General features: G+C 70.8%; 98 protein-coding genes (1 of these 98 running past the window's edge). 63 read left to right on the forward strand and 35 right to left on the reverse strand.

All coding sequences use genetic code 11. The features are described from left to right. Positions 1-199: 199 nt before the first annotated feature. From ABT294_RS38055 to ABT294_RS38095, 9 genes are all read right to left on the reverse strand, one after another. Positions 200-1756: a benzoate-CoA ligase family protein gene (locus tag ABT294_RS38055; protein ID WP_350811270.1), complete on the reverse strand. Its 1557-nt coding sequence runs from the start codon at positions 1754-1756 to the stop codon at positions 200-202. Then, the gene (locus ABT294_RS38060; RefSeq protein WP_350811271.1) at positions 1753-1971 is read right to left on the reverse strand and encodes a DUF6052 family protein; all 219 of its coding nucleotides are present in this window, start codon (positions 1969-1971) and stop codon (positions 1753-1755) included. The genes ABT294_RS38055 and ABT294_RS38060 overlap by 4 nt, the downstream gene beginning before the upstream one ends. Continuing rightward, complete coding sequence (locus tag ABT294_RS38065; protein WP_350811272.1) at positions 1958-3217, reverse strand: phenylacetate--CoA ligase family protein; 1260 nt, start codon at positions 3215-3217, stop codon at positions 1958-1960. The genes ABT294_RS38060 and ABT294_RS38065 overlap by 14 nt, the downstream gene beginning before the upstream one ends. A gap of 109 nt (positions 3218-3326) precedes the next feature. After that, positions 3327-5078 (reverse strand): FAD-dependent monooxygenase, encoded by a 1752-nt coding sequence (locus tag ABT294_RS38070; protein WP_350811273.1) that lies wholly within the window; start codon positions 5076-5078, stop codon positions 3327-3329. Then, positions 5068-5886 carry a tryptophan synthase subunit alpha gene (locus tag ABT294_RS38075; protein ID WP_350811274.1) on the reverse strand — a complete coding sequence of 273 codons (819 nt, stop codon included), beginning with the start codon at positions 5884-5886 and terminating at the stop codon, positions 5068-5070. Before ABT294_RS38075 ends, ABT294_RS38070 begins: the two co-directional genes overlap by 11 nt. After that, positions 5874-6587 (reverse strand): alpha-hydroxy-acid oxidizing protein, encoded by a 714-nt coding sequence (locus ABT294_RS38080; RefSeq protein WP_350811275.1) that lies wholly within the window; start codon positions 6585-6587, stop codon positions 5874-5876. Before ABT294_RS38080 ends, ABT294_RS38075 begins: the two co-directional genes overlap by 13 nt. Before the next feature lie 132 nt (positions 6588-6719). Continuing rightward, the gene (locus tag ABT294_RS38085; protein ID WP_350811277.1) at positions 6720-9713 is read right to left on the reverse strand and encodes a non-ribosomal peptide synthetase; all 2994 of its coding nucleotides are present in this window, start codon (positions 9711-9713) and stop codon (positions 6720-6722) included. Between the two features lie 86 nt (positions 9714-9799). After that, the gene (locus tag ABT294_RS38090) at positions 9800-11227 is read right to left on the reverse strand and encodes an FAD-dependent oxidoreductase (protein WP_350811278.1); all 1428 of its coding nucleotides are present in this window, start codon (positions 11225-11227) and stop codon (positions 9800-9802) included. Further along, positions 11224-12474, reverse strand: a complete 1251-nt coding sequence (locus ABT294_RS38095; RefSeq protein ID WP_350811279.1) for an acyl-CoA dehydrogenase family protein — start codon at positions 12472-12474, stop codon at positions 11224-11226. The genes ABT294_RS38090 and ABT294_RS38095 overlap by 4 nt, the downstream gene beginning before the upstream one ends. Positions 12475-12702: 228 nt before the next feature. Between ABT294_RS38095 and ABT294_RS38100 the strand changes: the two genes are divergently transcribed. After that, complete coding sequence (locus ABT294_RS38100) at positions 12703-14007, forward strand: extracellular solute-binding protein (protein WP_350811280.1); 1305 nt, start codon at positions 12703-12705, stop codon at positions 14005-14007. 98 nt (positions 14008-14105) lie between these two features. On the opposite strand, the gene ABT294_RS38105 is transcribed toward ABT294_RS38100, so the two are convergent. From ABT294_RS38105 to ABT294_RS38115, 3 genes are read right to left on the reverse strand one after another with little or no spacing between them, the layout of a single operon-like run. Next, positions 14106-14828: a DUF2306 domain-containing protein gene (locus ABT294_RS38105; RefSeq protein WP_350811281.1), complete on the reverse strand. Its 723-nt coding sequence runs from the start codon at positions 14826-14828 to the stop codon at positions 14106-14108. A 21-nt stretch (positions 14829-14849) separates the two neighbouring features. Beyond that, positions 14850-15944: a DUF2855 family protein gene (locus tag ABT294_RS38110; RefSeq protein WP_350811282.1), complete on the reverse strand. Its 1095-nt coding sequence runs from the start codon at positions 15942-15944 to the stop codon at positions 14850-14852. Between the two features lie 19 nt (positions 15945-15963). Then, complete coding sequence (locus tag ABT294_RS38115; protein WP_350811283.1) at positions 15964-16782, reverse strand: SAM-dependent methyltransferase; 819 nt, start codon at positions 16780-16782, stop codon at positions 15964-15966. 276 nt (positions 16783-17058) lie between these two features. Here ABT294_RS38115 and ABT294_RS38120 point away from each other — a divergent pair, with 276 nt between their 5' ends. Then, on the forward strand, positions 17059-18615 hold the full coding sequence (locus ABT294_RS38120) for a methyltransferase domain-containing protein (protein ID WP_350811284.1): 1557 nt from the start codon (positions 17059-17061) through the stop codon (positions 18613-18615). Between the two features lie 42 nt (positions 18616-18657). Then, entirely contained in the window at positions 18658-19905 is a 1248-nt protein-coding gene (locus tag ABT294_RS38125) for a cytochrome P450 family protein (protein WP_350811285.1), read from the forward strand. 135 nt (positions 19906-20040) lie between these two features. Here ABT294_RS38125 and aroF read toward each other — a convergent pair whose 3' ends face one another. The 3 genes from aroF to ABT294_RS38140 all read right to left on the reverse strand — a co-directional run bounded on the left by aroF (position 20041) and on the right by ABT294_RS38140 (position 23415). Then, positions 20041-21072, reverse strand: coding sequence for a 3-deoxy-7-phosphoheptulonate synthase (gene aroF, locus ABT294_RS38130; protein WP_350811286.1), 1032 nt, complete (start codon positions 21070-21072; stop codon positions 20041-20043). 240 nt (positions 21073-21312) lie between these two features. Further along, positions 21313-22497 (reverse strand): acyl-CoA dehydrogenase family protein, encoded by a 1185-nt coding sequence (locus ABT294_RS38135; protein WP_350811287.1) that lies wholly within the window; start codon positions 22495-22497, stop codon positions 21313-21315. A gap of 39 nt (positions 22498-22536) precedes the next feature. After that, the gene (locus tag ABT294_RS38140) at positions 22537-23415 is read right to left on the reverse strand and encodes an LLM class F420-dependent oxidoreductase (protein ID WP_350811288.1); all 879 of its coding nucleotides are present in this window, start codon (positions 23413-23415) and stop codon (positions 22537-22539) included. A 509-nt stretch (positions 23416-23924) separates the two neighbouring features. On the opposite strand from ABT294_RS38140, the gene ABT294_RS38145 reads away from it, so the two are divergent. After that, a complete protein-coding gene (locus ABT294_RS38145; protein ID WP_350811289.1) occupies positions 23925-25478 on the forward strand; it encodes an MFS transporter in 1554 nt (517 codons plus the stop codon). A 92-nt stretch (positions 25479-25570) separates the two neighbouring features. Here ABT294_RS38145 and ABT294_RS38150 read toward each other — a convergent pair whose 3' ends face one another. From ABT294_RS38150 to ABT294_RS38165, 4 genes are all read right to left on the reverse strand, one after another. Further along, positions 25571-26953 (reverse strand): FAD-binding oxidoreductase, encoded by a 1383-nt coding sequence (locus tag ABT294_RS38150; RefSeq protein WP_350811290.1) that lies wholly within the window; start codon positions 26951-26953, stop codon positions 25571-25573. 233 nt (positions 26954-27186) lie between these two features. After that, positions 27187-27693: a flavin reductase family protein gene (locus ABT294_RS38155; protein WP_350811291.1), complete on the reverse strand. Its 507-nt coding sequence runs from the start codon at positions 27691-27693 to the stop codon at positions 27187-27189. Positions 27694-27763: 70 nt separating this feature from the next. Continuing rightward, the gene (locus tag ABT294_RS38160) at positions 27764-28237 is read right to left on the reverse strand and encodes an acyl-CoA thioesterase (protein ID WP_350811292.1); all 474 of its coding nucleotides are present in this window, start codon (positions 28235-28237) and stop codon (positions 27764-27766) included. After that, complete coding sequence (locus ABT294_RS38165; RefSeq protein ID WP_350811293.1) at positions 28234-34086, reverse strand: type I polyketide synthase; 5853 nt, start codon at positions 34084-34086, stop codon at positions 28234-28236. The genes ABT294_RS38160 and ABT294_RS38165 overlap by 4 nt, the downstream gene beginning before the upstream one ends. Positions 34087-34388: 302 nt before the next feature. On the opposite strand from ABT294_RS38165, the gene ABT294_RS38170 reads away from it, so the two are divergent. From ABT294_RS38170 to ABT294_RS38195, 6 genes are all read left to right on the forward strand, one after another. Further along, the gene (locus tag ABT294_RS38170; protein WP_350811294.1) at positions 34389-35393 is read left to right on the forward strand and encodes a DUF1702 family protein; all 1005 of its coding nucleotides are present in this window, start codon (positions 34389-34391) and stop codon (positions 35391-35393) included. Positions 35394-35428: 35 nt separating this feature from the next. After that, entirely contained in the window at positions 35429-36412 is a 984-nt protein-coding gene (locus ABT294_RS38175) for a DUF1702 family protein (protein WP_350811295.1), read from the forward strand. Beyond that, positions 36409-38376 carry a CRTAC1 family protein gene (locus tag ABT294_RS38180; RefSeq protein WP_350811296.1) on the forward strand — a complete coding sequence of 656 codons (1968 nt, stop codon included), beginning with the start codon at positions 36409-36411 and terminating at the stop codon, positions 38374-38376. The genes ABT294_RS38175 and ABT294_RS38180 overlap by 4 nt, the downstream gene beginning before the upstream one ends. 23 nt (positions 38377-38399) lie before the next feature. Next, entirely contained in the window at positions 38400-39398 is a 999-nt protein-coding gene (locus tag ABT294_RS38185; protein WP_350811297.1) for an enediyne biosynthesis protein, read from the forward strand. After that, entirely contained in the window at positions 39395-40774 is a 1380-nt protein-coding gene (locus tag ABT294_RS38190; protein ID WP_350811298.1) for a cytochrome P450, read from the forward strand. Before ABT294_RS38185 ends, ABT294_RS38190 begins: the two co-directional genes overlap by 4 nt. Before the next feature lie 171 nt (positions 40775-40945). Next, a complete protein-coding gene (locus tag ABT294_RS38195) occupies positions 40946-42148 on the forward strand; it encodes a class I SAM-dependent methyltransferase (RefSeq protein WP_350811299.1) in 1203 nt (400 codons plus the stop codon). Between the two features lie 103 nt (positions 42149-42251). Here ABT294_RS38195 and ABT294_RS38200 read toward each other — a convergent pair whose 3' ends face one another. Next, positions 42252-43154: a maleylpyruvate isomerase N-terminal domain-containing protein gene (locus tag ABT294_RS38200; protein WP_350811300.1), complete on the reverse strand. Its 903-nt coding sequence runs from the start codon at positions 43152-43154 to the stop codon at positions 42252-42254. 171 nt (positions 43155-43325) lie between these two features. Between ABT294_RS38200 and ABT294_RS38205 the strand changes: the two genes are divergently transcribed. Next, complete coding sequence (locus ABT294_RS38205; protein WP_350811301.1) at positions 43326-43874, forward strand: carboxymuconolactone decarboxylase family protein; 549 nt, start codon at positions 43326-43328, stop codon at positions 43872-43874. 850 nt (positions 43875-44724) lie between these two features. Here ABT294_RS38205 and ABT294_RS38210 read toward each other — a convergent pair. Continuing rightward, the gene (locus ABT294_RS38210; protein ID WP_350811302.1) at positions 44725-44904 is read right to left on the reverse strand and encodes a hypothetical protein; all 180 of its coding nucleotides are present in this window, start codon (positions 44902-44904) and stop codon (positions 44725-44727) included. 339 nt (positions 44905-45243) lie between these two features. On the opposite strand from ABT294_RS38210, the gene ABT294_RS38215 reads away from it, so the two are divergent. Continuing rightward, positions 45244-45426: a hypothetical protein gene (locus ABT294_RS38215; protein WP_350811303.1), complete on the forward strand. Its 183-nt coding sequence runs from the start codon at positions 45244-45246 to the stop codon at positions 45424-45426. A 9-nt stretch (positions 45427-45435) separates the two neighbouring features. Here ABT294_RS38215 and ABT294_RS38220 read toward each other — a convergent pair whose 3' ends face one another. After that, positions 45436-45705 carry a hypothetical protein gene (locus tag ABT294_RS38220; protein WP_350811304.1) on the reverse strand — a complete coding sequence of 90 codons (270 nt, stop codon included), beginning with the start codon at positions 45703-45705 and terminating at the stop codon, positions 45436-45438. 415 nt (positions 45706-46120) lie between these two features. Here ABT294_RS38220 and ABT294_RS38225 point away from each other — a divergent pair, with 415 nt between their 5' ends. Genes ABT294_RS38225 through ABT294_RS38235 form a run of 3 tightly spaced genes read left to right on the forward strand, consistent with a single transcriptional unit; the run spans position 46121 to position 48330 of the window. Beyond that, positions 46121-47290, forward strand: a complete 1170-nt coding sequence (locus ABT294_RS38225) for a cytochrome P450 (RefSeq protein ID WP_350811305.1) — start codon at positions 46121-46123, stop codon at positions 47288-47290. Positions 47291-47308: 18 nt separating this feature from the next. Then, positions 47309-48070 (forward strand): HAD family hydrolase, encoded by a 762-nt coding sequence (locus ABT294_RS38230; RefSeq protein WP_350811306.1) that lies wholly within the window; start codon positions 47309-47311, stop codon positions 48068-48070. After that, a complete protein-coding gene (locus ABT294_RS38235) occupies positions 48067-48330 on the forward strand; it encodes a DUF4031 domain-containing protein (RefSeq protein WP_350811307.1) in 264 nt (87 codons plus the stop codon). The genes ABT294_RS38230 and ABT294_RS38235 overlap by 4 nt, the downstream gene beginning before the upstream one ends. Positions 48331-48387: 57 nt before the next feature. Here the strand turns inward: ABT294_RS38235 and ABT294_RS38240 are convergent, their stop codons facing one another. Continuing rightward, positions 48388-49005 carry an HD domain-containing protein gene (locus ABT294_RS38240; protein ID WP_502912199.1) on the reverse strand — a complete coding sequence of 206 codons (618 nt, stop codon included), beginning with the start codon at positions 49003-49005 and terminating at the stop codon, positions 48388-48390. 204 nt (positions 49006-49209) lie between these two features. Further along, positions 49210-50400, reverse strand: a complete 1191-nt coding sequence (locus ABT294_RS38245; RefSeq protein ID WP_350811308.1) for an ROK family transcriptional regulator — start codon at positions 50398-50400, stop codon at positions 49210-49212. A 165-nt stretch (positions 50401-50565) separates the two neighbouring features. On the opposite strand from ABT294_RS38245, the gene ABT294_RS38250 reads away from it, so the two are divergent. From ABT294_RS38250 to ABT294_RS38275, 6 genes are all read left to right on the forward strand, one after another. Next, positions 50566-51777: an ABC transporter substrate-binding protein gene (locus tag ABT294_RS38250; RefSeq protein WP_350811309.1), complete on the forward strand. Its 1212-nt coding sequence runs from the start codon at positions 50566-50568 to the stop codon at positions 51775-51777. A gap of 1 nt (position 51778) precedes the next feature. Continuing rightward, a complete protein-coding gene (locus ABT294_RS38255; protein ID WP_350811310.1) occupies positions 51779-52747 on the forward strand; it encodes a carbohydrate ABC transporter permease in 969 nt (322 codons plus the stop codon). Next, positions 52744-53586 (forward strand): carbohydrate ABC transporter permease, encoded by an 843-nt coding sequence (locus tag ABT294_RS38260; RefSeq protein WP_350811311.1) that lies wholly within the window; start codon positions 52744-52746, stop codon positions 53584-53586. The genes ABT294_RS38255 and ABT294_RS38260 overlap by 4 nt, the downstream gene beginning before the upstream one ends. Positions 53587-53608: 22 nt before the next feature. Next, complete coding sequence (locus ABT294_RS38265) at positions 53609-55603, forward strand: beta-galactosidase (protein ID WP_350811312.1); 1995 nt, start codon at positions 53609-53611, stop codon at positions 55601-55603. A 121-nt stretch (positions 55604-55724) separates the two neighbouring features. Then, positions 55725-56963 (forward strand): hypothetical protein, encoded by a 1239-nt coding sequence (locus tag ABT294_RS38270; protein WP_350811313.1) that lies wholly within the window; start codon positions 55725-55727, stop codon positions 56961-56963. Positions 56964-56993: 30 nt separating this feature from the next. Then, complete coding sequence (locus ABT294_RS38275) at positions 56994-57698, forward strand: DUF2786 domain-containing protein (protein ID WP_350811314.1); 705 nt, start codon at positions 56994-56996, stop codon at positions 57696-57698. Positions 57699-57704: 6 nt separating this feature from the next. Here ABT294_RS38275 and pgm read toward each other — a convergent pair whose 3' ends face one another. After that, on the reverse strand, positions 57705-59342 hold the full coding sequence (gene pgm / locus ABT294_RS38280) for a phosphoglucomutase (alpha-D-glucose-1,6-bisphosphate-dependent) (protein WP_350811315.1): 1638 nt from the start codon (positions 59340-59342) through the stop codon (positions 57705-57707). Between the two features lie 109 nt (positions 59343-59451). Between pgm and ABT294_RS38285 the strand changes: the two genes are divergently transcribed. From ABT294_RS38285 to thrS, 3 genes are read left to right on the forward strand one after another with little or no spacing between them, the layout of a single operon-like run. After that, the gene (locus tag ABT294_RS38285; RefSeq protein ID WP_350811316.1) at positions 59452-60363 is read left to right on the forward strand and encodes a TIGR03564 family F420-dependent LLM class oxidoreductase; all 912 of its coding nucleotides are present in this window, start codon (positions 59452-59454) and stop codon (positions 60361-60363) included. Between the two features lie 30 nt (positions 60364-60393). Then, positions 60394-60999, forward strand: coding sequence for a glycoside hydrolase family 25 protein (locus ABT294_RS38290; protein WP_350811317.1), 606 nt, complete (start codon positions 60394-60396; stop codon positions 60997-60999). A 46-nt stretch (positions 61000-61045) separates the two neighbouring features. Further along, a complete protein-coding gene (gene thrS, locus ABT294_RS38295) occupies positions 61046-63010 on the forward strand; it encodes a threonine--tRNA ligase (protein WP_350811318.1) in 1965 nt (654 codons plus the stop codon). Positions 63011-63130: 120 nt separating this feature from the next. Here the strand turns inward: thrS and ABT294_RS38300 are convergent, their stop codons facing one another. Further along, positions 63131-63853 (reverse strand): PIG-L deacetylase family protein, encoded by a 723-nt coding sequence (locus ABT294_RS38300; protein ID WP_350811319.1) that lies wholly within the window; start codon positions 63851-63853, stop codon positions 63131-63133. Positions 63854-63947: 94 nt separating this feature from the next. Between ABT294_RS38300 and ABT294_RS38305 the strand changes: the two genes are divergently transcribed. Then, the gene (locus tag ABT294_RS38305) at positions 63948-64478 is read left to right on the forward strand and encodes an HIT family protein (protein WP_350811320.1); all 531 of its coding nucleotides are present in this window, start codon (positions 63948-63950) and stop codon (positions 64476-64478) included. Here ABT294_RS38305 and ABT294_RS38310 read toward each other — a convergent pair. From ABT294_RS38310 to ABT294_RS38320, 3 genes are all read right to left on the reverse strand, one after another. Beyond that, the gene (locus ABT294_RS38310) at positions 64434-66497 is read right to left on the reverse strand and encodes a hypothetical protein (protein WP_350811321.1); all 2064 of its coding nucleotides are present in this window, start codon (positions 66495-66497) and stop codon (positions 64434-64436) included. The two genes, ABT294_RS38305 and ABT294_RS38310, sit on opposite strands and share 45 nt — an antisense overlap. A 121-nt stretch (positions 66498-66618) precedes the next feature. Beyond that, positions 66619-68184, reverse strand: a complete 1566-nt coding sequence (locus ABT294_RS38315) for a glycoside hydrolase family 10-like protein (RefSeq protein WP_350811322.1) — start codon at positions 68182-68184, stop codon at positions 66619-66621. 207 nt (positions 68185-68391) lie between these two features. Continuing rightward, positions 68392-70530 (reverse strand): elongation factor G-like protein EF-G2, encoded by a 2139-nt coding sequence (locus ABT294_RS38320; RefSeq protein ID WP_350811323.1) that lies wholly within the window; start codon positions 70528-70530, stop codon positions 68392-68394. A 143-nt stretch (positions 70531-70673) separates the two neighbouring features. Between ABT294_RS38320 and pgsA the strand changes: the two genes are divergently transcribed. The 21 genes from pgsA (at position 70674) to ABT294_RS38425 (ending at position 93210) form a co-directional block, all read left to right on the forward strand. After that, the gene (gene pgsA / locus ABT294_RS38325; protein WP_350811324.1) at positions 70674-71297 is read left to right on the forward strand and encodes a phosphatidylinositol phosphate synthase; all 624 of its coding nucleotides are present in this window, start codon (positions 70674-70676) and stop codon (positions 71295-71297) included. Beyond that, positions 71294-72202, forward strand: a complete 909-nt coding sequence (locus ABT294_RS38330) for a phosphatidylinositol mannoside acyltransferase (protein ID WP_350811325.1) — start codon at positions 71294-71296, stop codon at positions 72200-72202. The genes pgsA and ABT294_RS38330 overlap by 4 nt, the downstream gene beginning before the upstream one ends. Next, positions 72199-73329 (forward strand): glycosyltransferase family 4 protein, encoded by a 1131-nt coding sequence (locus ABT294_RS38335; protein ID WP_350811326.1) that lies wholly within the window; start codon positions 72199-72201, stop codon positions 73327-73329. Before ABT294_RS38330 ends, ABT294_RS38335 begins: the two co-directional genes overlap by 4 nt. Next, entirely contained in the window at positions 73326-73868 is a 543-nt protein-coding gene (locus ABT294_RS38340; RefSeq protein WP_350811327.1) for a hypothetical protein, read from the forward strand. The genes ABT294_RS38335 and ABT294_RS38340 overlap by 4 nt, the downstream gene beginning before the upstream one ends. A 63-nt stretch (positions 73869-73931) precedes the next feature. Then, a complete protein-coding gene (locus ABT294_RS38345; protein WP_350811328.1) occupies positions 73932-74948 on the forward strand; it encodes a DUF3048 domain-containing protein in 1017 nt (338 codons plus the stop codon). 95 nt (positions 74949-75043) lie between these two features. Further along, a complete protein-coding gene (gene pdxS, locus ABT294_RS38350; protein WP_502912200.1) occupies positions 75044-75961 on the forward strand; it encodes a pyridoxal 5'-phosphate synthase lyase subunit PdxS in 918 nt (305 codons plus the stop codon). Between the two features lie 190 nt (positions 75962-76151). Beyond that, positions 76152-77846 carry an alkaline phosphatase D family protein gene (locus ABT294_RS38355; RefSeq protein WP_350811330.1) on the forward strand — a complete coding sequence of 565 codons (1695 nt, stop codon included), beginning with the start codon at positions 76152-76154 and terminating at the stop codon, positions 77844-77846. 213 nt (positions 77847-78059) lie between these two features. Continuing rightward, positions 78060-78482, forward strand: a complete 423-nt coding sequence (locus tag ABT294_RS38360) for a MarR family winged helix-turn-helix transcriptional regulator (RefSeq protein ID WP_350811332.1) — start codon at positions 78060-78062, stop codon at positions 78480-78482. A 20-nt stretch (positions 78483-78502) separates the two neighbouring features. After that, the gene (locus ABT294_RS38365) at positions 78503-79702 is read left to right on the forward strand and encodes an MFS transporter (RefSeq protein ID WP_350811333.1); all 1200 of its coding nucleotides are present in this window, start codon (positions 78503-78505) and stop codon (positions 79700-79702) included. 64 nt (positions 79703-79766) lie between these two features. Then, positions 79767-80351, forward strand: a complete 585-nt coding sequence (pdxT, locus tag ABT294_RS38370) for a pyridoxal 5'-phosphate synthase glutaminase subunit PdxT (protein ID WP_350811334.1) — start codon at positions 79767-79769, stop codon at positions 80349-80351. Positions 80352-80354: 3 nt separating this feature from the next. Then, a complete protein-coding gene (locus ABT294_RS38375; RefSeq protein WP_350811335.1) occupies positions 80355-81107 on the forward strand; it encodes a YebC/PmpR family DNA-binding transcriptional regulator in 753 nt (250 codons plus the stop codon). 304 nt (positions 81108-81411) lie between these two features. Next, positions 81412-83154, forward strand: a complete 1743-nt coding sequence (locus tag ABT294_RS38380; RefSeq protein ID WP_350811336.1) for a hypothetical protein — start codon at positions 81412-81414, stop codon at positions 83152-83154. A gap of 11 nt (positions 83155-83165) precedes the next feature. After that, the gene (locus ABT294_RS38385; protein ID WP_350811337.1) at positions 83166-84332 is read left to right on the forward strand and encodes a GNAT family N-acetyltransferase; all 1167 of its coding nucleotides are present in this window, start codon (positions 83166-83168) and stop codon (positions 84330-84332) included. An 88-nt stretch (positions 84333-84420) separates the two neighbouring features. Next, entirely contained in the window at positions 84421-84966 is a 546-nt protein-coding gene (gene ruvC / locus ABT294_RS38390; protein WP_350811399.1) for a crossover junction endodeoxyribonuclease RuvC, read from the forward strand. Further along, positions 84963-85583 carry a Holliday junction branch migration protein RuvA gene (gene ruvA / locus ABT294_RS38395; protein WP_350811338.1) on the forward strand — a complete coding sequence of 207 codons (621 nt, stop codon included), beginning with the start codon at positions 84963-84965 and terminating at the stop codon, positions 85581-85583. Before ruvC ends, ruvA begins: the two co-directional genes overlap by 4 nt. 151 nt (positions 85584-85734) lie before the next feature. Further along, complete coding sequence (gene ruvB / locus ABT294_RS38400) at positions 85735-86766, forward strand: Holliday junction branch migration DNA helicase RuvB (RefSeq protein WP_350811339.1); 1032 nt, start codon at positions 85735-85737, stop codon at positions 86764-86766. A gap of 210 nt (positions 86767-86976) precedes the next feature. Further along, a complete protein-coding gene (gene yajC, locus ABT294_RS38405; protein WP_350811340.1) occupies positions 86977-87378 on the forward strand; it encodes a preprotein translocase subunit YajC in 402 nt (133 codons plus the stop codon). A gap of 43 nt (positions 87379-87421) precedes the next feature. Next, on the forward strand, positions 87422-89221 hold the full coding sequence (gene secD, locus ABT294_RS38410; RefSeq protein ID WP_350811341.1) for a protein translocase subunit SecD: 1800 nt from the start codon (positions 87422-87424) through the stop codon (positions 89219-89221). A gap of 1 nt (position 89222) precedes the next feature. Then, positions 89223-90203, forward strand: a complete 981-nt coding sequence (gene secF / locus ABT294_RS38415; RefSeq protein ID WP_350811342.1) for a protein translocase subunit SecF — start codon at positions 89223-89225, stop codon at positions 90201-90203. 120 nt (positions 90204-90323) lie between these two features. Next, positions 90324-90845 (forward strand): adenine phosphoribosyltransferase, encoded by a 522-nt coding sequence (locus tag ABT294_RS38420; protein WP_350811343.1) that lies wholly within the window; start codon positions 90324-90326, stop codon positions 90843-90845. 175 nt (positions 90846-91020) lie between these two features. Further along, positions 91021-93210: a RelA/SpoT family protein gene (locus ABT294_RS38425; RefSeq protein WP_350811344.1), complete on the forward strand. Its 2190-nt coding sequence runs from the start codon at positions 91021-91023 to the stop codon at positions 93208-93210. A 9-nt stretch (positions 93211-93219) separates the two neighbouring features. On the opposite strand, the gene ABT294_RS38430 is transcribed toward ABT294_RS38425, so the two are convergent. The 3 genes from ABT294_RS38430 to ABT294_RS38440 all read right to left on the reverse strand — a co-directional run bounded on the left by ABT294_RS38430 (position 93220) and on the right by ABT294_RS38440 (position 96648). After that, positions 93220-94326: a cupin domain-containing protein gene (locus tag ABT294_RS38430; RefSeq protein WP_350811345.1), complete on the reverse strand. Its 1107-nt coding sequence runs from the start codon at positions 94324-94326 to the stop codon at positions 93220-93222. Positions 94327-94477: 151 nt separating this feature from the next. Continuing rightward, positions 94478-95707 carry a DUF349 domain-containing protein gene (locus ABT294_RS38435; RefSeq protein WP_350811346.1) on the reverse strand — a complete coding sequence of 410 codons (1230 nt, stop codon included), beginning with the start codon at positions 95705-95707 and terminating at the stop codon, positions 94478-94480. 62 nt (positions 95708-95769) lie between these two features. After that, on the reverse strand, positions 95770-96648 hold the full coding sequence (locus ABT294_RS38440) for a peptidylprolyl isomerase (RefSeq protein ID WP_350811347.1): 879 nt from the start codon (positions 96646-96648) through the stop codon (positions 95770-95772). 138 nt (positions 96649-96786) lie between these two features. Between ABT294_RS38440 and ABT294_RS38445 the strand changes: the two genes are divergently transcribed. From ABT294_RS38445 to aspS, 3 genes are read left to right on the forward strand one after another with little or no spacing between them, the layout of a single operon-like run. Then, positions 96787-97467, forward strand: a complete 681-nt coding sequence (locus ABT294_RS38445; protein ID WP_350811348.1) for an MBL fold metallo-hydrolase — start codon at positions 96787-96789, stop codon at positions 97465-97467. Next, entirely contained in the window at positions 97467-98726 is a 1260-nt protein-coding gene (gene hisS / locus ABT294_RS38450) for a histidine--tRNA ligase (protein WP_350811349.1), read from the forward strand. Before ABT294_RS38445 ends, hisS begins: the two co-directional genes overlap by 1 nt. Continuing rightward, positions 98723-100459, forward strand: a complete 1737-nt coding sequence (aspS, locus tag ABT294_RS38455; RefSeq protein ID WP_350811350.1) for an aspartate--tRNA ligase — start codon at positions 98723-98725, stop codon at positions 100457-100459. The genes hisS and aspS overlap by 4 nt, the downstream gene beginning before the upstream one ends. Positions 100460-100511: 52 nt before the next feature. On the opposite strand, the gene ABT294_RS38460 is transcribed toward aspS, so the two are convergent. Beyond that, positions 100512-101399 (reverse strand): peptidylprolyl isomerase, encoded by an 888-nt coding sequence (locus ABT294_RS38460; protein WP_350811351.1) that lies wholly within the window; start codon positions 101397-101399, stop codon positions 100512-100514. Between the two features lie 171 nt (positions 101400-101570). Between ABT294_RS38460 and ABT294_RS38465 the strand changes: the two genes are divergently transcribed. The 9 genes from ABT294_RS38465 (at position 101571) to ABT294_RS38505 (ending at position 111309) form a co-directional block, all read left to right on the forward strand. Then, a complete protein-coding gene (locus ABT294_RS38465; protein WP_350811352.1) occupies positions 101571-102053 on the forward strand; it encodes a DUF2231 domain-containing protein in 483 nt (160 codons plus the stop codon). A gap of 69 nt (positions 102054-102122) precedes the next feature. Continuing rightward, positions 102123-103364 carry a replication-associated recombination protein A gene (locus ABT294_RS38470; protein WP_502912201.1) on the forward strand — a complete coding sequence of 414 codons (1242 nt, stop codon included), beginning with the start codon at positions 102123-102125 and terminating at the stop codon, positions 103362-103364. Positions 103365-103552: 188 nt separating this feature from the next. Then, positions 103553-103927, forward strand: coding sequence for a DUF948 domain-containing protein (locus ABT294_RS38475; RefSeq protein WP_350811354.1), 375 nt, complete (start codon positions 103553-103555; stop codon positions 103925-103927). Further along, the gene (locus ABT294_RS38480; RefSeq protein ID WP_350811355.1) at positions 103924-104154 is read left to right on the forward strand and encodes a hypothetical protein; all 231 of its coding nucleotides are present in this window, start codon (positions 103924-103926) and stop codon (positions 104152-104154) included. Before ABT294_RS38475 ends, ABT294_RS38480 begins: the two co-directional genes overlap by 4 nt. A gap of 20 nt (positions 104155-104174) precedes the next feature. Next, entirely contained in the window at positions 104175-106847 is a 2673-nt protein-coding gene (gene alaS / locus ABT294_RS38485) for an alanine--tRNA ligase (RefSeq protein ID WP_350811356.1), read from the forward strand. A 1-nt stretch (position 106848) separates the two neighbouring features. After that, positions 106849-107331: a Holliday junction resolvase RuvX gene (gene ruvX / locus ABT294_RS38490; protein WP_350811357.1), complete on the forward strand. Its 483-nt coding sequence runs from the start codon at positions 106849-106851 to the stop codon at positions 107329-107331. Further along, complete coding sequence (gene mltG, locus ABT294_RS38495; protein ID WP_350811358.1) at positions 107328-108758, forward strand: endolytic transglycosylase MltG; 1431 nt, start codon at positions 107328-107330, stop codon at positions 108756-108758. Before ruvX ends, mltG (ABT294_RS38495) begins: the two co-directional genes overlap by 4 nt. Before the next feature lie 223 nt (positions 108759-108981). Continuing rightward, on the forward strand, positions 108982-110136 hold the full coding sequence (gene mltG / locus ABT294_RS38500) for an endolytic transglycosylase MltG (protein WP_350811359.1): 1155 nt from the start codon (positions 108982-108984) through the stop codon (positions 110134-110136). A gap of 318 nt (positions 110137-110454) precedes the next feature. Continuing rightward, positions 110455-111309: a shikimate dehydrogenase gene (locus tag ABT294_RS38505; RefSeq protein ID WP_350811360.1), complete on the forward strand. Its 855-nt coding sequence runs from the start codon at positions 110455-110457 to the stop codon at positions 111307-111309. On the opposite strand, the gene ABT294_RS38510 is transcribed toward ABT294_RS38505, so the two are convergent. Beyond that, a complete protein-coding gene (locus ABT294_RS38510; protein ID WP_350811361.1) occupies positions 111284-111700 on the reverse strand; it encodes a type II toxin-antitoxin system VapC family toxin in 417 nt (138 codons plus the stop codon). The genes ABT294_RS38505 and ABT294_RS38510 overlap by 26 nt on opposite strands. Beyond that, positions 111697-111954 (reverse strand): type II toxin-antitoxin system Phd/YefM family antitoxin, encoded by a 258-nt coding sequence (locus ABT294_RS38515; RefSeq protein ID WP_350811362.1) that lies wholly within the window; start codon positions 111952-111954, stop codon positions 111697-111699. The genes ABT294_RS38510 and ABT294_RS38515 overlap by 4 nt, the downstream gene beginning before the upstream one ends. A 270-nt stretch (positions 111955-112224) precedes the next feature. Between ABT294_RS38515 and infC the strand changes: the two genes are divergently transcribed. From infC to ABT294_RS38540, 5 genes are all read left to right on the forward strand, one after another. Continuing rightward, positions 112225-112893: a translation initiation factor IF-3 gene (gene infC / locus ABT294_RS38520; RefSeq protein WP_350811363.1), complete on the forward strand. Its 669-nt coding sequence runs from the start codon at positions 112225-112227 to the stop codon at positions 112891-112893. A gap of 124 nt (positions 112894-113017) precedes the next feature. Further along, entirely contained in the window at positions 113018-113212 is a 195-nt protein-coding gene (gene rpmI, locus ABT294_RS38525) for a 50S ribosomal protein L35 (protein ID WP_350811364.1), read from the forward strand. A gap of 24 nt (positions 113213-113236) precedes the next feature. Next, positions 113237-113620, forward strand: coding sequence for a 50S ribosomal protein L20 (rplT, locus tag ABT294_RS38530; RefSeq protein WP_350811365.1), 384 nt, complete (start codon positions 113237-113239; stop codon positions 113618-113620). Positions 113621-113684: 64 nt separating this feature from the next. Beyond that, the gene (locus ABT294_RS38535; RefSeq protein ID WP_350811367.1) at positions 113685-114488 is read left to right on the forward strand and encodes a TrmH family RNA methyltransferase; all 804 of its coding nucleotides are present in this window, start codon (positions 113685-113687) and stop codon (positions 114486-114488) included. A gap of 50 nt (positions 114489-114538) precedes the next feature. Continuing rightward, positions 114539-115343 carry the 5' portion of a sensor histidine kinase gene (locus tag ABT294_RS38540; RefSeq protein WP_350811368.1) on the forward strand. Its footprint extends 278 nt past the window's final position, so 805 of the gene's 1083 nt are visible here — the first part of the coding sequence; its start codon is at positions 114539-114541; its stop codon lies beyond the right edge, outside the window.

Consider the following 115343-nt stretch of genomic DNA (forward strand, 5'->3'; position numbering starts at 1 on the left):
GCCCAGGGGTCGATGGCGCGGTAGACGAACGCGCCGTCGACCAGGATGACGGGCGGCCCCTGACCCACCTTCTCGAACGCTATGGTGGTGCCGTCACTTGACGTGACTGTGTGCATGAAATGCCTCTTTCACGGAATTCGGTACCGTCGGCGAACCAGATTGTCCGCCAGGGTTTGGCCACGCATCTTTCAGATTGCTGTCACTCAACCGAACGCAACGTGTTGCGGTCGATCTTGCCGGTCGGCGTCTCCGGCAGTGCGTCCACGAACCGGATGTCCCGCGGGTACTTGTGCGGCGTCAGCCGGGCCTTCACGTACTCCTGGAGCTCGGCGGGGGAGACGGGCTTGCTGGCCACCACGAAGGCGCGCGTGCTGGTCAGGCCGTCCGTCGTGGTGTAGCCGATCACCGCGCACGTCACCACGGCAGGGTGGGTGGCGAGGCAGTTCTCGATCTCCGTCGGCGCCACCCACATCCCGCTGACCTTCAGCAGGTCGTCGGCCCGGCCCTGGTAGAAGAAGTAGCCGTCCGCGTCACGGATGAACAGGTCGCTGGTACGCAGCGTGCTGGGCGCGGGGAAGGTCTTCGCCGTCTTCTCCGGGGCCTTCCAGTAGTCGATCGCCACCGGCTCGCCCTTCACCTGCAGGACGCCGACCTCGCCGTCCGGCAGCGGGTTGCCCTCGTCGTCGGTCACGGTCGCCTCGTAGTGCGGGATGACCTGGCCGAGGCTGCCGACCCGGACCCGGCCGGGCCGGTTGCAGATGACCGCGTTGAAGGACTCGGACGACCCCACGCAGTCGAGCACCTCGACGCCGAACGTGTCCTGCCACCGCCGGTGTAACTCGGCGGGGAGCTGCTCGCCGGCCGAAAGGCACATCCGCACCGAGCTCAGGTCGGCCTTGGAGGCGTCCGGGTGGGCCAGCATCGACTTCATCATCGTCGGCACGTTGACGAGGATGGTCGGCCGGTGCTGCGCGGCCAGCTCGAAGATCCGTTCCGGCGTGCTGCGCTCGGGATAGAGGAGCCCCGTCGCGCCGACGCCCATCGTGTACAGCGCCACCAGGTCACGGGCCCAGCCGGAGAACAGCTTGGGCACCGGCATCACCACGTCGTCGGGCCGCATGTCGAGCACGCCCCTGGCGAACCACAGGTGACTCAGCCAGGGGCTGCGCGCGAGGTGCCGGCACGCCTTGGGCCTGCCGGTGCTGCCGGTGGTGAGCTTCCACATCACCTGGTCGTCCGCGCTCATCGGGGTGGCGGTCAGGTCGGCGGGCTGCGCGGCGACCAGCGCCTCGAAGTCGTGCTCGTCCGCGCGCAGCCCGCCGTGGGGGCCGAAGACGGCCATCCCGGTCACGTCGGCGGACCGCAGCGCCTCGAGCGCGTCGCCGTCGGTGACCACGATGGACGGCTCGAGGTAGTCGACGTAGTGCCGGTAGTCGTCGGGAGACAGGAAGTTGCAGACGTCGAGGGTGACCGCCCCGATCCGCTGTGCGGCGTACCAGGTGGCGAGGTACGTGACGCCGTCGCGCAGGGAGATCAGCACCCGGTCGCCCTTGTCCACGCCGAGGCCGCGCAGTGCGTTGCCCACCTGGTTGACCAGCGTGCGCAGCTCCGCGTAGGTGGTCGGGCCGGCCGCGGTGATCAGCGCGGTGCGCTCGCCGGGGGCCGGGTCGAGGAACCGTCGCGACAGGTTGTAGTCCGACGCGTCGCCCGACCGCGCGGAGGCGATCTCACTGGTAGAGGGGATCGGTGTAGTCACTCGCGTTCCTTCTCGTGTCCGTCTGTGAGCCAGCTGTGGGTGTACATCTCGAACTCGAGCGCCTGCCCGTCCAGCGCCACGTGCACCTCGGCGACCGCCGCCCGGGCGGCCGCCCGCACCGCCGGCACCGCGCAGGTCGCCGCGAGCTCGTGCAGCGTCGCGTAGCACTCGCGGAGCTGCTGTTGCTCTCGCGCGGTCAGCTCACCGCTCGTCATGGAACCGCACCGCCTTCGCCTCGAATCGCGGCAGAACGCCGGGTTCCACCAGCTCGACGAGCGGCTGCAGCCCGATCGCGCGCTTGATCTCCGCGCCGATCCGGTCGGCGAGCGTGCCGGCCGCCGGTCCGGCGTCGTCGGCCGGCTCGATCCGCAGCACCATCACCTCCAGCCCGCGATCGGACCGCAGCACGGTCTGGAACTCGCGGACCTCGGCGAAGCCGCGGACGACATCCTCGACCATCACCGGGGTCACCGAGATCCCGCGGATCTTGCGCATGTCGTCGGTGCGGCCGAGGATGCCGCCGTCGTACCAGTCCCAGGTGCGCCCGCAGCCGCACTCGTGCCACGGCCGCTTGACGACGACGTCCTCGGTCCAGTAGCGGAAGATCTGGAAGCCCTCGCGGCCGAGGCCGGTCATGACCCGGACGCCGCGCTCCCCGTAGCCGACCGGCTGCCTGGTCTCCGGGTGCAGGACCTCCTCGATCACGCCGGGCTCGATGATGTGGCACGCGCCCGGCTTGGCCGGGCACTCGAACATGAACACCGTGGCGAGCTCGGTCATCCCGGCGACGTCGATCACCTTGGCGCCGAAGCCCTCGCTGATCGCCTTGGCGGTGGCCGGTGGCCGCGGCTCGGCGCCGGTGATCACGACGTGCAGGTTGCCTTCGGCGGCCAGGTCGACGCCCATCTCCTTGGCGGTCTCGAGCAGGCGCAGCGCGTAGGTGGGGGTGCAGCCCATCACCTCGATCTGCTGGTCCACCAGCAGCCGGACGCGGGCGGCGGAGTCCATCGACCCGGTCGGCAGCACCATGCAGCCCATCCGCATCATCGCGTCCTGCATCCCCCAGAACCCGATGAACAGGCCGTACCCGAAGGCGACGCAGCCGCGGTGGTGCGGCCGCACGCCGACGGCGTGCAGCATGGTGCACCACATGTCGACCGCCCAGGCCCAGTCCCGGGCCGTGTCGAACGTCCGAAGGGGAATGTTGCCGCTGGTGCCGCTGGTCTGGTGGAACCGGATCCCGGCCGACGGGTCGATCGAGGGCAGCACGCCGAACGGCGGCGCCACCTCCTCGGCGGCCACCAGATCCTTCTTGTGCACCAACGGAACCCGCCGCACATAGTCCTCGAAGGACCGGATGTCCGCGGGGATCCGGTCGCCCCAGAACTTGGAGTTGCGGGCCTGCGCCAGCGCACGTCGCAGCTTGCGCCACTGCCACGCCGCCAGCTCCTCGCGGGGCATCGTCTCGGTACGCGGATTCCAGAACGGCTGGTCGTGGGCGCTGATCAGATCGCTGATGGCACACCTGCCTTTCCCGCAGATCGTTTCCGGGGAACGCTGGAGCCGCTCATCACGCCTCCCCAGCGTCGGAATCGAAACGCAGCACGCACAGGTCCGACCGGCCGGCCGCGATCGCGGTGTCCGCCGCGTCGAGCGTGCGCAGGCCGTCGTCGACGATCACGGCGAGGCCGGTCTCGTTACGGACGGCGTCGGCGACCTGCGACACCTGCCCCGGCGGCGGGTCGCCCGCCGCCTGCAGCAACACGACGTCCACGTCGGAGAGTTCGAGCACCCTCGCGAACGCGACGGCCTCCGCGATCCGGGACGCGCCGTCGCAGCCGGCGGCCAGGCCCAGCACCGCGCCCACCGGCTGGCCCGCCGGCCACCGCGCGCGCAGGGCGGCCAGCTCATGGCCCGGTGGATCGGCGAGCAGGTCCGCGACCGGTCGCGCGGTGAGGTCGAGCAGGGCGAGCTGGTAGCCGGCGTCGCGCGCGGCGGCCAGGTCCGGCACCAGCCGGCCGACGCTCACCAGGGCCGCGGCGGGTCGGCCCGGCGTGGGCGGCGCGCCGATCACCAGGCCCGCGCCCTCCGTCGGGACCGTGGTGACGATCCGGTTGGCCAGCCGCAGCCCACCGATGCCGGCCGGGGCGAACACCGGCGACGGGGCGATCTCGGTCGGTGTGCCGGTGGCCCGGCCGTGGAACCAGGCGTTGAACCGGCGGATGAAGTCCGGATCGCGTTCGGCGATGTCGGCGAAGGTGATCCGCCAGGACCGGGCGACCAGCTGATAGGCGAACTGGATCGGTTCGAAGTCCAGGTAGCGCTGGACGTTGTCGAAGTACCGCTCCGACAGCCGGGCCGCGTCCTGGAACCGCTCGACCCGGTCGCGCCGGGCCTTCTCGTACATCGCGAGAGCGTCCGGGATCCTGGCCGGCTGGGCGCGCAGCTGGGCGGCGAGCGCGATCGCGTCCTCGACGGCCAGCCGGGTTCCGGAGCCGATGGACCAGTGCGCGGTGTGCGCCGCGTCGCCGATGAGCACCACGTTGCCGGCGTGCCAGCTGTCGCAGCGCAGGTGGCGGAACCGGGTCCAGGCCGGTCCGCGGCGCAGGATCGGCCTGCCGTCCAGGTGGGCGGCGAAGACCTGCTCGCAGAACCTCAGCGACTCCTCGACGTCCATCGCGGACAGCCCGGACCGCTGCCAGGTCTCTTCGGAGACGTAGATGATCAGCGAGCTCCACGACTCCCCGGACGGGTAGACGTAGCCCTGGAACAGACCCCACTCGGTGTCGACGAAGAGGTAGGCGAAGGTGGGCCGGGCCGCCTCGACTCCGAACCAGCCGTACCAGAACGATCCGTGCTCGACACGCGGGCCGATCTCGTCCTCGATCTGGGCGCGCACGACGGAGTTGAGCCCGTCGGCTCCGACGACGAGGTCGGCGTCGGCGTGATCGGCGAGGTCGGTCACCCGCTGTCCGTAGTGGAGCTCGACGCCCAGCGCGGTGGCCCGCTCGCGCAGGATGGACAGCAGCGCGTCCCGGCCGATGCCGTGGAACCGGTTGCCCTCCACCAGGTACAGCGAGTCCCGGCAGCGGATCTCCACCTGCGTCCAGTTCACGCCGATGCGGTCGATCGCCTCGAACACGCCGGGGTCCGCCGTGGACAGCGCGTTCAGCGATCCCTCCGGGAAGACCACCGCCCAGCCGGCGCTGGCGTCCGGTTCGTTGCGTTCGAACAGCCGGACGTCGTCGACGAAACGGTCGCGGCGCAACAGGATGGCCAGGAACAGTCCCGCCGGGCCGCCGCCGATGATGTCAACGCGCATGCTCGCTCCCCGGCAGCTCGGTTCCGGACAGGATGGTGGCGGCCTTCCACCTCCGCACGGCGGCCTCGGTCCACGCCACCCGCGTCGCCGGTTCGGCCGCGGCCAGGCCGCGGTAGAGCTCGCTGCCGATCACCACACCCGCGGCGTACGGCGCGACCGCGCGGATGTCATGGTCGTCGCGGATGCCGAACCCGGCGAGAAACGGCTTGGTGGCACCCAGCGCCGCCGCTTCGGCGGACCGGCCGACCTGCGCCGGGTCCAGCCGGACGCCGGTGCGTTCGGCGAGCGCCTGGTAGGTCAGGTGCCGGGCGGAGTCCTCCAGCCGGCGCCGCCGCGCCGCGTCGGCTCCGGGCCTGACGAGCGGGACCGCGCTCAGACCGGCGGCCGCCACCCGGCCGGGGGTGAGTTGACCGTCCGGATCGGTCAGCACCAATCCGTCCACGCCGGATTCGACGGACAGCTCGAGCAGCGGGTCCACGCCGACGTCGGCGACCGTCTGCGGATACACCAGCGACAGCAGGGGCGTGTCGGGCAGGCGGGCGCGCAGCTCCCGCACCAGCTCCCAGAGCCGGCCGGGCGGGCACTGCCGGGCGCGGTCGAACGACGACGCGATGTCGGCGCCGCGCGGCTGCGTCCCCGGTGTCGGGAGGCCGAGTTCGAGCACGTCCGCGCCGGCCGTCGCGGCGGCGACGGCGAGTTCGAGCGAGTCGGTCAGCGGGTCACCGAGCGTCAGGTAGAGAACCAGCAGCCGCTCCTGTCGCGCGTCCGCGGCCCTCAACCGGTCGCCGAGTCGGTCTAACGTGGGCAAAGCCAGGCTCCGTCCCGCAGTTTGCGCACCAGGGCGGCAGGGTCGTCGCTCTTGGCCAGCGCGGTGCCGATGAGCACGCCCTCGGCCCCGGCCGCCGCCGCCCGCGCGACGTCGTCGGCGGTGAAGAACGAGCTCTCGGAGAGGACGAGGACGTCGGGCGGCACCTCCGGCAGCAGCGTCTCGGTGACGCTGACCGTGCCCGGATCGAGTTCGAGGGCGACGATGTTGCGGTTGTTCACCGCGATGGCGACCGGGTCAAGGGCGAGCGCCGTTGCCAGGTGCCGCTTGGTGTGCACCCCTAACAACACCTCCAGCCCGAGCCGCTCGGCGTGGTCGCGCAGCCGCTCGAGCTGGTCGGGTGGCGTCGTGTTGATCGAGAGCTGTACCGCGTCGAAGCCGACCGCGACCGACTCGTCGAGCTGGCTGGGGCTGTTGAAGAAATCCTTGCGCAACAACGGCAGCCCGCTCCGCGCCCGGATCCGCGCGGCCACCTCGAGACCGCCGGCGAAGTACACCGGATCGGTGGGCGTGCTCAGCGCGTCCACCCCGCCCTCGATGAGGGCGTCCACGTACGCGTCCAGCCCGTCCAGGTCGATCAGGGTGCCGTCGCGGGGCGAGCGAACCTTCACATCGGCCAGCACCGCGGGCTGAAGGGTCCGCCGGGTGGACTCCAGTACCGCGTACAGGCTGCGACCGTTCATCGTTCACCTCGCGTCCCTCCGACGACACGAGGATCTTCACACCGCGATCGCCGGGGCCGCATCTTCTTCAGTGCTGTGTGCGGCGGCCCGCCAAGGTTTCTGTCGTAGTGGTGTGCGGCTCGATCCGGGCCGTCAGCCCGGCCAGGGTGGGGTCGGCGAAGAACCCCACGACTCGGGCTCCGCTCCGGCCCCGCCCCTGGCGGGGCCGGGGCCCGGCAGGCTGCGCCGGTCGATCTTGCCGCCGATGTTGCGCGGCAGGCCGATGAGCGTCCGGAACGTGACCGGCGGCATCGCCTTGCCGAACCGGGCGCGCAGGGCGGCCCGCCAGTCGGCCGCCGCTCCGGCCGCGGTTCCGTCCGGGCCGCGAACCGGCACGACGTAGGCGACCAGCCGGGTCGCCAGCCGGTTCGCGTCGGCGACGGCCACCACGGCGCACTCGGCGACCGAGTCGTGCGCGGCCAGCGCGGCCTCGAGGTCGCCGAGTTCCAGCCGGATGCCGTTGAACTTGACCTGGAAATCCTTGCGCCCGCGGAACTCCAGCGCGCCGTCGAAGCGCCGCCGGCCGAGGTCCCCGGTCCGGTAGCAGGGGCCGCCGATGCCCCACCCGCCGGTGTCGGCGACGGGCCGGAACGGTGCGCGATCGGCCGCCGCCGGGCCCAGATAGCCGGGCGTGGTGTAGGGACTGCGGATGACGAGGTCGCCCGTCACGCCGGCGGGGCAGGGCCGGTCCTGGTCGTCGAGCACGAGGACCTGCCGGCCGGGAATGGACCGGCCGACCGGCGTGACACCGTGTACCTCACCGTGTGCCTCGCCGGCGACCTCGTGCCAGGTGGCCAGGATCAGCTCGGTCGGGCCGTACAGGTTGATCAACCGCACCGACGGCAGGGCCGCGCGCAGGCCGCCGGCCAGCTCCCCGGGCAGCGCCTCGCCGGCGAGCAGGAGGTGGTCGAGGTGTTCGGGCGCGCCGGCCCGGCCGCTGATCACCCGGAGGATCTCCCGGGCGAAGGTCGGGACGGTCTGGAAGTGCGTGATCCGCTCGGCGGCGAGCCAGTCGACGATCTTCTCCGGGTTGGCCCGGATCCGGTCGGGCACCGGGCACAGCGTCGCGCCCGCGACCAGGGCGGCGAACGCCTCACAGAGACTGGCGTCATAGCCGGGGGCCGCCCACTGCGCCACCCGGGCGCCGGGGCCGATCCGGAACTCGCCGCCGAACCAGGTGACGAACTGCGCCAGCGTGGCGTGGGACTGGGGGATGCCCTTGGGGTGTCCGGTCGATCCGGAGGTGTAGGCGACGTAGGCGCGGTCCTGCGGCGCGCTCTGCACCGGGGACGAGGCAGCCGGGGCCGGCGGCGCGGTGACGTCGACCACCTGACCGTCCAGTTCGTCGGCGAACCACTGCGCCAACGCGTCCGGGCCGGCCGAACCGTCGATCACCAGGCGGGCCGGCCGGATGTCGGCGAGCATCGTCCTGCCCCGCTCGCCCATCTCGTCCGCGCCGAGGCAGACGAGGTGGGCGCCGGCGTCCAGGGCGCCGAGGACGGCGGCGATCTGGCGTGGTCCGGTCGACATGCGCACCACGACGGGCCTTCCGGGCACCGCGCCGTGCCCTCCGGTGAGCGCGGCGGCGATCAGCGCGGCGTGGGCGCGAAGCTCCGCATAGGACACGCGCGTGCCGCCGTACGACAGCGCGGGAGCGTCCGGCGTGCGCTCGGCGACCCGGCGCACCAGCGTGTTGACCGTGTCGGGCCCGGCGGGACCGTCCGCCACGCGGTCGGCGTCGCGGATCGCGGCGCGCAGCCGGTCCCGGCTCTCCAGCGGGAGCGCGCGCACCGGCAGGTCGGGATCGGCGAGGGCGGCGGCCAGCAGGGTGCGCAACTGCTCGAGGAGCAGGCGCGCCGACGCCGCCTCGAACGCGTCGGCACGGTACTCCAGGATTCCGGTGGCCGCCGGACCGCCCGCGTCGACGGTCAGCGTGAGGTCGGCGACGGCCGCGACGGCATCGACCGGTTGCCGCGTCACCCGCGCGCCGGCCAGCCGCAGCCGCGGTTCTGACGCCCCGACCACGAACAGGGTGTCGCACCAGGGGATCCGGTGCGGCGCCCGGTCGACGTCGAGCGCGCGGACCAGTTCGTCGAATGGGAGCGCGCGGTGTGCGAGCGCGCCCGTGACCGCGGCGCCCGCCCGGCGCACCAGCTCGCGGAAGGTCAAGGGACCGGTGAAGTCCGCGCACAGGACGAGCAGGGTGTCGAACAGGCCGACGACGCCGGCGAACTCGGGCACCGGGCGGGCGGACGCCGGCATCCCGACCGCGATCCGATCTCCGTCGCCGTACCGGTGCAGCAGGAGCTGGAACGCGGCCAGCAGGACGGTGTGCGGTTCCACGTGCTCCGCCGTGGACAGTTCGGCGAGCGGTCGCCCGAGCGAGGCCCCCCAGTCGAACCGCTCGACACCGGCCGTCGCCGACAGGGCCGGTGGACGGACGCGATCCACCGGCAGGTCCGGCGCCGTCGGCAGCGGCGTCAGCGTGGCACGCCACCAGTCCACCAGGTGCCGGTGGTCCTGGGCGCGCTGCCAACGCGCGTAGTCGGCGTACCGCCGAGGCTGGGCCGGCAGCGCATCCGCCGGCCTGCCTCCGTTCACAGCGGACGCGTAGGCGGCGGACAGCTCGTCGACGACGATCGAGATCGACGTGTCGTCGGCGACCGCCCGGTGCGCCACCAGTGCGACGACGTGGTCGTCTGCGCCGAGCCGCGCGACGGCCAGCCGGGCAGGCGGCCGCGGCGGCGCCGCGGCCAGCTCGGCGCAGAACTCGCGGGCGGCAGCGTGAGGGTGCTCGGCCCGCGCCGCGAGATCCACGAACGACCACACATCATCGGCGACGTCCCCGGCGATTCGCGCCGCGACCCGGCCGGCCCGCTCGACGAGCGTGCAGCGCAGGCTCTCGTGCCGGCCGACCACCGCCCGCCACGCCGTCCGCAACCCGCCGACGTCCAGCGGCCCGGCCACCCGGTACGCCCGGCACACGGTGTGCGCCGGCGACCCGGGCGCCGGCTCCGCCGGCAACCACAGCCCGTCCTGCGCGCTGGTGGTGACGGCGAGACTCGCCGTGCCATCGTCGGATCCCATTCGCCTGCCCTGCCGTCACGTCGCTGTCACGTCGATGTCGCCGGCGATCACCTCTTCGGTGACCGGCCCGTCCGGAGCGGGCGGGTTCAGGCGGCGCGCGAGGCCCGCACCTCGTCCGGTCCGCTGTCCGGTCCGCTGTCGGGTCCGCTGTCGGGTCCGCTGTCCGGGCGCGGCAGGGGAGCCGACTCCGACGGCTTCCCGTTGCGCAGCACGCGCAGCACCATGCTGGGACGCATGAGCGCCGTCGGCGCCTCGACCATGCCTGCCACCCGCATGAACGCCCGGGTCACCTCGGGGTCGCGGGTCGCGGCGGCGTGCACCTTGGCGATGTACGCGTTGCCGATCCGGACCTTCAGCGGGCGAGGGCCCTCCACCTGGGGGTAGCTGAGGTCCCCGCCGACCGCCATGTCCCACGGCACGTCGATGACGCGGGAGATGTCCTGGTGGAAGCCGGCCGCCTCGGGCATGCCGCGGGTCAGGTGGTCCCGCAGGGTCATCGCCTCGAGCGCCGCGACCGTCATGCCCTGGCCGTAGGCCGGGTTGAAGCTGCAGGCCGCGTCGCCGAGCACGAGGAAACCCTTGGGGAAGCGCGCCAGGCGTTCGTAGCGTCGCCGGACGCTCGCCAGGTAGCGGTAGACGACCGCGTCGGAGAGCGGTTCGGCGTCCCGGATGATCTCGTAGATGTCCGGCACCGGAAGGGACCTGGCGTACTCGAGGAACCCGTCGGGGTCGGTCGGCGCGCTGTCGCCGAGCACACCGGTGAGCGACAGCGCACACTTGCCGTCCTCGATCCGGGAGAAGAACGCGCCGCGCGGTGCCGCGGGCGTCGCTACCGGGTTGATCGACAGGTCGCCGTTCAGAACCGACTCGTCGGCAAGCCGGTAGGTCCTGGTCGTGTAGCTGATGTTGATCTTGACTCGGTCCTCGTCCGGCCGTCCGTAGCCGAGTTCGTCCAGCCACACCGGCGTCCGCGAGCCGCGGCCGGTGGCGTCGATGACGAGCTCGGCGTCCAGGGCCTCCTCGGTGCTCCCCTTGGCGTGGCGGTGGATCCTCGCCCCGATCACCCGGGAGTTGTCGCGGGTCGTGGTGATGCCCACGATGTCGGCCCGCTCGATCAGCGACACGTTCGGCAGGGCGGCCACCCTGGCCCGTACATGGGACTCCAGCATGGGCCGGGTGGCCGACACGCAGATCAGCCCGGTGGCGCTCGGCTTCAGCCGGTGGCCGCCGAAGAACCAGCGGAGCTCGCCGAGGTCGCCGGTCGGGATGCCGGCGGCGGTCGCGCCCGAGGTGAAGCCGGGGAACAGCTCCTCCAGGATCTGCTGGCCGCGCGCCAGCAGCCCGTGCACGTGCCGGCCCTGCGGCACCCCGCGCCGGGCCGTGGTCACGCCCGTCAGCTCGTCGCGGTCCACTATCACCACCTCGGCGAACGACTCGGCGAGCACTCGGGCCGCGAGCAGCCCGGCCATGCTTCCGCCCAGCACGATCGCGCGGTGGCCCAGGCGCTGGCTCATCGCGGTACCTCCTCGATGTCGAAGCGAGCCTTGGCAAGCTCGCGCTGCGCCTTGGCAGCAAGAAAAACGGTGAAGCCCGCATGGGTGTGCAACATGGACATGTCCCGCCAGACGCGTTCGAGCCGCTGGCCCCTGCGCACCGCGCTGGAACCCGCGGTGGGCAGCAGGTGCTGCTCGACGGCGCGCCAGCTCAACTCGACCACCTGGCGGCAGATCGTGGCGATGCGCATCTCGAATTCCCTGGTGAAGGTGGCCGGGCCGTGCGCACAGGCCTCCTGCCACTGCTGCGTCGCGTTGAGGATGGCGGCCTCCGCGGTGGCGATCAGGCCGGCGGCCTCGCCGTACCAGAACTGGTAGTCCGGGTCGTGGGTGCGCTGGACGACGGGCGGGAACAACGTGGTGCGCGTGCGCATCAGGTCCTCGTAGGCGTCCAGGGCTCCTCTGGCGATGCCGACGGCGAGCACGGCGCTCTCCAGGTTCATGAAGCTCAACGGCCCGCCGCCGTACTCCGGGTTGCGGTGCAGGCGCAGCCCGGGCGCGCTGTCGGCGACCGAGAACTCGCTCATGTGGCCGTCGAGAGTGAAGTGGTCCGGGACGCGGCCGTTGTCGATGGTGATGCTGTGCGACCCGCTGCCGCGCAGGCCGAGCTGCTGCCCCCAGTCGTCCAGCCGGCGCCACTGGCTACGCGGCGCGATGAACATCATCGGCGCCGGCTCGCCGTCCGACCGGGAGACCAGGGCGTGGCCGAGGAAGTGCGTCGCGTAGGGCGAGCCGGAGCAGTAGCTCCAGGTTCCGTTGATCACCCAGCCGCCGTCGTCGGCGCGCTCGGCGGTGCCGGCCGGCATGACCGTCGCGGGGCAGACGAAGTCGCCGGCCGCGAAGATCTCCTCCTGTGTCCGCTCCGGGAACATCGTGGCGACGGCGAGCGCGTGCGCGGCGCCGAGGGTGTACATCCAGCCCGTCGAAGGGCAGCCGCGAGTCAGCGCCATCGAGACCCGCATGAACGTGTCCACACCGAACTCGTAGCCGCCGAAGCGGCGAGGCACCAGAATGCGGTGAAAGCCGGCCTTGGTGAAGGCCTCGTGGGTGTCCGACGCGTAGAAGGTGCGGTCTTCGGTCTCCTGCTGACGTTCCACGAGGGTGGCCGCGATGGCCTCCGCCCTGGTGATGACGTCCGCCGGAGTCAGGCCCGGTTCGGGCGGGCGCGGAAATCCTTGTTCTCCAATACGCGCGGCGAGAACTGACATATACCGCACATCCTTTACTGGAAGCGATGATGCGCGTTCAGCATCACAAAATCGCGTGCGCGACTACATCTCCCAAATTGCCGCCACCAGGGAGATGCCGACGACGAATGCCGATGTCAGCATGGACGCCGAAACCGTCGCGCGCCGCGCGCCAGCCGCTCTCGCTCAAGTGGAGGTCTCATGCCTTCGGACGCATCGACAGGCTCACCGCCGTTAGTGATCGACGCCGTGCTGTCCGAATATCCGTTTCCGGGATTTCTCGAACCGGTCAGGAAGTGGGCCGCGGAGTTCGAACGAGCACATCCCGAATACCGGGTCAATATTCGGGGCTGCTATTACGAGGACCTGCCGGCCGAGGTGTCCCGGCTGGCGCTGGCCGGCACACCGCCGACGATCGCGTCCTACTACTCCGGCGCGTCCCAGCAGGCCATCGACACGGTCACCCGCGACGGCCGGCCGCTGTTCACCTCGATCGGGGCCCAGGTCGCCGGCCGCACGGAGATCCTCGGCGAGCCGGTCATCCTCGACGACCTCATCGCGGCCTGCCGCGGCTTCTACACCATCGGCGGTGAGATTGCGGCCGTCCCGCTGACGCTTTCGACGATGCTCCTCTACACCAACACCACGATGCTGCGCGCTGCGGGCGTCAGCACGGTGCCGCGGACCTGGGCCGACCTCATCGCGGCGTGCAAGGCGATCGCCCGGCTCGACGGCGGGCCGGAGTTCGCGGTCACCTGGCCGGACGACGGGAAGCTGTTCCAGCACGCGGTCGCCCAGCAGGGCGGCCTGTTCCTGGACAACGACAACGGCCGGTCCGCCCGCGCCAGCAGGGTGGACCTCGCCTCCGACGAGATCATGTCCTACGTGACCTGGTGGCGGCAGCTCAACGAGCGGGGGTGGTATCTCTACACGGGCGCGTTCGAGGACTGGGTCGGCAGCGGCCAGGCGTTCGCCGAGCAGCGGGTGGCGTTCCGGTTCGGCTCCTCCTTCGAGATCGCCGCCATGACCGAGGTCGGCCGGGCGGGCGGGTTCGACGTCACGGCGAGCAGCCTGCCTCACAACGAGCGGACCGCGCCGGTCGGCAACTGGATCGGCGGCGACGCCCTGTGGCTCGCCGACGGTCTGGATCCGGCGCTGCGCGACGGCGCGCTGGCGTTCATCCAGTACCTGAACAGCCCGCGCAACGGGGCCGAGTGGCACAAGGCCGTCGGTTCCACGCCCGCCACCTACGGCGCCGTCGCAGTGCTCGAGGAGGAGGGCTGGTTCGCCGAGCAGCCACTGCATCGGGTGGCCACCGACCAGCTTGAGCGGACCGACGGCTCACCCGGGTCGAACGGGCCGGTGTTCCCCGGCTCGCACGGCATCCAGACCGCGATCATGGCGGCGATGGAGGACGTGCTGGTGCGCGGTGCCGAGCCGGTCGCCCGGTTCACCCGGGCCACCGCCGAGGCGCAGAAGGCCCTGGACGCCTACAACGCCACCTGTCTCGGCCCCGGACCTCGCGACGGGAGCTGGTTGCTCGTCGGCACCTGATCCGGCCCACCACCTCGCACAGCACTGTGGCCCGGATCGCTCTCAGAGCGATCCGGGCCACAGCTCTTTCTTTCGGTGTGGTGCCCGGCTCCGGGCTGTCAGGCGCCGGCCCGGCGCGCCGGGGCCTCGACCGGCTGCTTGGCGGTCCGGTACAGGAACCACTGGACCAGCATCAGGTCCACCACCCAGCCGACCCAGCGGGCCGCCTCTCCCAGATAGGTGAAGTCGATCTTGATCCCGAACCCGATGATGATCTTCGCCATGGTCAGGCCCCACACGTTGTTCATCACCAGCGCGAAGCTGTACAGCATGAACCGGCGGTGCAGAACGTACCGGCCGGTGCGGACCGCCCAGAAGCCCACCAGCGTGGTGATGATCCACAGCGTGGTGGACATGAACGCGCCGATCTGGCCGACCACCGGCGCGAACGGGATGATGACGAGCCCGCAGACGCCGCTGACCAAGGTGGCGGGCACGTAGATCCGCCCCATGACCCGGTGCACCGCGGGGTGCCGCCTCCGCATCCACGGCCACACCTGCAGGCAGCAGGCGACCATGGCGACGGTGCCGAGCGAGATGTGCGTGATCAGCAGCGGGTAGTACGCCGCGAAGCCGTCGTGCGCCGGAATCTGCGCCTCGGCCTCCGGCGTGCCGACGAACGGCCCCGCCTGCAGGTACAGGAACGCGGCTGTCACCAGCCACAGGGGAATGATCCACGGGCGCCGCCAGAACGGCGTCCCCTCGCGCTGCGTGGCACCCGCCGGCCGTGATGGTTGGTCAGGCCCGTCCGACTTGCGGTCCTCGCCGGTAGTTAACGACACGGTTGTTCCTCCGACCGTCTCTCATGGGCTGAGCACATAGGACACGCCGGGCGGCTGCGGCCCGGTGAGCAGAGCGCGGAACACCTCCGCGACCGCCTCCGGGCCCTGCTGCCGGCGGATGGTGAGCCAGGCGGTCGTCGACTCGAGGAACCGCTGCTCGGCGTCGTGGTAACGGGCGTAGAAGTGGTCCTCGCCCTCGTCCGCCACGGTCTGCTCCTCCACGGCCGGGGTGAAGAAGATCTCCGGCTCCGGCTCGGCCAGGTCCGGCGGCTGCTGTACCGACTCCGGATGCGTGTAGCCGACCAGCGCGGCGTGCGCCAGCTGGCCGGGGAAGCGCTCGTAGACCGCCGAGATCGACCGGTGCGCACCGGTGAAGTCGACGAACACCGCCGGGGCGAGGGCCGAGACCGAGGCGAGCTCGTCGTAGCCGGCCACCGTGTCATAGCAGCCGAGGCCGGCGACGAAGCCGACGTTGGCGGACGAGGTGAGCCCGACGGTCGGCAGGTCGCCATGCCGGGCCAGCAGGTCGGCCAGCCCGATGGCGGTCCGGCTCGACGCGCTGGTGATCAGCACCGACTTGGCGCCACGCTCGGCGTACCCGGCGACGAAGTCGGCGAGGTGGAACGAGGCGGGGAAGATCGGCCGGAACACGGCCCGCTGATCGTCGAGCGCGTCCGGTTCCGCCGCGCGCTGGAACGTCCGGTACCACGTGGGCAGGAAGGCGCGCTCGGGCGCCGTGTCGGCGAATCCGCGGGCCGTGAGCCGCGCCGCGATCGTGTGGTGCGTGCCCATCGGGACGAAGCCGAAGTACCGGCCACCGACGGGGACGTCGGGGTTGCGCGAGTCGGTCACCCGCAGGAAGGCCCACACCGGCACCCGGCCGTACCCCGCCGGGCCCGGGAAGGCCGCCCAGAACGGCAGCTCCGAGTCGCCGAGCCGGGCGTAGGTGACGGTGTTCATGGTCAGCGCGAACTTCTCGACCGCGAGCCGCGCCTCGCCCGGTGCGAGCACCGGCTGAGACGCCGGCCGGACTTCGGCGGCCGTCAGGTCGTCGCGCCGGACCAGCAGGTCCCAGCCGCCTCCGCCCAGAGCCGGAGAGTGCCGTCCCTTCAGCATCTGTACTCCCAAATGGGTCTCACCGGTGAGGTTTCCTCGCCGAGACGATCACGTAGCCGATCTGGTTCCTGCGCGGTACGAAGAAGCCGTGGTGCAGGCGGGAGAACTCGTCGACCGCGTCCTCGCCGAACTTGGCCGTCACCTCGTCCCGCATGCGCAGCGCCGTCTCCAGGTACTTGGCCTTCTGGCCGAAGACCCGCGGACCGCACTCCGTGTACTCCTCGATCTCGAAGCCGGCGGCCCGCGCGTGCTCGAGCCACTGCGGCAGCGTCGGCAGCCTCGGCAGCTTGAGGGTGTCCATGAACGTGGCCACCCGCGCCGGATCTCCCTGGTCCGCCAGGCTGAAGTCGGAGAAGGAGATCCGCCCTCCGGGGCGCAGCACGCGGTACAGCTCGGCGAGCACCTGGTCGAGGTCCGGAGCGTTCTGCAGCGACTCCAGCGCCAGCACCGCGTCGAACGTGGCGTCCGGACAGGACAGGGACATGAAGTCGTCGTACGCGAACGTCACCGTGCCGGCGACGCCGCCGGAGCTCGCCCGCTGTACCGCGCGGTCGATCTCGAAGCGGCTCACCGTGATCCCGGTGACCCGCACCCCGAACCGCGTCGCGAGGTAGACCGCGGTCTCCCCGGGCCCGCAACCGGCGTCCAGGACGTGCTCGCCGGCCCGCAGGCCGAGGGTGTCGGTCACCTTGCGGGTCATCCGGTGGACGGCCTCGGGCAGCGACGCGTCGTCCTCGCGGTCGTACCAGTACCACATGTGCAGCTGGCCGTTGCGCAGTTCGTCGCCGATGGGCGAGCGCTTGTCGTAATGCTCGCCGATATCCGCTGTCTTGCTCATGTGCCCACCCGGTTCGCCGTTGTTGGCGAGGCCATCGTGGCCGCCGATCCGGCGTGGCCGCATCTCTCGGCTTGCGCTCTTGGCGCCCGAATAGACGGCGCATCAGCTGAATGGCGCACCCGATATCGACGCGGGGCCGATGAACGAAACCGGCGACAAACGCACGGCTCGCGGCGCCTGGCCGGGCCGCATAACGGAAGATGTCCGGCCGCCGTCGGCGATGCCACGATCGCTATTGGCCCGGCCTGCCTATTCGCCTTCCGGGAGGAATCCCTGATGAAAGCCTCCGTTACCCATTCGACCGTCGCGGAATTGGTGAACGCGTTCATCAATGCGACGCCCGACGGTCTCGACGCGGCGTTTCAACGACTTGCCGGCGCATTGTGGAGCGAGGGAGAACTGACCGGCCTCGCCCTGGAGGCGACGCCGGCGCTGGTGGCCGCGCTCGACGAGGTCGGCTCCGACCGCCAGGGGTACCTCGCCATCCTGCTCGGCCTGCTCGCCGAGGCGGAGTACCCGCGCCTCGACGGTGAGGTGGCCACCGCCGTGCGCGCCGGCCTGGATCGCTACCTGGACCTGGTGCGCGGCGGCACGAGCGGGCAGCCGCTGACGCTCGCGCTGCTCTACCTGCTCGCCCACTTCCCCGCCGACCGGGACCGCATTCTCGCCGTCACCGGCGAACTCCCTCTCGAGATCGAGGAGCGGACCCGCCTGGAGCGCGGGCTGGCCGAACTCGACCCGCAGCGCCCCGACCTCGGCCGGGTGTGGCCCGCGCCGTCGGTGTGGACGCTCGACGAGAACGACGCGGCCTTCGCCGAGGCCGCGCTGAAGGGCCTCACCCCCCAGCAGATCGTCAAGAACTGGGAGAACGACACCCGGACCCTCTGGGCGTTCACCGGCGCCCTGGCCTACTGGGCGGTGCGCAACGGCCCGCCCGCCCCGATGACCGTCCGCACCGTTCCCGAGCGGGAGGCCATCAAGCAGCCGCCGGTCCGGCCGGTGGACGAGACGTTCGGCTCGCGCGCGGCGCTGCTGCGCTGCCCCACCTGCCACGGCCCGATCGCGCTGCTGGAGAACGGCGCTCGGTGCAGCACGTGCGCCACCACGTACCCGAGTGCCAACGGGATCCTCGACCTGTCCGCCGGCGTCCGTGACGGCCAGCCGGCCCACGAGGCGACCGCGGACCTGCTGCAGAAGCTGACCGAGATGCCCACCATGGGCCTGGTGTACGAGGCCGTGCAGCGCCCTTCCTACCTGCGGCTGGCGGGCAGCAACTTCGGCAACGCGGTCACCCCGGCCGACGAGGACGCCTACATCATCGAGAACCTCAAGTCCACCGAGGGGCCGGTCGTGGACCTGGCCGCCGGGGCCGGCCGGTGGACCGCCGTGGTGGCCGAGGCCGTCGGCGTCGACCGGCTGATCGCGGTGGACATGCTCCTGCCCATGCTCAACGTGCTGCGCGGCCGGCTGCCCGAGGTGCCGGCCGTCAGGGGCAGCGCCCTCAACCTGCCGTTCGGCGACGCCACCGTCGGCGCGATCAACCTGTGGAACGCGCTGCAGGCGTTCCCCGACGACGCCGCGACGGCCATCGCCGAGATCGGCCGCTGCCTGCGTCCCGGCGGCGTCCTCACGATGATGACGTTCCGGTGGAGCGACGACCCCGTCGCCCGCTACTTCCAGGCGTCGCACTTCTTCCCCAGCCGCCCGGACGGCCACCTGCTGTTCGAGGTCGACCAGATCCGCCAATGGCTCGCCGACGCGGGACTGGTCGTGCGCAAGGAGTCGGCGAGCACCGCGACGTTCGTGTTCATCACCGCTCAGCGCACGGCCTGACCGGTTCACAGCAACGGCTACGAGAACAGTGGGAGACGTCCGATGGAGAAGCGCTGTCCCTTCCTGGACCCGACCGGCCAGGACATCCACGGCCAAGCCGACGCGCTGCGTGCGCAGGGTTCCGCCGTCCAGGTGGAGCTGCCTGGTGGCGTGCGCGTCTGGTCGGTCAACAGCTACGCCGTGAGCAAGCGGCTGCTGACCGACGCCAGAGTCAGCAAGAGCGCCCGCAACCACTGGCCGGCGTTCATCAACGGCGAGATCCGGCCCGACTGGGAGCTGATCAGCTGGGTGGCGATGGACAACGTGTCCACCACCTACGGCGCCGACCACCGCCGGCTGCGCCGGCTGATCGGCAAGGCGTTCACCCCGCGGCGGACCGAGGAGATCCGCCCGCGGGTGGTCGAGCTGACCACGATGCTGCTGGACGCCCTGTCCGCGGTGCCGCCCGGCGAGGTGGTGGACCTCAAGGAGCGGTTCGCCTACCCGCTGCCCGGCATGCTGGTCGCGGACCTGATCGGCATGTCCGAGGAGGCCCGGGTGGCGACCGCGAAGGTCCTCGACATGATGGCGCAGACCACCATCAGCCCGGAGCAGGCTCAGGAGGTTCTGCTGGGCTGGCGCACCGCCATCGCCGACCTGATCGCGCTCAAGCGCGCCCAGCCCGGCGAGGACATCACCAGTGACCTGATCGCCGCCCGCGACGAGGACGGCTCGCGGCTGAGCGAGCAGGAGCTCGCCGACACGATCTTCGCGATCCTCGGCGCGGGCTCGGAGACCACCATCAACTTCTTCGACCTGGCGATCACCCAGCTGCTCAGCCACCCCGAGCAGCTCGAGCTGGTCAGGTCCGGGAAGGCGAGCTGGGACGACGTCATCGACGAGGTCCTGCGGCTGGAGTCGCCGATCGCCAACCTGCCGCTGCGCTACGCCGTCGAGGACATCGACCTGGGCGACGTGACCATCCCCAAAGGCGACCCGCTCCTGGTCAACTACGCCGCGATCGGCCGCGACCCCGCCGTGCACGGCGAGTCGAGGTGCGCCTTCGACATCACGCGGCCGGACAAGGGGCACCTGTCCTTCGGCCACGGCCCGCACTTCTGCCTTGGCGCGGGTATCGCCGTCATGGTGGCGACGGTCGGCCTGTCCTCGCTGTTCGACCGCTTCCCCGACCTGAGCCTCGCCGTTCCCGTCGAGGAGATTCAGCCGCTGCCGACGTTCATCTTCAACGGCCACCGTAGCCTCCCGGTCCACCTGACCAAGGTCGACAGCGGCGTCGCCCAGGCCGCGTAGCCTCTTCACCCGGGCTGCGGCCCGGTCGGAGGGTGTACCGAGTTCCGCGGAACTCGGTACACCCTCCGAGCTTTTCCGGGGCCTGCTTCTTCCCGTACGGCTTGCGCGCGCAGGCGCGAGCCGCACGGGGAATGATCACGCTGAGGTGGGGGCGGTCAGGGTGCGGGACACGAGCTTGGGGAACTCCTGCATGATCAGGGCGAGGTCGTCCAGGTCGCCGTCGACCAGGGCCTGGGGGCCGTCGCACAGCGCCTGCTCGGGATGCGGGTGCACGTCGATGATCACACCGTCGGCGCCGACCGCGATGGCCGCGCGGGTGAGCGGCAACACCAGGTCACGGCGTCCACCGGAATGGGACGGATCGATGATCACGGGCAGGTGCGAGAGCCGCTGCGCCACCGGCACCGCCGAGATGTCGAGCGTGTTGCGCGTCGCCGTCTCGTACGTCCTGATGCCCCGCTCGCACAGGACGATCTCGAGGGTGCCCCGCTGGGCGATGTACTCGGCCGCCATCAGCCACTCCTCGATCGTCGCGCTCATGCCCCGCTTGAGCATCACCGGCCTGCCCGCGGCGCCGACGGTCTGGAGCAGCGCGAAGTTCTGCGCGTTGCGGGTGCCGACCTGCAGCATGTCGGCGTAGGAGGCGACCAGGGCCACGTCGTGGGCGTCGACCACTTCGGTGACGATCGGCAGCCCGGTCTTCTCCCTGACGTCGGCCAGAATGCGAAGCCCTGCCTCACCCAGCCCCTGGAAGGCGTACGGCGAGGTCCGCGGCTTGAAGGCCCCGCCGCGCAGCAGAGTCGCTCCGGCCGCCTTCGCCATCTCGGCCGCCGCCAGCGTCTGCTGCGGCGTCTCGACGGCGCAGGGGCCGGCGATGAGCGTGACGGTGCCAGGGCCGATCGGCACGCCGCCCACCATCACGGTCGACCGGTCGGGATGGTACTCCCGGCCGACCAGCTTGTACGGCATGGACACCCGCACCACGTCGGCGACGCCCGGCATCGCTTTCAGGTTCAGCGTCGCGAATCGCTCCACGTCGCCGACCAGCCCGATGATCGTACGGTTGACCCCGCGGCTGACGAAGGCCTCCCCGTCGGCGGAGCCGACGACCTTGACGACCGACTCGACGTCGTCCTGCGTGGCCCCGGCGGCCATGACGATGACCATGTGACGCTCCTTGTCTGCGTGGCGATGTCCGTCTGGTGATCGCGGGAGAAGTCCGGTGAAACGCGGAAGGCCCCGGATCCTGTCGGACCCGGGGCCTTGCGCCGGCCGAGGACCGCGTCCTGGCCACGGCAGCCAAGGCCGCCGTCCGTCACTGACGGTCCAGGGCAAGACACGGCCTGTAACCGTCAGGCGCCGGCCGGAGCCCCTTCGCCCGGCTCGTGAACGGGAGCGCTGCCCCCGTCAGATGTAGAGCGTGTTGGGTTCGAGGCCGCACAGCACGCGGCCGTAGAGCTCGGCGTTGGTGTTGGGGTGCATCAGCGCGTGCAGGCTGACGGCCTGCACATCGCGCGAGATGCGCTGGATCGGCACGTCGAGGTAGATCGATGAGCCGCCGCTGGCCGTGGCCAGGATCTCCGTCGCCTCCCTGGACAGCCGGACCACCGTGCCGAGGTCGGCACGGGCGCGGGCACGCTCCTCGATCTTCCAGTCGGAGCCCTCGACGGCCTTGGTGTCGACCAGGGTGGCAAGGCGGTGGGCGTGGAACTCGGCCTGGTCGATCTTCTGTGCGGCGTCGGCCACCTGCAGGTGAGTGATCGGCGCTTCACGCTGGCTCTCGTAGGCGGTGTAGGTGATCTTCCGGCCGGGCAGCCGCTTGAGGAAGGCCTCGCCGGCGGCCCGCGCGAGGCCGAGCACGGGGCCGACGGAGGACGCGGCGGCGGTCGGCAGCAGCGGGACGCGGTAGATCGCCGACTCGGCGTTCTTCTTCGAAGCCGTCTGGCCCTGCAGCACGGCGGGCAGCGGCAGCACGCGCTCCTGCGGGATGAACAGGTCCCTGGCCACCGTGCTGACGCTGCCGGTGCCCTTCAGCCCTGAAGTCTGCCAGTCGTCCACGATGAGCAGGTCCGACATCGGAACCAGCGCCATGATCGGGTACGGGTCGCCCTCCTGCGGCACGAGGATCGCGATGATCTCCTGCCAGTCCGCGTGGTGGGCGCCGCTGATGAACTGCCACTTGCCGGTGACCGTGACGCCGCCCTCGGCAGGGGCGGCCATCGCGCTCGGGCTCAGCGTGCCGCACACCCGGGTGTCCGGCGTGGCGAACACCTCGTCCTGGACCTCGTCCGGGAACATGCACGCCATCCAGCCGGGAATCCAGTACACCGACGCCACCCAGGACGCCGAGCCGTCGCCGCGGGCGAGTTCCGCGGCGACGTCGACGAGCGTGCGAGCGTCCGCTTCATAACCGCCGTAGCGCTTCGGCCGGCGCAGCTTGAAGATGCCCGCGTCGCTGAGGGCTTCCACCACCTCGTCGTGCAGCCGGCGGTTCTCCTCCGACCAGCGCGCATGTTTCTGCAGCAGCGGTACCAGTTCGGCCGCGCGGTCGACGAGCTGCTCCCGCGTCGGAATGACGGTCTTGGGCACCATGACCTCCTGGAGTTGGTGAGGCGAAACCTCGTTCGGTGGTTACACGTCGGCGACGGCCGGGATGACCTTCTCGCCGATGAGCTCCATCTGCCGCACCGGGTCGGTGCTCGACACGATGCCGATCGCGGTCTGGACGCCGGCGTCGGCCCACCGGCGCAGCTCGCCGGTCAACTCGGCGACGCCGGTCCCGTCCGCGCCGACGGTGAACGGGAAGATGGCGGTCTTCTCGATCGCGTCGTAGTCGCGGCCCTCCTCGGCGCAGTACGTCCGCAGCAGGTCGAGCTTGGCTGCGACATCCGGGCCCGGGTAGACGTTGCACGCGTCGGCGTAGCGGGCGACCAGGCGCAGCGTCTTGCGGCCATCACCGCCGATCATGATGGGCGGGTGCGGCCGGGTCAGGCTCTGCGGCAGGTTCAACGGGCGTTCCAGCCGGTAGTGCGCGCCCTCGAACGGGCGCTCGTCGCCGTGTTCGCCCTGCCACAGCCGAAGGCAGATCTGCAGTGTCTCCTCGAGCATCTCGAACCGCTTCGCCAGCGGCGGGAACGGGAATCCCATGCCGGTGGCCTCGTCGGCGTACCAGCCCGCGCCGATGCCGAGCATCGCCCGGCCGCCGGACAGCACGTCCAACGTGGTCACCGTCTTGGCCAGCAGCGCCGGCTGACGGAAGTGGACGCCGGCGACGACCGGCGCGACCCGGCACCGCCGCGTGTGGGCGGCGATGACGGCGAGCGTGGTGAAGCATTCGAGCTGTGGCTGCTCCGGCCCGCCGGCGTGCGGGCCCTGCCAGACGTGATCGCCGACCCCGATCAGGTCGAACCCGGCGTCATCGGCGACTCGGGCGATCTGCTTGAGCGTGCGGCCCATCTCGGCCGGCCCGCTGTCCCAGCCGAACTCCGCGAGTTCCAGGCCAATTTTCATGACGTCTGATCTCCTTGCTGCGCACCGGAAAGGGGGTGACATGGGAATCGCGGGCAGGCGTTTCGTTCATGGTGTCAGCCGGTGCGGGACGAGGCTTCTCCCGCCATGCGAATCAGCAAAGCGCACTGTCAAGCCGCCGCTGCCGAAGGCGGGGCGAGCGGCTGGATGAACGCCGCCGCTCCCATGAGGACGGCTCCCTGCCCGCTCTCGAGACAGAGTTTTGTGGCTGTTTGTTACCTAAATCCATTTTGACAGGAAGGCCGTTATTGAGCGGCCTGGACCCGTCGCCGACGAGGAGAGCATTTCAGAAGATGCCTGTTTGCCTTTTGACCTGTAGTTGAATGTGCTGAGTAAGTAGACCCCGGCGAGGAGCATTTCAGCGGAGCGATGCCAGCCTTCAGGCGCGCGGTTCTGAGCCGAGTCATGGGCGAGAAGTGTGCCGCTCATGGCTGCCTTTGCTACCGTTCAATGACTCGCCGCTTTCGCCCAATTCGGAGAGGACTGAGAATGTGAGTGCTGTAGAGATATCCGAGAGGGCGGGAAAGCGCGAGTGGGTCGGCCTGGCCGTGCTGGTGCTGACGGCGATGCTCATCTCGTTCGACTTCTTCGTGCTGCTCCTGGCCCTCCCGCACCTGAGTGCCGACCTGGGCGCCGACGGCGTCGAGCAGCTGTGGATCATGGACATCTACGGCTTCTTCGTCGGCGGCCTCCTGATCACGATGGGCAGCCTCGGTGACCGGATCGGCCGGCGGAAGCTGCTGCTGATCGGCGGCACCGGGTTCGCCCTGGCCTCCGTGCTCGCGGCGTACTCGACCAGCCCGGAAATGCTGATCGGGGCCCGCGCGCTGCTCGGCCTCTTCGGCGCCACGCTGGTGCCCTCGACGCTGTCGCTGCTCAGCCACATGTTCAGGGACCCCAAGGAGAGGGGCCTCGCCATCGGCATCTGGGCGGGCGCCTTCACGGTCGGCGCGATCCTCGGCCCGATCGCCGGTGGCATCCTGCTCGGGTACTTCTGGTGGGGTTCGGTGTTCCTGATCGGCGTGCCCATCCTGGCGTTGCTGCTGATACTGGGCCCGACCATGCTTCCCGAGTTCCGCAACCCCGACGCCGGCCGGCTCGACCTGATCAGCGTCTTCCAGTCGCTGGCCGCGATGCTGCCGTTCATCTACGGCATCAAGGAGATCGCCAGGTCCGGCCTGCAGGTCGTGCCCGTGGTGGCCCTGGTCCTCGGGATCGTGTTCGGCGTGCTGTTCATCCGCCGCCAGAACCGGCTGCCCCATCCGCTGCTCGACCTGAAGCTGTTCTCCATCGCGAACGTCCGCTTCGGGCTGCTCGGCCTGTTCGGGTACAGCCTGCTGACCGGCGCGGTGCTGCTGCTGATGTCCCAGTGGCTGCAGTCGGTCGCCGGCCTTTCAGCGCTCGGCGCGGGCCTCGCGCTCGTGCCCGGCATGATCACGTCCACGATCGCCTCGACGGTGGCTCCGATTCTCGCCCGCAGGTTCCGGCCGGCCTACCTCATCGGCATCGGCTTGCTGATCACCGTTGCCGCGCTGGTCGTCATCACGCAGGCAAGCTTCTCGGCGACGCTGGTCATCGCCGCCTTCGCCGTCTGGACGATCGGCGGCGCGCCGATCGAGGCGCTGGGCATCGGGCTGGTCCTCGGCGCCACGCCGCCGGAGAAGGCCGGGGCGGTGTCGGCTGTGCCGCAGGTGTGCAACGAGGTCGGCTCGGCGCTGGGCTTCGCCCTGCTGGGCACGGTCGCGACCGTGGTCTACCGGGCGAAGCTGTCCGGCGCGATCCCGGCGAACGTGCCGCCGGCGGCCGCCGCCGCGGCGGACGAGAGCGTGGCCAGCGCCACGGCCGCGGCGCAGTCGCTGCCCGAGCAGCTGGGTGAGGCACTCCTGGGGCCGGCACGCCTGGCGTACAACAGCGGCATGCACGTCGTCGCCTGGATCACCGCGGTGCTGCTCGCCGCCCTGGCCGTGGTCATCATCGTCAAGCTGCGGCACGAGCCGCCGCTGGGCGCGACAGCGGACGAGGGCGCGGCCACCGAGGCGGCGTGACGCGTACCCCGAAAGGCGGCGCCCCTGCCAGGCGGCAGGGGCGCTGAGTGGCCTGGAGCGCGGTGCCGGGGTTTACCTCCAGGCTGCCGGCGTCACCGGAGCGACGTGGCGTTCGGCGCGATGTCGCCGCGGAACAGCCCGTCCGGGTCGACCCGGACGCGGACCCGGTCGGCCCGGGAGACCGCGAGAGCGTCCAGGTGCCGCTGCGGCTGGGTGACGCTCTCCACGAACGAGGGCACGGTGCGTCCTGTGTCCCACGGCCGCAGGGCCGTACGGACCTTCGCCTGGTGCTCCTCGAGCGCTCGCGCGGCCGGGGCGTCGAACGGGACGCCCGAGCCCGCGTAGCAGTAGGGCGCGTCGAGGTGATCAAGTGCCCCGCCGTCCGGGCCGGGCTCCGCGAACGCCCCACCGAGCTGCCGCAGACCGGCGACGACCAGCGGTGACCCGGAACCGGGGCCGAACAGCCTCAGGAACTCCGCGACCGCGTCCTCGTCCAGCTCCGACAGGAGCATGTGGTCGCCGGCGAACGGGACCGGGTCCGTCGGATCCATGTGCGCCTCCAGGGCCCCGGACAGCGACGTGAGAGACCAGGTGCTCAGCACCGGGTCGGCCGTGCCGAGCAGCGGCTCCAGCAGCTGGTCCGCCATGCGCTGCGCGGCCGCCGGATCACCGCCGGCCGGGACGAGAATGGCGCCGTCGACGGCCAGCGTCCAGCCGACGAGGGCGGGGGGAACGTCCGGCAGCGGTGGAAGGTTCATCAGCCGCAGGGACGTGGTCACCTCACGGGGCGCCTTCAGCGTCCACTCCAGCCAGCGCGTCAGCAGGGGGCCGGCGTGCTCTGCCGCCCAGGAGGTGGAACCGGTGACGACGCCGGCGGCCTCGAACAGCTCGACCTCGACGGCCGTCACGATGCCGAACCCGCCGCCCCCGCCGCGCAGAGCCCAGAACAGGTCGGGATCGTGGGTCGCGTCCACCCGCCTCGGTTCCCCGTCGGCGGTTACCAGCTCGATCGCCCGGACGCTGTTCACCGCCAGCCCCAGCTGCCTGCCGTACGGGCTCAGCCCGCCGCCGAGGAGATAGCCGACGGCTCCCACGGTGGGGGAGGAGCCATGAGGTGCGGCCAGGCCGTGCGGCGCGGCGGCCGCCACGACCGCGCCCCAGCGCGTGCCGGCGGGTATCCGTGCCAGCCGGCGGTCGGCGTCGATCTCGACGTCGCCCTCCAGCTCGGTCCTGATCAGCAGCGAGCCCTCCATCGGGCCTGTCGCGGCCGCCGCGTGGCCGGTGCTGTGGACGCGCACGGGCAGCCCCTCAGCGCGGGCGTGGCCCAGCGCGGCGCGGATCTGGTCGAGGGTCCGGGCTGTCACCGCGGCGGCTGGCCGGGCCGGCGCCGCGAGATTGAATACCTGCGTCGCTGTTTCGTAGGCCGTCTCGCCGGGCAGCGAGACGGTCGTTCCAGGTCCATCGAACACTGCCATGGGCGCATCTTCGCACCGCGGCAGATCGTGAAACTTCTTCTCACATGCCCGAACAGCGATGGAGATCATCCATGGGCGGGCCTCCTCGGCACGGTCGCACCATCGCCGAGGAGACCCGTGACAAGGGCGGCCGTCGCCGCCGGTGAGCGCCGCCGCGACCGAAGGCACGCCGACGTGCCCGGTGTCACCGGCAACGCTCACCAGCATGGACGGCCCCTTGTCCCTGGATGCCCCTACACCGACTCCGCCGGCCTCCCCGGCGCCGCGATCTGGTGGAAGGCGCCGGCGAAGAACAGCAGCGCGTCCTGGTCGCTTCCCCGGCTCGACATCAGCACCTCGCCGAGGAAGATCGAGTGGTCGCCGCCGTGATAGACCTCGGTCAGCCCACACTCCACCCACGCCAGCGCCCCGGCCAGCAGCGGCGCGCCCGTCCGCGGACCAGGCACCCAGTCGACGCCGTCGAACTGGGCCATGCCCTGCGGCCGGGTCCGGTCGGCGAAGTACCTGGCCAGGTGCTGCTGGTCGGCCGCGAGGAGGGACACGCCGAAACTGCGCGTGGACAGGATCGCCTCGTGGATGCGCGCCGGCCGGGCCACGCAGCACAACGCCAGCGGCGGATCCAGCGACACCGAGCAGAACGCGTTGGCCGTCATGCCGTGCCCGCGCTCACCGCCGACGGTCAGCACCGTGACGCCGGTGGGGAGCCTCGACAGCACCTCGCGCAGCGACGCCGGAACCATCTCGTCTCCTGGCGGCCTCGTACCCGCTTCATCCCGCTGGAGCGAGATCAGGCCCTGTTCCCCCGACATGTCACTCTCCAGACACCGTCGACGCGGACGCCCGCCGGCCGAACTGCTCCCCCTGGTACGGGGCCAGCGCCTCACGCAGCTCGACCGGCACCCGCTCGGGGACCGTCTCGTTGTTCGGCCCGCGCATGCACGCGATCCGCTGCTTACCCCGGGCCACTAGGTTCTCCAGCCCGTCCCTGAGGCGTACGTAGTCGAAGCTGCACTCGATCTGGGTCTGGGTCAGCTCCTCCAGCCGCATGCGCACCGACAGCTCGTCGAACGCGGTGATCTCGGCGAAGAAGTCGCACTCGGCCTTGAGCGTGAACAGTTTCAGGTCGTTGTGCATGATGTCGGCGAGTACCGAAGGCGCCTTCTCCTCGAGGAACCTCTCCCGGCAGTGGCCCTGCCAGCGCAGGTAGTTGACGTAGTACACGTTGCCGACGAAGTTGGTCTCCTCGAAGCCAACTCTGTGGCGGAACTCGTAGTAGTTGCTCATCGCGCGTCGGTTTCCTCTCCCGCCAGGACCGCGAACACCACGGAATCAGTCTTGTGGCTCAACGTGGTCACCCAGGTCGCCACCTTCACGTCACCGGCGGACAGCACCATCCAGCCGTCCGCGTGGAGCCGGTCCACGGTCAGCGTCCGCGTCGTGACCCCGGCCTTGCGCAGGCACTCCAGCGCGGTCCACATCCGGGTGCCGGCCACGTCGGCGTCCTCGCCGGACTCGGCCATCACCAGGTCGCGGACGTGGCGCAGGTCGTCGCCGAGCAGTCCGGCCCAGTCGACCTCCGTGCGGTGAACCACCGTCTCCAGGTCGCAGCCGAGCCGGCCCGACCCCGTCACCACCAGGCTCACACCGGCGCCGTGGGACGCCGAGATCGCGGCGCCGTCCAGCTCCGGCCTGCCGTCCGGCCGGTACCGCACCGTCACCGGGCCGCCCAGGGCGCGGCCGGCGGCGAGCTGGGTCTGCGCCCGCCGGTCGGTCTGCGCGCCCGGCAGCGCCGGCTCGGGGTCCGGCTCGACGACCACGGCCCGGCTGCCACCGAGGACCCGCTCCAGCGATCGCTCCAGGTAGCCGCTGAGCAGCGCGGACACCCACGGGCCTGATCCGTCCTTCTTCCGCACCGCCCGCAGCGTCAGGCCCTGCCAGCGTTCGACCACCCGGCCGGACGCGTCGAGCACGTCGACGTCGTAGGTGTAGCTGTCGCCGTCCTGCGACCGCTCCCGAGCGTCCATGAGCACGAACTCGGCGTTCTGGTCGGAGGGCGCCGCCAGGTACAGCCTCTCCACACCCTGCGGCAGCAGGACCGCGTCGGGAACGCAGCACTGGATGGCGTGCATCACCGCGTCCCGCGTGCCCGGGTCGGCCAGCACCTGCTCCTGTGGCAGGTAGGCGGCGAACCACGGCGCCGGCGTGGCGGTGGACAGTTCGGCGACCGCGTGCCGGGCGCTCGCCCTCCGGTAGCCGAGCAGGCGCTGGAACCGCTTGCCCTGGAACAGCACCCCGCCGTAGAGCTCGGTGATCGGGTCGACCGGCACGATCGGCAGCCGGGTGGCCTCCCGCGAGGGGCCCGCGTCGGGCAGGGCCGGCTGTGGCAGCCGGACCGTGGCCCGGAAGTGGTCGGCGCTGAACCCGGTGTCCTCGGCGCGAATGGCCACCGCCACCGTCTCGGCGTCACGGACCAGCGCCGCCAACCGCACCGTCGTCGGGTTGCCGGGACGGACCACGATCGGCCGCAGGAACTCGACGTCCTGGAGGAGCGGGGAGCCGGTCCGGCCGAGCACGGCCGTCGCGACCTGGGCCATCGCCTCCATTCCGACCACCGCGGGGAACAGCAGGTCGCCGTCCAGCAGGTGGTCGGACAGGTAGGGGTCGCTGCCGGCGGACAGCTCCACCTCGGTGATCAGCTCGACGTCCGGGTAGTGCACCAGCACCCTGTCGACGAACCGGGTCAGCGGCAGCTCCCGGTTCGTGTCCAGGGGCAGCGTCGGCAGGCCGCCCATCCGGCCGGTGACCACCAGGACCGGCCCGGCCGACGGGTCGGCGAGCGCCTGGCGCAGCACGCTCAGCCCGTTCTCCAGGGAGATCGGGGTGATGCCGGCGCGCACCAGCGACTCGACCACGCCCAGCTTGTCGCCCATCCCGGCGCCCGACCAGACGGACCACTCCAACGCCAGCGCCCGCGCCCCCGGGTGCGCGCGCTGAAAGTCGACGGTCAGCTCGGTCATCCAGTCGTTGGCGGTCGCGTAGTGCGCCTCGCCACGCAGCCCTCCCCGGCCGATGACGCTGCCGAACGTCACCAGGAGTTTGATCCTGTCCTGGTCGACCGCGTCGAGGACGGCGCGCAGGCCGGCGACCTTGGGGGCCACCGTCTGGGCGAACGCCTCCTCGGTCAGGTTGGCGAGCGCGGCCGGCTCGTTGCGGCCGGCCCCGTGCAGCACCGCGGTGATCGGGCCGAGGGCGGCCTCGAACCGCGCCACGGCCGCGGCGACCTCCTCGGTGTCGGTGACGTCGACGAGCTCGTACCGGTAGACCACGCCGGCCGCGGCCATCCTCGCCAGGTTGGCCGACAGTTCCTCGTCCTCCGCCGGCTCGGTCCGGCCGATCAGCGCGAGCTTGGCTCCCGAGTCCTTGGCCATAGCCAGCGCGCACTCGGCGGTGATGCCCCTGCCGCCGCCGGTGGCCAGCAGCACGTCCGAGCCGTTCAGCGGGGTGCCGGTCCGCGGTTCGGCGGGGGGTTGCAGCACGCGCATCACCGGCACCGTCCGCTGCCCGCCGGCGTCGTAGCGGACCTCGCTGAACGCCGTGGTGGCAGCGGCCTCGGTGATCACCCGCCGCACCGCCTCGTCCACCGCGGTCGCGGACGACGGGGCGAGGTCCGGCAGGGTGACGATCGTGGTCGGCACGCCCGACGCCTCCAGGAACGCGGTCCTGGCCAGGCCGGACGCCCCGAGCCTGTGCTGCACCACGACGAACCGGGTGCCGGCGGGCGCGACGACGGCCGTCTTGCCCGCCTTCAGCACCAGTTCGACGTGCTCCTCGCCGTCGTCCGGCAGGCACAGCAGGACGCCGTCGCCGATGCCGGACTCGGCCAGCGCGACCCGCAGCCGCTCGGCGAGCGGGTGGCCGGTCGGCGCGAACACCTGCCACTGGCCGACCGGGCCGGCGCCGACGTCCACCCTCGGCGCGCCGGTCGGCACGTAGTCGAGGGCGAACGGCCGCACCCACTGCGCCACGCCGGCCACCTCGGTGCCGCCGCCGCCGTTCCCGTCCCCGTCCTGCGCGGTTTCGGCCAACTCGTCGATCAGCTGGGCGAGCTCGCCCAGCGTCACGGTGGCGAAGTTGGTCGTCGCCTCCAACGCGGGCAGGCCGAGCTGACGGGTGACGTCGTTGACGAGCTGGCCGACCGTGATCGAGCTCAGGTGCAGGTCGTCGAGCGGGTGGGTGTCCGCGGTCACGGTCTCCAGAGGCAGCTCCACGCGTTCGGCGGCGAGCCTGCGCAGCAGGTCGAGCGTGGACGGCCCGGTGTCGGCGGTATCGCCGGTGGCCTCGGCCGCCGCCGGCTCGGCCGAGGTGCCGGACGTGTCCTCGCCGGGGACGGTCAGCCCGACGGCGAGGTCGGGGGCGGCCTCGCACGGGCTGGACAGGAAGGTGAATCCGCCGTCCAGCGGCAGCGGGCGCAACACCCGGCCCGCGAACAACGCCTCGGTGTCGAGCGCGGCCCCCAGCACGTACGCGGCACCGAGGACGGACAGCAGCGGGCTCAGCGACTGGCTGTCGGTGTCGACGGACAGCACCGGCGTGCCCGGCACGATCTCGTGCAGCAGGCCCGCGAGCACCCGTCCGGGACCCACCTCGACGGCGAGGTCGGCGCCGATGGCCGCCTTCGCGGCCGCCTCATGGAAGCGGACCGGGAACAGCACCTGGTCGCGCAGCAGTACCCGCAGGTCGGTGGCCGGGTCGAGCAGGTCACCGGTCACCGTGGACGCCATCGAGCGGGTGGGCCGGGCGAAGGTGAACTCGGCCAGCCGCGCGGTCAGCGCCTCGGCCGCGGGCTTGACCAGCGGTGAGTGGAAGGCGTGTGAGACGTTGATCCGGGTCGCGGTCACGCCGGCGGCTCTGGCCCGCTCGCACACGTGGTCCACGGCGGCGGCGTCGCCGGAGATGACCGTCTGCTGCGGTCCGTTGTACCCGGCGATCACCACCGGGTCGTCGCCGAACAGCTGCTCGGCCCGATCCGGCGTGGTGGCGAGGCCGGCCATCGCACCGCCGCCCTGGCTGGCGTTCGCCATGACCTGGCCGCGCGCCTTGGCCAGCCGCAGCACGTCCCTGTCGCCCATGGCGCCGGCCCAGGCCAGCGCGGTCAGCTCGCCGAGGCTGTGCCCGACCGCGGCGTCGGCGTCGAGGCCGAGCGTCTTCAGCACCCGCAGGGCGGCGACGGAACCGGCGACGATGCGCGGCTGGGCCGCCTCGGTGGCCACCTGGTCGCCGTTGGTGGACACCCCGGACTCCGCGAACACGGCCTCCGCCGCGGCGAACCGGCGGCGGATCGCGCCGACGGCGCCGCGTCCGGAACCCTGGCCGGGGAACAGGTAGACGATCTTCGGGGCGGTCAGCCGGTGCTCCAGGAACACCCCGTCCGCGGCGAACAGGCTCTGCTCGCCCGCGTCGAGCGCCGCGAGCAGCCGGTCGAGCTTGCGGGCGGCGTCATCGGGGCCGGTGGCCACGACCGCGGCCCGCACCCGCCCGCCGGACAGCTGCCCGGCCAGCGCGCCGGCCAGGTCGGCGAGCTCGGCGAACGACAGCGCCGGCACCAGCGTGACCAGTCCGGCGACCCGATCGCGCAGCGCGTCGGCGTCGGCGGCGTCCAGCAGCAGCAACTCGGCGTCCTGCCGGCTGCCGACCAGCGCCGCCGTCTTCCCGGGCAGCTCGGCGCGGCGGGTGGCGCCCGGTGCCTGCTCGAGCGCGACGTGCGTGTTGATGCCGCCGAAGCCCATCGCCGACACCCCGGCCCTGATCGGCTGGTCCGTCGGCCAGAGCTCGGCCTTCCGCGGCACGTACAGGGCAGGGGACTCGCCGGTGAGCTTCGGATGCGGCTCGTGGTGACCGGTGGCCGGCGGGATGACCTGGTGGTAGACCGACAGCGCAGCCTTGATCACTCCGCCGACGCCCGCGGCGGCCTTGGTGTGGCCGAAGTTGCCCTTGACGGAGCTGACCGCGGCCGGGCGGGCGTCCGGATCGGCGTCGCGCCGGGCCGAACCGAGCGCCTCGAGTTCGGTGGCGTCGCCGAGCGCGGTTCCGGTGCCGTGGCCCTCGAAGTAACCGATGGTCTCCACGCCGTATCCGGCCCTGGTGTAGGCGCGGCTGATGGCCAGCCGGTGGCCGGAGGCCTCCGGGCGGGTGATGCCGCCCTTGCCGTCGGAGGAGATGCCCCAGCCGGTGATCGACGCGTAGATCCGCAGGTCGCGGGCGACGGCGTCCTCCTCGCGCATCAGCACGAGGACGCCGGCGCCCTCGCCCGGCCAGAAGCCGTTGGAGTCCTTGTCGTAGACCTTCATCTCGCTGGTGGCCAGCGCCCCGGTCTTGGCGAAACCGATCACCTCGAACGGGTCGATGGACAGGTCAACGCCGCCGGCGAGGCAGACGTCCAGGTCGCCGTCGGCCAGCGCCTTGGCCGCGGTGGCGATCGAGAGCAGGGAGGAGGAGCAGGCGCCGTCGACGGTGTAGCCGCCGCCGCGGAAGTCGAAGTAGTTGCAGATGCGGCCGGCGATGGTGTTGGCGAGGCCGCCGGCGAGCGTGTCCTCGTCGATCGGCGGGAACGGCGCCTTGTACACCGGCTCGAGGTCGCGGAGGAAGGCGCTGGTCTCGTCGTCGTCCCAGCCCTTGGCGGCCAGCGCGGCCGCGAGGGTGCGCCGGACGTAGGGCCAGCGCAGCCGCATCAGGTTGGCGCGGGAGAACTCGCCGGTGAGGCTGTTGCCGATGACCACGCCTGTGGCCTGGCGGGGCAGGCCCGCCCCGTCCGGGAAGCCGGCGTCGGCCAGCGCCGCCGAGGCGACGTCCAGCGCCAGCCAGTGCGTGAGGTCGGTTGATCGGTAGGTGCTGCCGGCGACCTTGTACTTGAGCCGGTCGAATGCGTAGTCGCGCAGCACGGCCGCCTTATTGGCATAAAAGCGGTCCGGTGCGTTCGGGTCCGGAGACCAGTAGTCCGCCTGGTTCATCCGCTGGTCGGGCAGTCTGCGGAAGGCGCGGCGACCAGCCAGGATGTTCTCCCAGAGCTCGTCAGTGCCAGCCGCGTCGGGGTAACGAAGTCCGATGCCAACGATCGCGAGCCGAACGGTGCTCAATCCTGTACCGCCTTTTCTCGATGACCACCCGACCCGAATCGACGCGCCCATTTACGCCGGGCACATGTCGTGAACCAGCCGAGTCCGGCGATAGTCCTTTTAAACGATTTTGCTTGCCCACGTAAAGGGTGCATCACCGCCACCGCGGTTTTCTTCTCCTCAGGTGCGGTACGCGCGCTTCTCTCATATTGCGGCATTCCGCTAAATAATCATCACCCGGTGGCGCGACACCGCAGTAGCGAAGATGCGGCCCCCCGATTACCAGGCTGACTCTGGCAATGCCCCCACCACCGGAGGAGTCGATGCCATCATTTCTGGGTTCGTTACGTCAGTTCGTGCTGGCGCCGAATCTGTACTCCGTAACATTCGCCAAGCGCGGTTTTCCCGGGGCCGGCTCGCCCGCGACCGAGCAGCTGGAGGCCATCCCGCAGGCCGTGGTGTGCGGGTTCGAGTGGGGCATCGCCGCGCGCGACCTGTGGGACGTGCGGAGGCGGCTGGAGCTGGTCGAACCGGAGCAGCGCGGGTTCGCCTACGAGGGCGCGGCGATGGCGTTCGCGGTCCGCGACGCGATGGCGGGCGGCAGCGGCCGGCTCACCCGCGAGCTGCTGCTCGGGCCGGGCGCGCCGCACGTCTTCCTCACCTACATCGGCATCGGGTTCGCCATGGCGCGGCTGCCCAGGCCGCTGTGGCGCACCATCATCCCCGGCCTGACCGGCTCGCCGTACTACCCCACCATGACCTGGCTCGCCGTGGACGGCTACGGCTTCGACCTCGCCTACTTCCACACCAGCCGCTACGTCGACGCGCAACGCGTGCCGGCGCCCTACCCGTGGGAGGGATCGCCCGACTACTTCCCGCGCGCCGTGGACCAGGGCATCGGGCGGGCGCTGTGGTTCATCCACGGCGCCGCCCCGGTGGCCGTGGCCGCCGCCGTCAACCGGTTCGCCGAGGCGCGCCGGCCGGACCTGTGGAGCGGCGTCGGCCTGGCCGCGACGTTCGCGGGCGGCTGCCCGGCCGAGGGCCTGGCCGTGCTGCGCGAGGCGGCCGGCGACCACTGGCCGCAGCTCGGGCTCGGCGTGGTGTTCGCGATCAAGGCGCGGACGTTCGCCGGCCATGTGCCGGAGCACTCGACGCTCGCCACCGAGGTGCTGGCCGGAATGTCCGTGGCGGACGCCGTGCGGATCTCCGACCGCACCGAGGCCGGCTCGAACGGCCGCGACCCGGCGCGGGAAACAGTGCCACTGTATGAGCAGTGGCGCAGCCGAATTCGCGCGCATTTCACCGACACCGCATCGTTGCCCGGCTGACCGGCGGACCCGAGAACGATTGTCTGGAGGCTAAATTGGCCAGTTCACTACGCGCGCTCCGGCGTCGCATTCTGACCCCGGACGTCGCCGAGACGAGTCTCGACAAACGCGGCTTCCACAAGAAATCGCCCGCAGCTCAAGAAAGGCTTGAGACGGTTGGGAAGACGTTTATCGTCGGCTACGCCTCCGCGATGGAGGCCCGCACCCCCGCCGACGCCGAGATCACGATCGAGCAGGTGCCCGACTGGCTGCGCGGTTTCGCCTACGAGGGTGCCGCCATGGGCCTGGCCGTACTCGACGGTCTGCCGTTCGGCCGCTCGGACAACGTCCGCCGGTTTCTGCGACGCCCGCTCGCCGACGCGCACCGCTACCTGGCCTACGTCGGGATCGGCTGGGCGATGGCCCGGATACCCCGGTTCCGGTGGCCGAAGCCGCGGACCCTGGACCCGGTGCTGGTGCCGCTGGTGCTCGACGGCTACGGCTTCCACCAGGCCTACTTCCACACCGCCCGCTACGTCCACGGCCAGTACCGGGACCTGAGCTTCCCGTGGCCGGGCGGCCCGCACGGGTCGTACGCCAACAACGCCATCGACCAGGGCATCGGCCGCGCGATGTGGTTCGTCGGCGGCACCGACCCGGAGCGGGTGGCCGACCTGATCGACGCGTTTCCGGAGTCTCGTCGCGGCGACCTCTACAGCGGCACCGGACTCGCGGCGACGTACGCGGGCGGCGTCGACGAGCAGGAGCTGCGGACGTTGTGGTCCCGCGCAGGCAGCTACCGGGGCAACGTCGCGCAGGCGTCCGCGTTCGCCGCTGACGCGCGGGTGCGCACGGGCATCGTCCCCCCGCACACGGCGATGGCCACCCAGATGTTCTGCGGCACGACGCCGGAGGAGGCGGCCCGGATCGTGACCGAACTACGCCCGGTCCACCCGGTCGAGGGCGCACTGCCGGCGTACGAGGTGTGGCGGCAGCGGCTCGTCAACGCATTCGTCTCTTCTGGAGGTGTCAACAGATGAACGCGGCACTAGGCATGCTGCGCAGGCAGCTGACCGGTGTCATCGCGCTCGTGGTCGTCGTCGGCTTCTACTTCGTGGTCATCCTGCCGGAAGCCTCGGCCGACGCGAAGAACCGGCTGGCGAGCAGGTACGGGTTCGCCGGCCACAGCGTGGCGCTGCCGACATCGGACAAGCAGCAGTCCATCAGGAAGGTCAACCAGGACTACAAGGGCTTCGACGCCTGGATCTCCTCGGTCGGCGCGGCGGTCGCGATGAACGACCTGGACGGCGACGGCCTGCCCAACGACCTGTGCCTGGTCGACCCGCGCACCGACCAGGTGATCGTCACGCCGACGCCGGGCAAGGGCGAGCACCGCTACGCGCCCTTCGCGCTGAACCCGGCGCCGCTGCCGGTCAGCGACGTGATGGCGCCGATGGGCTGCGTGCCCGCCGACCTCAACGAGGACGGCCGGATGGACCTGCTGGTCTACATGTGGGGGCGAACGCCGATCCTCTACCTCAGCCGGGCCGACCACGGTACCCTCTCGGCCCAGACGTACGAGCCCGTTGAGGCGGTGCCCGGCAACACCGGCGCGGACGGCAAGTACACGGGTCCGCAGTGGAACACCAACGCGGCGACCGTGGGCGACTTCGACGGCGACGGCCACGACGACATCTTCATCGGCAACTACTTCCCCGACGGCCCGCTGCTCGACCCGTCGGTCGACGGCGGCGTGACGATGAACCACTCCCTCTCGCACGCCCAGAACGGCGGCGAGAAGATCATCCTGCTGTGCGCGGGCGCCACGGCGGGCGACCACCCGACCGCCACCTTCAAACGCGTCCCCGACGACGCGCTCCCCGAGGAGGCCCGGCACGGCTGGTCGCTGGCGGCCAGCGCCACCGACCTGGACGGGGACCTGCTGCCCGAGGTGTACATCGCCAACGACTTCGGCCCTGACCGGTTGCTGTACAACCAGTCCACGCCGGGCCACGTGAAGTTCGCCAGCGTCACCACCGCGCGCTCGCCGGGCACACCGAAGTCCAAGCGGATCGGCGCCGACTCCTTCAAGGGCATGGGCGTCGACTTCGGCGACTTCAACCACGACGGCCTCTACGACGCGTTCGTCTCCAACCTCACCGTCGGGTGGGGCATCGTGGAGAGCAACTTCCACTTCATGAACACCGCCAAGAACGAGGCCGACCTGCGCGCCAGGCTGCGCGCCGGAGAGGCGCCGTTCCGCGACGTCAGCGGTGCGGAAGGCACCGCGTGGTCGGGGTGGAGCTGGGACGTCAAGATCGCCGACTTCGCCAACTCCGGCGAGCTGGACATCGCCCAGACCACCGGTTTCATCAGGGGCTACACCAACCGCTGGCCGCAGCTGCAGGAACTGGCCATGGCCAACGACTCCCTGGTGGCCAACCCGTTCTTCTGGCCCAACGCCAACTCCGGCGACGACCTCGCCGGCAGCGAACCGCTGCGCTTCTACGTCAAGGGCGAGGACGGCCGCTACACCGACCTGGCCCCCGAACTGGGCCTGGCCGTGCCGATCCCGACCCGCGGCATCGCCACCGGCGACGCCGACGGCGACGGCCTGCTCGACCTCGCGGTGGCCCGGCAGTACGGCGATCCGATCTTCTACCACAACCAGGCGCCCAAGCCGGGCGGCTACCTCGACCTGTCGCTGACCCATGAGCAGGCGACGAAGGTGGGCACCGCGCCCGCGCCGGGCTCGCCGGTCACCGGCGCCGAGGTCACCGTGACCACGGCGGACGGCAAGAAGTACGTCCAGCGCGTCGACGGCAGCAGCGGCCACTCCGGCCGGCGCAGCAGCGAGGTGCACATCGGCCTCGGCGACGCCAAGGGCGCCGTCCAGGCGCACCTGAAGTGGCGGGACCGCCAGGGCGCGGTGCACCAGCAGGATCTCAAGCTCAGCCAGGGCCGGCACGCGCTCGTGCTCGGCGACCAGGCCAGGGAGAAGTGAGAGGGACAATGGTGGTCCAGGAAGTGAAATCTGGCGGGAAGCCGCCTGCCGGTGGCCCGCGGCACGACCCGAAGATCATCAAGGCGCTGCGCAGGTTCGCCATCTCGATCTCGATCTTCAACATTCTCGGCTACACCGTGCTCGGCTTCGAGCAGCCGTGGACCTGGCCGCTGGTGGCGCTGGCCACCGGCTACACCACCGAGCTGGTGCTGGAGGCGATCGGCGCCCGGGTCGAGGGCCGGGCGCCCCGCTTCCTCGGCGGCGGGCTGAAGGGCCTGATCGAGTTCCTGTTCCCGGCGCACATCACCAGCCTCGCGCTGAACATGCTGATCTACGTCAACGACCGGATCTGGGTGATGATGTTCGCCGTCACCCTCGCGGTAGCCACCAAGTGGATCCTGCGTGCCCCGGTGCGCGGCAACCTGCGGCACTACATGAACCCGTCCAACTTCGGGATCTTGATGGTCCTCGTGCTGTTCCCGTGGGGCAGCATCGCGCCGCCGTACCACTTCACCGAGCACGTCAACGACCCCATCAGCTGGGTCATCGTCGCGGTGATCCTCGTGTCCGGGACGATTCTCAACGCCAAGCTGACCAACCGGATGTGGCTGATCTTCGGCTGGGTGAGCGTCTTCGCGCTCCAGGCCGTGGTCCGCGGGCTGCTGTTCGACACGTCGATCCCGGCCGCGCTGGCCGTCATGACCGGCGTCGCGTTCGTGCTGTACAGCAACTACATGGTGACCGACCCGGGCACCACCCCGTCCAAGCCGGGCGCACAGTTCGCGTTCGGCGGGGGCGTGGCGCTGGTCTACGGGGTCTTCATGGTCGCGCACATCGCCTACGGCCTGTTCTTCGCCACCGCCATCGTGTGCCTGATCCGCGGGATGTTCCTGTGGGGTCTGCACTTCGTCAACAAGGCGCGCGAGCGGTTCGAGGCCGAGCAGCGCGCCAAGGCAGAGGTCAACGCCTCGCCGGTCCCGGTCTTCACCGACGACGAGCCGATGGCTCGCCCGGTCGCATGACCGCCACCGGCGGTCGGGTCCCCCCAGGGCCGCCCCGCAGGGCGGCCCTCGGGCTGCTGCGCAAGCTGCGCGCGGACCGGCTCGGCCTGATGAGCGGGGCGGTCAGGGAGTACGGCGACGCGGTACGGGTGGCGATCGGCCCGAAGAAGCTCTACATCTTCAACCACCCCGACCACGCCAAGCACGTGCTCGCGGACAACGCCGCCAACTACCACAAGGGCATCGGCTACACCGAGGCCAAGCGGGCGTTGGGTGACGGGCTGCTGACCAGCGAGGGCGCGCTGTGGGAGGAGCAGCGGCGCACCATCCAGCCGGTGTTCCAGCACAAGCGGATCGCCGCGCAGGCCGACGTGATCGTCGACGAGGCGCTCGGCCTGGTCGAGCGGCTGCGTGCCCACCAGGCCGCCGGCCGGTCGGTGGACGTGCTGTCCGAGATCACCTCGCTCACCCTGGGCGTGCTCGGCAGCATTCTGCTCGACGCCGACCTGGGCGCGTTCGAGTCGGTCGGGCACTCCTTCGAGGCCGTACAGGACCAGGCCATGTTCGAGATGGAGACCCTGGGCCTGGTGCCGCAGTGGCTGCCGCTGAAGAGGCAGCGGGTGTTCCGCAGGGCCCGCGCCGACCTTGAGCGGATCGTGGACGTCCTCGTGGTGCAACGCAAGGCCTACCCGTCCGAGTCCGGCGACGACGTGCTGACCCGGCTCATCGCCTCCACCGCCAAGGAGACCGACAAGGCGGTCGCCGACCGCCGCATGCGTGACGAACTGGTGACGCTGCTGCTGGCCGGGCACGAGACGACGGCCAGCACCGTCGGTTGGACGTTGAACCTGGTGAGCCGGCACCCGCAGGTCCGGGACCGGCTGCACGAGGAGGCGGTGGCCGTCTACGGCGACCGCCGCCCGACCTACGAGGACCTGCCCCGGCTGCGCTACACGAACATGGTGCTGCAGGAGACCATGCGCCTGTTCCCGCCGGTGTGGATCCTCACCCGCCGGGCGGTCCGCGACGACGTGGTCGGCGGCTACCACGTCCCCGCCGGCGCGGAGGTCCTGATCTGCCCGTACACCCTGCACCGGCACCCGAGGTACTGGGCCGACCCGGAGCGGTTCGACCCGGAGCGGTTCAACCCGGACGTGCCGTCGAGCCGGCCCCGCTACGCGCACATCCCGTTCGGCGCCGGCCCACGGTTCTGCGTCGGCAACCACCTGGGGATGATGGAGGCCACCTTCATCGTCTCCACGCTCCTGCGCGACCTGCGGCTGGAGAGGCTGCCCGGCTCCCGGGTCAAGCCGGAGCCGATGCTCTCGCTGCGCCTCGGCGGCGGCCTGCCCATGACCGTCCAGCCCTGGACGGCGGCTGACCGCTCCGCGGCATGACCCCGCCCGCGGTGACCAGGGCCGCCCTCCGGCCGGCACAGGGTCACCGCGGGCGCGGTTCCAGGCTGTCCATCCGCTCGGCGAGAAGGTCGCCGCCGACACTTGGCTAGGAGAACCATGGAGAACTCTGAGGGCACCATGGACGACTTCACGGAAAGGCGGTAGAGCGCCATGGAAAACCTCGCGGACATTCGGAGTGACCGATCTACGCGGCCCGGAGATACGGCGGATTTCGCGAAACTCCAGGCCGCCATCGCCGACGAGCGCGTCCGCGACCTCTTCACCTTCCGGTTCCTGGCGGCGACCAGGACATTCGACCGCCTCGTCGACGCGGCCGCGCACCGCATTCTCTCGTCGATCGGCGCGCTCCCCGCCGAGAGGGGCGTGACGGTGCAGGAGACCAAGAAGGCGCTGTCCATTCCCTGGCGCCGGACGGTCCCGCTGACGTTCCTTTACGAGAAGCTCGCGGACGCCGGAATACTGGACCGGCGTGACGGCCGCTACTTTCCCGGGGCGGTCCCGGTGGAGGAGTTCGAGACCGTCGCGGCCGAGCTCGCCCAGCTGGAGCCCGGCGCCGCCGTGGCCGCCGAGCTCGTGCGGACGCTGGTCGACGAGGCGCCGCGCTACTTCCGCAGCGAGGCGACGGGCGACGAGATCCTCTTCTCTCCCCAGAAACTCCCGCTCTGGCTCCGGTACTTCTCCAACGCCAACCTTCTGTACACCATCAACAACACGCTCGGCGCCGAGGCGCTTGCCCGCATCGTTCCCGCGGACGGCGGCGCGTTCGAGGTCCTCGAGATCGGTGGCGGTTGCGGCAGCGCGGCCGAGGAAGCGCTCAAGAAGCTCGGCCCTCGCATCTCGCGCTACCGGTTCACCGAGATCGCCGAGACCTTCGCCCGTCACGGCGAGCGGGCGGCACGAGCCGCCGCCTCGCCGACGACGCTCGTCGAGTCGGCGCGCCTCGACATGACGATCCCCTGGGCGGAGCAGGGGGTCGAGCCCGGCACGTTCGACGTGGTCTACTCCGTCAACTGCTTTCACGTGGCGCCGGACCTCGACTTCGTCATCGCCGAAGCGGCGAAGGCGCTCAAACCGGGCGGGACGGTCGTCGTCTCCGAGTGTGTCCGCCCCACGAAGCTCGCGCGGCCCATCTACGTCGAGTTCATCTTCGACTTCCTGGACAGCTTCACCGACGTCGCCACCGATCCGGTGAAGCGGCCGACACACGGCTTCCTGACGCCCGCGGCGTGGCGTGCCACGTTCGAGGCCGCGGGCCTCGGCGACGTGGAGATCCTCCCCGATGTCGACGCCGTCGCCGAGAACTACCCGGACTTCGTGGTGGGGGCCGTGCTGGCCCGCGCGAAAGCCGGATGATCGCCGCTTTCGAGGCGCTCACCAGAGCGTCGATCTCGCCCCGGGCGCCGAGGAAGCGGCGTTCGCCGGATAGGGCCCGGGGCGGCCGACGGGTGCGCCCGGATCAGCCGTCGGCCACGGATTCGCCGGCGGCCGTCGCGTAGTGACGGCGCGGACGCCGGTTGGCCGGCAGGTGGACTTCGCGCAGGAACGGCGGAAGCAGCCAGAGGCGCCGCCCCCAGACGGCGATCTTGCCGGTGAGCAGGGCCTTCGGACGGCTGACGCGGCCGAAGAGCATCAGGTTCAGCGTCGGCGGGTCGAAGGCGACGTGGACGTCGGTGCGACGCGAAGGCTCCTCCACCGACACCCGGCCGTCCCGCAGCACCAGCGTCGCCGGGGCGGTGTACCGGGAGTGGAACCGGACCGCTATACGCCCGGACCGCCTGGGCCCGCCCGTGTCCATCAGCCGCCCGTAATCCTCGCGGATCATCCCGATGAGGAACAGGTCGAAGAAGAGCGCCGCCTCGCGCGGCGGTATCGTCCACGGCGCGCGTCCGCTCCGGGCGATGTCCCAGCCGTGCAGGTGCATCTCGTTGACCAGATGGGCGAGCACCCCGGCGAGCGGAACGCGGGCCTCGCCGAGCCAGGGGACGAACGTCGCCGGGTCCAGCCGCTCGGTCACGCGCAGGATCTCGCCGATGTCGGCACGCAGCCGACGGGCCAGCTCGGCCGGGTCACGCTCGGGGTAGGACCCCAGCACCAGGTCGTTGACGTCGGCCACGGTGTCGACATTGGTGGACGCGATCGGCGCGGCGAGCGAGGGCATCGGGTGCGGCGCGCCGTCCTGGCGCACGATGGCGCTGTAGAGCCAGGCGATGGACGCCACGTGCGCGCCGGTCTCGGCGACGGTCCAGTCGCGCGTCGCCATCGTCTGGGGCGGGACGGAGGTCAGCAGGCGGGCGAACCGGGCGCCGACCCGCTCCAGCGTCTCACGAACGATCTGCCACTGATGGTTCGGTCTGGACACGGCCGTCGTCCCCTCATCCGGGTCACGATCACGCTAACACCGGGCTCCGCGGCACGGTTTCTTCCCACGTGCGTTCCTCACCCTGACAGGTCACCGGGGGGTTGACCGGGTGGCGGCGATCGCTCACGCTGCGCCTGAAGCCTGTCGATCCGCACTCTCCAAGGAGCGTTCATGGCGCACATCACGCTGGGCAACGACCTGCCGGGCATCGTCGGCCTGTTCCACTACCGGCCGCAGACCGCGCGGCCGATGAGCGAGTTGGCCGAGGTGCTCCTACGCGGCGACAATGCACTGTCCAGAGGCGAGCGGGAGCTGATCGCGGCCTACGTGTCCGCGCAGAACGACTGCCGGTTCTGCTTCTCCTCGCACGCCGCGTTCGCCGAGGCGCAGCTCCCCGACGGGACGGCCCCGGTCGAGGAGATCTGCGCCAACCCGGCGGACGTCCCCATTTCCGACAAGATGAAGGCGCTGCTGGACATCGCGGGAGCCGTACAGCAGGGCGGCAAGACGGTCACCGACCAGCAGGTGGCCGCCGCCAGGGCCGCCGGGGCCGCCGACGTGGAGATCCACGACGCGATCCTGATCGCGGCCGCCTTCTGCATGTTCAACCGGTATGTCGACGGCCTGGCCGCGTTCACCCCGGACGATCCTGCCGACTACAAGGTCATGGCCGACCGCATCGTCGAGGTCGGCTACCTGGGCGCGTTGCCCATGCGCTGACCACCGCACGGCCCTGCTGGTGACCGTCCAGGGCAAGGAGCCGCCCGCGTGCGAGACGGAATACGAGGAGTCGCTGGAGTCACCCTTTGATTACTCTGCGCAATCGACGGCCGGGTCGCAGGGTATTGTCGAAGACCGGCGCTGACTCTTCGCGGAGCTCTTTGCCCTGCGGTGAGGGCGGCCGGGGTGGTATCCGGCCCCCTCGCCTTTCACTGCTCGGTGTTCGGCAGGTTTTGTGCGAAGGATGCGCCCATTTCGGGCTATCTCCCGACTTTTCGCGACAGGGCGGATATTCAGGTGTGACGCGTCGCGCTGATCGCTAACGTTGAGACCGGTCCACCGGGTACGGGGCGCCAGCGCGTCCCTATCGGCACGGTGAGCTGGTCAGGTCTGGTGCCGGCGCGGGTCGAAGTCCATCGGTTACCAGATCAGACGGTCGCGGGTTCGACTCCCGCCGCCCCGGCCATGGCCGGGCGTAGCTCAGCTGGAAGAGCATCTGCACACCGGTGGACACCACCACATCCGCTCCCAGGCGCGTCGAATCGGAAGAGCAGCGAACCTTCGGCAACGCCGAGCCCTCGGGCGGGCGGCCGCTGGCGGCCGTGGACTCGTCCGGCTCCCGCCCGGCGCGGGCGCTCACCGTCTACCGCCGGCAGGTGAACCCGCTGACCCGCGTGGTGGTGGCCGCGATGACCGCGGTCGGCTGCACGATCGGCGACCCTGCTCAACGTGGCCGGGCTGGACGCCTCGCTGCCGCTCGTCAACGGATTCGTCCGGTGCTGATGAGCCGGCCCCTCGCCGGGCGAGAGGCCGGCCGTTCCTCACGTTTCACGCGACCGTGCGGACGCGGTCATATCGGTAGCAGGCCGAGCAGGTGCGCCGTGGCGGTGAGCAGCGCGGCCAGTGCGGTGATGACGGCGGCGATTGTCGTCGGGGCGACAGCGGAGAGTCGCCGGATGGCGTAGTAGGTCAGCCAGAGAATGGCCAGGATGACGCACGCGGCGTAGAGAAGGGGCAGCTGGGATGACATTTTGTCCCCCTTTCGGACGTGGGGAGGAGTCCCCTTTGACTGCTTCGCGGAGCTATATCGACTGTGTCCGTATTTGCGACGGTTGGTAATTGACCGACTACGGAGTGTCGATGTCGGCACTCTACTGCCTGAATCTGGACAGTGCATCATCAGGCGAGACGGAATCCGAGAAATTCTCTGGAGTCACCTTTTGATTACTCTGTGCGATCACTTGCGGGCACAGGGTATCGTCAAAGATTGGCGCAGACTCTTCGCGGAGCTCTTTGCCTAGGGCGAGGGCGGCCGGGGTGGTATCCGGCCCCCTCGCCCCTTTTTCGCCCGATTCAAGGTGCCCGCCGCGTGCGGACGATGCGGGCGCGCGTCCAGACCTCGCTCCGGGTCGGGTGGCCGGTGCGGTTACAAGGAGATCAGGACGGGAAGGATCATACGTTTGCGCTCCGCCGCAGCGCCTCCCACGGCGAAGCGCTCTCGATCATCATGGCCGGCTTCTGGGTCCGCCTCGTCGGCCAGGTCGGCGAGTGACCGCCGGGGTCAGGCGCGCTTCCACCGCCACTGCCCGTTGCTGTACTGGCTGCAGGTGTAGAGCCGATTCGTGACCTTCGCGAAGCCGTTCCGGTTGTGCGCCGCCTTCGGGCAGTAGGCGCCGGGAGTGACGCAGTTCCAGTGGTTGCCTTCGCGCTGGTAACAGGACGCGGTCACCCCGGCGGGCGACTGGGTCGCGGCGGACGCGGGCGCCGCCGTGGCGGGGACGGCGAGAGCGGCGCCGATGAGCGCGGCGGAGACGAGCAGACGCTTGAGCAATGCGATCTCCAGGGGGAGTGGAACGTGACACAGGTGTGACGATCACTCAGGCGCCCTGGTGCCGCGCGAACCTGTCCGAATGTGGACAATCAACCAGCCGGTGCTCACGGGGTGTTCGCGTTGCCGGGGCCGGTCTCGGCGGAGCGTCCGAAGCCCTGATTTCCCGGCGCTTGAAGGCTCGCGTGTGGGTGCGCCGGGGCGCAGAATGGAGCAAGCTGCCCCGCCTTCGCTGACGGCGGAAGCGGTGCCGGAACCGCCCCTTCACGCACCTTGGGACGGTGCCGTCACCTGACGACCCCGCGTGGGCGCTGGCGCTCGACTGGCCCTGGCTGGATCGCATCCCGCCAGATGGGACCATCTATGGAGGGATTTATCCCGACAAGGCGTGATGTATCCCCAGCAGGACGGATTCTCCATGTCAGACTCAGAGTTTCCCCTCGTCCAGTTCATGCGCGAGGGCTTCGACCCCGTGGCCGAGCTTGCGCGCATTCGGACGGAACAGCCCGTCTTCCCGATGGAGATCCCCGGGGGGCAGACGGTCTACCTGGTCACCCGTTACCAGGATGTCCGCGGCGTCCTGGGCGACCACGAGCGTTTCAGCAACGACTTCGGCAACGTGATCGGGCTCGGCTCCAACCAGGAGGATCCGGGCGGCCTGGGCTTCCGTGATCCACCCGAGCACACCCGGCTGCGCAAGTACCTGACGCCCGAGTTCACCATGCGCCGCCTGAAGCGGCTGGAGCCGCGCATCGAGGCCATGGTCGAGGAGTACCTCGACCGCATGGAGGCCCAGGGCTCCCCGGCGGACCTGGTCGAGTCGTTCGCGCTCCCCATCCCGTCGCTGGTGGTGTGCGAGCTGCTCGGCGTCCCGTACGAGGAACGGGCCGACTTCATGAAGATCAGCGCCGACCGGTTCGACTTCACGGCGGGGCCCGAGGCGTCGCTCCAGGCGATCAACGACGCGATGACGTACCTGACCGACCTGGTCGGACGCGAGCGCCAGAACCCCGGCGACGGGCTCCTCGGCCAGCTGCTGCGCGAGCACGGCGACGACCTCGACGACAGGACGCTGGCCAGCATGGCCGACGGCCTGCTCACCGGCGGCCACGACACCAGCACCAGCATGCTCGCCCTCGGCACGCTCTGGCTGATGGAGAACCCCGACCAGGCCGCCAAGGTCCGCGAGGTCGACGGCTACGCCGACCAGGTCGTCGAGGAGCTGCTGCGCTACATGACGGTCGTCCAGGTGGCCTTCCCTCGCTTCGCCCGCGAGGACCTGGAGCTGCACGGGCACCAGATCAAGAAGGGCGAGATGGTGCTCTGCTCGCTGACCGGGGCCAACCGCGACCCCGAGCTCGGCCAGGAGATGGAGCAGGTCAAGCCCGGACGCGAGACGGCGGGCTCGCACCTGGCGTTCGGCCACGGCATCCACCGCTGCATCGGCGCGCCGCTGGCGCAGATGGAGATGCGCATCGCCTTCCCCGCGCTGCTGCGCCGCTTCCCGAACCTGCACGTGGCCGGAGAGGTGCCGTTCAGGAAGCTCGCCATCGTCTACGGCGTGGAGAAGCTACCCGTCGCCTGGTAGAGCGGTTACGTTCACGGTGTGAACAAGCCCGTCATCGACCTGACCGTGATCCACGCCGTCGTGTTCGACACCGACGGCGTGGTCACCGACACCGCTCGGGGCCACGCGGCCGCCTGGAAGCATGTCTTCGACGCCTTCCTGCGCGGCCGCTCCACGCCGTTCGACATCAGGGACGACTACCTGCGCCACGTCGCAGGACGTCCCCGGCTCGACGGCGTCCGCACGTTCCTCGCCTCCCGCGGCATCACCCTGCCGGAAGGCGCGCCCGACGACGAGCCGGGGGCGCCCACCGTGCACGGGCTGGGCCTGGCCAAGGACCGGCTGTTCATCGACCAGGTGGACAAGTACGGCGTGGCCGCCTTCCCCGCGACGGTGGCCCTGCTCCACGAGCTGCGCCATCGGGGCGCGCGGACCGCCGCCGTGTCGGCCAGCATGCACGGCCGCAGGCTGGTTGGCTCCGCGGGGGTGAACCACCTGTTCGACCTGCTGGTCGACGGCGACGACGCCGCCCTGATGAACCTGCCGGGCAAGCCCGACCCCGCGCTGTTCCTGGAGGCCGTCCGCCGCCTGGGGCTGCCCGCGGTCAGGGCCGCCGTGGTCGACGCCGCGCTGCCCGGGGTCGACGCGGGCAGGAAGGGCGGGTTCGGGCTGGTCGTCGCCGTCGGCAACACCGTCCAGGACGGCCAGGCCGCCGAACTGGCGGAGCGGGGCGCCGACGTGGTGGTCACCGACCTGGGGGAGCTGGAGGTGCGCGGGAGGGTCCTACCCTTGACGACGTGACGGTGCTCATCGACCCTCCGAACTGGCCCGGCCCGCGCGGGCTCATGTGGTCCCATCTGGTCAGCGACAGCTCGCTCGACGAGTTGCACACGTTCGCGGTGCTGCTCGGCGTGCCCCGCCGGGCCTTCGACCGCGACCACTACGACGTGCCGGAGACGGTCCACGCGCACGCGCTGTCGCTGGGGGCGCAGGCGGTCAGCTCCCGAGAGCTGCTCAGCCGCCTCATCGCCGCCGGGCTACGCCGCCGCAAGATCCGCTGACGCCGCCCGCCTGCGCCCGCCGGGCTGTGAGCGTCCGTGCCTGCCTGGGGGGCGGGGCTACGCGTCTCCGCCTGTCAGGGCCGTCAGTTCGGTCTCCATGTTGGCGCGCGCCCTCGTCTCCCACAGGGTGTACGCCTGGGGCGTCCGGTAGAGGCGCGGGGTCGACAGGAGTCTGCGCAGCACGTCGGCTCTGCCCAGGGAGAACAGATCGTCGGGCACGTGCCGGTACTCCTGGCGGATCCGCGTCCGGTAGGTCTCGTAGTCCGCGTCGGCGAGGATCGCCAGGTCGGCGTCGCACAGGACCGCGCCGTTGGCGTCGCCGGGCGCGAGTGTGTCGTGGGCGGCGGTGAGCCGGACCAGCCTGGCCACCTCGGCGACCCGCTCGGGGCCGACGCCGCAGCGGGGGAGCGTGGCCTGGGCGAGCTGGGCGCTGCGCTCCTCGTCCCAGCCCGGACGCCCGTCGTAGACGGCGTCGTGGAACCACGCGGCCAGCCGCACCGCGACCGGGTCGCCGGCGGTCTCGGCGAGGCTGTCGATCGCGGCGAGGACGGCAGCGAGGTGGTCGAGCGTGTGATAGCGGCGATGCGGCTCGGCCCAGCGTGCGACCAGCTCGGCACCTGTCGCCCGCGCGGCGGGGGAGTCGCCCGCCAGCGCGGACCAGCCTTCGATGAGCACCAGCCCACGGTACCGGCGGCCCGCACCGGCACGGCGACCGCCTGCGGACGGCCCCGCTCCTGCGGGTTGTGCCTCGAGAGGGGATCGCGGGAACCTCGGCGCCCGCCCCGATGGTCTGCCCCCGAGGCCGGGACTGTCCCGGGCGGGCAGGCTCGGCCCGGGCGCGGTGCGCCTCCGGGCTTGTGTCGGTACTTAATTAAACCCTTAGGCAATAGTGGGGGCCGGGTCCCGGAGCGCGGCGTCCCCGAAGAACGCCTCGATCACCAGCGTCGCCGCACCCAGGGCGACGGCGTCGGGCCCGAGACGGCCGAGCACCACGCTGTCGGGCCGGAACGGCTGCGCCAGCGTGTTGGCGGCCGTCGCGGCACGGATCTCGTCCAGCAGGCGCCCGCCCAGCATGAGCCCCGCCCAGCCGCCGATGACGATGCGCTCGGGGTTGAACAGGTGCACCAGGCTCGACAGGCCGACTCCCAGCAGGTCCACGCTCTCCCCGATGACGGGGGAGCCCGACTCCAGCAGCCCGGCCAGCGCCGCCTCCTCGTCGGCCGAGTCGGCGACGACCCCCGCGCGGTCGAGGATGGCCTCGGCCCCGAGGTAGGCCTCAAGGCAGCCCCTGGCGCCGCAGCGGCACGGACGGCCGCCCGCGACGATCTTCAGATGCCCGACCTCGCCCGCGGCCCTGCCCGCGCCCCGGTAGATGGTGCCGCCGGTGACGATCGTGCCGCCGATCCCCGAGCCCATCAGCACGATGATCGCCTCGCGGGTGCCCCGTCCCGAGCCGAACCAGAGCTCGGCCTGGCCCATCGTCTTGGCGCCGTTGTCGACGTACAGCGGCAGCGAGGTGCCCGCGCGCAGCAGCGCGCCGAGCGGCACGGCCTCCCAGGCGAAGGTCTTGGCGCGCACCAGCGCGCCCGGCCCCGGCTCGACGATGCCGGGGACGCCGACGCCGACGCCCAGCACCCGCTCGGCGGGGACCCCGCTCTCGGCGATCACCGCCTCCACCCCGGTGAGGATGTGGCGGGCGACCAGCTCGGGGTCGTGCCTGGCGGAACGCACCACGTAGTGCGCCCGCGCGTGCTCCTTCATCTCCAGGTCGAACAGCTCGACGCTGACCCGCGTCTCGCCCACGTCGACGCCGACCGCGTAGCCGTAGGCGGGGTTGACGCGCAGCAGCACGCGCGGCCGGCCGCCGTCGGAGTCGACCTGGCCCGCCTCCACGACGAGGTTGTCGGCCAGCAGGTCGGCGGTCATGGTGCTGACCGTCGCGGCGCTCAGCCCGGTCGCGCCGGACAGCTCGTTCCGGCTCGCGGGGCCGCCGAAGTACAGCGCCCGCAGCAGCATCGCCCGGTTCCCCCGGCGGAGATCCCGCACGGTCCTGCGCTCTGACGTGCCCATCGTCCCGTCCTCTCCCGAACTCGCTCCGCCATGTTAGTTCAAGCCTCGAAGTCACCCGCGGACCAGGCGCGTATCGAGGGCGTTACCGAAGCGTTTCCCAGGCAGCCCTGACTTTCTTCGAGGTCTGGATTATGTTCTGCCCATCCCCCCGATGAGGAGATGACAATGAGCCGAGGATTCGCGCGAGGCGCCCTCACGGCAGTCCTTGTGGCCGGGCTCGCCGCCTGCGGCGGCGGCCAGGGATCGGGCAGCGGCGACAGGACGCTCACCTTCTGGATGTACCAGGACCGCACCCCCCAGGCGGGGCAGGTCATCGAGAAGATCCGCAAGGAGTTCGAGAAGGCCAACCCCGGCGTCACGGTCAAACTCGTCAAGATCCCCAAGGACGACTACAACACCAAGCTCGGCGGCGCCGTCGCCAGCAAGAGCGCACCCGACGCGGGAATCCTCGACCAGCCGCTCGTGTCCAAGTACGCCCTGGACGGCACGATCAAGGAGGTGCCCGCCGGGCTGATCGACGAGAGCGCCTACTACAAGGGCGCGCTCGACACCAACCGCGCCAACGGCAAGCTGTACGGCCTGCCCGCCGACCAGACCTGTGTCGCGCTCTTCTACAACAAGAAGCTCGTCCCGACCCCGCCCAGGACGTGGGACGAGCTCAAGCAGACGGCCGCGCGGGTGCACCAGGCCGACCCCGGCGTCGCCGGGATGAACGTGCCCAAGGGCGACGGCTACGGCGCGTGGATGTTCCCCGGCGTCGTGCACGGCGCGGGCGGCCAGATGGTCGACGACGCGGGCAAGAAGGTGCTGTTCGACCAGGCTCCGGCCGTGGAGGCGCTGCAGCTCTGGGTGGACCTGCTGAAGTCCTCGCCGCGCAAGATCACCGACTCGGACAAGCCGTTCGAGAACGGCCTGGCCGCCATGACGATCTCCGGCCCGTGGGACGTGCCGACCATCCACGAGCAGTTCCCCGATCTCGACTTCGGCGTCGCGCCCCTGCCGTACAAGACCGAACCCGCGGGCAACATCGGCGGCGAGGACTCCGTCGTCTTCTCCACCAGCAAGAACGCCGACCTCGCCTGGAAGTGGCTGGCCTTCCTGACCGACGCGCAGCACAACGGCCCGCTGGCCGACGCGCTCGGCGGCTTCCCCGTCAACCTCAAGGCGCAGGCGGTCGCGGGCGGGCCCGAGCAGGCGGCGTTCCTGGAACAGCTCAAGGTGGCGCACGCCCGCCCGGCCGTGCCGCAGTGGATCCAGGTCAACGACGAGATCATCGCCCCGGCGCTGGAGTCGGCGCTGACCGGCAAGGCCACCGCCCAGCAGGCGCTGACGGACGCGGCCGCCAAGACCCGCTCCCTCCTCGGCTGGAACGGCTGACATGACCGCACCGGTGCGGGCCGATCCGCCCGGCCTGACGCAGGGGCCCGGGGTGCGCGCCCGCCGCCGCCCCGGCCCCCACCGCCGCGACCATCTCGTCGGCTGGCTCCTGGTCGCCCCGGCGCTCGGCTACTTCCTGGTCTTCCTGCTGTACCCGGCCCTGTCGGCGCTCTACTACAGCTTCACGGACTGGAACCTGCGCTCGGCGGCCGGCTGGGTCGGCCTGGCCAACTACACGGACCTGCTGTTCGACGACGTGAAGTACCCGCACTTCTGGAAGTCGGTGCGGGTCACCCTCCAGTACACGCTGATCGCCGTGCCGCTGACCATGGTGTCGGCGCTGGCGCAGGCGCTGCTGGTGAACGCGATCCGCAGGGGCGCGAACCTGTTCAGGCTGCTGCTGTTCCTGCCGGTCGTCACCGCCGAGGCGGCGGTGGGCGCGATCTGGCGCTGGCTCTACGACCCGCAGTACGGCCTGATCAACTCGGTGCTCGGCCTGTTCGGCATCCCCGGCCAGAACTGGCTCAACACCCCCGAACTGGTCATTCCCGCCCTGGCGTTCATCGCCGCCTGGCAGTGCGGCATCTCGATGATCATCTACCTGGCCGGGCTCAAGGGCATCCCCGGGGCCATCCGCGAGGCGGCGGTCATCGACGGGGCCGGCCCGTGGCAGCGGTTCTGGCGGGTGACGGTCCCGATGCTCCGGCCCACCACGTTCTACCTGCTGGTGACGGGCGTGATCGCGGCCCTGCAGGTGTTCGGCCTGGTCTACGTGATCTTCTCGGGGTCCGGGCGGAGCGTCACCGGCGGCCCGGAGCAGTCGGGGCTCAGCTACGTCCTGCACCTGTACCTGTTCGCGTTCCGCTACGACGCCATGGGAGCCGCCTGCGCGATGTCGTTCATCCTGCTCGTCTTCATCATGATCATCACTGCGCTGCAGTTCAGGTTCGTCAAGCAGGAGGCGGCATGACGAGGGCGCGCAAGGCGTCGATCTACGTCGCGCTGGTCCTGCTGTCGGCCGTGTCGGTGGTGCCGTTCCTGTGGATGCTGGCCACCTCGGTCAAGCACGGCCACGACATCTACACCAAGGTGCCCAGCCTGCTTCCCCTCGACCGCAAGACGGGGGAGTGGGCGGCGACGCTGGAGAACTACGACTACGTCCTGGACGTCGGCGGGCTCGGCCGGGCCTTCCTCAACAGCGTGTGGGTCTGCCTGGTCCTGGTGCCCGCCAAACTGCTCGTCGACGCCCTGGCCGCCTACGCCTTCGCCAGGATCCCCTTCCCCGGACGCGACAAGCTGTTCGTCGTCCTGCTCGGCGGCATGATGGTGCCCACGATCACGCTGCTGGTGCCGCGCATCCACGTCACGCAGGCGCTCGGCATGTTCGACTCGGGCTGGGGCCTCATCGTGCCGAACATCGCCTCGGTGCTCGACATCTTCCTGCTGCGGCAGTTCTTCCTGTCGATCCCGGCCGAGCTGGAGGAGGCCGCGCTCATCGACGGCGCGAGCCGGATGCAGATCTTCCGGCGGATCGTGCTGCCGCTGTCGAAGCCCGTGCTGGCCGTCGTCACGATCACCAGCTTCCTGTTCCACTGGAACGACCTGGTGTGGCCGCTGGTCGTGCTGAACGACCCCGACCTGTACACGCTGCCGCTCGCGTTGCAGCAGCTCGTGGCCAGCCCCGACGGCGGTCGCGCGTACTACATCATGGCGGGCGCCACGCTCGCCGTCATCCCGGTGATCGGCGTGCTCCTGGTCTTCCAGCGCCGCATCCTCCAGGGCATCGCCTTCACCGGGCTCAAGTCCTGACCATCCGCGAAGGAGCGTGAGCGTGACCATCGAGATCCGCGACGGAGTCGCCGTCGTCGACGGCGAGCCGCGGGTGCTCGTCACCGCCGACTACCCCTACTACCGCGACGACCCCGCCGTCTGGGCCGACCGGCTGCGGGCCGTCCGCGACGAGCTGGGCATCGAGGTGATCACCTGCTACCTCCCGTGGCGGCACCACCAGCCCGACCCGGGCACGGCCCCCGACTTCACCGGCGCCACCCACCCCGGCCGGGACGTGGCCGGCTTCCTGGCGCTCTGCCTGGAGCTGGGGCTGCGGGTGGTGGCCAAGCCCGGCCCGTTCATCCACGCCGAGGTCACCTACGGCGGGCTGCCCGACTGGGTCTGCCCCGACACGGACCCGTCGATCGAGCCGCTGCTCGACGCGTGGGGCGAACCGGTCAGATGGGCGGACTCGGCCGAGCGCAGGCCGGGACGCACCCTGCCCGCCCCCCTGGGCGCCGCCTTCTCCGCCAGGGTGGGGCAGTGGCTGTCGGCCGTGGGCAAGGACGTCCTCGCCGCCGACGGGCCGGTCGTCGCGCTGCAGATCGCGAACGAGGGCATCTACACCAGCGGCGCGCTGCCGCTGACCGCCTACGACTACAGCCCGTCCGGGCTGGCCTTCTTCCGCGACCGGCTGCGGTCCTGGTACGGGACGACGCGGGCGTACAACGAGATCCACCAGACGGCGTACGGCGGCTGGGACGAGATCGGCCCGCCCGCACCCGGCGGCGCGGGGAGCACGTTGCCGGCGCGGGCCGACTGGGGCCGCTTCCACGCCGAGTACCTGGCGGAGGTCTACCGTGCCTGGGCGCGCGCCGTCGGCTCGCCGCTGCCCGTGCTGGTCAACCTGAACCCGCCGACCGTGGAGGAACTGGACGACTGGCTCGCCCGCGTCCGCCCCGAGCTGTGGGGGAGCATCTCGTACGGGTTCACCAACTGGATGGGCGTGGTCTCGGCCGACCCCGACTCCCAGGCCCGCTACGTGATCGCCGCCAAGCGCGCCCCCGGGCCGAACCTGGAGGAGAACTGGGGCTTCTCCCAGCTCTACGACCCCGCCTACGCCGCCGCCGCGACCAGCTTCCACCAGAGTCTGCTCGCCATGGCCGCCGGCGCGACGGGCGTCAACGTCTACACCGGGGTCTCCACGTCCGGGTGGCCCGCCGACCTGGACTCCGCGCACACGGGGCCGTACCCCGACTGCGCCCCGATCGCCTGCGACGGCACCGCGACGGAGAAGGCCCCCGTCGTGCGCGCGCTCGCGGACTTCTTCCGGGTGCACGGCGCGGAGTTCCTGGAGTGCGTCCCGGTGGCCTCGCAGGCGTTCGGCCTGTACCTGCCCTACGCCGGGATCGCCGCCCTGTCGGGCGAGGACGGCCCCCAGTGCGGGCGGGTCCTGCGCCGCTTCCACGACCGGATGCGGGCGCAGGGCCGCGACTACGGCCTGCTCGACCTGGAGACGGCCACACCCGGGCGGCTGGCCGGGTTCCGCGCGATCACCGTGCCCGGCGGCCCCTTCATGCACCGCCACGTCCAGCGCCTGCTGGCGGACTACCTGCTCGCCGGCGGCCGGGTGCACGTGGACGGCGCCACGCCCACCCTCGACGAGAACCTGGCGCCCTGCTCGCTGTTCAGGCCGTCAGTGTCCGTCGTGGAGGGGCCCGCCGTGGAGGGGCCCGCCGAGGTCGCGGTCCTGGCCGGCGACGCCGACGCGTTTCTGCGCTCACATCCGGAGCGGGACGCGCACTACCTCACCGTGCTCGTCCAGGACGGCAACGACGGCCCGGTCACGGTGCGCACGCCCCTGGGAACCGTCGAGGTGACCGCGGCGCGTGGCGGCGCGGCGCTGCTGCGCCTGACCGGCGGCGGCCTCGACGACCTGATCGTGACGGGCGGCAACGCCTTCCTCGACTCGGCCGTCACCGTCCGTGTCAGGTTCGCCGGGCAGACCGTGGACGCGGAGCAGCCAGGCGATCTGGTGCGGATCAGGCGGGAGTGAATGGCGGGAAATACGGGGCAAAACAGGGCCGGAGCGGCTGTTTGGCGTACAAGATGCTGACATTCTGCGATGATCTCGTCGTTGTTTGTAGCAGGAGTTCGAGCCTCACGGATAGTGACTGATGCCCACATTCGAGGAAATAGCCGCCTTCGTCACCGAGAAGCCGTTCGCCACCGCCGTCATCGCGCTCCTGGGCCTTGCCGCGCTCGTGCTGGCGTACCTGGTGCTCCGCGTCGCCTGGCGGGCCGGCGCGTTCCTGGTCGCCCGTTACATGGCCCCGCGCCCGATCGAGGACATCCTCACCGTCGTGGCCGCCTCCATCGCGACCGGCGTGTCCGCGCAGGGCATGTGGCGCTTCTCCGGCGACGTCCTCGGGCTCGACGGACCGCTGCGGCTGCTGCTGTTCGCGTTCATCGAGGTCGCGATCATCACCTCCGCCGTGCGGGCCCGCCGCAACATGCGCGAGAACTTCTCCGCGGGCATCGACGGCATCGCGGTGTGGGCGCTGACCTGCCTGACCGCGGTCCTGTCGAGCATGGACGCGCGCAGCCTGCCGGAGGCGCTGTTCAGGCTCGCCGCGCCGCTCGTGGCCGCCTGGCTGTGGGAGCGCGGCATGGCCATCGAACGGCACCGCATCAGGGGCACCGGCCGCATCAACTGGCGCCTCACCCCGGAACGACTGCTCGTCAGGGTCGGCCTGGCCGAGGTCAGCGACCGCACGGCCAGCGAAGTGGACGCGCACCGCAGGCTCACCCGCGTCGCCCTGGCCGCCAAGCGGGCCAAGGCGCTGCGCGAGGCCGGAGCGTCCGACAGGAAGATGCGCGGCGCGCTCGCCAAGCTCGACAAGGCCATGGACCAGGCCGTCGAGCACACCGGGCTGGCCGTCGACCAGAGCCGCCAGGAGGCGCTGCTCGCCCAGATCGCCGCCCTGTACAACACCAGCGCGCTCATCGACGCCGACCCGCGCGTGCCGTGGGAGCCCGAGGTCGACCACCACCCGGTGCCCGCCCGCCCCGCCCTGCCGCCCGCCCTCGCCGAACTGGTCGAAGAGGAGGACGAGGACATCGAGGTCCTCGACACCACCCCGCAGGTCGTCGACACCGCCCAGCGCGCCGCGCTGATGCGGGCCGCCCGCGTCTACTGGGACAGGCAGATCGCCAAGGGCATCGTCCCGCGCACCGTGGACATCGCCCAGGAGATCGGCATCTCGCTGGCCACGGCCCGCGAGTATCGTGCCCTCTGGAAGCTGGAGCCGCAGGCGCACGCCCTCATCGAGGCGCTGTTCCAGCAGCACGGCATCGTCGACACGGGCGCCTTCCCGGCCATCGCCGACGACGGAAGGGTACTGACGAAGTCCTAGAGGGTCCTACAGGTCCCGAGGAGAGGCCGCTTGAGGGAGCGCACGCTCGACCGGGTCAGGAAGCTGCTGGCCAAGGCCGAACGCACCGACAACGAGCACGAGCGGGCGACCTTCATGGCGGCGGCCTCCTCCCTCATGGCCAGGCACGGCATCGACTCCCTCGACCCCGCCGAGCCCCGCCGCGGGCCCCGCGACCGCGTCGTCGTCCTGCCCGACCCGTGGGCGCGCGAGAAGGCCCGGCTGGTCAGTCTGGTGGCGCAGGCGGTGCGCTGCCGCCCGCTGCTGATCGGCAGGGGAGAGGGCGGACAGCGGGTGCACATCTTCGGCTTCGCCTCCGACCTGGAGCGGGCCGACGTCCTGGCGACCTCGCTGCTGCTGCAGATGGCCTCCGGACTGGCCAGGGTCAGCCTGCCTCCGGACGTCACGGCCGTGCGCGCCTACCGCAGGTCGTGGCTGCTGGGTTTCACCGACGAGGTGCACCGCCTGCTCTCCCAGGCCGAGGCCCGCGCCGAGGCGCAGGCGCCGGGAGCCGGCACGGCGCTCGTCCTCGCCGACCGCAGGGCGGAGGTGGAGCGCGCCGTGGCCGACCAGTACCCCCGCGTCCGCACCGTCAGGCCCCGCACCTCGGGAACGGGCTACCGCGACGGCGCCGAGGCGGGCCGCCGCGCCGACCTCGGCCGGACCGGGATGGACGCCGCCGCGCCCCGCGAGCTCCCCGGCCGGGCGAGCGGCTGACGCGCGTCAGGAGAGCGCGTCCGACACCAGGGACCGGGCCTCCTCCTGGACCTTGGCCAGGTGGTCAGGCCCCTTGAAGGACTCGGCGTAGATCTTGTACACGTCCTCGGTGCCCGACGGCCTGGCGGCGAACCAGGCGCTCTCCGTCGAGACCTGCACGCCCCCGAGCGGCGCGTCGTTGCCGGGCGCCGAGGTGAGGACCGAGGTGATGGGCTCGCCCGCCAGCGTCGACGCGGTCACCTGCGCGGCCGACAGCCTGCCCAGGACGGCCTTCTCCTCGCGCGTCGCCGGGGCGTCCACCCGCGCGTACGCCGGCTCGCCGTACTCGGACGTCAGCCGCCTGTAGTGCTCGCTGGGCGACGTGCCGGTGACCGCGAGGATCTCCGAGGCCAGCAGCGCGAGGATGATGCCGTCCTTGTCGGTCGTCCAGACCGAGCCGTCGCGCCGCAGGAACGAGGCGCCCGCGCTCTCCTCGCCGCCGAAGCCGAGCGACCCGTCGAGCAGGCCGGGGACGAACCACTTGAAACCCACCGGGACCTCGTACAGCCGCCTGCCCAGGGACCGCGCGACGCGGTCGATGACGCCGCTGCTCACCATCGTCTTGCCGACCCCGGCGTCCTGCGGCCAGCCGTCGCGGTGCGTGTAGAGGTAGGAGATCGCCACGGCCAGGTAGTGGTTGGGGTTCAGCAGGCCGCCGTCGGGGGTGACGATGCCGTGCCGGTCGGCGTCCGCGTCGTTGCCGGTGGCGATGTCGTAGCTGTCGCGGGAGGCGATGAGGGAGGCCATCGCGTAGGGCGACGAGCAGTCCATGCGGATCTTGCCGTCCCAGTCGAGCGTCATGAACCTCCAGGTGGGGTCCACCAGCGGGTTGACGACCGTCAGGTCCAGCCGGTGCCGTTCGGCGATCTCGCCCCAGTACGCGACGCTCGCCCCGCCCAGCGGGTCGGCCCCGATCCGCACGCCCGCGGACCGGATCGCGTCGAGGTCGAGCACCGACGGCAGGTCGTCGACGTAGTGGCCGAGGAAGTCGTACCGGCCCGTCGTGTCGGCGGCCAGCGCCTTCTCGTACGGCATCCGGGTGACGCCCTCCAGCCCGGAGGCCAGCAGCGTGTTGGCCCGGTCCTGGATCCAGGAGGTCGCGTCGGTGTCGGCGGGCCCGCCGTGCGGCGGGTTGTACTTGAAGCCCCCGTCGGCGGGCGGGTTGTGCGACGGCGTGATCACGACCCCGTCGGCCAGCCCCGACCTGCGGCCCCGGTTGTAGGTGAGGATCGCGTGCGACACGGCGGGCGTCGGCGTGTAGCCGTCGCGCGTGTCGATCAGCACCTGGACCCCGCAGGCCGCGAACACCTCCAGCGCCGACACCCGGGCGGGCTCCGACAGCGCGTGCGTGTCGATGCCGAGGAACAGCGGCCCGTTCGTGCCCTGTTGCACGCGGTACTCGCAGATCGCCCGGCTCGTCGCCACGATGTGGTCCTCGTTGAAGGCCGTGTTCAGCGAGGATCCGCGATGGCCCGACGTGCCGAACGCCACCCGCTGCGCGACCTGTTCCGGATCGGGATGCAGCGCGTAGTACGCGGTGACCAGCCTGGCGACGTCGACCAGGTCGGCGGGCTGAGCGGGCTGTCCTGCACGTTCGTGGGTCATGAGGCCACTCTACAAATCCGCCCCGGGACGGAGATCGCCGTGTCGGACGCTTCGCCACCTGCTCCCGGGCTTACACTCGCGGAAACCACCAGAATGGAGTTCGGCAGCCATGCGATTCGGACTGATGCTCAACGAACCCACGGGCCCGGAGCCGTTCGCCGACCTGCGCGCCGCCATCGGCCGCGCCGCCGACGACGGCTTCACCTCCGCCTGGCTGTCGAACATCTTCGGCCTGGACGCCCTCACCGCGCTGGCCGTCGCCGGCAGCCAGGTGCCGGGCGACAAGCCGGGCATCGAACTCGGCACCGCCGTCGTGCCGACCTACCCGCGCCACCCCGCCGCGCTCGCCCAGCAGGCGATGACCACCAACGCCGCGCTCGGCGGACGTCTCGCGCTCGGCATCGGCACGTCCCACAAGGTCGTCATCGAGCAGATGTTCGGCTACAGCTTCGACAAGCCCGCCAGGCACATGAAGGAGTACCTGGACATCCTCATTCCCGCCACCCGCGGCGAGCACGTGAAGTACACCGGCGAGACCCTCAGGGCGAACCTCGGCCTCACCGCGCCCGGCGCGGGCATGCCGATCCTCCTCGCCGCCCTAGCCCCGCGCATGCTCAAGCTCGCGGGCGCCGTCGCCGACGGCACCGTCCTGTGGATGACCGGGCCGAGGACCGTCGCCGAGCACGTCGCCCCGGCCATCACCGCGGCGGCCGCCGCGGCGGGCAGGAAGCCGCCGCGCATCGTCTGCGCGCTGCCCGTCTGCGTCACCGACGACCCCGATCGCGCCAGAGCCCGCGCCAACGAGATCTTCTCCGTGTACGGGCAGCTGCCCTCCTACCGGGCGATGCTCGACAAGGAGGGCGCCGGCGGGCCCGGGGACGTGGCCGTCGTCGGCGACGAGGACAGCGTCCGCGCCCAGCTCGACGAGCTGGCCGGGGCAGGGGTGACCGATTTCGTGGCGTCCGAGTACGCCGAGCGCGAGCGCACCCGGGCGTTCCTGACCGGCGCGTCGAGGGGCTGACCGCAAGCACGCCCAATACACTCCGGCGAGGTGAAGGGCTTGCTGCACGGCATCGACGTGTCCAACTGGCAGGGCGCCGTCAACTGGGCGGGCCACGCCGACAACGGCATCGCGTTCGCCTTCGCCAAGGCCACCGAGGGCGACGGCTGGACCGACAGGTACTTCGCGCAGAACTGGCACGGCATGCGCGAGAGCTGGATCGTCTGCGGCGCGTACCACTTCGGCAGGCCCAAGGGCGACCCGGCCGAGCACGCCCGGCACTTCCTGCAGACCATCAGGGCCGCGGGCGGGCTGCGCCGCGGCGACCTGGTGGCGCTCGACCTGGAGAGCAACGACGGGCTCAAGCCCGAGAAGGTCGCCGACTACGCCCGGCGCTGGTGCCACCACGTCGAGCGGCTCGGCGGCGTGCGGCCGTTCGTCTACACCTACCAGTGGTTCGCCGACGCGGGAAACTGCGCCGGCCTGGGCGAGTACCCGCTGTGGATCGCCAGCCCCGCCAGGGCGCGCGGCGAGCCGATCGTGCCCAGCCCATGGCGCCGATGGACGATCCATCAGTACTCCAACAGCCCGCTCGACCGGAACGTCTTCCGCGGCAGCCGCCACGAGCTGACAAGGCTGGGGTTCGACCCGCGATAGCATCGGTTGTCCACCATGACAGCCGTATCTATCCCAGGGAGTCACCGTGTCAGCCGAGCTACGCATCACCCTCGCCGGAGCCGAGCGTGTGGTCGCGGCCGGCACGACGGCCGGTGAGGCGCTGGAGGCCGACGGGCGCACCGTCGTGGCCGCCCGCGTCAACGGGGAGCCGCGCGACCTGGCCCACCCGCTCGCCGACGACGACGTGGTCGAGCCGATCGAGGTCGGCAGCGACGACGGCAGGGCCATCGTCCGGCACTCCACCGCGCACGTCATGGCGCAGGCGGTCCAGGAGCTGTTCCCTGACGCCAGGTTGGGCATCGGCCCGCCCGTCGAGAACGGCTTCTACTACGACTTCGACGTCCGGCAGCCGTTCCACCCCGACGACCTCAAGCGCATCGAGAAGCGCATGCGTGAGATCGTCAAGCAGGGCCAGCTCTTCTCCCGCCGCGCCGTCTCCGACGAGGAGGCCCGCGCGGAACTGGCGGGCGAGCCGTACAAGCTGGAGCTGATCGGGCTCAAGGGCGGCGCCGACGCCGAGGAGAGCGTGGAGGTCGGCGCCGGCCAGCTCACCATCTACGACAACCTCGACCCGAAGACCGGCGAGCTGTGCTGGAAGGACCTGTGCCGCGGCCCGCACGTGCCGTCCACCAGGTCCATCCCGGCCTTCAAGCTGATGCGATCCGGCGGCGCCTACTGGCGCGGCAGCGAGAAGAACCCGCAGCTCCAGCGCGTCTACGGCACCGCCTGGGAGTCCCGCGACAAGCAGGATGAGTACCTGAAGCTGCTGGAGGAGGCCGAGAAGCGCGACCACCGCAAGCTGGGCGCCGAGCTCGACCTGTTCAGCTTCCCGCCGGAGCTGGGCAGTGGCCTGCCGCTCTTCCATCCCAAGGGCGGGATCATCCGCAAGGAGATGGAAGACTACATGCGCCGGCGGCAGGCCGAGGCCGGCTACGAGTTCGTCAACACCCCGCACATCACCAAGTCGTCGCTGTTCGAGACGTCGGGGCATCTTCCCTGGTACGCCGACGACATGTTCCCGGCGTTCGAGCTGGAGGGCATCGAATACCGGGTCAAGCCGATGAACTGCCCGATGCACAACCTGATCTTCAGGGCGCGCGGGCGGTCCTACCGCGAGCTGCCGCTGCGGCTCTGCGAGTTCGGCTCGGTCTACCGGTACGAGAAGTCGGGTGTGGTGCACGGGCTGACCCGGGTGCGCGGCATGACGCAGGACGACGCGCACATCTACACCACCCGGGAGCAGATGGCCGATGAGATCAAGTCGCTGCTGAGGTTCGTGCTCAGCGTGCTGCGTGACTTCGGCCTGGAGGACTTCTACCTCGAGCTTTCCACCCGCGACGACTCCGACAAGTTCATCGGCGACCCGGCCGAGTGGGATGAGGCCACCGCGGCGCTGCACCAGGTCGCCACCGAGTCGGGGCTCGCGCTGGTCGACGACCCGGGCGGCGCGGCGTTCTACGGACCGAAGATCTCCGTGCAGGCCAAGGACGCGATCGGCCGCACCTGGCAGCTGTCCACCATCCAGCTCGACCTCAACCAGCCCAAGCGCTTCGGCCTCGAATACCAGGCGGCCGATGGCAGCCGGCAGACTCCGGTGATGATCCACCGGGCGCTGTTCGGCTCGGTCGAGCGTTTCCTCGGCGTGCTCACCGAGCACTACGCGGGCGCCTTCCCTCCGTGGCTGGCCCCCGTGCAGGTCGTCGGCATCCCGATCGCCGACGCGCACGCCCCGTACCTGCAGGACGTCGCCAAGAAGCTGCGTGAGCGCGGCATCAGGGTCGAGGTCGACGCGGCCGACGACCGGATGCAGAAGAAGATCCGCAACGCGCAGAAGGCCAAGGTGCCGTTCATGCTGCTCGCGGGCGACGACGACATCGCCAACGGCGCGATCTCCTTCCGCTACCGCAACGGCGAGCAGAAGAACGGCGTCCCCGTCGACGAGGCGATCGCCGAGATCGTCAACGCGGTGGAGAACCGCGTCCAGGTCTGAGACACCGCACGGCGGAGCAGCCCACGCCGGGCCGCTCCGCCGCGCCCGTGGCGGCGCGCAAGGCGCCCGGGATCACGGCCTTCGGCGCGAGCGCTCACCCGCGCCGCCGACCTGCGGCGCTCAGCGTGGGAACAGGCGGAAGGCGATCGCGGGGCGGCCGCCGAACCGCTCGGCGGCCTGCTCGGCGAAGCCTTCGATGAGGGAACGGGCGTACGCCTCCGGGGCCTCGTCCGTCAGGGCTTCGATGTAGGTGCGGTGCTCCACGAGCGACCGCACGCCCCGCTCCAGGCCGTCGGTGACGTCCACCGCGTGGGTCGGCTCGGACGAGCCCGCGACGGCCACCCAGCGCACCCCGTTCCACGGCTCCGCGTCAGTATCCGGAAATATCCACCGATTGCCCGCGTCTCCGGCGGCGTCCAGGACGGCCCTGCCGACCGCCCGGTGGTCCGGGGTGTTCCAGTACGTGCCGCCCCAGGTGTCGTCGGGGTTGAGCGTGATCACCAGCTCCGGACGGTGCCTGCGGATCGCGGCGGCGAGGTCCCTGCGCAGCGTGGCGCCGTACTCGATCACCCCGTCGGCGTGGTCGAGGAACTCCACACCCGTCACCCCGACGACGGCGGCGCTCGCCCGCTCCTCCCGCTCCCGCACCGGCCCGGCCTTCGCGGGCTCCAGCGTGTCGATGCCCGCCTCGCCGCGGGTGACGATCAGGTAGGTCACCTCCCGCCCGGCGTCGGTCCAGGTCGCGACGGCCGCCGCGCAGCCGTATTCGAGGTCGTCGGGGTGCGCCACGATCGCCAGGGCGCGCTGCCAGTCTTCCGGCATCGGTTCGAGCTGCTCCGCCATGCGCCCACCCTAGACCGCCGTCGGATGTGACGGGCGGCGGCCGACGCGGGGTTCGCGCGAGGGCGGCGCCCGTCCTGGCCCTATGCTGCTAGATATGCACGATCAGGCAGGAGCCGGGTCCCCCGACAACTTCCAGCGGCTGTGGACTCCTCATCGGATGGCTTACATCAAGGGTGAGGGCAAGCCCACCGGCACGGGCCCCGGCGACGGGTGCCCGTTCGACGCCATCCCCAAGATGACCGACGAGGACGGCCTGGTCGTGGCCAGGGGCGAGGTCGTCTACGCGGTGCTCAACCTCTACCCGTACAACTCCGGCCACCTCATGGTCGTGCCCTACCGCCACGTCTCCGGCTACGACGAGCTCGACCTCGCCGAGCTGACGGAACTGGGCGAGTTCACCCAGAAGGCGGTGCGCACGCTGCGCGAGGCCAGCGGCGCCCAGGGCTTCAACGTCGGCATGAACCTCGGCGAGGTGGCCGGCGCGGGCATCGCGGCGCACCTGCACCAGCACGTGGTGCCCCGGTGGGGCGGCGACACCAACTTCATGCCGGTGGTCGCCCAGACCAAGGTGCTGCCCGAGCTACTTCGTGACACGCGCCAGCTGCTCGCCGACGCCTGGCGCTGAGCCCTGCTCGCGCGGCAGCGCCGCGATGCCCGCCGACAGCAGCAGGGGCACGGCCAGCGCCAGCGCCATCGACAGCACGGCCGCCCCCGAGTCGTTGACCAGCATCCCGATGACGCCGCTGACCAGGGTGCCGATCAGCCCGGCCCGCAGCGCGGGGGAGTAGCGGAACGCGGCCGGCACCACCCCGGCCGACGCCTGCTCGGGCCGCAGGATCGCGTAGACGAGGAACGCCACGGCCGCGATCACGATCGGCATCAGGTTGGGGCTGAGCAGCGTGGCCAACATCGCGTTCAGCTTGCGGAAGATCACCTCGAACGCCTCGCCGCTGAGCACCTGCCCGACGAACCGGCCGAGATGGGTCTGCTTGTCGGGCGGCTGCAGGTAGTTGATCACCGCGAACGTCATCACGATCACCGCTCCGGCGACGCAGAACGCTCCCAGCTTGACGATCGACACCCGCTTGCCCGCCACCAGCAGCGCGGTCACCGCGATACCCGGCACGAAGGCGATCACGCCGCCGAAGTCGCTGCCCATCCCAGACCCGCCGAGCACCATGGCGAACGCGCCGAGCACGACCACCGCGGCCACGCCGAGCCTGCCCGGCCAGCGGTGCGCGATCACCGTGGTGGCCAGCAGCGTGCCGGTGGCCAGCAGCGCGAACGGGATGTTGCCCAGGCCGTAGTAGCGGGCGCCCACCTCGGCGCTGTAGCCCATGACGCTGTTGAGCTGGAGCGTGGTGCCGGTCAGCAGATCTCCGGCCAGCGTCAGCGCGGTGACGCTCGCGACCACCGCGAGCGGGCCGAGCGGGCTGCGCCGCCACGGCCCGGCGAAGGCCACGGCCGTGATGGCCACCATGCAGCCGAGCGCGCCCGCGATCAGGCCCGTCAGGGTGGACCACGGCAGCAGGTTCACCAGGTAGCTGGCGACCGGCAGCGCGGCGAGCGCGACGGCCGCCAGCCGCACCCAGGGCAGGCCCTTGCGGCGGCGCAGCAGCAGGAAGGCGATCACGTAGAACAGGACCTGCAGCACGGCGACGACGGTGAAGTAGATGCCCTTCACCGAGCGGATCGTCTGCGCGGTCGCGTCGGCGCGCTGGAGCCGGTCGAACGTCGCTCCGTGCTCGCCGGCCTGCAGCGGCACGCCGACGACCGTCTGCGGCACGGGCACGCCGAGCAGCGTCAGCGTCGTCGCGGTCAGGTCGGGCAGGATCGAGATGTCCTCGCGATGGGTCGAGGCGGCGCCGAGCAGCCGGCCCTGCGCTCCGGCCGCGCGCATCATCGCCACCCGCAGGTGGGGGACCGACCCGTGGTCGGACAGGCCCGCCAGCAGCACCGTGGTGTTCTGCGGCAGGATCGACAGCAGCGCGCCCGCCTTGGCGTCGGCCAGTCGCAGCGCGTCGCGCCGCTCCTTCGGGCCGAGCTGGTCGGGCACCCGGGGCAGGCTGCCGCTGCTCAGGTAGGGGCGGATGAGGTCGTCGACGTCCATCGCGACCATCGGGCACTGCTCCAGGTCGGCAGTACGGACCTGGAGCGGCGAGACGTGGTAGCGCGGGACGGCGCCGTCGCGCCCCGCCAGCGCCAGCGCCGCGCCGGGGCCGATCGCGATCGAGCACTGCCCGGCGGCCTTCAGCGCCTCGCCGAGCGTGCCGGCGTTGCGCTGGCCCGCCACGTCGATCAGGTAGCGGTAGTCGGGGATGACCGCGCCGGCGCCCTGCTGCTCAGGCATGGGCGGCGCGCCGCAGCTGTATCCGGACGCGGACCTGGTGCCCGCCGAGACGGTCAGCCAGCCGTCGTACGGGCAGGTCAGGCTGCCGACCGTGCGGACGGACAGCGACCCGATCGCGCTCGACCTGGCCAGCTCCCACAGGTTGGGCGTGTCGGCCTGGGTGATGTCGTTCCAGTGCAGCCCGGGCACGCCGATGAGCGCCACCCGCGTGCCGGCCGTCTCCGCCTGCGCGGGCGTTCCGGCGAACAGCATCTGGCTGAGCAGGACGGCCAGCACGATCAGCGCGCGCCTCACCCAAGACCTCCCGTGATCGACGATTGCCCGTGGCACGGTAGGACAAGATCACGCCCTGGTCCACTGGACCCGACTACTGTCTCATGACCCGGGACACGGAGCGTGCGACCTGGCGAGCCGATCAGACGGGATCGACCTTCGCTTTCACCGGCTTGCTCTCGTGCTGCGCACGGTCGAGAGAGGTGATCAGGTACGTGCCGGGCGTCTTGGCCGCGAAGGACGGGCTGGTGACCACCGCGACCAGGTTGCGGCTGTCGGTGGACTGGCAGTCGGGGCCCGACTTCGGCACCTGGTAGACGGCGTACGAGTGGGCTCCGTCGGACGGGGCCCACGACAGGGTGGTGCCCTGCGCCCGCACACCGGCGGGCTTGGCGGGGGCCGCGCCCTCGACCCCCTTGATCAGCGGCAGCAGGGCGGGACGGGCGTAGTGCTGCTTCGCGACCCGGCCCATCGAGCCGAGCGGGTCGCTGAGCAGCAGCTTGGCGTTGAAGAAGACGTCGCCGGCGACCTGCTCGTACTTGCGGTTCAGTTCCAGGTGCGCGGCCAGCTCGCCGGGCCGCTGCCACGCCTTCTCGTCCTTCGCGCCGACCCGGTACAGGGCCTGGCCGATGTAGAGGTCGACCCCGCTGCCCTCGACCTCGCCGGCCCACCAGGCGACCAGCGCCCGGTAGTCGGCCGCCGCGAAGCCGCGCGGCCAGTAGAGCTGCGGGATCACGTAGTCGACGGTGCCCGCCTTGATCCAGGCGCGGGCGTCGGCGTAGATCACGTCGTAGGCCGACATGCCGGAGGTGTCGGAGCCGGTCGGGTCGTCGGACTTGTTGCGCCAGATGCCGAACGGGCTGATGCCGAACTTGACGTAGGGCTTCGTCTCGTGGACGGCCTCGCTGACCTTGGCCACCAGCTTGTTGACGTTGTCGCGCCGCCAGGCCGCCAGCTTCTTCCCCTTGCCGTACTTTGTAAAGGCGGCCGCGTCGTCGAACGTCGCGTTGCCCGACGGGTACGGGTAGAAGTAGTCGTCGAAGTGGACGCCGTCGACGTCGTAGCGCTTCACGACATCCTTGACGACCTTGATGACGTGCTCGCGGACCTGTGGCAGGCCGGGGTTGAAGTAGGCCCGGTCGGCGTACTTGACGATCCAGTCGGGGTGCTCCCTGGCGGGGTGGTTCGCCGGGAGCTTGGCGACGTCGGCGTCGTACGACGCGCGGTACGGGTTGAACCAGGCGTGGAACTCCAGCCCGCGCCGGTGCGCCTCACTGATGAGGAACGGCAGCGGGTCCCAGCCCGGGTCCTTGCCCGCGGTGCCGGTGAGGAAGCGCGACCACGGCTCGTACGGCGACTTGTAGATCGCGTCGGCGGCGGGACGCACCTGGACGTAGACGGCGTTGAAGTTGCGCGCGACGGCCGCGTCGAGCAGCTTGCCGTACTCGGCCTTCTGCTTGTCGACGCCCAGCCCGGTACGGGAGGGCCAGTCGGTGTTCTGCACGGTGGCGATCCAGACGCCGCGCAGCTGGCGCTTGGGGTACCGGGCGTCGGCGGTGCAGGACGCCTCGGGGTCGGCCGCCGTCTCCTTCTTGGGCTTGGCGGCAGCGGCCGTGCCCTCCACCTGGGTGGGGCCGAAGACGTAGGCGGCGCCGGTGGTGAGGACCGCGAGTGCGGCGGCGGCGAGGAAGGCGCGTCCGGTTCGCATAATGCCAACCAGTGTGGCATCCGCTAGGGCATGGTCCGGACGAAAAAAAGAAATGTGTTCGTGATATCACCGTGACGTAAGAGGCGGCCGAGCCCCGAGGGGCAGATGTGCCGTCGCGGGAAGGCGCGGGAAGGCGCGGGAAGGCGCGTCCCGGGGTGGCCGGGCGGCTGAGCCGGGAGGGGAGGGCTCCCGGCTCAGCGCCGCGGCTCAGTCCGCGACCGCCACCTTGCCGGCCAGGTGCGACGGCAGCGGCTCGTAGCGCAGGAACGTGCGCTGGAAGGTGCCGGTGCCGTGCGACATGGACCGCAGGTCGATGGCGTAGCGGGTGATCTCCAGCTCGGGCACCTCGGCCCTGACCAGGGTGCGCCCGGTGCCGACCGGCTCGGTGCCGAGCACCCGTCCGCGCCGCGACGACAGGTCCGACATCACCGAGCCCACGTAGTCGTCGGCGACCAGCACCGACAGCTCGTCCACGGGCTCGAGCAGCAGCGTCGGCACCTTGGACGCGGCCTCCTTCAGCGCCAGCTGGCCGGCGATCTGGAAGGCCATGTCGGAGGAGTCGACCGAGTGCGCCTTGCCGTCGTAGAGCGTGACCCGCACGTCCACCATGGGGTAGCCGGCGACGACGCCGCGCTCCATCTGGGCGCGCACGCCCTTCTCGACCGACGGGATGAACTGCCTGGGCACCACCCCGCCGACGATCTTGTCGACGAACTCGAAGCCCCCGCCCGACGGCAGCGGCTCGACCTCGAGGTGGCAGATCGCGTACTGGCCGTGCCCGCCGGTCTGCTTGACGTTGCGGCCCATCGCCTGGCATCTGCCGCCGAACGTCTCGCGCAGCGGCACCCGCAGGTCGACGCGCTCGACCTCGACGCCGTGCCGCTTGGACAGGCGGTCGAGCAGCACGTCGGTGTGCGCCTCGCCCATGCACCACAGGACGAGCTGACGGGTCTCGGCGTTGTTCTCCAGCCGCAGGGTCGGGTCCTCGGCCACCAGGCGGCTCAGCGCCTGCGACAGCTTGTCCTCGTCCGCCTTGGACCTGGCCTGGATCGCGACGGGCAGCAGCGGGTCGGGCATCGTCCACGCGGTCATCAGCAGCGGGCGTTCGACGTCCGACAGGGTGTCGCCGGTCTCGGCGCGGGCGAGCTTGGCCACGGCCACGATGTCGCCCGCGATGCCCTTGGGTGTGGCGCGCTGCTGCTTGCCCAGAGGGCTGGTCAGGGTGCCGATGCGCTCGTCGACGTCGTGGTCCTCGTGGCCGCGGTCGGCCAGGCCGTGCCCCGAGACGTGCACGGTCATGTCGGGGCGCAGCGTGCCGGAGAAGACGCGGACCAGGCTGATGCGGCCCACGTACGGGTCGCTGGTGGTCTTGACGACCTCGGCGACCAGCGGGCCGTCGGGGTCGCACGCGATGCCCTGGACGGGCTTGCCGTCGACGCTGGTGATCTCGGGCATGGGATGTTCGAGCGGGGAGGGGAAGCCCTGGGTGACCAGTTCGAGCAGTTCCGCCGCTCCCACGCCGAGCCCGCTGCACAAGACCGGGTAGAAGCTGCCCCGGGCGACGGCCTTCTCCAGGTCCTCGATGAGGGCCTTGGTGTCGATGGGCTCGCCTGCGAGGTAGCGGTCCATGAGCGACTCGTCCTCGCTCTCCTGGATGATGCCCTCGATCAGGACGCCGCGGTGCTCCTCGATCTGCGACTCGTACTCGGCGCCCGGCTCCTTCTCGGTGCGGGTGCCGGTGGCGTAGTTGTAGAACTTCTGCGTCAGCAGCCCGATCAGGCCGTTGACGTGCCCGTTGGTGATCACCGGCAGGTAGAGCGGGGCGACGCCGTCGCCGAAGACGTCCTGGCAGGCGGCGAGGACCTCGTCGAAGTCGGCGCGCTGGTGGTCGATCTTGGTGATGACGACGGCTCGGGGCATGCCGACCTGGCTGCACTCCTCCCACAGCATCTGGGTGAGGCCGTCGATGCCCTCGGAGGCGGATATCACGAACAGGGCGGCGTCGGCGGCGCGCAGCCCGGCGCGCAGGTCGCCCACGAAGTCGGCGTAGCCGGGGGTGTCGAGAAGGTTGATCTTGATGCTGTTGTGCACGAGTGGAGCCAGCGAGAGGTTGACCGACCGTTGCTGCCGCACCTCGACCTCGTCGAAGTCGCTGACCGTGTTGCCGTCCTCCACCCGTCCGGCCCGCTGGATCGTGCCGGTCGAGGCCAGCAACTGCTCGACGAGCGTCGTCTTCCCCGCTCCTGAGTGGCCGACCAGCACGACATTGCGTATCGCATCCGCCCTGTCGGCCGCTGGTGCCCTGCCCGCGGCTCCCATGGCACCGCCCGGGTTCTTCTCCGCCACATCCGCCTCCCGCGTCGTCGGTTGGTCCAACGCCGCGTCCGTCGCGGAGGGTGAGATAACCGCATGGACGCGGTTAGTTCACCAAATACCCGTGTGGCGGATATCACAAGGGGGGTGAGGCAAAGAAAGTCGCCAGCCTTGTGATGGCCTACGATCGGACGGCGATGCTCAAACTCCTGCGCCCGGCCGTGACCCGGATAATGACCCCGCTGGGCAAGGCCCTGGTCCGCCGCGGGATCGGTCCGAACGTCGTCACGGCGATCGGCACCCTCGGCACGGTCGTCTCCGCCCTGCTCTTCTTTCCTCTCGGCCAGTTGGCGTGGGGCTCGCTGGCCATCACCGTTTTCGTGCTGTTCGACCTGCTCGACGGAGTGGTGGCCCGGCTGGGCGGGGGCGGCGGCAGCACGTGGGGGGCGTTCCTCGACTCCACGCTCGACCGGGTGGCCGACGCCGCGATCTTCTCCGGGCTGATCCTGTACTTCGTCCTGCGCGACGACGTTTTGATGGTGGCGGTCACGCTGTTCTGCCTGGTGGCGGGCGCTCTGGTGTCGTACGCCAAGGCCAGGGCCGAGGGGCTCGGCCTCACCTGCGACGTGGGGCTGGCCGAGCGGCCGGAGCGGCTGGTGGTGGCCCTGGTCGCGGCCTGTCTCTCCGGGCTCGGCGTGCCGTACATTCTGCCTGTCGGGATGTGGGTGCTCGCGGTCGCGAGCGCCGTCACCGTGGTGCAGCGCGTGGTCCATGTCCACCGGCAGACGAGGAAGCGATGAGCGAGAAGCCGTCCGTCACCGATCGCGTCGTCGCCGCGGGGTTCGCCGCGGGCTGGGCGCTGGTGCCGCTGCTGCCGGAGCGGCCGGTCGCCGCGGTGTTCCGCTTCGCCGCCGACCGGCTGTGGCGCGGGCGGGGCAGGTCGGTGCGCCGCCTGGAGTCCAACCTGGCCAGGGTGACCGGGCTTGACCGGGACAGCCGCGACCTGCGCGAGCTGAGCAGGGCGGGCATGCGGTCGTACTTCCGCTACTTCCACGAGATCTTCCGGCTGCCGTCGATGCCGACCGAGGAGGTCGTCCGGCGCACCCACGTGACAGGGGCCGAGCACGTCCACGACACGGTGGCCGCGGGCCGGGGCGTGGTGCTGGCGCTGCCGCACATGGGCAACTGGGACCAAGCGGGCGCGTGGCTGGTGGGCGTGGGCCACCCGTTCACCACGGTGGCCGAGCGGCTCAAGCCCGAGTCGCTGTTCCGCCGTTACGTGGCGTTCCGCGAGGGGCTGGGCATGGAGGTGCTGCCGCTGACGGGCGGCGACGGCCACAACTTCGCGACGCTGGCCATGCGGGTGCGGCGCGGCGGCGTGGTGTGCCTGCCGGCCGAGCGCGACCTGACCAAGAGCGGCATCGAGGTGGAGTTCTTCGGCGCCACCACGAAGGTGCCCGCGGGGCCGCCGCTGCTGGCCGTGCAGACGGGTGCGGCGCTGCTGCCGGCGATCGTCTACTTCGAGGGCGACGACTGGGGCATCAAGATCCACGAGGAGATCCCGGTGCCTGAAGAGGGCACCAGGCAGGAGAAGGTCGCCGCCGTGGCGCAGAGCTTGACGGACGTGTTCGAGAAGGGCATCTCCGAACATCCCGAAGACTGGCACATGCTCCAACGGCTGTGGCTGGAGGATCTGGCCAGATGAGGGTCGGCATCGTGTGCCCGTACTCGTGGGACATGCCGGGCGGGGTCAAGCAGCACATCGACGACCTGGCGCTGGCGCTGATGGCGCAGGGGCACGACGTGTCGGTGATCGCTCCGGCGGCCGACGACGAGGAGCTGCCGCCGTACGTCACGGGGGCGGGCCGGGCGGTGCCCGTGCCGTACAACGGGTCGGTGGCCCGGATGTCGTTCGGCTTCCTGTCGGCGGCCCGGGTGCGGCGCTGGGTGCGTACCGGCGACTTCGACGTGCTGCACATCCACGAGCCGCTGATCCCGAGCCTGGGCGTGCTGGCCTGCTGGGCGGCCAAGGGGCCGATCGTGGCCACCTTCCACGCCTCCTTCACCCGCTCGCGGGCGATCGCGGTGGCCGAGCCGTTGCTGCGCAGCGCACTGGAGAAGCTGAGCGGGCGCATCGCGGTGTCCGACGCGGCCCGCAAGAGCCTGGTCGAGCAGTTCGGCGGCGACACGGTGCTGATCCCGAACGGGGTGACCGTCAGCCGCTTCACCGAGGCGGAGCCGCTCGACGGGTGGGGGCCCGACGGCGCGACGATCGGCTTCCTCGGCCGCATGGACGAGGAGCGCAAGGGCCTGCCGATCCTGCTCGACGCCTTCGGCGAGCTGGCCGCGCGGCGTCCCGACCTGAAGCTGCTGATCGCCGGGCCCGGCGACGAGAAGGACGTCTTCGAGCGGGTGCCGAAGGAGTTCCGTGACCGGGTCACCGTGCTCGGGATGGTGAGCGAGGCCGACAAGATCCGCGCCTACCACTCGGTGGACGTGTTCTGCGCGCCCAACACCCGGGGCGAGAGCTTCGGCATCGTGCTGGCCGAGGCGATGGCGTCCGGCGCGACCGTGCTGGCCAGTGACATCCCGGCCTTCCGCAGGGTGCTGGGCGAGGGCCAGGCGGGCGCGCTGTTCGCCAACGGCGACCCTGCCTCGCTGGCGCGGGAGGCGGCGGCGCTGCTCGACGCGCCGGAGCGGCGGGCGAAGCTGGCGGCGGAGGCGCTGGTCGCGGTCAGGAAGTACGACTGGGCGACGGTCGCCCGCGACGTGGTCCGGGTCTACGAGACGGTGACGTCAAGCGGCGCGGGCCGTGTGGAGGAAGACCTGTGACGTCCACCATCATCGTGCTGGTCGTGGGCATCGTCGTGGTGCTCACGGCGGTCTACATCTCCTGGCGCGCGGGCCGTCTCGACCGGCTGCACATCCGGCTCGAGCTGGCGCACGAGGCGCTCGACGCGGCGCTGATGCGGCGCAGGGCGGTGGTGCTGGAGCTGGCGGGCGCGCGGCTGCTCGACCCCGCCACCTCGCTGGTGCTGGCGGCGGCGGCGCACGAGGCCCGCACCGCCGGGCCGGAGGAGCGCGAGCACGCCGAGAGCGACCTGTCGGGGGCCCTGCGCGCGGCCGTGGACCAGGAGCGTTTCCGGGAGCGGCTGGCCGAGGCGCCCGGCGGCCAGGACCTGCTGGAGGAGCTCGACGCCGCCGTGGCGAAGGTCGTGTACTCGCGCCGGTTCTACAACAACGCGGTCGGCGTCACCCGTACGGCGCAGCGCCGCTGGCTGGCCAGAACCCTGCGCCTGGCGGGGCATACCGACTTTCCGCAGTTCTTCGAGATCGATGACAATCCTCCGGCGACCATGGCACCTGAATGACCCGATTTGCCAGGGCCGGTAAGCTTCCTTCCATTTTCTGGGCTAATGCGGAGGAGAAAACAGGTGCGGGCACCCCGGATGATCACCGTGACGCTGGCCGGTGCGGCAGTCCTCCTACCTGTCGCGGCGTGTTCGTCCGACAAGCCCGCACCGGGCGCGGCGCCGCAGGCGACCGCCACCACCCCGGTGGCGGAGGAGACCCCGCAGGGGAAGACCCACCCCTTCACCGGCCTGCCGAACGAGAACGTCAAGCCGGTGCTCGCCGTGAAGATCGAGAACACGGCGGCGGGCAAGCCGCAGCTCGGGCTGAAGAGCGCCGACATCGTCTACATCGAGCAGGTCGAGGCGGGCCTGACCCGGCTGATGGCGATCTTCTCCTCGAAGATCCCGGCCAAGGTGGGCCCCGTGCGCAGCGCCCGCATCTCCGACCTGCACATCGTGCCGCAGTTCGGCAAGCCGGCGTTCGCCTACTCGGGCGTCCAGTCCAAGATGCTGCCGTTCATGGCCAAGGCGTCGCTGTACGACGTCGGCGACACCCGTAACCCCGGCGCGTTCTTCCGCCAGCCCGGCCGGGTCGCCCCCTACAACCTGTTCGCCAACGGCAAGCAGCTGCTCTCCAAGGCGCCGGAGGCGTCCAAGGCCAAGGACATCGGCTTCACCTTCGGCGACCCGCCCGCGCAGGGCGGCGTCGACAAGAAGTCGTGGACGGTCAGGTGGCCGGCCGCCCGCTTCACCTTCGACTGGTCGCCCGCGAAGAAGCAGTGGCTGATCTCGCAGGACGGCAAGAAGGACATGGCCGCGGAAGGCGGGCAACAGAGCGCGCCCACGGTGGTCATCCAGTACGTGCAGACCGTCCGCTCGCAGTTCCACGACTTCCATCAGAGCTACACGCCGCTGGTCAAGAGCATCGGCAAGGGCAAGGCGATCGTCCTGCGCGACGGCAAGGCGTACAAGGCCAACTGGGAGCGCGCGGACGAGGAGCACGGCACCACGTTCACCACCGAGGACGGCGAGCCGATGAACTTCGCCCCCGGTCAGGTCTGGGTGGCGCTCGCGAGCCGCAAGCCCGTCACGCCTTGACGTATAAAAACTGCGAAGAATCCTGACATCGTGGCATGTCGGGGGATGGGTCCATCAGGACCTACGATGGGTTTGGTAACTTACCGTTCGCCGTTGTGAGGAAGACCGTGTCCAGCACGCCAGAGAACACCCCCGTCACCGGAACCGCCCGTGTCAAGCGCGGCATGGCCGAGATGCTCAAGGGCGGCGTCATCATGGACGTCGTCACCCCCGAGCAGGCCAAGATCGCCGAAGACGCCGGCGCGGTGGCCGTGATGGCCCTGGAGCGCGTGCCCGCCGACATCCGCGCGCAGGGCGGCGTGTCCCGGATGAGCGACCCCGACATGATCGACGGCATCATCTCGGCCGTCTCGATCCCCGTCATGGCCAAGGCTCGCATCGGGCACTTCGTCGAGGCCCGCGTCCTGCAGGCGCTCGGCGTCGACTACGTCGACGAGTCCGAGGTGCTCACCCCCGCCGACTACGCCAACCACATCGACAAGTGGCAGTTCACCGTGCCGTTCGTGTGCGGCGCGACCAACCTGGGCGAGGCGCTGCGCCGCATCACCGAGGGCGCGGCCATGATCCGCTCCAAGGGCGAGGCCGGCACGGGCGACGTCTCCAACGCCGTCACGCACATGCGCACGATCCGCGCCGAGATCAAGCGGCTCGGCTCGCTGCCCGAGGACGAGCTGTACGTCGCCGCCAAGGAGCTGCAGGCCCCGTACGAGCTGGTCGCCGAGGTCGCCAAGAGCGGCAAGCTGCCTGTCGTGCTGTTCACCGCGGGCGGCATCGCCACCCCGGCCGACGCCGCGATGATGATGCAGCTCGGCGCCGAGGGTGTGTTCGTCGGCTCCGGCATCTTCAAGTCCGGCGACCCGGCCAAGCGCGCCGCCGCCATCGTCAAGGCCACCACGTTCTACGATGACCCCGACGTCATCGCCAAGGTCTCGCGGGGCTTGGGCGAGGCCATGGTCGGTATCAACGTCGACGAGATCCCCCAGCCGCACCGGCTCGCCGAGCGCGGCTGGTAGGAACGAACCGGCACGACTGGACGCCCGTCAGGTACCTGGCGGGCGTCGCGGTTGATGGAGGAATTTTACGAGAAAGGTGGCTTCCGCGAAGGATGTCGCCTTTTTCGTTGATTGCTGTTCACCGTAGAGTCACGATCTTGAGTAAAGCTACGGGCGTCCCTCCACCCTTGATCGTCCACAGGAGCGCCCCGTGTCCAAGCTCAACCGCAGGCACTTCCTCGTCACCGGATTAGCGGCGGGCGCCGCTGCGGCCCTCCCCGGCACCGCGCACGCCGACCCCACGACAGGCCCCACAGCGGACCCCGCGGCCGAGACGGCGCAGGGCCTCGCCTCGCGCGGCCTGCGCACCGACCCGTTCACCCTGGGCGTCGCCTCCGGCGACCCCTCCCACGACGGCTTCGTGCTGTGGACCCGCCTGGCGCAGGAGCCGCTGGCCGACGACGGTCTCGGCGGCATGCCCCAGCGGCCCTTCAACGTCCAGTGGCACATCTACGCGGACGAGACCTGCCGCCGGGTGGTGCGCGCGGGCGTGACCGTCGCCGCGCCCGAATGGGGGCACAGCGTCCACGTCGAGGTCGAGAACCTCAGCTCCGACCGCGAGTACTGGTACCGCTTCCGCGTCGGCCCGTACATCTCGCCCGTGGGCAGGGCGCGCACCGCGCCGCACCCGCTCTCCTACGGCAGCGGGCTGGCGATGGCGTTCGTCTCCTGCGCCCAGTACGAGCACGGCTACTTCACCTCCTACCGCCGCCTGGCCGAGGAGCACCCGGACCTGATCCTGCACCTGGGCGACTACCAGTACGAGTACACCAAGAACACCTACACGATCCCCGGCGGCAACGTCCGCGACCACCTGGGGCCCGAGACCGTCACGCTGGCCAACTACCGCCAGCGGCACGCCCAGTACAAGGCCGACCCCGACCTGCAGGCCGCGCACGCCGCCGCTCCCTGGCTCGTCGTCTTCGACGACCACGAGGTCGACAACAACTGGGCCGACGAGATCCCCGAGCATGAAGAGGATCAGCCGACCTTCCTCCAGCGCCGCGAGGCGGCCTTCCGGGCCTACTACGAGAACATGCCGCTGCGGCGCACCTCCATCCCGCGCGGCATCGACATGCAGCTCTACCGGCGCATCCGCTGGGGGCGCCTGGCGAACTTCCACATGCTCGACACCCGCCAGTACCGCGACGACCAGGGCTGCGGCGACGGCTACAAGGACTGCCCCGCGTCGGTGGACCCGAAGCGGTCGATCACCGGCGCCGAGCAGGAGGCGTGGCTGATCGACGGGTTCCACCAGTCGCGCGCCCAGTGGGACATCCTCGGCCAGCAGGTGTTCTTCGCTCAGCGTGACAACAACGCCGGGCCGGCCAAGGTGACCAGCCAGGACGCCTGGGACGGCTACGTCGCCTCCCGCAAGCGGATCACCCAGGGCTGGATCGACGCCAAGGTCCGCAACGCGGTCGTACTGACCGGTGACGTCCACGCGCACTGGGCCAGCGACCTGAAGCTCGACTACGACGACCCGACGGGGCCGTCGGTCGGGTCGGAGCTGGTGGCCACCTCGATCAGCACGGGCGGTGACGGCGCCGACTCCGACCCGGCCAAGCACCCGTACCTGAAGATCAACCCGCACCTGAAGTTCTACAACAACCAGCGCGGCTACGTCGTGACGAAGATCGAGCGCGACCTGATCACCGCCGACTTCAAGGTGGTGCCGCAGCTCCGCCAGCCGGGGGCGGAGGTGTACACCCGGGCCACCTTCGTCGTCGAGGACCAGGTGCCCGGCGTCCAGCAGACCTACCTGCGCCCGCTCCCGCCGTCGATCATGGCCGAGCGCGCGATGACGGCCGACGAGACGGTCCGCCTGGAAACCGAGCGTCCCTGACCCGCCAGGGCCGCGCCGCTCACAGCCGGGCGCGGCCCCGGCGGCCCGCCGGCTCAACCCCCGACTCCCGCCCCGGGCTCAACCCCCGACTCCCGCCCCGCGGGCGGCACCCGACCCGGTGCCGCCCGCTCCCACCCCCGAAGGAGCGGCACCCCAGCGGTGCCGCTCTTTTCGGATTGGAATATTAGCCAGGCTAAGTTAGTCTGGCTAACCATGAGCCCCGACCCCACCGAACTGGCCGGCCAGGTCTCCACGGTCCTGCGCCACCTGGTCCTCCTGCTGCGGCGGACGGTAGCGGGCCAGCCCGTCACCAGCCAGCAGTACGGCGTCCTCGGCTCCCTCGAACAGGGCGCCCGCAGGATGACCGAGCTGGCCGAGGAGCACGCCGTCCAGCTCCCGACCATGACCGTGCAGATCAACCGGCTGGAGGACGCGGGCCTGGTGGCACGCGGCACCGACCCCGCCGACGCCCGCGTCAGGACGGTCGAGCTGACCGGCGAGGGCCGCGACAGGCTCCGCGCCGTGCGGCAGGCCAGGATCGCCCACCTGAGCCGGGAGCTGTCGGGGCTCACCGAAGAGGAACGCGCGACGCTGGCGGCCGCCCTGCCGGTCCTGGCGAAGCTGGGCCGTACCTGAATCCCCCAAAAAGGAGCACCATGTCATCCGGTGGCGGAATTCTTCGCCAGCCGATGTCCGTCTGGGCCACCGCGTTCGCCGCGGTCGTCGCCTTCATGGGCATCGGTCTCGTCGACCCGATCCTGCCCTCCATCGCGCAAGGGCTGAAGGCGACCCCCAGCCAGGTGTCGCTGCTGTTCACCAGCTACTTCCTGGTGACCGCGGTGGCCATGCTGATCACCGGCTGGGTCTCCAGCCGCATCGGCGGCAAGCGGACCCTGCTCGTCGGCCTCGCCCTGGTCATCGTCTTCGCCGCGCTCGCGGGCACGTCCACCAGCGTCGGCGAGCTCGTCGGGTTCCGCGCCGGCTGGGGGCTGGGCAACGCGCTGTTCGTGGCGACCGCACTGGCCGTCATCGTCGGAGCGGCCAGCGGCGGCGCCGAGTCGGCCATCATCCTGTACGAGGCCGCCCTCGGCCTGGGCATCTCGGCCGGCCCGCTGGTCGGGGCGCTGCTCGGCGACTGGAACTGGCGCGCGCCGTTCTTCGGCACCGCCACGCTGATGGCCGTCGGTTCCGTCCTCATCGTCACGCTGCTCAAGGCCACCCCCAAGCCGGACGTGAAGACCAAGCTCAGCGCCCCCATCCGGGCCCTGGCCCACGGCGGCCTGTCGACCACGGCCTTCACCGCGCTGTTCTACAACTTCGCGTTCTTCACCGTCCTCGCGTTCACCCCGTTCATCCTGCACATGACGCCGTACGGCATCGGCTCGGTGTTCTTCGGCTGGGGCGTCTGCGTGGCGTTGTCGTCGGTGTTCGCCGCGCCGCCGCTGCAACGCCGGATCGGCTCGGTCAACGTCCTGTACCTGGCGCTGGCCCTGCTCGCCGTCCTGCAGATCGGCATCGCCGTGTCGGGGCACGCCGGGATCATCGTCTGCACGATCCTGTCCGGCATCCCGATCGGGCTGAACAACACCGTCTTCACCGAGTCGGCCATGGAGGTGTCCGACGCGCCCAGGCCCGTCGCCTCCGCCGGGTACAACTTCGTCCGCTGGATGGGCGGCGCGCTCGCCCCGTTCATCGCCACCAAGCTGGGCGAGGAGATCGCCGTCGCCGTCCCGTACCTCGTCGGCGCGGCCTGTTGCGTGATCGGCATGGGCGTCCTGTACGGCAGGCGTCACCACCTGCGCTCCCTGTCCCGGGTGGACCTCGACCACACCCTCGAGGACGCCGCCGCGGCCTGATCCCGTTGGAAGACCACCGGCCGTCGTGGTGTTGAATGAACTGAACCCGGACCATGACGGAAGGATGACCGTGCCCACGATCGGTGTACTCGCTCTCCAGGGAGACGTGCGCGAGCATGTGCGCATGCTCCAGGAAGCAGGCGCGTCGGCCACCGCCGTGCGCAGGCAGGCCGAACTGGAGGCGGTCGACGGGCTGGTCATCCCCGGCGGCGAGTCGACCACGATGTGGAAGCTGGCCGACACCTTCGACCTGCTCGAACCGCTGCGCATGCGCGTCAAGGACGGCATGCCCGCCTACGGCTCCTGCGCCGGCATGATCATGCTGGCCGACAGGATCGAGGACGGCGTCGCAGGTCAGCAGACCGTCGGCGGCATCGACATGGTCGTCAGGCGCAACGCCTTCGGCCGCCAGATCCACTCGTTCGAGGCCGACCTCGACTTCGCCGGCGGGTCCGTGCACGCCGTCTTCATCCGCGCGCCGTGGGTGGAATCCGTCGGCCCGGATGTCGAAGTGCTGGGCAGGGCCGAGCCGGGGGATAGGATCGTCGCGGTCCGCCAAGGGCCGTTGCTCGCGACCTCGTTCCACCCCGAGCTGACCGGGGACACTCGCGTGCACCGATACTTCGTAGACATGGTGAGGGAGCTCTAGGTAATGTCCGGCCACTCCAAATGGGCGACGACGAAGCACAAGAAGGCCGCGCTCGACGCCAAGCGCGGCAAGCTGTTCGCGAAGCTCATCAAGAACATCGAAGTGGCGGCCCGGACCGGCGGCCCCGACCCGGACGCCAACCCCACCCTCTTCGACGCCATCTTCAAGGCCAAGAAGAACTCGGTGCCCAACGACAACATCGAGCGGGCCCGTAAGCGCGGTGGCGGCCTGGAGGCCGGCGGGGCCGACTGGCAGACCATCATGTACGAGGGCTACGCGCCCGGCGGTGTCGCGGTGCTGATCGAGTGCCTCACCGACAACCGCAACCGCGCGGCCTCCGAGGTGCGGGTCGCGCTGACCCGCAACGGCGGCTCGCTGGCCGACCCCGGGTCGGTGTCGTACATGTTCAACCGCAAGGGCGTCGTGCTCGTCCCCAAGAACGGCCTCGACGAGGACACCGTGCTGATGGCGGTCCTCGAGGCGGGCGCCGAGGAGGTCAACGACCTGGGCGACTCCTTCGAGGTCGTGTCCGAGGCCGGTGACCTGGTGCCGGTGCGCAAGGCGTTGCAGGAGTCCGGCATCGACTACGACTCGGCCGAGTCGAGCTTCCTGCCGACGATGAGCGTCCCGCTCGACGAGGAGGGCGCCAAGAAGGTGTTCCGCCTCATCGACGCGCTCGAGGACAGCGACGACGTGCAGAACGTGTTCGCCAACTTCGACGTCTCCGACGACATCATGGAGAAGCTCGAGGCCTGAGCCGCTCCCTGTGGGGCCCGCCACGGCGGGCCCTTTCGGCTGTCCACGGCCTGCCGCGCGGGCGCCGATGCGCGAGAGCCCGACGCATCCGCCGAGCCGGAGGACCTCGGAGAACGGCATCCCCTGAAGATCCTGCGGAGCCGGTCATCGGCTGGGGATGTGTGTCGCGCGTGGGCCCCTGCTGGGGGCGTCCAACGGCTGTCCGTGCAGGCCCCGGCTCGTCGACGGCGTGCGGGCGGAGGTCGTGGAGCGGTCCTGAGGTCGGCGTGGCGGGCGGGGCGGTGTCCGCGTAGGGTGTCGCGTCGTGACCTCCCCGACCCAGACTCCCTCGCGCGCCCTCGGCTGGCTGCTGGCGCTGCCGGCCCTCGTCGGCGCCCTGATCACGCTGATCATCCCGACCGTCCAGACGATCGTGCTCAGCTTCGAGACGGGCAGGATCGCCGGGCCGAGCAGGTTCGTGGGGCTCGAGAACTACGGGCAGCTCGCAGGCGACGCCACGTTCTGGCGCGCGCTCGGCTTCTCGCTCTCGCTCGCGGTCGCGCCCCTGCTGGTGACCGTGGTGGTGGGGCCACTGCTCGCGCTGGCGCTCGACAGGGCCGGCGCCTGGCCCAGGCGCGCCGGGCGGGTCGTGCTGTCGCTGGCGATCGTCACCTTCTCCCCGGTGGCGGTCGCGGCGGCCTGGCTGCAGGGGCTGCGTCCCGACGCCTCGGGGGTGGCGGCGCTGGCCGAGGGGCTGCGCGACCCGGCGACGGCGCCCGGCGCGCTCAGGCTCGTCATCGCGGCGGCCACGTTCGGCGTGCTGTGCGCGCTGGCGGTGACGGCGTTCCTGCCCACGCTCAGAGGCGGCGCCGTGACGGCGTCCATGCTCGCCGTCGGCGCGCTCCTCGTCCTGGCGACCCTCGCCGTGGCGCTGCAGGCCTTCTCGGTGGGTCTGGCGATGACCCAGGGCGGCCCCAACGGCTCTACCGACACCGTGGCGAGCCTCCAGTACTCCCTGGCGTTCCGTGACTTCAAGCTCGGCCTGGGAGCCGCCATGGCGACCGCCTCCGGGGTGCTGGTCGGCGTCCTGGGAGTCGTCGCCACGATCGTCGCCGCCGTGAGCGGCCTGCGCATCACCCTCACGCCGCGCCCGGCGTCCGAACCGGGCCCCCCAGTCGCGCAGCCCGCGTACGGACAGGCTGCCCCGCCGCTCGTGCCCGATCAGGGCGGCTCGCCGTCCTCGCCCGCGCACGGGCAGGTCTCCGCGCCGGCCGGCACCCCACCGGCTCCTCAGCCCTCCGCACGGCGGGTGAGCGCCGGGAGCGTGGTGGCCGGGGTGGCGGCGCTGGGCGTGGTGACCGCGGTCGCGCTGCTGCTGACGTGGCCGTGGCTGTCGGCCCTGTTCGCCGCCACGCAGCCGGTCACCGGCGCGCCCTCGACGCTGCGCACCCAGGTCAACACCTGGGTGCCCGCCGTGATCGGCGCCCTGATCTCCGTCGGCACCGCCTACCTGGCGGCGCTCGGCATCGGCGGGCTGCGTCCGCTGGGACGGCGCAGCGAGTGGCTCCTGCTGCCCTTCGCGCCCTGGCTGTTCGCCGGGCTCGGCCCGCTCAGCCTCGCAGACTGGCAGATGCTGCGCGGCATGCGCCTCGTCGACACCTTCCTCGCGCTCATCCCGCCGCTCCTGGTGTCGGTGCCCGCGATGCTCGTGCTGACCCTGCTCTGCAAGGGCCTGGCGGAGCGCACCGACAGGGACTTCCTGTCCGGAGTCGTCCTGCCCTCGCTGCCCATGGCGGGCATCCTGGCCGGAGCGGTCGCCCTGATGAACGGGCAGGACCTGCTCTGGCCCCTGCTGGCCGCCCAGGAGCGCGACCTGGCCACCGCGCCGGTCTCGCTGCTGCAGCAGCTCATGGGCTTCCGGCAGGCGTCCCCGGACGTCGGCGTCGCCACCCCGCTGGCGGTGGTCGTCGTCGCCCTGGCCGCCACGGTGGCGGCGCAGCTGCTCTACCTCGACAGGCTCGCCATCACGACGGGGAACGGCTCGCGTTCCGCCCGGACCGCTGCGTAGGTTAGGTGCTTGTGGAAATTCGCGACCTCACCCCCGACGACCTCGACGCCGTTCTGGATGTCCGCAAACGCTCCTTCGGCCTGGTGCCGGCCCACGAGGCGGAGCGCTGGCGCAGCATGGTGATCCCCACCCTGCCGGAAGGCCGCTACCTCGGCGCCTTCGACGGCGGCAGGCTCGCCGCCGCCGCGCGCCTGCGCCCGTTCACCCAGTGGTGGCACGGCAGGCCGCAGCCGATGGCCGGGGTCGCGGGAGTCACCGTCAACCCCGAAGACCGCGGTCGCGGCGTCGGCAGCCAGATCATGCGGGCTGTGGTCGAGCGCGCCGCCGCCCTGGGCGACGCCGTCTCCGTCCTGTATCCGGCCACCACGCCCATCTACCGCTCGGTCGGCTACGAGCACGCCGGAGCCCGGCACCGTGTCACCCTCCAGCCGGAGGCGCTGCGCACGATCAGGACGTCCGGCCAGGTGAAGTTGCGCCGGATGGGCCCCGACGACGCCGCCGAGGTCATCTCCGTGCTGCACCGCGTGCACGGCGCGTCCCGCGCCTCGGGCCCGGTCTCCTGGGACGAGCCCACCTTGCGCGCCTGGCTCGGCCGGCCCGACGACTTCCTCTACCTCGCCGACGACGGCTACCTCATCTACCGCTGGGACGGCGGCGACATCGAGGTCGACAACCTCGTCGCCGGTTCCGCGGACACCGCCAGGGCGCTGTGGGCGCTGGTCGGCACCTCCTCGACGATCGCCACCAAGGTCGTCGCCGCCGTCGCTCCCGACGACCCCGTCCTGTGGCTGCTGCGGGAGCGGTCCACCGACCACCTCACCGTCACCCGGTGGATGTTCAGGGTGATCGACGTGGCGGCGGCCGTCCAGCGCAGGGGCTATCCCCGGGGCGTCACCCTCGACGCGGTGGTCGAGGTGGACGACCCGCTGCGGCCGGGCAACACGGGGCTCTGGCGGCTCGAGGTGTCGGACGGCACCGGCACGGCCACGACCACGGCCGCCGGCTCCGGCGCGTCCGCCGAAGGCCCCAGGCTCTCCGTGAACGGCTTCGCGGCGCTGTACGCCGGGGTCCCGACGGCCACGCTGCGCGGCTCCGGGCTCATGACGGGCGACGACCGGCACGACGAGAGCCTCGACACCGCCTTCGCCGCCAAGCCGTACATGCTCGAGTACTTCTGACGGGCGTTTCCCGGTGCGCGGGTACGTCAGCCGGGGTAGAGTCTCGTGCCGAACAGATGTTCGCGTGGCACGGGGAGGGGCGGGGCCGGTGCGGGTGATGGGCGTCGATCCCGGGCTGACCAGGTGCGGCCTCGGCGCGGTCGAGGGGCGTCCCGGGGTGCCGTTGTCGCTGGTGGCCGTCGGCGTGGTGCGCACCGGCGCCGACGAGGAGCTGGGCGCGCGGCTGGTCGGCATCGAGGCCGGCATCGAGCGGTGGCTCGACGAGGTGCGGCCCGACGCGGTCGCGGTCGAGCGGGTGTTCAGCCAGCACAACGTCCGCACCGTGATGGGCACCGCGCAGGCGGCGGGCATCGCCGTGCTCTGCGCGGCCAGGCGCGGGCTGCCGGTCGCGCTGCACACGCCGTCCGAGGTCAAGGCCGCCATCACCGGTAGCGGCACCGCCGACAAGAAGCAGGTCGGCACGATGGTCACCAGGCTGCTGCGGCTCGCCGAGATGCCCAAGCCCGCTGACGCCGCCGACGCGCTGGCGCTGGCCATCTGCCATGTCTGGCGCGGCGGCACCCAGAACCGCCTCGCCGAGGCGCTGGCCAGGGCGCGGCAGGGCCGTACGACACGAAAGGACGTGGCGCTGTGATCGCGTCGGTGACCGGCCGCGTGGCGGCGATCGCCCCCGACGGAGCGGTGATCGAGGTGGGCGGGGTGGGCATCCTCACCCACTGCACGCCCGGCACGCTGGCGACGCTCAGAACGGGGGAGGAGGCGCGGCTGGCCACCTCCCTCGTGGTGCGTGAGGAGTCGCTCACCCTGTACGGCTTCGCCACCGACGACGAACGCGCCGTCTTCGAGCTCCTCCAGACGGCCAGCGGGGTCGGCCCCAAGCTGGCCCTGGCGATGCTCGCCGTCCACTCGCCGAACGCGCTGCGCGTGGCGGTGGCGAGCGCCGACCTCAAGGCCCTCACCCAGGTGCCGGGCATCGGCCAGAAGGGCGCCCAGCGCATCGTCCTGGAGCTCAAGGACCGCCTCGGCACCCCGGAGGAGGCGGTCGACGCCGCCCTGAACGGCCGGCGCCGCGCGGCGCTGTGGCGCGACCAGGTCCACTCCGGCCTGGTGGGGCTCGGCTACTCGGCCAAGGACGCCGACGAGGCCGTCGCCGCCGTCGAAGCCGAAGCCGACGCCGAGGTGGCAGAGGGCCGCCAGCCCCAGGTGGCCGCCCTGCTGAAGGCCGCCCTCCGAACCCTGAGCATCCGATGACGCCCGCCGCCACGGCGGTCCGGTGGCAGGCCCCGCTCGGCCGGGCGTCGGCGGGCCGACGGGTGGGGGAGACTGGTGTGACGGGGGTGGCAGGCGAGCCGGGTGTGGCGGCACCGCCGGCTTCCGGCTGCGAACGGGTGGGAGTGCGGACGTGAGTTTCGAGCGGGATCTGGTGTCGCCCGACGCCGAGGGCGACGAGCTGCAGATCGAGGCGGCGCTGCGGCCGAAGAAGCTCAGCGAGTTCATCGGCCAGGGGCGGGTGCGGGAGCAGCTGTCACTGGTGCTGGAGAGCGCGCTGCGCCGCAACCGTCCACCGGATCACGTGCTGATGAGCGGCTCCCCCGGGCTCGGCAAGACCACCCTGGCTATGATCATCGCGGCCGAGTTGAGCGCGCCGCTCCGGATCACCTCCGGCCCCGCCCTTGAGCGGGCCGGCGACCTCGCGGCCATCCTGTCGACGCTGGCCGAGGGCGAGGTGCTGTTCATCGACGAGATCCACCGCATGGCCCGCCCCGCCGAAGAGATGCTCTACCTCGCCATGGAGGACTTCCGGGTCGACATCGTGGTGGGCAAGGGGCCGGGCGCCACCGCCATCCCGCTCGACATCGCGCCCTTCACGCTGGTCGGCGCCACCACCCGGGCGGGGCTGCTGCCCGCGCCGCTGCGTGACCGCTTCGGCTTCACCGCCCACATGGACTTCTACCAGGTCGATGAGCTCGAACAGGTGCTCTACCGGTCGGCCAGGCTGCTCGGCGTGCCCCTGCCCGGGGAGGGGGCGCACGAGATCGCCAGGCGCTCGCGCGGCACGCCCCGCATCGCCAACCGGCTGCTGCGCCGGGTGCGCGACTTCGCCGACGTGCGGGCCGACGGCGTGATCGACCGCGACATCGCCGCCGCCGCGCTGAACCTGTACGAGGTCGACGCCGAAGGGCTCGACCGGCTCGACCGGGCGGTGCTCGGCGCGCTGCTGCGCAAGTTCGGCGGCGGCCCCGTGGGGCTGTCGACCCTCGCTGTGGCGGTGGGGGAGGAGCCCGAGACGGTGGAGGTGGTCGCCGAGCCGTTCCTGGTGCGCCAGGGGCTGCTCGCCCGAACCCCGCGCGGCCGGGTTGCCACCGCCGCGGCCTGGGCACATCTCGGCATGACGCCGCCCCCAGATGCGTTCGGAGCGGCGCTTTTCGAGTGATTACAGAACGGTTGCAACCGTTTCGAATCGGGAACTTCCCCGCGCGCCGAACCGCTGCCTCGTTGCCGCGTTTCGCAACAACGGCCTACACTCCGTGGCTTGGCTGGCTGTGTAAGCTGACGGGCTGAGCGGCGCGGCCCGACGCAACGCACGGAATTTCCGGCGCGGGGCCGGTGTCAACTTCTTGTACGGCTATGGAAGGTCGCTCTCATGGACATGGGACAACTCACTAGCATCCTGCCGCTGATTCTTCTGGTAGTGGTGTTCTACTTCTTGCTGATCCGTCCGCAGCGCAAGCGTCAGCAGGAGGCGGCTCAGATGCAGAACTCGCTGGCTCCCGGCGCACGGGTCATGACGACGACGGGCCTGTTCGGCACCGTGGTGGCGGTGGACAATGAGGACGTCATCCTCGAGGTCGCCCCTGGGATCGAGACGCGCTGGGTGAAGGCCGCCATCGGCCGTGTCGTCACCCCGGGTGACGCCCCGGCTGAGCCCGAGGCCGACGAGGCCAAGGACGCGGACAAGGACGACAAAGACGACACCTCGCACGACGAGACCGGGGCCACCGTGGAGCGCAACGGCGACCAGGGCTCGAACTCGAAGCAGTCCTGACTAGGCTCTGCGACAAACTCCTATCTGAAAGAACTGACGACCAGTGGCCCGACCGACCAGCCGCCACAGCAAGCCGGGGCGAACGCTCCTGGTGCTTCTGGCGCTCATCCTCGCCCTGGGCGGGACGATGTTCCTGCAGAAGGCGTTCACGCCCAAGCTGGGGCTCGACCTCGCCGGCGGTACGACGGTGACCCTCTCGCCCGTGCTCCAGAACGGCGCCTCGCCGCCCGAGGAGATCCTCGACCGCGCGGTGAGCATCATCCGTGATCGGGTCAACGGCACCGGCATCTCCGACGCGGAGGTCGCCAAGTCCGGCGACAACATCATCATCTCCGTACCTGGCGCCGGTCAGGAGGAGGTCATCAAGCTGGTCGGCACCACTGCGGAGCTCCGCTTCCGTCAGGTGCTCGCGGGGCAGGCCACGCAGGCTCCGCAGCAGCTCACCACCGAGGCGCCCAAGCCGAGCACGTCGCCGTCGCAGTCGGGCCAGCCGAAGCCGTCCACGTCCCAGTCCGCCGGAGCTCCGCAGCCCAGCGCCTCGCCCACCGGTAAGGCGCTGTCGTCCGCGCTGACCGCGCCGACGCCGACCCCGTCGGCCACCGAGCAGAAGCAGCAGACGGACCAGCCGAAGAAGCAGACGGACCAGCAGAAGCCGGCCAAGGACGGAAGCAAGGGCCAGAAGGCGACGCCGACGCCCACCGCGCAGCCGTCGCAGCCCGCCGCGGACCCGAACGCCGGCATCAACCCCGACGGCATCGACCCCGCCGTGCTGGAGCAGTTCAAGAAGCTCAACTGCGCCGACCCGAAGCAGCGCGGCCAGGGCGTCCAGGACGATCCGAACAAGCAGATCGCCGCCTGCGAGACCGACGGCAGCGTCAAGTACGTGCTCGATGTGGCCAAGGTCGTCGGCACCGACATCGACACGGCCTCCGCGGGCGTGCGCCAGGGCAGCACCGAGTGGCTCGTCCAGCTCGACTTCAAGAGCAAGGGCGCCACCGAGTGGAGCAAGCTCACCGCGGCCGCCTACAACTCCCAGGAGCCGCGCAACAAGGTCGCGGTCGTCCTCGACGGCGTCGTGATCACCGCCCCGAACATCATCGGCCCGATCCCCGGCGGCCGCGCCGAGATCACCGGCGGATTCACCCAGCAGAGCGCCAACGAGCTGGCCGACCAGCTCAAGTACGGCGCGCTGCCGCTGAAGTTCAAGCGCAGCTCCGTCGAGACGGTCTCCTCGACCCTCGGCCAGGACCAGCTCAGGGGCGGCCTGATCGCCGGCGTCATCGGCCTGGCCCTGGTGGTCGTCTACTCGCTGCTGTACTACCGCGGTCTGGGCATCGTGGCCGTGCTGAGCCTGGTGGTGGCCTCCATCCTCACCTACACGGCGGTGGTCGTCCTCGGCCACAACGCCAACTTCAGGCTGTCGCTGCCGCACATCATCGGCCTGGTGGTCTCGATCGGCATCACCGCCGACTCCTTCATCGTCTACTTCGAACGCATACGCGACGAGATGAAGGAAGGGCGGCGGTCGCTCCGCGCGGCCGTCGAGGTGGCCTGGGTCCGTGCCCGGCGCACGATCCTGATCGCCGACGCCGTCATGTTCATCGCCGCGATCGTGCTCTACGTGCTCGCCGTCGGCGGTGTGGCCGGGTTCGCCTTCGCGATGGGCCTGACGACCCTGATCGACGTCGTGGTGGTGTTCCTGTTCACGAAGCCGTTCATCGCGCTGCTGGCGAGGGTGAAGTTCTTCGCCAAGGGGCACCCGCTGTCCGGCCTCGACGCCGAACGCATGAGCGCCGACTCGGCAGCCGCCGGCGGCCGCACGACCACCCCGCAGGAGGCCTGAGATGGGATTGGCGCGTCGCCTCTACCGCGGCGAGATCAACGTTGACTTCGTCGGCAAGTGGAGGCTCTGGTACAGCCTTTCCGGCCTGCTGCTGATCGTGTCGTTGGCCGGTCTGCTGATCAACGGGCTCAACCTGGGCGTCGAGTTCAAGGGCGGCTCGGTCTTCTCGTTCAAGGCCCCGTCGGCCACGGTCGAGCAGATCCGCACCGACTTCCTCGACCAGGGCGTGCACCAGCCGATCGTGCAGAGCGCGGGCAGCCGCTGGCGGGTCACCACCGAGACCCTCTCCGAGGCCGACGTCACCAAGGTGCAGAACTCCGTCGCCAAGGAATACGGCGTGCCGGCGACCCAGGTCGACATCCAGTCGATCGGCGCGTCCTGGGGCGGTGAGGTGTCCAAGAAGGCCTGGATCGGTCTGGGCGTCTTCATGCTCGCGATCATCCTGTACCTGTCGATGGCGTTCGAGCCGAAGATGGCGCTGGCCGCCATCGTCGCCCTCTTCCACGACCTCATCATCACCGCGGGCATCTACGCCTGGTCGGGCTTCGAGGTCACCCCGGCCACGCTGCTGGGCTTCCTGACCATCCTGGGTTACTCGCTCTACGACGCGGTCGTGGTGTTCGACATGATCAAGGAGGTCACGGCCAAGCTCGGCACGACGTCCAAGCAGACGTACTCGATGGCGGCCAACAACGCGCTGAACCACACGCTGATCAGGTCGCTGAACACCTCGCTCGTCGCGATCCTGCCGGTGGCGGCGATCCTGTTCATCGGCACCACGCTGCTGGGCGCGGGCACCCTGAAGGACCTGTCGCTGGCGCTGTTCGTCGGCATGATCGTCGGCACCTACTCGTCGCTGTGCGTGGCCACGCCGCTGCTGGTGACGCTCAAGGAGCGCGAGCCGAAGTACCAGGCGATCGCCCGCAGGCTCCAGGCCACGACCGGTAAGGGCTCCAAGAGCGCCGCGGTGGCCAAGGGCTGACGCGTCTCAGGCGCGACCGACGCCTCCGTCCCTGCCGGGGCGGAGGCGTCGTGCTGCCGGGCGCAGGGAGTGCACGCGATGGGCCATGATGGACCCCGCGTTGATTGCTGAAGGAGTGCGGTGATGACTGAGTTGAGCGCGATGATCCTGGAACACATCCGGGACGTTCCCGACTACCCCCAGCCGGGAGTGTTGTTCAAGGACATCACCCCGTTGCTGGGCGACACCCGCGCGTTCGCGGCCGTCGTCGACGAGTTGGCCGGGCTGTTCGAGGTTGACAAGATCGTCGGGATCGAGGCGCGCGGCTTCATCCTGGCCGCGCCCGTGGCGTACCAGGCGGGAGCGGGATTTGTCCCGGTACGGAAGAAGGGCAAACTGCCGGCCGAAACCCTTGAAGAGTCCTACGATCTGGAATACGGCTCCGCGACGATCGAGGTGCACCGCGACGCGTTCGCGCCCGGCGAGCGCGTCCTCATCGTCGACGACGTGCTGGCCACGGGTGGCACCGCCGAGGCGACCGTGGAGCTGTTGCGGCGGGCCGGAGCCCAGGTGGTCGGCGTCGCCGTGCTGATGGAGCTGGCCTTCCTCAAGGGGCGCGAACGCCTCCAGGGGGTCGACACCCGCTCCCTGGTGATCGTCTGAGCCGGTCCCGCGGAACTCCGGGTTTGCTGCCTGGATACACTGGAGGGCCTGGACTCGAACGTAAGGAGTCTGTGTGCCCCGTGATGTGGTAGCGCCCGACGTAACCGAGGCAGGCAATGCCGAGCCTGCCTCCGGTGCGCCCGCGGTGCGTCGACGGCGCTTTGGGGGTGGGGCCATGAACCCGGTGCTCGAGCCATTGTTCAGGACCGTCCGCGCCACTCATCCCAAGGCCGACCTGCGCCTCGTCGAGCGTGCCTACGACGTCGCCGCCTACCACCACCGCGACCAGAAGCGGAAGAGCGGCGACCCGTACATCACCCACCCGCTGGCCGTGGCGACGATCCTGGCCGAGCTCGGCACCGACGACGAGACCCTGTGCGCGGCACTGCTGCACGACACGGTCGAGGACACCGCCTACGGCCTGGAGGAGCTGCGCTCCGACTTCGGCGACACGATCGGGTCGCTGGTCGACGGCGTCACCAAGCTCGACAAGGTGAAGTTCGGCGACGCCGCGCAGGCCGAGACCGTCCGCAAGATGGTCGTCGCCATGTCGCGCGACATCCGCGTCCTGATCATCAAGCTGGCCGACCGGCTGCACAACATGCGCACCATGCGTTACCTGCCCGAGCACAAACGGCACCAGAAGTCGCGCGAGACGCTGGAGATCTTCGCGCCGCTGGCGCACCGGCTGGGCATGAACACGATCAAGTGGGAGCTGGAAGACCTCGCCTTCGCCATGCTCTACCCCAAGCGCTACGACGAGATCGCGCGCATGGTGTCGGAGCGGGCCCCGCGCCGCGACCTGTTCCTGCAGGAGGTCATCGAGAAGGTCTCCGGCGACCTGCGCGAGGCGCGGATCCGCGCGGTGGTCAAGGGCCGGCCGAAGCACTACTACTCGGTCTACCAGAAGATGATCGCCCGCGACGTCGCCTTCGACGACATCTACGACCTGGTGGGCATCCGGGTCCTGGTCGACAGCGTCCGCGACTGCTACGCCGCCCTGGGCACGATCCACGCGCGGTGGAACCCGGTGCCGGGCAGGTTCAAGGACTACATCGCGATGCCCAAGTTCAACATGTACCAGTCGCTGCACACCACGGTGATAGGTCCCGAGGGCAAGCCGGTCGAGCTGCAGATCCGCACGCACGCGATGCACCACCGGGCCGAGTACGGCGTGGCCGCGCACTGGAAGTACAAGGAGGAGGTCGGCGCCCCCAGCGTGGCCGGCAAGGTCAAGCCGGGCAGCGACATGGCCTGGCTGCGCCAGCTGCTCGACTGGCAGAAGGAGACCTCCGACCCGGGCGAGTTCCTCGAGTCCCTCCGCTTCGACCTGTCGGTCTCCGAGGTGTACGTGTTCACGCCGCGCGGCCAGGTGGTCGCGCTGCCCGAGGGGGCGACCCCGGTCGACTTCGCGTACGCCGTGCACACCGAGGTCGGTCACCGCTGTATCGGCGCGCGGGTCAACGGCAGGCTGGTGCCGCTGGAGTCGCGGCTGGGCAACGGCGACACGGTGGAGATCTTCACGTCCAAGTCGCCCGACGCGGGCCCGTCGCGCGACTGGCTGAAGTTCGTCAAGTCCGGGCGCGCCCGCAACAAGATCCGCCAGTGGTTCTCCAAGGAGCGCCGCGAGACGGCGATCGAGGCGGGCAAGGAGGCCATCGGCAGGGCGATGCGCAAGCAGGGCCTGCCGTTGCAGCGGCTGATGTCCGGCGAGGCGCTGCTGGCGCTCGCCCGCGACCTGCGCTACCCCGACGTGTCGGCGCTGTACGCGGCCGTCGGAGAGAGCCACATCGCCGCCCAGTCGGTCGTGCAGAAGCTGGTGGCGTCCATCGGGGGCGTCGACAGCGCGGAGGAGGACATCGCCGAGACGTCGCTGCCGACGCGGCTGCGCGGCCGTCCCAGGGGCGGCGGCGCCGGCGTGGTGGTGGCGGGCGACGCCGATGTGTGGGTGCGCCTGTCGAAGTGCTGCACGCCGGTTCCGGGCGACGAGATCGTCGGATTCGTCACGCGCGGGCACGGCGTGTCGGTGCACCGGGCCGACTGCACCAACGTCCAGCAGCTCAAGGAGCAGCCCGACCGGCTGGTCGAGGTGAGCTGGTCGCCCGGCGACGACAGCGTGTTCCTGGTGGCGATCCAGGTCGAGGCGCTCGACCGGCCGAGGCTGCTCTCCGACGTCACCCGCACGCTCTCCGACCAGCACGTGAACATCCTGAGCGCGTCCGTCACGACCTCGCGCGACCGGGTGGCGATCAGCAAGTTCACCTTCGAGATGGGCGACCCGAAGCATCTCGGTCACGTGCTGAAGGCCGTGCGCAGCATCCAGGGCGTGTTCGACGTGTACCGCGTCAGCGGCGCGGGCGGCTGAGCCGCGCCCTCACCCGAGGTGGGGCCACTTCAGGTCCGGCAGGTTGACCACGATCGTGTCCTGGGTGCTGCGGGCGATCACCACCACCGCCTCCTGCGACGGGTCGGGGTTCTCCTCGCGGTGAGGCACGTACGGCGGCACGTAGACGTAGTCGCCCGGCGCGGTCTCCAGCCGGGTCTCGGTTCCGTCGTCAGGGTCCAGGAAGACGAACGATGGGGTGCCGCTGACCACGTAGATCGCCGTTTCCGACGCGCCGTGGTGGTGGTCGGCCGATCGGGTGGCCGGGGCCACGTGGGTCTGGCCCATCCACAGGCGGCTCGACCCGGCCGTGGCCCCGCTGACAGCCGCCAGGCGCCGCATGCCCGAGCTCTGGGCCGTCTCGGCGCTGAGCCCGCCCGGGGTGAGGTGGGTGAGGCGCAGGTGGAACGGGTCGCCTTCGGCGCGGTAGCCCTCCCACAGGCGGCCTCCCGCCCGGTCCAGCACGCTGACGGCCACCGCCGCGAGCCGCACCGGGTCCTCGGCGGCCGCGAGCAGGTCGGCGGCCAGCGCGGGGTCGTGCGCGCGCAGCTCGCGCAGCAGCCACTTGCCGCCGCCGTGCCAGTGGCCGGCGGCGGTCAGCGCCAGCCTGGCTGTGTCCTGGACGAGTTCCCAGCGGATGAACGCCTGCTCGCCGGGGTCGGTCGCACCCGACAGGTCGTCCAGGAGGTCCGTGAGGGCGTAGCGGGCCCGCTCCAGGTCTCCGGTGGCGGGGAGCGGCGGACCGGCCTCCAGACGGGCACGCAGGGCCTCCTGGAGGGTGGTGGCCGTGCCACCGGTGCGGTCTGCCAGGACGACGCCGTCGGCACACATCCTGGGGAGGGAGGGGCGGCCCCGCGCGAAGTCGGCGTCCAGGCGCGCTGACAGGCTGATCGGGTTGTTCACGAACAGCTCGACGGGCCAGCCGCGCCACCGCAGCGACTCGCGGTAGGAGGTGACCGGGCCGTCGAGCACGACGACCACGTCCAGGTCGGAGGTCGCGGTGCGCCGGTCGGTCAACGCGCTGCCGCCCAGGAAGGCGTACAACGCGTCCGGAAACAGCTCGTCGACCAGGGCACGCGCGTCGGTCACCGGATCCATGCCGTCACTTTAGACGCGCGACCGGGCCACGGCGCCATGTCCGTAACGGTCAATACTCGGGATGGCGGACGCAAAAACCGGGGAAATTCGCGGACCCGGGCTGTCGGTTGTCCGCAGGCGACCCCCTTCGCCCGCGGAGACCCACGAGAGGTCAGCTGAACTCGGCGAGCGTCCGCTCGGCCTCCTCCAGCCAGGAGCGGCGGGCCGTGATGGCCTCCTCGGCCTCCTTGACGTCCTTGGCCCGGCCGGCCGCCTGAGCCTTCGCCAGGCGCTTCTCCAGCTGCTCGATCGAGGTGCGCAGCTGGTCGACCGTGCTCTGCGCGCGGGCCCTGGCCTCCGGGTTGGACCGCTTCCACTCGGCGTCCTCGGCCTTGCGCACGGCGTCGTCGACCTTGCGCAGCCCGCCCTCGAGCCGGTCGCGCTGCTCGCGCGGCACCGGGCCGGCGGCCTCCCACCGCTCCAGGATGGAGCGGAGCGCGGACCTGGCGGTGCGGACGTCCGTGACCGGCAGGATCTTCTCGGCCTCGGCCAGCAGCTCCTCCTTGGCCACCGCGTTGGCCGCCAGCGAGGCGTCGCGCTCGGCGAAGACCGCGGACCTGGCCTGGAAGAACTCGTCCTGGGCGGCCTTGAAACGCGCCCACAGCTCGTCCTCGGCCTCGCGCGAGGCCCTGCCGGCGTGCTTCCAGCGCTGCATCAGCTCGCGGTAGACGGCCGCCGTCTCGCCCCAGTCGGTCGAGCCGGCGATCGCCTCGGCCTCGGCCACGATGGCCTCCTTGGCCGCGCGGATGACCTCGCGCTGCTCGTCCAGGCCCGCGAAGTACTGCTTGCGGCGCTTGGCGAAGGCGGTGCGGGCGGCCGACAGCCGCTTCCACAGCGCGGCCTCGGTGACCCGGTCGATGCGGTCGGCCGCCTTCCACTCCTCGACGAGCTGGCGCAGGCGCTCGCCGCCGGACTTCCAATGAGTGGTCTCGTCGGCGATGCGCTCGGCCTCGCCGACGATGCGCTCCTTGACCGCCCTGGCCTCCACACGCGCGTGCTCGCGGGCGGCCTTGACCTCCTCGCGGCGGTGGACGACCAGTTCCGACAGGGCGTCGAGCCTGGTCGTCAGGGCCGCCAGGTCGCCGATCGCGTGCGCGTCGGCCACCGCCTCGCGCAGCTTGGCGATGCCGGCCTCGGCCTGCGCCGGGGCCAGGTCGGTGCCCTTGACCCGCTGCTCCAGCAGTTGCACCTGGCCGGCGAGCTCGTCGTACTTGCGATGGAAGTACGCCAGAGCTTCCTCGGGTTCACCTGCCTGCCAGGACCCGACGGCCCGTTCTCCCTCGGCCGTTGTCACGTAGACGGTGCCGTCGTCGTCTACCCGGCCCCACGGGTCGGTGCTCACCGTGTCCTCCCGCACTTTCCATCAGACCCTTCGGGACACCTATGTCCCTAGTTTGTATTACGTCAGCTCTTGCCAGAGATTGTCACGTGTTTGATTTCGACGGTTTCCTTCGGCGCACCCGTGCCGTCCGGGCCGGGGGTGATGACGCCTGCTTTGTTTACCTTGTCAAGGATGTCCAGCCCCTTCGTGATCGTACCGACAGGGGTGTACTGGGCGGGAAGCCCCGTGTCGCCGTACACCAGGAAGAACTGGCTTCCGGTGCTGCCGGGCGCGGAGGTCTTGGCCATCGCCATCACGCCGCGCTTGTACGTGGCGCCCTGGAGGTTCTCCTCGGCCATCACGTAGCCGGGGCCGCCCTGGCCGTCGGTCTGGCTCTTGCCGTCGGCCTTGGCCGTCGGGTCGCCGCACTGGAGCATCGGGAACTGGTCGCTGCCCAGCCGGTGGCACTTGCTGCCGTCGTAGTACTTCTTCTTGGCCAGGAACTCCAGCGAGTTGACCGTGCACGGCGCCTTGGCGTTGTTCAGCTCGACCACGATGTCGCCCTGGCTCGTGGCGAACGTGAGCGTCTTGGTGGCCGGCTTGACGCTGACCTTGGCCGGGGGCTTGCCCACGTCCTTGACCACACCGCCCGCCGTGTCGGCCGCGTAGTCGCAGGTGCTGGTCTTCGCGTCGAAGCCCTTGGGCGCCGCGGCCGGTGTGGCCGAGGCGGACTCGGACGTGGAGGCCGACGGCTGCGGCGAGGCCGCCGCGTCGGTCGGTGTGTCGCCCCCGTTCAGCAGCGCGACCGCGCCCACGATGCCGCCCACCACGACCACCACGCCCACGGTGGAGCCGATGATCGCCGTGCGCTTGGCCTTCTGCTCGCGCTCGATCCGGCGTGCCATCTGCCGTTCGTGGTGCTCGCGTGCGAGCTGCTTCTGCCGGTCCTTCCCCGTGGCCACCGCTTTGCCTCCCATAGTCAATCAACTGAGGTGGGCGAATCGTATCGGCCAACGGGTAATGATTCGCAGCCCGGCGACCCGCACCGGTACCCTTCGGTTACATTCCCATTGGCTTTTTGACGAGATCAGCTGAGGCAGATGCTCATCGCAGGCTTCCCCGCAGGGGCGTTCCAGACCAATTGTTACGCCGTCGCGCCCGCGTCGGGCGAGGAGTGCGTGATCGTCGACCCAGGTCAGGACGCTTTCGACGGTGTCGAGGAGATGCTGCGCGAGCACCGGTTGAAGCCGGTCGCCGTCCTGCTGACGCACGGCCACCTCGACCACGTCTGGTCGGTGGCCCCGGTCTGCGGCGCGCGTGACGTGCCGGCCTGGATCCATCCCGACGACCGCCACCTGCTGACCGACCCGGCCGCGGGCTGGTCCGCCACCAGCTCGGAGCTGTTCGGCGGCCTCACGCTGAGCGAGCCCGACGACGTCAGAGAACTGTCCGACGGCGCCGTGCTCGAGCTCGCGGGCCTGCGGTTCGTGGTCGACCACACCCCCGGCCATACCAGGGGGTCGGTGAGCTTCCGGCTGCCCGCTGACGAGATCATGTTCGCGGGCGACCTGCTGTTCGCCGGCTCCATAGGCCGCACCGACCTGCCGGGCGGCGACTACCTGACGATCCTGCGCAGCCTGGCCGAAAAGTGCCTGCCGCTGCCTGACGATACGGTCGTCCTGCCGGGCCACGGACCAAAGACCACGATCGGCCACGAGCGCGCCACGAACCCCTATCTCAAGGAGGCCGCGCCGCACGCCGGTCCCACACGAGGGATCTGATGAGCTTCCAAGCACCCAAGGGCACCTTCGACTGGCTGCCGCCCCGCTCCGAGCAGGTCCTCGCCGTACGCGAGGCCCTGGTCGCCCCGGTACGGCGGGCGGGCTACGGCTACGTCGAGACACCCGTCTTCGAGGACACCCAGCTGTTCGCCAGGGGAGTGGGCGAGTCCACCGACATCGTCTCCAAGGAGATGTACACCTTCCCCGACAAGGCGGGCCGCTCGCTGACGCTGCGGCCGGAGGGAACCGCGTCGGTGGTGCGCGCCGTCCTGCAGCACGGCCTGCACAACGGACAGCTGCCGGTCAAGCTGTGGTACTCCGGCAGCCAGTTCCGCTACGAGCGCGCCCAGAGGGGGCGCTACCGCCACTTCTGGCAGGTCGGAGCCGAGGCGCTCGGCTCCGAGGATCCGGCGCTCGACACCGAGCTGATCATGCTCGCCGCCGAGGGCTTCGCCGGGCTCGGGCTGAAGAACGTCACGCTGCTGCTGAACTCGCTCGGCGACCGTACCTGCCGTCCCGCCTACCGGGCCGCGCTGCAGGAGTTCCTGCGCGGGCTCGACATCGACGCCGACACCAGGGCACGCATCGAGATCAACCCGCTGCGGGTGCTCGACGACAATCGGCCCGAGGTGCAGGCGCAGCTCACCGGCGCGCCCCTGGTCGTCGACCACCTCTGCGCGGCCTGCAAGGCCTACCACGAGGAGGTCCGCGCGCTGCTCACGGCCGTGGGCGTCGCCTTCGAGGACGACCCCCGGCTGGTGCGCGGGCTCGACTACTACACGCGCACCACGTTCGAGTTCGTGCACGGCGGCCTCGGCTCGCAGTCGGCCGTCGGCGGCGGCGGCCGCTACGACGGGCTGAGCGAGATGCTGGGCGGCCCGCCGCTGCCCAGCGTCGGCTGGGCGCTCGGCGTCGACCGCACCTTCCTGGCCATGGAGGCCGAGGGGCTGCTGGGCGAGAGCGCGCCGCGCCGCGTCGAGGTGTACGGTGTCCCGCTGGGTGACGACGCCCGCCGCCGGATGTTCCTGCTCACCACCGAGCTGCGCCAGGCGGGCATCAGTGCTGACATGGCCTATGGGGGCAAGGGGCTCAAGGGCGCGATGAAGGGCGCCGACCGCTCCGGCGCCCGGTACGCGCTGATCCTGGGCGAGCGTGACCTGGCGGCGCAGGCCGTCCAGCTGAAAGACCTGACCACCGCTGAGCAGACCGAGGTGCCGCTGGCCCAGGTCGTCGACGTCTTGAAGGGGAAAGTGCAGTGATCCGCACGCATACGGCAGGGTCGCTCCGCGAGGAGCACGCCGGCCAGCAGGTGACGCTCGCAGGATGGGTGGCCAGACGCCGTGATCACGGTGGTGTGGTCTTCATCGACCTGCGCGACGCCTCGGGCTCGGCGCAGGTGGTCTTCCGCGAGGAGGACCACGCCCACGACCTGCGCGCCGAGTACTGCGTCAAGATCGTCGGCGAGGTCAGGGTCAGGCCCGAGGGCAACGCCAACCCCGAGCTGCCGACCGGCGCGATCGAGGTCGTGGCCGAGCGGGTCGAGGTGCTCAGCGAGTCGGCGCCGCTGCCGTTCCCGATCGAGGGCAACGTCGGCGTCTCCGAGGAGGCCCGGCTCAAGTACCGCTACCTCGACATCCGCCGCCAGCAGGTGGCCGCCGCGATGCGCACCCGCTCGAAGGCCACCTACCTGGCCAACGACGTGATGCACGACCTCGGCTTCGTCTACGTCGAGACCCCGACGCTGACCCGCTCCACGCCCGAGGGCGCCCGCGACTTCCTGGTTCCGGTCCGCCTCCAGCCGGGCAACTGGTACGCGCTGCCGCAGTCGCCGCAGCTGTTCAAGCAGCTGCTCCAGGTGGCCGGGCTGGAGCGCTACTACCAGCTCGCCAAGTGCTACCGCGACGAGGACCTCCGCGCCGACCGGCAGCCCGAGTTCACCCAGATCGACATCGAGATGTCCTTCGTCGACCAGGAGGACGTCATCGCGGTCGGCGAGAAGCTGATCGGGCGGCTGTGGAAGGAGATCCTCGGCTACGAGATCCCCATGCCGCTGCCGCGCATGACGTACGCCGACGCGATGGCCCGCTACGGCTCCGACAAGCCCGACCTGCGCTTCGGCCAGGAGCTCGTCGACATGACCGGCTACTTCGCCAACACCACCTTCCGCGTCTTCCAGGCCGAGTACGTGGGCGCGGTCGTCATGCCCGAGGGCGCCAAGCAGACCCGCAAGGAGCTCGACGCCTGGCAGGAGTGGGCGCGCTCACGCGGCGCCAAGGGGCTGGCCTACGTGCTGGTCCAGGACGACGGCACGCTCGGCGGCCCGGTCGCCAAGAACCTGTCGGAGGAGGAGCTCGATGGCCTGGCCGTCGCCGTCCAGGCCAAGCCGGGCGACGCGATCTTCTTCGCCGCCGGGGCCCGCAACGCCTCGCGCGACCTGCTCGGCGCGGCCCGGCTGGAGATCGGCCGCCGCTGCGGGCTCATCGACGAGTCGCAGTGGTCGTTCCTGTGGGTCGTCGACGCGCCCATGTTCGAGGAGGACGGCGAGGGCGGCTGGACGGCCGTCCACCACCCGTTCACCGGCCCCAAGCCGGAGTGGGCCGACACCTTCCAGGACCACCCGGCCGAGGCCCTCGCCTACGCCTACGACATGGTCTGCAACGGCATGGAGATCGGCGGCGGCTCGATCCGTATCCACCGGGCCGAGATGCAGCAGCGGGTCTTCGAGGTGCTCGGCATCTCCAAGCCGGAGGCCGAGAGCAAGTTCGGCTTCCTGCTGGAGGCATTCAAGTACGGCCCGCCTCCGCACGGCGGCATCGCCTACGGCTGGGACCGGATCTGCATGCTGCTGTCCAAGGGCGAGTCGATCCGCGACGTGATCGCCTTCCCGAAGACCGCCTCCGGCTTCGACCCGCTCACCGGCGCGCCCACGCCCATCACGGCGGAGCAGCGCAAGGAGGCGGGCGTCGACGCCCAGCCCAAGAACGAGGGCTGACCCGGGCATGACGAGGGGCAGGCGCCCGTACGACGCCTGCCCCTCGTCGCGTCTAGCTGACCGTGACCTTCTTGATGATGACCGGGTTCTTCGGAGCGGTCGAGCCGCCGTCGCCCGTGATGTCCTGGTCGCTGACGATGACGCCGTCCTTGGCGACCTGCTCGATGATGTCCAGACCGGAGCGGACCATGCCGAGCACCGACAGCTGCGGGTCGAGCTGCGCGTTCTCGTCCGACAGCGAGATGCCGAACTGGCTGCTGTTCTGGCCTGACGCCTCCGCCGGCTGGGTCAGGAACACGACGCCCTTGCTGTAGGGGATGCCGACGTTCTCGTCAGGGAAGACGTAGCCCGCGTTGCCCTGGCCGTCGGTCGGGTTCTTGCCGTCGGCCTTGGCCTTCGGGTCGCCGCACTGCAGCAGGAACAGGCCCGACGTCTCGGGGGTCGCCAGCCGGTGGCACTTGGTGTTGTTGTAGAAGCCCTTCTTGGCCAGGAAGGCCATCGAGTTGACCGAGCAGGGGGTGGCCGCCGGGTCGACGTCGATGACGATGTCGCCGTGGTTGGTGCTCACGGTCATCGTCTTCAGCTTCATGTTGGGCTTCTTGCCGGGCATGCCGACGTACTTGAACGGGACGCCGGAATCGTCCCTCTTGTAGGTGCAGGTCACCGGGCCCGTCTTCTTCTTCGGGGCCGCGGTCGTCGGAGTCGGCACGGCGGGAGTGCTGGCACTGGCCGAGGGCGTGCTCTCGGCCGCCACCTTCTTGCCGGTGTCCTTGTTGACCAGGGTGGTCACCGCGAAGATGCCGCCCGCCACCACGACCACGGCCACGCCCGCGCCGATGAAGGTGTTCCGCCTGGCCTTCGCGGCCTGCTCGGCCGCGCGCTGCGCCTGCCGCTCCTTGTGCTCCCGCGCCAGCTCGCTCTGGCGGTCGTCGCCGCTCACCGGTATGTCCTCCAACTTTGCCTACACATGACCAAACAACTCCGCGAATGCTACCGGCCCTTGAATGTGCTGGACGTAAGTGACGAAAACCGCTCAGTGGGATCAGACGGGGCGCGAACCGTATCGTGCTGGGATTCGTAGTTGAAATGAGAACAACTAGGGAGCCCTGACATGTTCGACGAAGTCCTCGGCCTGCCGGCACATCCGCTGATCATCCACTTCGCCGTGGTCCTGACCCCGCTGCTGGTCGCCGTCGCCCTGGCCTACACGCTGATGCCCCGCCGGCGACAGTTCCTCGCGTGGGCGGTCGTCCTGCTCTCCCTGGCGGCGCCCGTGGCGGTCTTCGCGGCCAAGGAGAGCGGCGAAAGCCTCAAGGCGACCCGTTTCGGCTCCGTGGACGCGGCCATCGGGACGCGCATCTCCATCCACCAGAGCTTCGCCAACCCGCTGCTGTTGTCGACGCTCGGCCTGGCCGTCGCGACGCTGCTGCTGGTCTACGCCACCAGCCCGAGCCGCAACTCGATCGGGTCCGACAGGTTCGGCCGCCCGGTCACGCAGGCCCTGTCGGCTGTCACGGTGCTGCTCGCCCTGGTGGCCGGCTACTACGTCTTCCGCGCCGGTGACTCGGGAGCCAGAGCCGTGTGGGGCGTGTAATCTCGCGTTGTGGATAGCCTGTTCGATTCGGCGGCTGAGGAGGCCACCCCGCAACCCCTCGCGGTGCGGATGCGCCCGCGCACCCTCGACGAGGTCATCGGCCAGCGTCACCTGCTCGGCCCCGGCACGCCGCTGCGCCGGCTCGTCGAGAGCGAGGCGCCGATGTCGCTCTTCCTGTGGGGCCCTCCCGGCACCGGCAAGACCACGCTGGCCTACGTCGTCTCGAACGTCACCAAGCGCCGCTTCGTCGAGATCTCGGCCGTCTCGGCCGGCGTGAAGGACGTCCGCGCCGCCATCGACAGCGCCCGGCGCGAGCTGGGCATGACAGGCCGCCAGACCGTGCTGTTCGTCGACGAGGTCCACCGCTTCAACAAGGCCCAGCAGGACGCGCTGCTGCCCGCCGTGGAGAACCGCTGGGTCACCTTCATCGGCGCCACCACCGAGAACCCGTTCTTCTCCGTCATCTCCCCGCTGCTGTCGCGCTCGCTGCTGCTCACGCTGGAGTCGCTGACCGACGACGACGTCCGCGCCGTCCTGGAACGCGCGGTGGCCGACGAGCGCGGCCTGGGCGGACGCGCCACGCTCGCCCCCGAGGCCCTCGACCATCTCGTCCGGCTCGCCGGCGGCGACGCCCGGCGCTCCCTGACCTACCTGGAAGCCGCCGCCCTGCTGGCCGACGACATCACCGTCGAGGTGGTGGAGAAGGCCGTCGACAAGGCGGCCGTCCGCTACGACCGGCAGGGCGACCAGCACTACGACGTCATCAGCGCGTTCATCAAGTCGATGCGCGGCTCCGACGCCGACGCCGCCCTCCACTACCTCGCCCGCATGATCGAAGCAGGCGAGGACCCACGCTTCATCGCCCGGCGCATCGTCATCTTCGCCTCAGAAGACGTCGGCATGGCCGACCCGACCTGCCTGCAGACCGCGGTCGCCGCCGCCCAGGCCGTCCAGCTCATCGGCCTGCCCGAGGGGCAGATCAACCTGGCGCACGCCGTCATCCACTGCGCCCTCGCGCCCAAGTCCAACGCCGTCGTCAAGGCGATCGGGGCCGCGATCGGCGACGTCCGGCGCGGCCTCATCGGCCAGGTCCCCGGCCACCTGCGCGACGCGCACTACCCGGGCGCCGCCAAGCTCGGCCACGGCGACGGCTACAAGTACCCGCACGACTTCGACCACGGCCTGGTCCGCCAGGACTACGCGCCCGAGCAGGTGCGCGAGCGCCGCTACTACGAGCCCACCAAGCACGGCGCCGAGGCGCCCATCGCCGACCGCTGGGCCAGGATCCGCGACTTCCTGCGAGGCTCCTGACCCACGGCGCTCCGCGCCGGCCCGCGTTCCCACGGGCCGCGCGGCTGGTCGCGTCCGAGATCAGGGCCGTTCGCGGGCTGCCGCGCCGGAGTGGGATCCTGATCAAGGACGGCGTCCTCAGCAATGTTGTCGCCCGAACGCGATAGGGTTCTTGCCGTTCCGGCCCAGCGTACGAGGGAGATGAGCGGATGCTTACCGCTGGAGAGGTCGCCGGGCTGATCGCCGCCACGGGCTGGGTGGTCCTGGTCTGCGTGCTCGCCATGGTGCTCGTCAAGCTCGCCAGGCTGCTCACCGAGACCACCAAGGCGGTCTCCGACCTGAGCGAGCGCGTGGCGCCGCTGCTCGACGACGTGAGCGTCACCGTCAACGAGACCAACAGGCAGTTGGTCGCCGTCGAAGCCATCGCCAGAGACGTCAAGCAGGTCAGCGGGCACGCCGCCAAGCTGAGCGCGGTGGCCGAGACCATCTTCACCGGGCCGCTGATCAAGGTGTCGTCGTTGAGCTACGGCATCCGCCGGGCCATCGAGGCGCGCAGGCCGCGCAGGGCGGGGCAACGGCGATGATCAGACGGCTGTTCTACCTGTCGCTCGGCGCGCTCATCACGCTGTGGGTGATGCGCAGGCTGCAGGCCCTCCACCCCAACCACGTCGCCCGCCGCACGGCCGCCGGCGCCGTGGGCATGCTCGCGCGGGTGAGAGACTTTACCTCTGAAGCGCTCGGCGAGGCCGCGGAGCGCGAAACCGAGTTGCGAGCGCGCTTCGGTCTCGACAACTCTGACAACAACAACTAGCAACGCAAAGGATGGCCATCATGGAGTCGGCAGAGATCGCCCGCCGCTTCCTGCGCTTCTTCGAGGAGCGTGGGCACAAGGTCGTGCCCTCGGCCAGCCTGATCGCCGAGGACCCAACGCTTCTCCTGGTCAACGCGGGTATGGTGCCGTTCAAGCCGTACTTCCTGGGGCAGCGCAAGCCTCCGGCGAACCGGCTGGCCACCGCCCAGAAGTGCGTACGCACTCCTGACATCGACGAGGTCGGCAAGACCACCCGGCACGCGACCTTCTTCCAGATGCTGGGCAACTTCTCCATCGGCGACTACTTCAAGTCCGAAGTGATCCCGTTCGCCTGGGAGCTGCTGACCAGGTCCGAATCCGAGGGCGGCTTCGGCTTCCCGCCCGAACGCCTCTGGGCGACCGTCTACCTCGACGACGACGAGGCGCTCGACATCTGGCACAACAAGATCGGCTTGCCGCTCGACCGCATCCAGCGCCGCGACCTGGCCGACAACTACTGGCACATGGGCGTGCCGGGCCCCGGCGGCCCCTGCTCGGAGATCTACTACGACCGCGGCCCCGAGTACGGGCGCGACGGCGGTCCCATCGCCGACGAGAACCGCTACCTGGAGGTCTGGAACCTCGTCTTCATGCAGGACCAGCTGGGCGAGGTCCGCAACAAGGTCGACTTCGACATCGCCGGCGAGCTGCCCAGCAAGAACATCGACACCGGCATGGGCCTGGAGCGCATGGCGGCGATCCTGCAGGGCGTCGACAACATCTACGAGATCGACACCACCTACAAGATCCTCGACAAGGCGGCCGAGCTCACCAAGACCCGCTACGGCCGCGACCCGCGCGCCGACGTCAGCCTGCGGGTCATCGCCGACCACGTCCGCACCGGCACCATGCTCGTCGCCGACGGCGTGCTGCCCAGCAACGAGGGCCGCGGCTACGTGCTGCGCCGCATCCTGCGCCGCTCGGTGCGCAACCTGCGCCTGCTCGGCTCCGGCGACGACAGGTACATGCACGACCTGACCGACGTCGCCATCGACGTGATGGGTGAGCAGTACCCCGAGTTGAAGACCGACGCCCCGCAGATCCACGCGGTCATCGACGCCGAGGAGGCGTCCTTCCTCGGCACGCTCCGCACCGGCACCGCCATCTTCGACGTCGCCGTGGAAGAGACCAAGCGCAAGTCGGGCGGCACGCTCTCCGGCGACCAGGCGTTCCAGCTCCACGACACCTACGGCTTCCCGATCGACCTCACCCTCGAGATGGCGGCCGAGCAGGGGCTCAAGGTCGACGAGGAGGGCTTCCGCCGCCTGATGAAGGAGCAGCGGGAGCGGGCCAAGGCCGACGCCGCGGCCAAGAAGACCGGCAACGCCGACATCTCCGTCTTCGGGCAGCTGCTGGAGAAGGCGGGCAAGGTCGAGTTCCTCGGCTACGACCTGACCGAGGCCGACACCACCATCGCCGGCATCCTGGTCGACGGCGTCCCGGTGCCCGCCGCCGGCGCGGGCACCACGGTCGAGCTCGTGCTCGGCCGCACCCCGTTCTACGCCGAGGGCGGCGGCCAGCTCGCCGACCAGGGCGTCATCCGCACCGGCGGCGGCGAGGTCGAGATCCTCGACGTGCAGCAGCCGCTCGCCGGGCTCTTCGTGCACCGCGGGAAGGTCCGCGCCGGCGAGGTCAAGCTCGGCGAAGAGGCGCACGCGGAGATCGACGTCGAGCGCCGCCGCGCGATCTCGCGCAGCCACAGCGCCACCCACCTCGTGCACCGCGGCTTCAAGAACGCGCTGGGCGAGACGGCGGCGCAGGCGGGCTCGGAGAACTCGCCCGGCCGCTTCCGCTTCGACTTCACGGCGTCGGGCGCGGTCCCGGCGAGCGTGCTGCGCGAGGTCGAGGACGAAGTCAACGCCGTGCTGATCAACGACCTCAAGGTCAACGCCTTCTACACGTCCCAGGCCGAGGCCAGGGCGATGGGCGCGCTGGCCATGTTCGGCGAGAAGTACGGCGACGAGGTCCGCGTCGTCGAGATCGGCGAGTACTCCCGCGAGCTGTGCGGCGGTACCCACGTCCACAGCTCCGGCCAGCTCGGCCTGGTCAAGGTGCTCGGCGAGCAGTCGGTCGGCGCGGGTGTGCGCCGGGTCGAGGCGCTCGTCGGCATCGACGCGTTCCGCTTCCTGGCCCGCGAGAGCCTGCTGGTGGCACAGCTCACCGAGCAGCTCAAGGCGCGTCGCGAGGAGCTGCCCGAGCGCGTCGAGGGCATCGTCACCCGCCTGCGCACCGCAGAGAAGGACCTGGAGAAGCTCCGCTCCGCGCAGGTGCTCCAGGTGGCGGGCGATCTGGCCGCCAAGGCCCGTGACGTGCACGGGGTCTCCGTGGTGGCGCACCGCGCGCCTGATGGCACCGGTGCCGATGACCTGCGTAAGCTCGCGCTTGACGTGCGTGGCAGGTTCCCAGCCGACCGGCCGGCGATGATCGTGATCGCCGGCGTCCCCTCCGACCGGCCCGTGGTCGTAGCCGCGGTGAACGAGGCGGGGCGCGACCGGGGGCTCAAGGCTGGGCGACTGGTCGGCGTGGCCGCCAAGGCACTTGGGGGTGGCGGTGGCGGCAAGGACGACGTCGCGCAGGGTGGCGGCACACGGCCGGAGTCGATCGACGACGCGCTGCAGCTGGTCCAGGAGACCATCGCGGGGCAGCTCGGCTGACATGCGGTTCGGTTCACGGATCGGCGTGGACGTCGGCTCCGTACGCGTCGGCGTGGCCCGCAGTGACCCATCGGGGCTGCTGGCCACGCCGGTCGAGACGGTCCGGCGAGGCCGGGGCGACCTCGACCGCATCGCCGCGATCGTCGCGGAGCACGAGGCGATCGAGGTCGTGGTCGGCCTGCCGACCTCACTGTCAGGGCGCGAGGGCCAGGCGGCCGCGCTGGCACGTGCCTTCGCCACGGATCTGGCGGCCCGGCTCGCGCCGACGCCGGTCCGCCTCTTCGACGAGCGGCTGACCACGGTCGCGGCGCAGCAGGGCCTGCGGGCCAGCGGCGTCAAGGCCAAGAAGCAGCGCAACGTCGTCGACCAGGCCGCGGCGGTCGTTCTCCTGCAGGACGCCCTCGACGCGGAAAGAGCCACCGACAGACCACCAGGCAGGCCCGTCGATCCGCCCTCACCGGCGGCCGACGGACCTGCGTCATGAGCGGCACTCCCGACGACGACCTGATCCCGTTCGCTCCGGACCCGCAGCAACCCGCCGAGCAGGGCGATCCCGCTGCGGACGGCGGCGAGTCCGCTTCCGTCCAGGAGGGCCGTTCCGGCGCGGGCGGCCCGCCGGCGACCGCCGAGCCGGGCTCCGGCCCTGAGCTGGGCCGTTCCGGGGCGAGCGGCTCGCCCGCGACGGCAGAGCCGGACTCCGGCCCCGAACCGGGACGTACCGGACCGGACCGCCCGCAGGCGACGGCAGAGCCGGGCTCCGAGGCCACCAGCGGCTCGCCGGCGCCTGACAGCGCACCCGAGACCGGCGACGCCGCCGCGTCCGAGTCTCACCAGGATCGCCAAGGGGCCAAGGAGAGCTCCGAGGACGGGGACGGGCGCGCAGGCTCGGTCCGGAGGGCCGGCTTGTTCGTGGCGGGGATGACCGCCGCCGCCGTCGTGTTCGGCGCTGGAGGATACGCCCTGCTCAAGCCCCTCCTGACGCCCGACGACTTCGAGGGAAGCGGCACCGGCATGGTCATCGTCCGGATCGCGCCCGGCTCCAACGCGGGTGACGTCGGGTCGGCGCTGGCCGATGCCGGAGTGGTGGCCAGCGCGCGGTCGTTCGTGAACGCCACGGAGGAGCGGGCCGTGGCCAACAAGCTGCGTCCCGGGCACTACCGGCTGCGGAAGGGCATGGCCGCGGGCGCCGCGCTCGACATGCTGCTCGCTCCGAGCTCCCGGCTGGTGAAGCGGGTGACGCTGCCCGACGGGATGTGGCTGAGCGAGGCGCTCGCGCGCATCTCCAAGCAGTCGGGGCTGCCGCTGGAGGCGCTGCAGGCGGTCGATCCCGCCCTCGTCGGCCTGCCCCGGTACGCCCATGGCCTGGAGGGCTTCCTGTACCCGGCGACGTACGAGGTGGAGCCGGACGACAAGGCCGTGGACCTGCTCGCGTCCATGGTGGAGCGGTTCGGCGCGGCGGCGCGGAAGCTGCACCTGGAGGAACGTTCCAAAGAGCTGCACCTGACGCCGTTGGAGGCCGTCACCGTGGCCAGCATGGTGCAGGCGGAGGCCGGCCAGGACGACGACTATCCCAAGATCGCTAGAGTGATCTACAACAGGCTCCAGCACGGCATGCCGCTTCAGATCGACAGCACCGTCCTGTACGCCCAGGGCAAGCGGCACCTGAAGGTTTCGGAGCGTGACACCCGGATCGCTTCGCCCTACAACACCTACACTCGCAAGGGGCTGCCGCCGGGACCGATCTCCAACCCTGGAGAGAAGGCGTTGACGGCGGCCTTGCATCCAGCCCAGGGTGATTGGCGCTGGTTTGTCACGACGGATCCGGCGCATAGAATCACCAAATTCACTAACAAAGAGAGCGAGTTCGTGAGATACCGGGAAGAGTTGAACCGAAACCTCGGGACGAAGTAATGCTCGCCGGGACACCCCCCGTCCCGCAGGGGAGCACGAGGCTCCTCATGCGGCGCCCCCGAGCCGGGGCGCTCTTTCTGTCTCCGAGCTCGGCTACCCACAGTGAGCTCCGTCGGTCACCGCGTGGCCGGCGGGTCCCCCAGTTCCACCCGGTGACCACGAACGGTTCGGCACTCCCCCTTGACGCCGGTCCGGTTGTGCCGGGAGATTGGCCAGCGCAGCTATGAGCGATCTCGACATGGACTTCCTGCTCGGCGCCGAGGACGACGAAGGTCGGACTCGGGGCCGGTCCCGCGGTTCATCCAAACGCGGCGGGCGCCGTCGGCGTCGGCGCCGCAACCGGGGCGGCTTCATCGCCCCGCTGCTCGCCTTCATCGTCCTGGCGGGCATCATCGGCGGCGGCGGCTACTACGGCTACCTGTGGCTGAGCGACGCGCTGGTCCCCGACGACTACGCCGGTCAGGGCAACGGCGAGGTGCTCATCGAGATCAAGGACGGCCAGACCGCCTCGGACGTGGCCGTGGAGCTGGAGCGGCAGGGGGTCGTAGCCAGCGCCAGGGCCTTCACCAACGCGATCGGCAACGCCGGAAAGAGCGCCTCGCTCCACCCGGGCCAGTACAAGCTGCGCAAGGGCATGTCGGCGGCGAACGCGGTGGCCCTGCTCGACTCGGGCAACCGGATGATCGTCAAGGCGAGGATCGAGGAGGGGCGGCGGCTCTCCGACACGCTCACCTTGCTCGCCAAGCAGACCGGCAAGCCGGAGAAGGACTTCGTCGCAGCCAGCAAGGACGTCGGCGACCTCGGCCTGCCGTCGTACGCCAAGGGCAAGCTGGAGGGGTACGCCTTCCCCGCCACCTACGACTTCCAGCCGAAGATGACCGCGACCGAGATGCTGACGGCGATGGTCGAGCGGTTCAACGCGACGGCCGAGAAGGTCGGTCTGGAGGACGGCGCCAAGAGCCTCGGGCACAGCCCGCAGGAGCTCGTGACGATCGCCAGCATCATTCAGGCGGAGGCCGGCCGGTACGAGGACATGCCCAAGATCGCTCGCGTCATCTACAACCGGCTGGAGCACAAGCCGCCGATGAAGTTGAAGATGGACAGCACCCTCATGTACGGGCTGAACGACTACCGCACGTCGGCGACGAACGCGCAGTTGCAGAGCAACACGAAGTACAACTCCTACAAGTACTTCGGCCTGCCGCCCGGCCCGATCTCCAACCCCGGCGACCACGCGATCGAGGCGGCGCTGAACCCCGCCAAGGGCGACTGGCTCTTCTTCGTCGCCACCGACCCGAAGAGCAAGGTCACCAAGTTCGCCACCACGGACGCCCAGTTCCAGGTCCTGCTGAACGAACTCCGCCAGAACGGCGGCTGAACACCGACCCGCCGCGAGACCAGGCATCCGACGGCATGCCCGGCTCGCGGCGCGTCCCGCTACCGGCAAGGTCCGCTCACGATGCGGGCCGGCCCACATAGGGACTCCCGGCGGAGGCGGTGCCTGAGGGGCGTCCCGCTCGTGGCGGGCTCGCTTCGGTACGCTCGCGGTCGGTCCTGCTCGCGGCGGGACTACCTGAGGTGTCTTGCTCGCGGTGTATCCCGCCCCGCACGCTGCGGGAGCGGTGATCGGGCGGCCGCGCAGCGGGACAGTCTCCGGCGCGGTGGGCGGTAGGGTTGCCCCGTCGGAAGGAGAGCGATGCGGGCCGCGGTGATGGGATCGCCCATCGGGCACTCGCTTTCGCCTTTTCTGCACCGTGCGGCCTACCAGGCGATGGGCCTCGACGGGTGGAGCTACGAGGCGTTCGAGTGCGATGAGGGGCGACTGCCCGAGATGCTCCGCGGGCTCCGGCCCGTACGCGGCGAAGCGGGCGCGAGCGAGGACGCCTGGGCGGGCCTGTCGCTGACCATGCCGCTCAAGCGGGCCGTGCTGCCGCTGCTCGACACCGTGTCGGAGCCGGCCGTCGAGGTCGGGGGCGCGAACACCGTCGTGTTCCGTGAGGGCGCGGCGCACGGCGACAACACCGACGTCTACGGCATCGAGCGGGCGCTCGCCGAGGCCGGGGTCCCGGTGCCGACGTCGGCGACCGTGCTGGGCGGCGGGGCCACGGCCGCCTCGGCGCTGGCGGCGCTGCGCAACCTCGGGCTGTTCTCGGCCACCCTGCTCGTCCGCGAACCGGCAAGGGCGGGGGAGACCACCGAGGTGGCCGAGCGGCTGGGAGTGGCGCTCAGCGTGCGCACCTTCGACAAGCTCGACGCGCTGGTGGACGTTGACCTGGTGGTCTCCACGCTGCCCGGAGGCGCGGCCGACGCGTTCGCGCACCGGCTGGCGCGGGTACCGGCGCTGTTCGACGTGGTCTACTCGCCCTGGCCCACCAGGGCAGCCGCGGCGGTGGAGGCGGCGGGCGGCACCGTGGTGGGCGGGTTCGCGATGCTGCTGCACCAGGCGGTGCGGCAGGTGGAGCTGATGACCGGCCGCGCGGACGTCCCCGTGGAGGCCATGCGCGCGGCCGGCGAAACCGAGCTCCTCAGACGGGCCACTCGAACGGGTTGATCATTTTCACGTCGAGCCCGTCGAAGTCCTTCACGTTGCGCGTTACGAGAATCCAGCCGTGTGTGCGGGCGGTGGCGGCGATGAGGCCGTCGACGACCGGCACCGTCCGCCGGGCGTTCATCCGGCCCCACTCCTCGGCAACGTCGGCGGTGACGGGCATGATCCGCGTCCTGAACTCCCGCTGGAGCCGGTCGAGCCACGCCTCGTAGGCGCCGGCCTGGGCCGGATCGCGTCGGCGCAGCAACTCGACCCCCTTGCGGATCTCGCCGAACACCATGACGCTCAGGTGCAGCGCGGGGCCGTGGATGGTGTCCAGCCAGGCCTGCACGTGGGCGTTCCTGGTGCGTTTGGTCATCTCCGAGACGACGTCGGTGTCGAGAACGTAGCTCACCAGATGTCCCCGAGGTCGACTTCGCGCGGAAGGTCCTTGCTGCGGGTGAGGTCGAGTTCGCTCAGGTCCGGGCCGGAGAGGAGGAACTCCTTGAAGTCGGGCTCCTCGCCTTTGAGGTGCCGGTACTCGGCCATGTCGAGAACCACCGCCACGTCCTCTCCGTGGCGTGTGACGATCTGCGGGCCCTCGTCGTGGGCCCGGCGCACGACCTCGCTGAAGCGCTGCTTGGCCTCTTGAAGCTGCCATACGGCCATATGAACCGCCTTTCGCCCCGAACGGTCTAGTCTGTCTAGATTCCCCCTTCCCGAAAGATTGCCGGAAGCGGGTCTGCCAGGAGGGATGTTTCGGCGAGGTGGCGTGGTTGTGGTAACGTAGCTCTCTGATCGGTCCGGTACGCCTTGCCGGACGCGCAAGCGGAGGTCTGTCCTCCCACCTGAGTCGCCGAGAGGTGGCCAGGTACAGGATCACACCGGACTGTTCCGGGGAGCTTACGGCCACAACGCCGAAGAGCTCAGTGGCCCCGCATGCGCGACGTGCGGGGCTTTCGCGTTTCGCGGAGCTCCCGGCACGACGAGCACGTAGGGATCGCAAACCTAGGAGGCCCCATCAGCACTGAGCCCCGCATCAACGAGCGTATCCGAGTTCCCGAGGTTCGCCTCGTGGGCCCGAACGGCGAGCAAGTGGGCATCGTCTCGATTCACGACGCCCTGAAGCTCGCCCAGGAGGCCGACCTCGACCTCGTCGAGGTCGCGGCCACGGCTCGACCGCCCGTGTGCAAGCTCATGGACTACGGCAAGTTCAAGTACGAGTCCGCGATGAAGGCGCGCGAGGCGCGCAAGAATCAGGCGCACACGATCATCAAGGAGATCAAGCTCCGGCCGAAGATCGACCCGCATGACTACGAGACCAAGAAGGGTCACGTGGTGCGGTTCCTCAAGGCGGGAGACAAGGTCAAAGTCACGATCATGTTCCGTGGTCGCGAGCAGTCCCGTCCGGAACTGGGTTTCCGGCTTCTGCAGCGGCTCGCGGAGGACGTCCAGGAACTCGGCTTCGTCGAGTCCCAGCCGAAGCAGGACGGCCGTAACATGATCATGGTGATCGGTCCGCACAAGAAGAAGGCCGAGGCCAAGGCCGAAAAGGCCGCCGCCAAGGCGCAGCGTGGCAGCGAGGAGCCTTCCGTACAGGAAGCGTGACCTGCGGTTGGGGTTAGCCTTACAACAGCACCCCGAACAGCCACCGCCCGACGAAGACGCCGCGACCGGGTCGGCCTGCACCGGCCCGGCCACCGGCACGGACAGATTGAGGAGAGACGGCGAGATGCCGAAGATGAAGACGCACAGCGGTGCGAAGAAGCGGTTCCGGGTCACCGGTTCCGGCAAGATCAAGCGTCGCCGTGCGAACCGCGCGCACTACAACGAGTGGAAGTCGTCCACGCTGACGCGCCGTCTCAAGAACGAGGTCGTCCTTTCCGACGCCGACACCAAGAAGATCAAGAAGCTGCTCGCCAAGTAGCGCGAACCCCCGGGGAGAAGAAACATGGCACGCGTGAAGCGGGCGCTCAACGCCAAGAAGAAGCGCAAGGTCGTCCTCGAGCGGGCGGCGGGTTACCGTGGCCAGCGGTCTCGGCTGTACCGCAAGGCCAAGGAGCAGATGCTCCACTCGATGACGTACGCCTATCGCGACCGTAAGGACCGCAAGGGCGCCTTCCGCCGTCTCTGGATCCAGCGGATCAACGCCGCCGCCCGCCAGAACGGCATGACCTACAACCGCCTGATCCAGGGTCTGCGGCTCGCCAACATCGAGGTCGACCGCAAGATCCTCGCCGACATGGCGGTGAACGACAGCAAGACCTTCGCCACGCTCGTCGAGGCCGCCAAGAAGGCGCTGCCGGCGAACGTGAACGCGCCGGCCGCGAGCTGAGACGCTTTGATCAAGGGGCCCACCCGGTGGTGGGCCCTTTTGCTATGAACGCAGGGGGAGTGGCATGGCCGGATCCGAGCTGACCAACGTGAAGTCGCCGCGGGTCAAGGCCGCACGCAGGCTGGCCAAGCGCGCCTTCAGGGAGCAGGACCGCAAGTTCCTCGCCGAGGGGCCGCAGGCCGTCCGCGAGGCGCTCAAGCTCGACGGCGTGACGCTCGAACTGTTCAGCACCGCCGAGGCCGAACTGCGCCACCCCGAGCTGATCACCGAGGCCACGCTCAAGGGCGTCCCCGTGCACCGGGCCAGCGGCGAGGTCATGGCGGAGCTGTCCCAGACCGTCACCCCGCAGGGGCTGCTGGCGATCTGCCGGTTCGTGCACGTCCCGCTCGACCAGGCCCTGTCCGGGACGCCGCGCCTGGTCGCGGTGCTCGCGCACGTCCGCGACCCCGGCAACGCCGGAACCGTGATGCGGGCCGCCGACGCGGCGGGCGCCGACTCCGTGGTCTTCACCGACGCCTCCGTGGACCCCTACAACGGCAAGTGCGTACGGGCCAGCGCGGGCAGCCTGTTCCACCTGCCGGTGGTCATCGGCAGCCCGGTGGCGCGGGCCGTCCAGGAGCTGCGCGAACGAGGGCTGCGGGTGCTGGCGGCCGACGGCGCGGGCAAGCACACGCTCGACGACGTGGATCTGTCGGGGCCGACCGCATGGATCTTCGGCAACGAGGCGTGGGGCCTGCCTGACGACGTCCTCGCTCTGGCCGACGACGTGGTCCGAGTGCCCATCTACGGACAGGCGGAAAGCCTCAACCTCGCGACGGCCGCAGCGGTGTGCCTTTACTCCTCCGCAAGGGCGCAGCGAGTCCCCTAGGCGGCGGGAAACCCGCTATTGTCGGCGATGTAGGCGGAGGAGGCGGGGTCGTGCACGGCGCAGAAACCGACGGTCGGGTTGTGGCCTCCGCGTGCACCATAGCCATCGACGATCTCCCTGACGGCCTGATCGTGACCGACAGGTTCGGCCGCGTCCTCGCCGTCAATCGGGCGGCGGCCCGGCTCACCGGCGTCGCCGTGGAGCGCGCCATCGGCCGTGACATGAACGAGGTGTTCCCGTTCCGCGACCACGACGGCCGCGAGTGGTGGAAGGCCCTCGACCCCGAGGGCGGCCTGCGCACCCGCAGCCGGGTGCCGGAACGCCCGCTGCACCTGCCGGGCGGGCAGGAGCTCTACGTGGCCGCGCGGCTGGTGCGCGAGCCCCAGCGCTGCGGCGAGGTCGAGCGCGTGACGATCACCCTGCGCGACGGCGGTGCCCGCGCCCGGCTGGAGCGCAGCCGCGCCGACCTGGTCTCCACGGTCGCCCACGAGCTGCGCTCGCCGCTGACCAGTGTCAAGGGCTTCACCGCGACCCTGCTGGCCAAGTGGGCGCTGTTCACCGACGAGCAGAAGCTGGTCATGCTCGAGACGGTCAACAACGACGCCGACCGCGTCACCCGGCTGATCACCGAGCTGCTGGACGTGTCGCGGATCGAGTCGGGACGGCTGGAACTGCACCGCCAGGTCGTCGACATCCCCGCCAGGGCCAGGCGCGTCATCGCCGGGCGGGTCGCGGCGGGCGACTCGGAAGACCGTTTCCGCCTCATCGTGGGCGACGCCCTCCCCGAGATGTGGCTCGACCAGGACAAAGTTGACCAGATCCTCGGTAACCTGGTGGAAAATGCGGTGCGTCATG

The sequence above is a fragment of the Nonomuraea sp. NPDC000554 genome (assembly GCF_040300065.1).
Classification (GTDB): Bacteria; Actinomycetota; Actinomycetes; order Streptosporangiales; family Streptosporangiaceae; genus Nonomuraea.

Bases quoted from the DNA above. Each gene is read 5' to 3' on its own strand.
- aroF (WP_350811286.1), bottom strand. From the start codon at position 21,072: ATGGTCATCGTCATGGCCGCCGGGGCCACGCAGGACGACGTCGAGTCG.
- ABT294_RS38375 (WP_350811335.1), top strand. From the start codon at position 80,355: ATGTCCGGCCACTCCAAATGGGCGACGACGAAGCACAAGAAGGCCGCG.
- ABT294_RS38425 (WP_350811344.1), top strand. From the start codon at position 91,021: ATGAACCCGGTGCTCGAGCCATTGTTCAGGACCGTCCGCGCCACTCAT.
- ABT294_RS38515 (WP_350811362.1), bottom strand. From the start codon at position 111,954: ATGGCCGTATGGCAGCTTCAAGAGGCCAAGCAGCGCTTCAGCGAGGTC.
- ABT294_RS38300 (WP_350811319.1), bottom strand. From the start codon at position 63,853: ATGGCGGAGCAGCTCGAACCGATGCCGGAAGACTGGCAGCGCGCCCTG.
- mltG (WP_350811359.1), top strand. From the start codon at position 108,982: ATGAGCGATCTCGACATGGACTTCCTGCTCGGCGCCGAGGACGACGAA.
- ABT294_RS38255 (WP_350811310.1), top strand. From the start codon at position 51,779: ATGACCGCACCGGTGCGGGCCGATCCGCCCGGCCTGACGCAGGGGCCC.
- ABT294_RS38120 (WP_350811284.1), top strand. From the start codon at position 17,059: ATGAAAGCCTCCGTTACCCATTCGACCGTCGCGGAATTGGTGAACGCG.
- ABT294_RS38360 (WP_350811332.1), top strand. From the start codon at position 78,060: ATGAGCCCCGACCCCACCGAACTGGCCGGCCAGGTCTCCACGGTCCTG.
- ABT294_RS38225 (WP_350811305.1), top strand. From the start codon at position 46,121: ATGTCAGACTCAGAGTTTCCCCTCGTCCAGTTCATGCGCGAGGGCTTC.
- ABT294_RS38210 (WP_350811302.1), bottom strand. From the start codon at position 44,904: ATGTCATCCCAGCTGCCCCTTCTCTACGCCGCGTGCGTCATCCTGGCC.
- pdxT (WP_350811334.1), top strand. From the start codon at position 79,767: ATGACCGTGCCCACGATCGGTGTACTCGCTCTCCAGGGAGACGTGCGC.
- ABT294_RS38330 (WP_350811325.1), top strand. From the start codon at position 71,294: ATGAGCGAGAAGCCGTCCGTCACCGATCGCGTCGTCGCCGCGGGGTTC.
- ABT294_RS38110 (WP_350811282.1), bottom strand. From the start codon at position 15,944: ATGCTGAAGGGACGGCACTCTCCGGCTCTGGGCGGAGGCGGCTGGGAC.
- ABT294_RS38245 (WP_350811308.1), bottom strand. From the start codon at position 50,400: ATGGGCACGTCAGAGCGCAGGACCGTGCGGGATCTCCGCCGGGGGAAC.
- ABT294_RS38445 (WP_350811348.1), top strand. From the start codon at position 96,787: ATGCTCATCGCAGGCTTCCCCGCAGGGGCGTTCCAGACCAATTGTTAC.
- ABT294_RS38465 (WP_350811352.1), top strand. From the start codon at position 101,571: ATGTTCGACGAAGTCCTCGGCCTGCCGGCACATCCGCTGATCATCCAC.
- ABT294_RS38140 (WP_350811288.1), bottom strand. From the start codon at position 23,415: ATGAAAATTGGCCTGGAACTCGCGGAGTTCGGCTGGGACAGCGGGCCG.
- infC (WP_350811363.1), top strand. From the start codon at position 112,225: ATGCGCGACGTGCGGGGCTTTCGCGTTTCGCGGAGCTCCCGGCACGAC.
- pgm (WP_350811315.1), bottom strand. From the start codon at position 59,342: ATGACCCACGAACGTGCAGGACAGCCCGCTCAGCCCGCCGACCTGGTC.
- ABT294_RS38170 (WP_350811294.1), top strand. From the start codon at position 34,389: ATGCCATCATTTCTGGGTTCGTTACGTCAGTTCGTGCTGGCGCCGAAT.
- ABT294_RS38335 (WP_350811326.1), top strand. From the start codon at position 72,199: ATGAGGGTCGGCATCGTGTGCCCGTACTCGTGGGACATGCCGGGCGGG.
- ABT294_RS38430 (WP_350811345.1), bottom strand. From the start codon at position 94,326: ATGGATCCGGTGACCGACGCGCGTGCCCTGGTCGACGAGCTGTTTCCG.
- ABT294_RS38470 (WP_502912201.1), top strand. From the start codon at position 102,123: ATGCGCCCGCGCACCCTCGACGAGGTCATCGGCCAGCGTCACCTGCTC.
- ABT294_RS38160 (WP_350811292.1), bottom strand. From the start codon at position 28,237: ATGAGCAACTACTACGAGTTCCGCCACAGAGTTGGCTTCGAGGAGACC.
- rpmI (WP_350811364.1), top strand. From the start codon at position 113,018: ATGCCGAAGATGAAGACGCACAGCGGTGCGAAGAAGCGGTTCCGGGTC.
- ABT294_RS38205 (WP_350811301.1), top strand. From the start codon at position 43,326: ATGGCGCACATCACGCTGGGCAACGACCTGCCGGGCATCGTCGGCCTG.
- ABT294_RS38150 (WP_350811290.1), bottom strand. From the start codon at position 26,953: ATGGCAGTGTTCGATGGACCTGGAACGACCGTCTCGCTGCCCGGCGAG.
- ABT294_RS38505 (WP_350811360.1), top strand. From the start codon at position 110,455: ATGCGGGCCGCGGTGATGGGATCGCCCATCGGGCACTCGCTTTCGCCT.
- secF (WP_350811342.1), top strand. From the start codon at position 89,223: ATGGGATTGGCGCGTCGCCTCTACCGCGGCGAGATCAACGTTGACTTC.
- ABT294_RS38285 (WP_350811316.1), top strand. From the start codon at position 59,452: ATGCGATTCGGACTGATGCTCAACGAACCCACGGGCCCGGAGCCGTTC.
- pgsA (WP_350811324.1), top strand. From the start codon at position 70,674: ATGGCCTACGATCGGACGGCGATGCTCAAACTCCTGCGCCCGGCCGTG.
- ABT294_RS38305 (WP_350811320.1), top strand. From the start codon at position 63,948: ATGCACGATCAGGCAGGAGCCGGGTCCCCCGACAACTTCCAGCGGCTG.
- ABT294_RS38315 (WP_350811322.1), bottom strand. From the start codon at position 68,184: ATGCGAACCGGACGCGCCTTCCTCGCCGCCGCCGCACTCGCGGTCCTC.
- ruvX (WP_350811357.1), top strand. From the start codon at position 106,849: ATGCGGTTCGGTTCACGGATCGGCGTGGACGTCGGCTCCGTACGCGTC.
- ABT294_RS38115 (WP_350811283.1), bottom strand. From the start codon at position 16,782: ATGAGCAAGACAGCGGATATCGGCGAGCATTACGACAAGCGCTCGCCC.
- ABT294_RS38365 (WP_350811333.1), top strand. From the start codon at position 78,503: ATGTCATCCGGTGGCGGAATTCTTCGCCAGCCGATGTCCGTCTGGGCC.
- ABT294_RS38060 (WP_350811271.1), bottom strand. From the start codon at position 1,971: ATGACGAGCGGTGAGCTGACCGCGCGAGAGCAACAGCAGCTCCGCGAG.
- alaS (WP_350811356.1), top strand. From the start codon at position 104,175: ATGGAGTCGGCAGAGATCGCCCGCCGCTTCCTGCGCTTCTTCGAGGAG.
- ABT294_RS38125 (WP_350811285.1), top strand. From the start codon at position 18,658: ATGGAGAAGCGCTGTCCCTTCCTGGACCCGACCGGCCAGGACATCCAC.
- ABT294_RS38085 (WP_350811277.1), bottom strand. From the start codon at position 9,713: ATGGGATCCGACGATGGCACGGCGAGTCTCGCCGTCACCACCAGCGCG.
- ABT294_RS38250 (WP_350811309.1), top strand. From the start codon at position 50,566: ATGAGCCGAGGATTCGCGCGAGGCGCCCTCACGGCAGTCCTTGTGGCC.
- ABT294_RS38535 (WP_350811367.1), top strand. From the start codon at position 113,685: ATGGCCGGATCCGAGCTGACCAACGTGAAGTCGCCGCGGGTCAAGGCC.
- ABT294_RS38195 (WP_350811299.1), top strand. From the start codon at position 40,946: ATGGAAAACCTCGCGGACATTCGGAGTGACCGATCTACGCGGCCCGGA.
- mltG (WP_350811358.1), top strand. From the start codon at position 107,328: ATGAGCGGCACTCCCGACGACGACCTGATCCCGTTCGCTCCGGACCCG.
- ABT294_RS38475 (WP_350811354.1), top strand. From the start codon at position 103,553: ATGCTTACCGCTGGAGAGGTCGCCGGGCTGATCGCCGCCACGGGCTGG.
- ABT294_RS38260 (WP_350811311.1), top strand. From the start codon at position 52,744: ATGACGAGGGCGCGCAAGGCGTCGATCTACGTCGCGCTGGTCCTGCTG.
- hisS (WP_350811349.1), top strand. From the start codon at position 97,467: ATGAGCTTCCAAGCACCCAAGGGCACCTTCGACTGGCTGCCGCCCCGC.
- ABT294_RS38190 (WP_350811298.1), top strand. From the start codon at position 39,395: ATGACCGCCACCGGCGGTCGGGTCCCCCCAGGGCCGCCCCGCAGGGCG.
- ABT294_RS38155 (WP_350811291.1), bottom strand. From the start codon at position 27,693: ATGGTTCCGGCGTCGCTGCGCGAGGTGCTGTCGAGGCTCCCCACCGGC.
- yajC (WP_350811340.1), top strand. From the start codon at position 86,977: ATGGACATGGGACAACTCACTAGCATCCTGCCGCTGATTCTTCTGGTA.
- ABT294_RS38270 (WP_350811313.1), top strand. From the start codon at position 55,725: ATGCCCACATTCGAGGAAATAGCCGCCTTCGTCACCGAGAAGCCGTTC.
- ABT294_RS38070 (WP_350811273.1), bottom strand. From the start codon at position 5,078: ATGCGCGTTGACATCATCGGCGGCGGCCCGGCGGGACTGTTCCTGGCC.
- ABT294_RS38135 (WP_350811287.1), bottom strand. From the start codon at position 22,497: ATGGTGCCCAAGACCGTCATTCCGACGCGGGAGCAGCTCGTCGACCGC.
- ABT294_RS38065 (WP_350811272.1), bottom strand. From the start codon at position 3,217: ATGCCCCGCGAGGAGCTGGCGGCGTGGCAGTGGCGCAAGCTGCGACGT.
- rplT (WP_350811365.1), top strand. From the start codon at position 113,237: ATGGCACGCGTGAAGCGGGCGCTCAACGCCAAGAAGAAGCGCAAGGTC.
- ABT294_RS38080 (WP_350811275.1), bottom strand. From the start codon at position 6,587: ATGAACGGTCGCAGCCTGTACGCGGTACTGGAGTCCACCCGGCGGACC.
- ABT294_RS38090 (WP_350811278.1), bottom strand. From the start codon at position 11,227: ATGAGCCAGCGCCTGGGCCACCGCGCGATCGTGCTGGGCGGAAGCATG.
- ABT294_RS38180 (WP_350811296.1), top strand. From the start codon at position 36,409: ATGAACGCGGCACTAGGCATGCTGCGCAGGCAGCTGACCGGTGTCATC.
- ABT294_RS38095 (WP_350811279.1), bottom strand. From the start codon at position 12,474: ATGTCAGTTCTCGCCGCGCGTATTGGAGAACAAGGATTTCCGCGCCCG.
- ABT294_RS38480 (WP_350811355.1), top strand. From the start codon at position 103,924: ATGATCAGACGGCTGTTCTACCTGTCGCTCGGCGCGCTCATCACGCTG.